General features: G+C 56.7%; 67 protein-coding genes and 3 pseudogenes (1 of these 70 only partly in view). 36 read left to right on the top strand and 34 right to left on the bottom strand.

Annotated elements, in window-relative coordinates; genetic code table 11:
• The 3 genes from BI292_RS01925 to BI292_RS01915 all read left to right on the top strand — a co-directional run.
• The coding region (locus tag BI292_RS01925; RefSeq protein WP_157831201.1) for a response regulator at nucleotides 1-624 on the top strand (624 nt) is incomplete at its 5' end.
• Nucleotides 625-707: 83 nt separating this feature from the next.
• Entirely contained in the window at nucleotides 708-1,223 is a 516-nt protein-coding gene (locus tag BI292_RS01920; protein ID WP_101206806.1) for a cupin domain-containing protein, read from the top strand.
• A 63-nt stretch (nucleotides 1,224-1,286) separates the two neighbouring features.
• Nucleotides 1,287-1,811 (top strand): hypothetical protein, encoded by a 525-nt coding sequence (locus tag BI292_RS01915; RefSeq protein WP_371918700.1) that lies wholly within the window; start codon nucleotides 1,287-1,289, stop codon nucleotides 1,809-1,811.
• 42 nt (nucleotides 1,812-1,853) lie between these two features.
• Here BI292_RS01915 and BI292_RS01910 read toward each other — a convergent pair whose 3' ends face one another.
• The 8 genes from BI292_RS01910 to BI292_RS01875 form a co-directional block, all read right to left on the bottom strand.
• On the bottom strand, nucleotides 1,854-2,330 hold the full coding sequence (locus BI292_RS01910; RefSeq protein ID WP_101206805.1) for a hemerythrin domain-containing protein: 477 nt from the start codon (nucleotides 2,328-2,330) through the stop codon (nucleotides 1,854-1,856).
• 274 nt (nucleotides 2,331-2,604) lie between these two features.
• Nucleotides 2,605-3,021, bottom strand: a complete 417-nt coding sequence (locus BI292_RS01905; protein ID WP_256592603.1) for a hypothetical protein — start codon at nucleotides 3,019-3,021, stop codon at nucleotides 2,605-2,607.
• 22 nt (nucleotides 3,022-3,043) lie between these two features.
• A complete protein-coding gene (locus BI292_RS01900) occupies nucleotides 3,044-4,390 on the bottom strand; it encodes a sodium:proton antiporter (protein ID WP_101206803.1) in 1,347 nt (448 codons plus the stop codon).
• Nucleotides 4,391-4,424: 34 nt separating this feature from the next.
• Nucleotides 4,425-5,036, bottom strand: a complete 612-nt coding sequence (locus tag BI292_RS01895) for a Yip1 family protein (RefSeq protein WP_092281112.1) — start codon at nucleotides 5,034-5,036, stop codon at nucleotides 4,425-4,427.
• Between the two features lie 81 nt (nucleotides 5,037-5,117).
• Nucleotides 5,118-5,975 (bottom strand): SDR family oxidoreductase, encoded by an 858-nt coding sequence (locus BI292_RS01890; protein WP_092281114.1) that lies wholly within the window; start codon nucleotides 5,973-5,975, stop codon nucleotides 5,118-5,120.
• A 237-nt stretch (nucleotides 5,976-6,212) separates the two neighbouring features.
• Complete coding sequence (locus tag BI292_RS01885; protein ID WP_101206802.1) at nucleotides 6,213-7,361, bottom strand: MalY/PatB family protein; 1,149 nt, start codon at nucleotides 7,359-7,361, stop codon at nucleotides 6,213-6,215.
• 183 nt (nucleotides 7,362-7,544) lie between these two features.
• Nucleotides 7,545-8,864 carry an OprD family porin gene (locus tag BI292_RS01880; RefSeq protein ID WP_101206801.1) on the bottom strand — a complete coding sequence of 440 codons (1,320 nt, stop codon included), beginning with the start codon at nucleotides 8,862-8,864 and terminating at the stop codon, nucleotides 7,545-7,547.
• A 123-nt stretch (nucleotides 8,865-8,987) separates the two neighbouring features.
• Nucleotides 8,988-9,656: an MliC family protein gene (locus tag BI292_RS01875; protein WP_101206800.1), complete on the bottom strand. Its 669-nt coding sequence runs from the start codon at nucleotides 9,654-9,656 to the stop codon at nucleotides 8,988-8,990.
• A 256-nt stretch (nucleotides 9,657-9,912) separates the two neighbouring features.
• Here BI292_RS01875 and treS point away from each other — a divergent pair, with 256 nt between their 5' ends.
• The 3 genes from treS (at nucleotide 9,913) to BI292_RS01860 (ending at nucleotide 15,987) form a co-directional block, all read left to right on the top strand.
• Entirely contained in the window at nucleotides 9,913-11,979 is a 2,067-nt protein-coding gene (gene treS, locus BI292_RS01870; RefSeq protein ID WP_092281122.1) for a maltose alpha-D-glucosyltransferase, read from the top strand.
• Nucleotides 11,980-12,139: 160 nt separating this feature from the next.
• Nucleotides 12,140-14,419 carry an McrB family protein gene (locus BI292_RS01865; protein ID WP_101206799.1) on the top strand — a complete coding sequence of 760 codons (2,280 nt, stop codon included), beginning with the start codon at nucleotides 12,140-12,142 and terminating at the stop codon, nucleotides 14,417-14,419.
• 2 nt (nucleotides 14,420-14,421) lie between these two features.
• Nucleotides 14,422-15,987 carry a nuclease domain-containing protein gene (locus BI292_RS01860; RefSeq protein ID WP_101206798.1) on the top strand — a complete coding sequence of 522 codons (1,566 nt, stop codon included), beginning with the start codon at nucleotides 14,422-14,424 and terminating at the stop codon, nucleotides 15,985-15,987.
• 118 nt (nucleotides 15,988-16,105) lie between these two features.
• On the opposite strand, the gene BI292_RS01855 is transcribed toward BI292_RS01860, so the two are convergent.
• The 5 genes from BI292_RS01855 to BI292_RS01835 all read right to left on the bottom strand — a co-directional run bounded on the left by BI292_RS01855 (nucleotide 16,106) and on the right by BI292_RS01835 (nucleotide 23,934).
• Nucleotides 16,106-18,391: an Orn/Lys/Arg decarboxylase N-terminal domain-containing protein gene (locus BI292_RS01855; protein WP_101206797.1), complete on the bottom strand. Its 2,286-nt coding sequence runs from the start codon at nucleotides 18,389-18,391 to the stop codon at nucleotides 16,106-16,108.
• Nucleotides 18,388-19,797: a putrescine-ornithine antiporter gene (gene potE, locus BI292_RS01850; protein ID WP_101206796.1), complete on the bottom strand. Its 1,410-nt coding sequence runs from the start codon at nucleotides 19,795-19,797 to the stop codon at nucleotides 18,388-18,390. Before potE ends, BI292_RS01855 begins: the two co-directional genes overlap by 4 nt.
• 145 nt (nucleotides 19,798-19,942) lie before the next feature.
• Nucleotides 19,943-20,686 carry an SDR family NAD(P)-dependent oxidoreductase gene (locus tag BI292_RS01845; RefSeq protein WP_101206795.1) on the bottom strand — a complete coding sequence of 248 codons (744 nt, stop codon included), beginning with the start codon at nucleotides 20,684-20,686 and terminating at the stop codon, nucleotides 19,943-19,945.
• 181 nt (nucleotides 20,687-20,867) lie between these two features.
• A complete protein-coding gene (locus BI292_RS01840) occupies nucleotides 20,868-23,030 on the bottom strand; it encodes an ATP-binding protein (protein ID WP_101206816.1) in 2,163 nt (720 codons plus the stop codon).
• Nucleotides 23,031-23,115: 85 nt separating this feature from the next.
• The gene (locus BI292_RS01835; protein WP_092281128.1) at nucleotides 23,116-23,934 is read right to left on the bottom strand and encodes a DUF1206 domain-containing protein; all 819 of its coding nucleotides are present in this window, start codon (nucleotides 23,932-23,934) and stop codon (nucleotides 23,116-23,118) included.
• Nucleotides 23,935-24,096: 162 nt separating this feature from the next.
• On the opposite strand from BI292_RS01835, the gene BI292_RS01830 reads away from it, so the two are divergent.
• Together BI292_RS01830 and BI292_RS01825 are read left to right on the top strand one after the other, a co-directional pair.
• A complete protein-coding gene (locus tag BI292_RS01830) occupies nucleotides 24,097-24,795 on the top strand; it encodes a TetR/AcrR family transcriptional regulator (protein ID WP_101206794.1) in 699 nt (232 codons plus the stop codon).
• Nucleotides 24,792-25,586: a pyrroline-5-carboxylate reductase gene (locus BI292_RS01825; protein WP_101206793.1), complete on the top strand. Its 795-nt coding sequence runs from the start codon at nucleotides 24,792-24,794 to the stop codon at nucleotides 25,584-25,586. Before BI292_RS01830 ends, BI292_RS01825 begins: the two co-directional genes overlap by 4 nt.
• A 47-nt stretch (nucleotides 25,587-25,633) precedes the next feature.
• Here the strand turns inward: BI292_RS01825 and BI292_RS01820 are convergent, their stop codons facing one another.
• Nucleotides 25,634-27,670 carry an NADH:flavin oxidoreductase gene (locus tag BI292_RS01820; RefSeq protein ID WP_178076513.1) on the bottom strand — a complete coding sequence of 679 codons (2,037 nt, stop codon included), beginning with the start codon at nucleotides 27,668-27,670 and terminating at the stop codon, nucleotides 25,634-25,636.
• Between the two features lie 261 nt (nucleotides 27,671-27,931).
• On the opposite strand from BI292_RS01820, the gene BI292_RS01815 reads away from it, so the two are divergent.
• A complete protein-coding gene (locus BI292_RS01815; protein ID WP_101206791.1) occupies nucleotides 27,932-28,837 on the top strand; it encodes a glycine betaine ABC transporter substrate-binding protein in 906 nt (301 codons plus the stop codon).
• A 58-nt stretch (nucleotides 28,838-28,895) separates the two neighbouring features.
• Here BI292_RS01815 and BI292_RS01810 read toward each other — a convergent pair whose 3' ends face one another.
• Entirely contained in the window at nucleotides 28,896-29,633 is a 738-nt protein-coding gene (locus tag BI292_RS01810) for an OBAP family protein (RefSeq protein WP_101206815.1), read from the bottom strand.
• 79 nt (nucleotides 29,634-29,712) lie between these two features.
• Complete coding sequence (proP, locus tag BI292_RS01805) at nucleotides 29,713-31,215, bottom strand: glycine betaine/L-proline transporter ProP (protein WP_101206790.1); 1,503 nt, start codon at nucleotides 31,213-31,215, stop codon at nucleotides 29,713-29,715.
• A 314-nt stretch (nucleotides 31,216-31,529) separates the two neighbouring features.
• Here proP and BI292_RS01800 point away from each other — a divergent pair, with 314 nt between their 5' ends.
• A complete protein-coding gene (locus BI292_RS01800) occupies nucleotides 31,530-32,144 on the top strand; it encodes a dTMP kinase (RefSeq protein ID WP_101206789.1) in 615 nt (204 codons plus the stop codon).
• On the opposite strand, the gene BI292_RS01795 is transcribed toward BI292_RS01800, so the two are convergent.
• Nucleotides 32,141-32,773, bottom strand: coding sequence for a TetR/AcrR family transcriptional regulator (locus tag BI292_RS01795; protein ID WP_256592602.1), 633 nt, complete (start codon nucleotides 32,771-32,773; stop codon nucleotides 32,141-32,143). The genes BI292_RS01800 and BI292_RS01795 overlap by 4 nt on opposite strands.
• Nucleotides 32,774-32,870: 97 nt before the next feature.
• Between BI292_RS01795 and BI292_RS01790 the strand changes: the two genes are divergently transcribed.
• From BI292_RS01790 to BI292_RS01780, 3 genes are all read left to right on the top strand, one after another.
• Nucleotides 32,871-33,881: a saccharopine dehydrogenase gene (locus tag BI292_RS01790; RefSeq protein ID WP_101206788.1), complete on the top strand. Its 1,011-nt coding sequence runs from the start codon at nucleotides 32,871-32,873 to the stop codon at nucleotides 33,879-33,881.
• 240 nt (nucleotides 33,882-34,121) lie between these two features.
• Nucleotides 34,122-34,697, top strand: a complete 576-nt coding sequence (gene rclC, locus BI292_RS01785) for a reactive chlorine resistance membrane protein RclC (protein WP_092281142.1) — start codon at nucleotides 34,122-34,124, stop codon at nucleotides 34,695-34,697.
• Nucleotides 34,698-34,726: 29 nt separating this feature from the next.
• Nucleotides 34,727-34,960, top strand: a complete 234-nt coding sequence (locus tag BI292_RS01780; RefSeq protein WP_101206787.1) for a DUF2790 domain-containing protein — start codon at nucleotides 34,727-34,729, stop codon at nucleotides 34,958-34,960.
• Between the two features lie 95 nt (nucleotides 34,961-35,055).
• Here BI292_RS01780 and BI292_RS01775 read toward each other — a convergent pair whose 3' ends face one another.
• Both BI292_RS01775 and BI292_RS01770 read right to left on the bottom strand, forming a co-directional pair.
• The gene (locus BI292_RS01775) at nucleotides 35,056-35,598 is read right to left on the bottom strand and encodes a cytochrome P460 family protein (RefSeq protein WP_101206786.1); all 543 of its coding nucleotides are present in this window, start codon (nucleotides 35,596-35,598) and stop codon (nucleotides 35,056-35,058) included.
• Nucleotides 35,599-35,726: 128 nt separating this feature from the next.
• The gene (locus tag BI292_RS01770; protein WP_101206785.1) at nucleotides 35,727-36,503 is read right to left on the bottom strand and encodes an alpha/beta fold hydrolase; all 777 of its coding nucleotides are present in this window, start codon (nucleotides 36,501-36,503) and stop codon (nucleotides 35,727-35,729) included.
• A 261-nt stretch (nucleotides 36,504-36,764) separates the two neighbouring features.
• On the opposite strand from BI292_RS01770, the gene BI292_RS01765 reads away from it, so the two are divergent.
• The 4 genes from BI292_RS01765 to BI292_RS01750 all read left to right on the top strand — a co-directional run bounded on the left by BI292_RS01765 (nucleotide 36,765) and on the right by BI292_RS01750 (nucleotide 40,963).
• Complete coding sequence (locus BI292_RS01765; protein ID WP_101206784.1) at nucleotides 36,765-37,388, top strand: DJ-1/PfpI family protein; 624 nt, start codon at nucleotides 36,765-36,767, stop codon at nucleotides 37,386-37,388.
• A 42-nt stretch (nucleotides 37,389-37,430) separates the two neighbouring features.
• Nucleotides 37,431-37,976 carry a cysteine hydrolase family protein gene (locus BI292_RS01760; protein ID WP_101206783.1) on the top strand — a complete coding sequence of 182 codons (546 nt, stop codon included), beginning with the start codon at nucleotides 37,431-37,433 and terminating at the stop codon, nucleotides 37,974-37,976.
• A 31-nt stretch (nucleotides 37,977-38,007) separates the two neighbouring features.
• A complete protein-coding gene (locus BI292_RS01755; RefSeq protein ID WP_101206782.1) occupies nucleotides 38,008-38,688 on the top strand; it encodes a glutathione S-transferase family protein in 681 nt (226 codons plus the stop codon).
• A 202-nt stretch (nucleotides 38,689-38,890) separates the two neighbouring features.
• Nucleotides 38,891-40,963: a pyridoxamine 5'-phosphate oxidase family protein gene (locus BI292_RS01750; protein WP_101206781.1), complete on the top strand. Its 2,073-nt coding sequence runs from the start codon at nucleotides 38,891-38,893 to the stop codon at nucleotides 40,961-40,963.
• 21 nt (nucleotides 40,964-40,984) lie between these two features.
• Here BI292_RS01750 and grxC read toward each other — a convergent pair whose 3' ends face one another.
• The 4 genes from grxC to BI292_RS01730 form a co-directional block, all read right to left on the bottom strand.
• The gene (gene grxC / locus BI292_RS01745; RefSeq protein ID WP_101206780.1) at nucleotides 40,985-41,248 is read right to left on the bottom strand and encodes a glutaredoxin 3; all 264 of its coding nucleotides are present in this window, start codon (nucleotides 41,246-41,248) and stop codon (nucleotides 40,985-40,987) included.
• A 104-nt stretch (nucleotides 41,249-41,352) separates the two neighbouring features.
• Complete coding sequence (locus BI292_RS01740) at nucleotides 41,353-41,601, bottom strand: DUF2790 domain-containing protein (protein ID WP_101206779.1); 249 nt, start codon at nucleotides 41,599-41,601, stop codon at nucleotides 41,353-41,355.
• Nucleotides 41,602-42,109: 508 nt separating this feature from the next.
• Nucleotides 42,110-42,739: a LysE family translocator gene (locus BI292_RS01735; protein WP_101206778.1), complete on the bottom strand. Its 630-nt coding sequence runs from the start codon at nucleotides 42,737-42,739 to the stop codon at nucleotides 42,110-42,112.
• 221 nt (nucleotides 42,740-42,960) lie between these two features.
• Complete coding sequence (locus BI292_RS01730; protein WP_101206777.1) at nucleotides 42,961-43,899, bottom strand: LysR family transcriptional regulator; 939 nt, start codon at nucleotides 43,897-43,899, stop codon at nucleotides 42,961-42,963.
• 116 nt (nucleotides 43,900-44,015) lie between these two features.
• Here BI292_RS01730 and BI292_RS01725 point away from each other — a divergent pair, with 116 nt between their 5' ends.
• Nucleotides 44,016-44,885 carry an SDR family oxidoreductase gene (locus BI292_RS01725; RefSeq protein WP_101206776.1) on the top strand — a complete coding sequence of 290 codons (870 nt, stop codon included), beginning with the start codon at nucleotides 44,016-44,018 and terminating at the stop codon, nucleotides 44,883-44,885.
• Nucleotides 44,886-44,924: 39 nt separating this feature from the next.
• On the opposite strand, the gene BI292_RS01720 is transcribed toward BI292_RS01725, so the two are convergent.
• The gene (locus BI292_RS01720; protein WP_101206775.1) at nucleotides 44,925-45,845 is read right to left on the bottom strand and encodes a LysR family transcriptional regulator; all 921 of its coding nucleotides are present in this window, start codon (nucleotides 45,843-45,845) and stop codon (nucleotides 44,925-44,927) included.
• Nucleotides 45,846-46,024: 179 nt separating this feature from the next.
• On the opposite strand from BI292_RS01720, the gene BI292_RS01715 reads away from it, so the two are divergent.
• Nucleotides 46,025-46,936, top strand: coding sequence for an SDR family NAD(P)-dependent oxidoreductase (locus tag BI292_RS01715; RefSeq protein ID WP_101206774.1), 912 nt, complete (start codon nucleotides 46,025-46,027; stop codon nucleotides 46,934-46,936).
• A gap of 1,691 nt (nucleotides 46,937-48,627) precedes the next feature.
• On the opposite strand, the pseudogene BI292_RS28740 reads toward BI292_RS01715, so the two are convergent.
• From BI292_RS28740 to BI292_RS01695, 5 genes and pseudogenes are all read right to left on the bottom strand, one after another.
• A pseudogene (locus tag BI292_RS28740) lies at nucleotides 48,628-48,735 on the bottom strand (transposase); the annotation flags it as partial.
• A 46-nt stretch (nucleotides 48,736-48,781) separates the two neighbouring features.
• The gene (locus tag BI292_RS29395; RefSeq protein WP_178076509.1) at nucleotides 48,782-48,985 is read right to left on the bottom strand and encodes a hypothetical protein; all 204 of its coding nucleotides are present in this window, start codon (nucleotides 48,983-48,985) and stop codon (nucleotides 48,782-48,784) included.
• Between the two features lie 216 nt (nucleotides 48,986-49,201).
• Nucleotides 49,202-50,032 (bottom strand): inositol monophosphatase family protein, encoded by an 831-nt coding sequence (locus tag BI292_RS01700; protein ID WP_101206772.1) that lies wholly within the window; start codon nucleotides 50,030-50,032, stop codon nucleotides 49,202-49,204.
• 164 nt (nucleotides 50,033-50,196) lie between these two features.
• The gene (locus tag BI292_RS28895) at nucleotides 50,197-50,370 is read right to left on the bottom strand and encodes a hypothetical protein (protein ID WP_178076511.1); all 174 of its coding nucleotides are present in this window, start codon (nucleotides 50,368-50,370) and stop codon (nucleotides 50,197-50,199) included.
• Nucleotides 50,371-50,563: 193 nt separating this feature from the next.
• A complete protein-coding gene (locus BI292_RS01695) occupies nucleotides 50,564-51,091 on the bottom strand; it encodes a hypothetical protein (protein ID WP_256592601.1) in 528 nt (175 codons plus the stop codon).
• Between the two features lie 84 nt (nucleotides 51,092-51,175).
• Between BI292_RS01695 and BI292_RS01690 the strand changes: the two genes are divergently transcribed.
• Entirely contained in the window at nucleotides 51,176-51,460 is a 285-nt protein-coding gene (locus BI292_RS01690) for a helix-turn-helix domain-containing protein (protein WP_019649822.1), read from the top strand.
• A 254-nt stretch (nucleotides 51,461-51,714) separates the two neighbouring features.
• On the opposite strand, the gene BI292_RS01685 is transcribed toward BI292_RS01690, so the two are convergent.
• Nucleotides 51,715-52,164: an antitoxin Xre/MbcA/ParS toxin-binding domain-containing protein gene (locus BI292_RS01685; RefSeq protein ID WP_101206770.1), complete on the bottom strand. Its 450-nt coding sequence runs from the start codon at nucleotides 52,162-52,164 to the stop codon at nucleotides 51,715-51,717.
• Nucleotides 52,165-52,308: 144 nt separating this feature from the next.
• Here BI292_RS01685 and BI292_RS29070 point away from each other — a divergent pair, with 144 nt between their 5' ends.
• From BI292_RS29070 to BI292_RS01650, 7 genes and pseudogenes are all read left to right on the top strand, one after another.
• Complete coding sequence (locus BI292_RS29070) at nucleotides 52,309-52,497, top strand: AbrB/MazE/SpoVT family DNA-binding domain-containing protein (RefSeq protein WP_101206769.1); 189 nt, start codon at nucleotides 52,309-52,311, stop codon at nucleotides 52,495-52,497.
• A gap of 285 nt (nucleotides 52,498-52,782) precedes the next feature.
• Nucleotides 52,783-54,615, top strand: coding sequence for an AAA family ATPase (locus tag BI292_RS01675; protein WP_101206768.1), 1,833 nt, complete (start codon nucleotides 52,783-52,785; stop codon nucleotides 54,613-54,615).
• A gap of 2 nt (nucleotides 54,616-54,617) precedes the next feature.
• Nucleotides 54,618-55,262 (top strand): 4Fe-4S single cluster domain-containing protein, encoded by a 645-nt coding sequence (locus BI292_RS01670; RefSeq protein ID WP_101206767.1) that lies wholly within the window; start codon nucleotides 54,618-54,620, stop codon nucleotides 55,260-55,262.
• 12 nt (nucleotides 55,263-55,274) lie between these two features.
• Nucleotides 55,275-61,583 (top strand): AAA domain-containing protein, encoded by a 6,309-nt coding sequence (locus tag BI292_RS01665; protein WP_101206766.1) that lies wholly within the window; start codon nucleotides 55,275-55,277, stop codon nucleotides 61,581-61,583.
• Nucleotides 61,580-62,932, top strand: a complete 1,353-nt coding sequence (locus BI292_RS01660; RefSeq protein WP_101206765.1) for a hypothetical protein — start codon at nucleotides 61,580-61,582, stop codon at nucleotides 62,930-62,932. The genes BI292_RS01665 and BI292_RS01660 overlap by 4 nt, the downstream gene beginning before the upstream one ends.
• Before the next feature lie 288 nt (nucleotides 62,933-63,220).
• Nucleotides 63,221-63,552: pseudogene (locus BI292_RS29065) on the top strand (hypothetical protein).
• Nucleotides 63,552-64,115: pseudogene (locus BI292_RS01650) on the top strand (transposase); the annotation flags it as partial. The pseudogenes BI292_RS29065 and BI292_RS01650, both read left to right, overlap by 1 nt.
• Nucleotides 64,116-64,541: 426 nt before the next feature.
• On the opposite strand, the gene BI292_RS01645 reads toward BI292_RS01650, so the two are convergent.
• On the bottom strand, nucleotides 64,542-65,546 hold the full coding sequence (locus BI292_RS01645; protein ID WP_101206764.1) for a DNA-binding protein: 1,005 nt from the start codon (nucleotides 65,544-65,546) through the stop codon (nucleotides 64,542-64,544).
• Nucleotides 65,547-65,726: 180 nt separating this feature from the next.
• Here BI292_RS01645 and BI292_RS01640 point away from each other — a divergent pair, with 180 nt between their 5' ends.
• Nucleotides 65,727-66,677, top strand: a complete 951-nt coding sequence (locus tag BI292_RS01640) for a site-specific integrase (protein WP_101206763.1) — start codon at nucleotides 65,727-65,729, stop codon at nucleotides 66,675-66,677.
• Nucleotides 66,678-66,781: 104 nt separating this feature from the next.
• Here the strand turns inward: BI292_RS01640 and pgi are convergent, their stop codons facing one another.
• Nucleotides 66,782-68,422, bottom strand: coding sequence for a glucose-6-phosphate isomerase (pgi, locus tag BI292_RS01635; RefSeq protein WP_101206762.1), 1,641 nt, complete (start codon nucleotides 68,420-68,422; stop codon nucleotides 66,782-66,784).
• Between the two features lie 406 nt (nucleotides 68,423-68,828).
• Here pgi and tpiA point away from each other — a divergent pair, with 406 nt between their 5' ends.
• Genes tpiA through BI292_RS01620 form a run of 3 tightly spaced genes read left to right on the top strand, consistent with a single transcriptional unit; the run spans nucleotide 68,829 to nucleotide 73,077 of the window.
• Entirely contained in the window at nucleotides 68,829-69,608 is a 780-nt protein-coding gene (tpiA, locus tag BI292_RS01630; protein ID WP_101206761.1) for a triose-phosphate isomerase, read from the top strand.
• 2 nt (nucleotides 69,609-69,610) lie between these two features.
• Nucleotides 69,611-72,037, top strand: coding sequence for a phosphoketolase (locus BI292_RS01625; RefSeq protein WP_101206760.1), 2,427 nt, complete (start codon nucleotides 69,611-69,613; stop codon nucleotides 72,035-72,037).
• Complete coding sequence (locus BI292_RS01620) at nucleotides 72,034-73,077, top strand: class I fructose-bisphosphate aldolase (protein ID WP_101206759.1); 1,044 nt, start codon at nucleotides 72,034-72,036, stop codon at nucleotides 73,075-73,077. Before BI292_RS01625 ends, BI292_RS01620 begins: the two co-directional genes overlap by 4 nt.
• Here the strand turns inward: BI292_RS01620 and BI292_RS01615 are convergent.
• The gene (locus BI292_RS01615; protein ID WP_101206758.1) at nucleotides 73,064-73,756 is read right to left on the bottom strand and encodes an HAD family hydrolase; all 693 of its coding nucleotides are present in this window, start codon (nucleotides 73,754-73,756) and stop codon (nucleotides 73,064-73,066) included. The two genes, BI292_RS01620 and BI292_RS01615, sit on opposite strands and share 14 nt — an antisense overlap.
• A 315-nt stretch (nucleotides 73,757-74,071) precedes the next feature.
• Here BI292_RS01615 and BI292_RS01610 point away from each other — a divergent pair, with 315 nt between their 5' ends.
• The 5 genes from BI292_RS01610 (at nucleotide 74,072) to BI292_RS01590 (ending at nucleotide 88,288) form a co-directional block, all read left to right on the top strand.
• The gene (locus tag BI292_RS01610) at nucleotides 74,072-74,719 is read left to right on the top strand and encodes a BON domain-containing protein (RefSeq protein WP_101206813.1); all 648 of its coding nucleotides are present in this window, start codon (nucleotides 74,072-74,074) and stop codon (nucleotides 74,717-74,719) included.
• Between the two features lie 175 nt (nucleotides 74,720-74,894).
• Nucleotides 74,895-83,540, top strand: coding sequence for a GH36-type glycosyl hydrolase domain-containing protein (locus BI292_RS01605; protein WP_101206757.1), 8,646 nt, complete (start codon nucleotides 74,895-74,897; stop codon nucleotides 83,538-83,540).
• A 195-nt stretch (nucleotides 83,541-83,735) separates the two neighbouring features.
• Entirely contained in the window at nucleotides 83,736-85,406 is a 1,671-nt protein-coding gene (locus BI292_RS01600) for a BCCT family transporter (RefSeq protein WP_101206756.1), read from the top strand.
• Between the two features lie 101 nt (nucleotides 85,407-85,507).
• Nucleotides 85,508-86,638, top strand: coding sequence for a mechanosensitive ion channel family protein (locus tag BI292_RS01595; RefSeq protein WP_101206755.1), 1,131 nt, complete (start codon nucleotides 85,508-85,510; stop codon nucleotides 86,636-86,638).
• A gap of 162 nt (nucleotides 86,639-86,800) precedes the next feature.
• The gene (locus tag BI292_RS01590; protein ID WP_101206754.1) at nucleotides 86,801-88,288 is read left to right on the top strand and encodes a SulP family inorganic anion transporter; all 1,488 of its coding nucleotides are present in this window, start codon (nucleotides 86,801-86,803) and stop codon (nucleotides 88,286-88,288) included.
• Nucleotides 88,289-88,389: 101 nt separating this feature from the next.
• Here the strand turns inward: BI292_RS01590 and BI292_RS01585 are convergent, their stop codons facing one another.
• Nucleotides 88,390-88,772 carry the 3' portion of a 3'-5' exonuclease gene (locus tag BI292_RS01585; RefSeq protein WP_101206753.1) on the bottom strand. 340 nt of this gene lie beyond the right edge of the window, so the window shows 383 of its 723 coding nt (coding positions 341-723); its start codon lies beyond the right edge, outside the window — the gene reads right to left on this strand; it ends in the stop codon at nucleotides 88,390-88,392.

Genomic DNA, 88,772 nt, shown 5'->3' with positions numbered 1-88,772 from the left:
CGTTACGTGTGCCTGAGCGTGGTCGACACCGGCACCGGCATGGACGCGGCGACGCTGGCCTCGGCCACCGATCCGTTCTTCACCACCAAAGGTGTCGGCAAAGGCACGGGCCTGGGGCTGTCGATGGTCCACGGTTTTATCGCGCAACTGGGCGGACGTTTCATCCTTAAAAGTGAGAAAGGCGTCGGCACCACCGCCGAACTGTGGATGCCGGTGGCCACCCCCGGTTCGCTGGCCAAACCGGCCATCAGCTCACCAGCGATGGCGCCGGTGCCGGGGCTTTGCGTGTTGGTGGTGGACGACGACAGTCTGGTCCTGACCAGCACCAGTCTGCTGCTCGAAGACTTGGGCCATCGGGTGATCAGCGCGGCGTCCGGTGCCCAGGCGCTGGAAGTCTTCGGCACAAGCCCGGCGATTGATCTGGTGATCACCGACATGGCCATGCCGCACATGAACGGCGCACAACTGGCGCAGGTGATTCGCGGAATCAAACCGCAAGTGCCGATCATCCTCGCCACCGGTTATGCCGACCGCCTCGAAGGTTTTGTCACCGAGCTGCCGCGCCTGTCGAAACCGTTTACCCAACTGCATCTGGTGGAAATCATCGCCCAAGCGATGAAGTGACCGCTGACGGTTCTGTTTGAATTTTCCTTGGCCCGCCGGCTCAGAGCTTTATAAGCGCTTTAACGGCCAAGGAGAATTCAGCCATGAGCACCTCGCCAGTCACGCTGCCGCAGCAATTGTTTTTCAAGGACGACGGACAAATCCCCAACAGTCCGTTGCCGGTGTTGTTTTATCACCAGGTGCAACTGGACGGTGCCGATAAAGCAGCGGCGTTCGAAGCGCTGTTCAGCGCCAACCAATGGCCGGCGCAATGGCGCGCGCAGGTGTTTGATTACCACCATTACCATTCCAACGCGCATGAAGTGTTGGGCGTGATCAGTGGTCAGGCGCGCCTGATGCTTGGCGGCCCGGCGGGCATGGAGTTGGAAGTCGAGGAGGGCGATGTGCTGGTGTTGCCGGCCGGCACCGGGCATTGCAGCCTTGAACAGAGTGAGGATTTCCTCGTGGTTGGCGGTTATCCGCAAGGGCAGGAAAACTACGATATCCAACGCCCGGACACCGCGAGCCATGACGACAGCGTGGCGCGGATTGCCGACGTTGCACGACCGCCGGCGGATCCGGTGCATGGCAAGGACGGGCCATTACCGGGGCTTTGGTAATCCCGGCTGAACTTTGCCTGCGCCGGGCTCGTCTAACTGCTTTCCACTGTATGCGTGACTGCCGTGCCAAGAATATTGATGGACACCGTGGCCGGGGAGGCCCTGACCGAACACAACGCGAAGATGTTCGGTTCGCCCAAGGAACGCCTGGATTTCTATCGTCGGGAAATTCAGTACGAAACCACCATCCTCGCCAACCGCACCGACGCTTACCTGACCGCGCAATCGTTCCTGGTGATTGCGTTTGCGTCGTGCATGGCCAACATCAATCCCGAATGGGGCAAATCGTTCACCCTGGTAGTGCCGCCATTTCTGGCGCTGCTCGGCGTACTCAGTTCGCTGAACGCCTGGCCGGGCATTCGCGCCGCTTACGACATCATCGATCACTGGCACTTCAAGCAAAGCCAGTTGCTCGACAGCGAGCCGGTGATGGGTCTGGCTTACGATGAATCGCCGCTGTTCGCCGAGATGGAATCAAGCCACAAGGGCTATCGCAAGTCGCTGCTGTTCTCGGTGCGCACGCCGTGGATTTTTGCGACGTTCTGGATCTTGCTGGGGATTTACGGGGTGTACATCCAACTGACCTGATGGGCAGAGAGGGGGCCGTCGAGCCCCCTCGCCACAGGCTGATCACGCCGCCATGTTGGCCGCGCTCATTTCCTTTTTGTACTGCGCTTTTAGCGCTTCCATCTGCTGCCCGAGTTCTTCGAGCGCAGCTTTGCCCAACAGCTTCTTCGCTTGAGGAAACATCTCGGTTTCTTCTTCCTCGATGTGGTGCTCCAGCAATTCCTTGACCACTTTCACCCGACCGGCAAATTCCGGGGTCGAAGGGTCGGTGACTTTCAAGTCCGGCAGCACTAACGAGTCAACGGTGCGGTGTTCTTCCTTGGCCTCGTAATACATCACTTCTTCTTCCTTGCCACCGGCCTTTTTATAAGCGGGATAGAGCACTTCCTCTTCCAGGCGCGTGTGGATGGTGATTTCCATTTCCAGTTTGTTGATCAACTCCACGCGTTTTTTCACGGCGCGTTCGGTGGAGTCGCTCAATTGGGTGAGGATGGCTTTTACGCGTTCGTGGTCGGCTTTCAACAGGTCAATGGCGTTCATGATGAACCTCATGTCTGGGTCACGGGATAGCGCGGACGATCGAAGTGCCGTCAGTCGCTTACACAGACAAGAGCATTTCCTGTGCCGGATCTTCCTCGACAGATAATTCTTTGCCGAGCAATGAGTTAGAGATTGTGTTGCGAATTCGTGCCGTGCAAGGTGCATGAATTGACGCCGGCACCTATTGCAGATCGCGGCGTTGCAAATGCAAAAAAAATCGGCAACTCAGAGGAGTTGCCGATCTTTGATCTAAGCGCTCGATCCTGCAGTGCAATCACACCCGCGAATCAAACCCTTGGCCAGCCGATTTCGAGGATAGCAGCGCTACGTTTACCATCGGTGGCAGCTCTTCTTCAATCACGCGCAGGTGCTCGATGGCTTCCTCAAACTTCATATCGGCCTTCTGCCGCAACGCCTGATAGTGCGTGAACAACTCAGCGTCCAGCTCGGCTTTTTCCAGCAGTTCAAAAGCTTCGCGACTCAGTTGATGCGCGTCCTCGAACAAATGGCGATTGCATTCGAGGGCGATGTTGCGGCGAGCCTGAGGGTTTACCGGGGCCGAGAAGTACTGCATAGCGTTCACCTTTTCTATCAAGTGAGAGGAGGGAGCCACAACGGCTGCATAGTGTTGTGACTGCCGTTCCCCGGCGGAAATTTCATCCGTTTGCGCCGGGAAATTGGATAGATACATAGGGTGCTATCAGAGCAATGAATCAGGATTTTTGATGACTCAGCCGTTCGTAGCGAGCCAGCATCGGCTGAGTACTGATGCCGTGAATCAGAATACTCAGCGCAACCACGGATAAGGTCAGGTCGGTGCACAGCGTGGCGACCGAGGCCGGCAAATCGTGATTCAAGGCGTAAAACAGGTAGTAAAAACTGCCGATGCCACGAATGCCGAACCAGCCAATCAACGTGCGTTGCCGCCCATCGAGTAACTTGCCCCACGGGATCAACCAAACGCTGAGCGGTCGAATCACGCAAAACAACACGCCGGCAATGATCAATGCACGCCAGTCCCAATGCGCCACCAGCACCACGCCGAGGAGCGTCACCAGAAACACTTCCATGGCGCGTTCGACCAGACTGCCGAAGGCGAGCATGTCGCCCATCATGATGCCGGCCGCGACCTGAGTGTCTTCCAGATGTGCGACGTCGCCATGCACCGCCGCTTCAGGCTCGACGTTCTGGTGACCGACCACCGGTTGCACCAAATGCTCGGCTGGCGTCTGGTTGCTACCGGTAGATTTCACTTCGGCCTGACGCAAGCCCAAACCCGCAGCGAACACCGAGAGAAAGCCGTAACCGTGGATCGCTTCCGCCACTACGTAGGCGAGTGCGATCAGTGCCAGCGTCAGGTAATCATTCGGTGAAAAGGTGCTGTCGGCATTGCGGATGCGCATCGACAAGGTCACGCGGCCGATGCCGTGGCCCATCCAGTAACCGGTGAGCAAACCGGCAGGCACGGCCCACAACAGACTCTTCAATGCCCAGTCGCCAAGCCACGCGCTGGAATCACCGGTCTGTTGCAGAAACAACAGGCCGAGGATGACAAAGGGGAACGCAACGCCGTCATTCAGGCCGGCTTCACCCGAGAGGCCGAAGCGCACCGAGTCGTAATCCTTGGCATCGTTGACCTGCACCAGCGACGCCAATACCGGGTCGGTCGGCGCCAGAATCGCGCCGATCAGCAACGACGGCCCCCACGCCAGCTGAAAGCCGAAGTGCAGCAACAGGCACACGCCAGCGATGGTCAACACCATCACTGGCCCAGCCAGGCCGAATGCCACGCGCCATTTGCGCTCTTTGAACGGCAAGCGCAGTTTCAGTCCACAGACGAACAAAGAAAAGAGCACCGCGACTTCCGTCAGGTGCTCCATCCAGACCGATGCGTCCTTGATGTCGAGCTTGAGCCAATCCAGGCCCGTCGGCCCGATGCCGACGCCGAGTGCCAGGCACACCGCCGAGGTGGTGACCGGCATCCAGCGTAGATACGACGACGTCAGTGCCAATGTCAGCAACACAGCGCCCAATACCGCTAACCAAATTGTGAAACTCATGCCGGACGCTCGCTGATCAAATGTTTTTGCAAGCTCAACCGACCGTCGCGCGCAGGTACTCAGGCGTGAGCACGTTGAACCACAGCAGAATCATTTCCACCAGCATGGTCACGAGCACCAGCAAACCAACGCCCCAGACACACGCGGAGTTAAGCAAACCTTGTTCCTTGCGTTCATGCATGAACGTCGGCAAGCCAACGAACAGCAGAAACGTTGAATAAACCGAAGCCGCGCCAAGCACGATAATTGCCAGCCAACGGCTCGGGTACAGCCCGCCAATCCCGGCGAGAAAAAACGGCGTCGCGGTGTAAGCCGCAAAACCGATGCATTGGTTGAGCGTCGGCCGCGAGTCAAATGCCCGCGACATCCAGCGAATGAACCCGCCCAGCACCGCCACGCCGACGATGATGGTGATGTAGAGCATCACGCACAGTTGCAACGCGCTGGCGCTGCTGAGTTTGACCGTCTCGTTTTCGGCCAGGCTCCAGCCGACGTACACGGTGCCAATGAACAGGCACACCGGTGGAATCAATGCGAGCAGCAGCAAATGTGCGAGGTAGTGGCGGGGATGCGCCTCTTCTTCCTTGCGGATATCCGTCCAGGCGAAGTTGGGCTGGGTGAACAGTTTCAGTAAAGGTGCGGACATGACGACCTCCAGGTTTCCCAAGGCCCGCCGTTGGCGGGCCTGTATGTAAAGTTGAGTTGTGGAATTGCCGTCAGGTTCAATTTAAAGAATCGGCTTGCCGCCGGTTACGCCATAGCGCTGGCCGGTGATGTAACTGGCTTCGTCGGAGGCCAGCAACACGTAGATGGGCGCGACTTCGACCGGTTGGCCAGGACGACCGAGCGGGGTTTCGGCGCCGAAGTTTTCGACTTCTTCGTCGGGCATGGTCGAGACGATCAGCGGCGTCCAGATCGGGCCGGGCGCAACGCTGTTGACCCGAATGTTCTTCGGCCCGAGGATCTGCGCGAGGCCGCCGGTGAAGTTGGCAATCGCGCCTTTGGTGGTCGCATAAGCCAGAAGGGTCGGCTTGGGCATGTCGGAATTGACCGAACTGGTGTTGATGATCGAGCTGCCGGGTTTCATGTGTTTCAGCGCGGCTTGGCAGATACGGAAAATCGCGGTGATGTTGACGTCGAAGGTCATCACCCATTCTTCGTCGGGGATGTCTTCGAAGTTTTCGTGAGTCATCTGGAATGCGGCGTTGTTGACCAGAATGTCGATGTGGCCGAAGCGTTCGACGGTTTTGTCGACGATGGCCTGGCACTGGGCTTTTTGCGCGAGGTCGCCCGGCAGCAGCAGGCATTGGCGCCCGGCCTGTTCGACCCAGCGTGCGGTTTCTTCGGCGTCTTCGTGCTCGTTGAGGTAGGAAATCACCACATCGGCACCCTCACGGGCGAAGGCAATCGCCACCGCACGGCCAATGCCGCTGTCACCGCCAGTGATCAGGGCGATTTTGCCTTCCAAACGGCCAGAACCCTTGTAACTCTGCTCGCCGCAATCCGGGTACGGATCCATCTTCTTCTGCGAACCGGGCACCGCCTGGGCTTGTTTGGCGAAGGGCGGTTTTGGGTAGTCAGTCATCATCGATCTCCATTCTCACAGCAAAAAAAAGACGAGGGCAGTAGCCGCTCCTGGAGAGTTGACCCCTGCCTTTTGCGATGAGTTCGGTTGGATTTCAGATGAAAACTTGCGCGCTTTTGATCGTGGGAGCTGAGCTTGCTCGCGATAGCGGTCGGTCAGCCAACCCGTGAATCACCTGACACACCGCCTTCGCGAGCAAGCTCAGCTCCTACAGGTTGGTCGTTTACGGGTTGATGTTCATCGGTTGAGCAAGCTGCGCTGCATGCGGGCGATGCCTTCTTCGAGTAGTGCTCGCGGGCAGCCGAAGTTGAGGCGCACGAACTGTTGGCTGTGATCGCCGAATTCCACGCCCGCGCTCAACCCGACTTTGGCCTGTTCGAGGAAAAACCGCTGCGGATTATCCAAACCCAGCGCCGAGCAATCGAGCCACGCCAAATACGTCCCTTGCGGAACATTGATGGTCACGCCCGGCAACCGGGTGCGCACGGCATCGACAACAAAATCGCGATTGCTTTGCAGATACGTCATCAGCTCGGCCAGCCACGGTCCACCGTCGGCATAAGCCACGCGAGTCGCTTCCAGCCCCAGCGGATTGACGCTGTCCACCAGACCACACCGTGCATGGTTGACCCGCGCCAACAGTGCCGGGTCCTGAATGATCATGAACGCGGTTTTCAGACCGGCAATGTTGAACGCCTTGCTCGCCGACATCAGCGTGATGGTGCGAGCAGCAATTGCCGGGCTCAGCGACGCCACCGGAATGTGCACACGGCCGTCGTAACACAACTCGGCGTGGATCTCGTCGGAGATGATCCAGGCGTCCTGCTGCAGACACACATCCGCCACGGCTTGCAGCTCTTCGCGATCAAATACCTTGCCCAGCGGGTTGTGCGGGTTGCTCAACAGCAAAGCGCCGCCACCATTCAGTGATTCGCGCAGCGATTCCAGCGGCGTGGCATACGTGCCGTCCGCCTGCGCATCAAACTCCAGCTCGACCTTATTCAAGCCCCAATGCCCGGCAGCATGGCGCAGCGGCGGATAGTTTGGCGTTTGCACCACGACATTTTGCTGCGGCTCCAGCAGCGCATTCAGCGCCATGTTGAAACCCGATTCCACGCCCGGCAGAAACACCAGTTCCTGCGGCAGCACGCGCCAGGCGTATTTACGCCAGAGGTCAGCGACGATCGCTTCGCGCAGGTTGTCCGGGGCCACGCTGTAGCCGAGCAACGGGTGTTCCAGGCGTTTTTGCAGGGCCTGGATGATCACCGGCGGCGCGGCGAAATCCATGTCGGCGACCCACATCGGCAACACGTCGGCCGGGTAGCGGCTCCATTTGGTACTGCCGGTGGCGTGGCGGTCGAACACCTGGTCGAAATCGAAAGTCATGCGCAGTCTCATAAAGGCAGGATTTATCACGGCCGCCATGATAATCCCCACGCCCCAGGATGGGCAGCCCCGCGTCCCTGTGGGAGCTGAGCTTGCTCGCGAAAGCGCTCTGCCAGTTGATTTCGCCCGAAACTGACCCCGCGCGTTCGCGAGCAACCCCCGCCCCCGAAAATCCGCGTTGCCCTAAAGGTGATTGAAGTTCAGCGGGTATTGGACGACCACATAAACCCGATCAATATCATCGCCGGCCTGCGCAGCATTAGCCCGATGCGAAACATGGCTCAGCTGCACCGACAATCCCTTCGCCGTCCCCGATTGCACGACGTAGCGCAAATCGATATCGCGCTCCCAATGCTTGCCGCCACGCCCTTGCTGCGGCGCATAACCACCGCGCTCGTCGTCGAACGGGTTGTACGCGCCACCCTGCGGCGCATGGGTGCCATCAATGTTGCGACCGGTCACATAACGGGTCATGAAATTCAGACCAGGAATGCCGAATGCGCCCAAATCCAAGTCATAGCGCGCCTGCCACGACTGCTCGTGGGCACCATTGAAATCAGCGTATTTGATCGAGTTGGCGAGATAAATCGAGTCTCCGCCGACAAAATCAAACGGCGTGTCGCCATCAATCTGCTGAAACCCCAAGGTAAAGCCATGCGCGCCCAAGCTGTATTTGCCCGACAAGCTATAAGCCGTATTGTCGATAGCCCCCGCCGTGGCGCGGCCGGTGTCCTGCGTGTGATACAGATTGGCATCGAGAAAAACATCCGATTGCCGCAGATGCAGATTGCCGTAGTACTGACGCCAGGTGTCGCTCAACTCCGACGCATACAGCGCGCCGCCGACCGGGCTGTCGGTGAACAGATCAGCGCCGAGAAAGGTAATCGCGCCAGCCTCGGTGTTCGCCCCGTAACCGTAGAAATCGCCTTTGCCCGAGGAACTGTCCTGATTCTTGAACGCGGTAAAACGTCCGGCCACCAGGTTTATCCCGTCGAATTCCCGACTGTTCAGCAGCAATCCACTGGCGTACTCCGGTTGCAGGCGTTTGTCCGAGGTATCGAACACCGGCGTTTCCACGGTCATTTCACCGAATGCCACGGTGGTGCGCGAGGCCCGCAACTTGAGCGCGCCGCCAGCGCTGGAATAGTTATCGGCGCTGCGGCCATCGTCATCGACCGGCAACAACCCGGTGCCGGAACGGCCCTTGCCGCCATCCAGTTTCAGCCCCAAAAACCCATGAGCATCCAAGCCAACGCCAATCGCGCCTTCGGTGAAACCGGATTCAAAAGCGCCGATAAACCCTTGATCCCACTCGGCTTTGTAACTTTTGCCGGACGGCGAAGGCGTGCGGTAATCGTTGTTGAGGTAGAAGTTGCGCGCCAGTACGTCCAGCGTTGCGCCCTCGAGAAAACCTTGAGACGCGGGCGGCGGTTCGTCGGCCAAGGCTTTACTGGCGAGCAGAATCGACAGCCACAAACAGCGGTTGGGTACGGAAAACATCATCAATCGATCACCACGAGGCAGCGACTGCGCAGGGCAGGCTGACCAGAACTATTCGGGGGAAGTGCAGGACGATGGTGCCGTAGCGGCTACAACAGAAATTGAGCAAGTGTGCTGAGTCGGGCCTCAGCTCACGGGCTCAGCGCTACAACGCATGTCTCCCGCCCCAGGTTTCTGAAAAACCACCGCATCATCACTCTGCCAAAAACTGTAATTCCCCTGCGCATCCTTGCCGGTGTAACGAGTGCCGCTGTCACTCGCCACTTGGCTCAACGTCACCGCGCCGTTCGCCCATTTCAGGTACACCAACCCCGGCTGCATCATGAAAAAACTCGCGGCCACGGCACCGTTCAGTCCATTACAACGAAAAACCACTGGCCCCTCGGTGAGCCGGTAAGGATCCTTGGTCCGCGCAATCGTCGAGCCTTGGCGCAATTGATGCGCGCGCTCGGCGTAACGGCGGGTTGCGCACGCCTTGGGGTCGGGATCGGCGCCGCACTGGCTGCGCGCATCGACCCAGAATTGCTGGTCGACGACGATTTTTTTCGGCGGCGGGACCGCGCGTTCGTCTGTCAGCGCCAAGCGGTAGAGGCGAAACACTTCCATGTCCATCTGCTTGAGTTGCGGGTCGCGGCAGATCAGTTTTTCGATGGTGACCTTGGCCAGCGCGCAGTCGAACGTGGTTCTGATCGGCGCGGCAGGCTCGTCGGAAATGCTCGGGCCGGATGCGGCGCCTGCAGTGCTGGCGAACAGGCAGGTAGATAGACAGGTGAAAAGCGCGGTGAGGGTTTTCATGTTGGGTCACCGGGTTGTTGGCTATGCCGGACTATAACGCTGTGGGGGTGAAGTTCCACCTTGGGGTTGATCTGAGGTTGATCCGGGTTTGATGGCGACGGACAGATTGCCTTCGCGGGCAAGCCTCGCTCCTACCGGAGCGGGATCAGCAATACGATGCAACGAATGGCGTCGCAGGGCCTCATATAAGGACAAGCGGCGCCCGGGATGGAGCGGGGCGGTTGCGTCTTTTACATGACGACAGGTGATTGTTTTTATGACGATGGTCGATAAAAAGCACGTGGAATGGCTGGTCGAGCAATCAATGCTGAACGCCGCACGGCAGCGGGCCAAGCTCTATAGCGGGCAAGGTCGCTTGTGGCAGCAACCCTACGCTCATACCCGGCCCCGCGACGCTTCGGCCCTGTCTTCGGTGTGGTTCACGGCCTACCCGGCGTCCATCATCACCAGCGAAAACGGCACTGTGCTGGAAGCGCTGGGCGATGAAACGCTGTGGCACGCGCTGTCGCGAATCGGCATTCAGGGCATTCACAACGGCCCGCTGAAGCGCTCCGGCGGTTTGCAGGGCACCGAACACACGCCGACGATTGACGGCAATTTCGACCGCATCAGCTTCGACATCGACCCGCAACTCGGCACCGAGGCGCAGTTGCAAGCCTTGACGCGCATGGCCGCCGCGCACAACTCGGTGATCATCGATGACGTGATTCCGTCGCACACCGGCAAAGGTGCGGACTTCCGTTTGGCCGAGATGGCCTACGAAGACTATCCGGGTCTGTACCACATGGTCGAAATCCGCGAGGAAGACTGGCCGCTGCTGCCCGACATCGAAGAGGGCCGCGACGCGCATAACCTCAGCCCGCTGCAGGTCGATGCGTTGCGCGACAAGCATTACATCGTCGGCCAGTTGCAACGGGTGATCTTCTTCGAGCCCGGCGTCAAGGAAACCGACTGGAGCGCCACGCCAGTGGTTATCGGCGTCGACGGCAAGCCACGGCGCTGGGTGTACCTGCATTACTTCAAGGAAGGCCAGCCGTCGCTGAACTGGCTCGATCCGACGTTCGCCGCGCAACAGATGATCATCGGCGATGCGCTGCACGCGATTGACGTGATGGGCGCGAAGATCCTGCGCCTCGACGCCAACGGCTTCCTCGGCGTCGAACGCAAACTCGACGGCACTGCGTGGTCGGAAAGCCATCCACTGTCGATCACCGGTAACCAGCTGCTCGGCGGCGCGATCCGCAAGGCTGGCGGTTTCAGCTTCCAGGAACTCAACCTCACCGTCGACGACATCGCCGCGATGTCCCACGGTGGCGCCGACCTGTCTTACGACTTCATCACTCGCCCGGCCTACCAGCACGCGTTGCTGATGGGCGATACCGAATTCCTGCGCCTGATGCTGCGCCAGATGCACACCTTGGGCATCGATCCCGGTTCGCTGATCCACGCGTTGCAGAACCACGACGAACTGACTCTGGAATTGGTGCATTTCTGGACCCTGCACGCGCATGACACCTACCTGTATCAGGGCCAGACCTTCCCCGGCAGCATCCTGCGCGAGCATATCCGCGAGCAGATGTACGAACGCCTCGCCGGTGAGCACGCGCCGTATAACCTGAAATTCGTCACCAACGGCGTGTCCTGCACCACCGCGAGCATCATCACTGCAGCGCTGGGCATTCGTGATCTTGACGCCATCACCGCCGCCGATATCGTGCAAATCCGCCAGATCCACTTGTTGCTGGTGATGTACAACGCCATGCAGCCCGGCGTGTTTGCGCTGTCGGGTTGGGATTTGGTCGGCGCATTGCCGTTGCCGGCGGATCAGGTCGCGCATTTGATGGAAGACGGCGATACGCGCTGGATCCATCGCGGCGCCTACGATCTGGTGGATATGAATCCCGACGCCGAGTTCTCCGCCGGCCAGATGCCACGCCCGAAAACCTTGTACGGCAGCCTGCCGAGCCAGCTCAAGGACCCGGATTCGTTTGCCTCGCAACTGAAGAAAATCCTCGCCGCCCGCCGTGCTTACGACATCGCCGCGAGCCGGCAGATTCTGGTGCCGGACGTCGAGCATCCGGGGCTGCTGATCATGGTTCACGAACTGCCAGCCGGCAAAGGCACACAAATCACCGCGCTGAACTTCGGCTCGACGCCGATCACCGAAACCTTGCACCTGCCTAACATCGCGCCGGGGCCGGTGGTCGACATCATCAACGAACGGGTTGAAGGTGATTTGACCGATGAGGGTGAATTCACCATTACGCTGGATGCGTATGAAGGGTTGGCGTTGCGAGTGGTGAGTAGTACGCCGATGTTGTAAGCAGGTTAAAGAAGCGTTTGAGGATCCTCGAACGCTTCTGATCTGGGCGAGCAGCTGTTAACGATTTGGTGCAGCTCATCCTGTTACGTATTGATCTCGGACTGCCGCTGGAACTCAACGTAGTTTCAGTGCCATCATTGCGCCACACAACGTGCCGCCAATGGATGGATTTCAATTGTCAGATTTAAAGGATGATGCCGGGCTCAAGAACGCTTGCAACACGCTGCTGGAACAGGTCGTTTCATTGCCGGGTAATCAGCGTTGGATTGACAAGTTTCATGGTTGGTTGGAGCGAGTTCGCGATGTCTCTCATGACGAGTTCGTGAGCGAAAAATTTCAACTATCCCTTTGGAATGCAGAGGCGGTATCAGCCACTGGCATGGGCCATATCGATATTTCGGAGGTGGCCAAAGATGCACAGGTTGCCGAGATGTTGTGGCAGCTCAAGCAAAAGTACTCGACAACTTTAGACGCTGGCGAGCGAGAGCTACTTATTTCAGAGGCATGGCGGCTGATTGCGGCTGATGTTGCGTTACTCACCAGGCGCAACCCGAGGTTGAAGATGTATCGGGTTTTTGCGTTGCTCTGCCCCGGTGCCTTCACCACGATCACGCACTTTCGCAAACTTCGAGAATTGGCGCTTGCAATGGGCCTGCCATTACGTGGTCAGCGCCGGCACCTTCATCAAATGGTTCTGAATCGCCTCGACGAAGTACTCGGCGTTTCGCCCGATTTCTATTTGCGTGAAGGTACTTCACGACTTACCTTGCCGTGGCTGCTTTATTCCACCTACGTCCAAAATCCAGAGTCTGAAGCGACCGAAAAATCTGATCCGGTGACTGGCGAGGAGCGGCTCAATCCACTGGCGCCAGAGCGCCGAAGAAGGGGAATGGTAGCAATCGGCGGGGGGACTGCGACGATTCAAACCATGATTGAATTCGCCGCTGAAGGCTGCACGCGCGAAGACTTCATGCAGCATTTGCAATCAATCAGCCCACGATCGAAGAACGCTACCTTCAACATTCAATTGAACGCATTGATCGCTGAATGGGGAGTGCTCCGTGCCGCTGGCGGCGATCTGCACCTGACTTTGCGCGGTGAAGCGTTTTTAGAATCTGGCGAACCCGACGAAGTGATCGATTGGATGATCACGCGCATTCTGGGGTTTGATTATTTACTGTATGCGCTGAACAAAACTTCACTGTCCAGCCGCGATGCAATCCTCGTATTGCGCAAAGCCAATCCTGGATGGACGTCCGATTTCGCACCATCGAGTCTGATCGGTTGGCTGCGCAACCTGGACCTTGTCATCCTGCAGAACAAGCTTTTGCAGCTTACTGAAAGCGGCAAGCAGTGGGTTCAACGGATCCACTGGGTTCCACGCGAGTTGGCCACTGACACTAGCGTGGAGCCGGTGGTCGTGCAGCTCGGCTCGGTAGTGCCGGATCTTGGCGAGATGCAAAGACCCTCGCTCAAACACATCATTGCTGGATTCAGCTCAGAGTTCCCATTCCCTGAATCAATCATCGGCCAATTGGACGCGGGTCTGTGGTGTCATTCTCGACGACACTTTGCAGTACTGACCGGGTTAAGTGGCGCGGGTAAAACCCAACTTGCGCTGCGGTATGCACTAAGCCTCTGGCAAGGCGATCCCCAGCCATCGGAGGGTGTGCTGGTTGTTCCGGTCCAGCCTGGATGGCATGACTATTCAAGTCTGTTGGGTTACGTCAACCCGATTGAACCTGATACTTACATGCGCACCGCTGTGCTGGATTTTTTGCTGCAGGCCAGTTCCAATCCTTTAAAACCGTACACGCTGATACTCGATGAGATGAATTTGTCTCATCCCGAACAATATCTGGCGCCATTGCTTTCGGCGATGGAGACGGGTGAGGCCATCGTGTTTCATGGCCAGGCTGAAGCCATTGATGATGTGCCGCCAAGCATCCCTTACCCAAGTAACCTGGTGATTATCGGCACAGTCAACATGGATGAGACGACCCATGGCTTGAGCGATAAAGTGCTGGATCGCGCATCGGTGATCGAGTTCTGGGATATCGATGTTGCTGCCTTCCCCGGATGGACTAACAGCTCACTTACATCAGACCAGACCGCAATAGTTCGCGACCTGATGGTGGCGATGATGAGTATTCTTCGACCGGCTCGTTTGCATTTTGGCTGGAGAACACTGCATGACATCCTCGGTTACCTCCAGCAAGCCCAGCAAGGACAGGTCATTGAGTTTTCAAGCGCGTTAGACCAAGCGGTTTATTCTAAAATCCTGCCGAAACTGAGAGGCGAAGACAGCCCGAGACTGCAACGGGTTTTCGCATCGCTCAAATCAACTCTGGCTGGGGCGAAGATGCATTCGTCACTGGGCAAAGCTACAGAGATGGGTGAAGAATTGAATCACTCCGGCTCCACCAGATTTTGGCGCTGACGATGACCTTTATCTTGCGGGCAGAGTGCGATGGGATATTTTTGAACGTAAATCCCGGTGTTTTAAATCCTGGTTTTATGGAAAAAAGTGCTTACCGATTCGCGGTAGTCGAGGGACATTCATTCTATGTCGACGACATACGTCTAGATGATTCGAACCTAAACGGTGAGCGAGCGTGGTGCTGGTCACCTGGCTACTTCGCCGGTGAGGTTGTGGCTGAGCTTCTGAATGAGCTGGACCAGACCGTTGCGACCTACCGATTGGATGTATCCGCAGACGGCCGTAAGTTAGGCAGTGAGTCGTATGCCGAAATGATCGATACGATTCTGAAGTTCGATCCGTCGCTGCTCATGGGCACCGAGGCTGCTCAAATGGCCATTGGCAACAATGGCGCGTTGTCTAACGCTCATCTGCAATACGCTCGGCTTCGCAGGTATGGCGACCGAATGCTCGAAGCCCTCCGGCAAGTCAGTCATAAACCACTGACGTCACTGCGCCAGGAGCGCACGTCGGTCAGCGCCCATCAGGTCAAGCGTCTGGACGTTGCGGGCGTTCGAAAGGCACTGATGAGTCCGGCTGGATTAGGACTTCTGCATAAAGAGAATCCGCATAAACCGCCTTTGAACATCGTTCGCTTCGACGTCTCCAGCGTTTATGAAGAGCAAGACAACCCTGCGAACCAGGCACTCGGGCTAGTCCTTTCTGAGGTTATTCGGCGGTGCAAACAAGTCTGCACTTCGTTGAAAGATATTGCAGTCAGAGAAAGGCTCAGTGAGACGCGGTCTGCCCTCGGCCCGAGATTGATTCGACGCATCGCTTTCGTTGAAAAGTTACTGCTTCAGTTGCACCGAGTTCAACGGATGCAGCCATTTTGCAATCTCGCTCATCTACGATTGACGGCCGCTGGTTTGAACGCAATCTCGGCGCAACCTGTTTATGCTCGTGCTTACCGATTTGGTTGGTATTGCTTGCGCTCGGGAGTCTTGGGCAAGGAAAAAAACGAGACACTTTGGCTGAGCCCCACTTGGGAAATTTACGAGCGATGGTGTTTTGTCACAGTGTTGGAACAACTGCAAAAGCAATATCCCGATCTGGACTGGAAATGCCGCTCTTCGCGCATGAGAGCGGGGCGAATTCTTTGGCGCGGTACAAATGAGGGCATCACGCTGGATGTGTGGTTCCAGATAAGGTGTCCGGCTATTGATCGCAAGCCCTATCACGGCTTCTCCAGCCTATCCAGGCTCAGATTTCCAGACATTGTCATAACCATGAAAGCCCCCGACTTTCAACGTTTCATCGTTCTCGATGCCAAGTACCGCAGCAGCCGGTTTGGCGTATTGGACGGAATGGCATCAGCCCACCTCTATCACGACAGTTTGCGTTGGCATGGCAGAAAACCCGATGCCTCTGCGTTATTGATCCCGCGCGGTGGTGCAGTTCCGATTCTGGAAAAATCGGATTATCAATCCAGGCATGGCGTAGGTGTCTGGGTAGTTGGAGGGCGGGAAGGAAGCGAGGCTGTGGGCCAGCAACTGAAGAAAGTCCTCAACGTCGATGGCCAGGTCTGAGTACGGCGAGACGGCCACGCAAACCACGCAAAAAAGTAGCGAGGTGCGTTTGAAAAAAATGCGCGAGCGAATCACTTCGCTCGCGCATTTTCTCTGTCACTTCCAAATCACTGCCAAATCACTTCAACACCAACATCCGGTAAACCCCGCCCTCGCTTTCGATCCCGTGCGTGTCATGCGTAAACCCCGGGAATGACTTGTCGAACGCCTCCAGCGCCTTCAGATACGCCAACAGCGGTCCATCCGCAGGGCCGGCGTTTTCGCCTGGCATCAGCAATGGAATGCCCGGCGGATACGGAACGATGCCAGTCGCTGCAACGCGTCCAGCGGCTTCGTCGAGGGTCACCCGTTCGATGTTGTTGCGCACCAGATTTTCGTAGGCCTCTACGGGGCTGAATTCGGCTTTCGGCAACGTGCCGAAGGCTTGGGACATGTTGGCGGTGGTTTTGTGTTGTTTCATCGCGGCGAAGATTTCGTCGGCGAGGTCCTTCAGGCCCATGCCGGCGTAGCGCTGCTGATTGGCCGCGAGCAAGTCGGGCAGGGCCAGTTCCAGGTCGAGGTTTTCGTCGTAGTCGCGTTTGAAGTCGAGGAGGGCATTGACCAGCGTGCCCCACTTGCCTTTGGTGATGCCGATGGAGAACAGGAACAGGATGGTGAAGTCGGTGGTTTTCTCGACGACGATGCCTTGGCGCCCGAGGTACGCGGTCAGCACGCAGGCCGGAATGCCGGAGTCGAGCAAATTGCCGTCGTCGCCCATGCCGGGGCTGAGCACCGAGACTTTGATCGGGTCGAGCATGCAGTAGCCGTCTTCGATATCTCCAAAACCGTGCCACACCTCGTTCGGGTGCAGCACCCAGCAATTCGGCTCGGTTTTCAGCAACTGCGGATCGACTTCATGGAACGGCACGCTCGCGCCGCCGACGTGCACCGTCGGCGGCTGCCAGCAAGTGAAGAACCAGTCGTTGTTGCTGAGCATTTCGTGGTGCATGTGCGAGATAACCTGGCGGAACGCCACGGCCTCTTCGATGGATTCAGTGGTGAGAATTTGCCCACTCGGCGCTTCCATCATGGCCGAACTGACGTCGCAGGACGCCATGATCGCGTAGTTGGGCGAGGTCGAGGCGTGCATCATGAACGACTCGTTGAAGCGCCCGTGATCGATCGGATTACGCCCGTTGCGCACATGAATCATCGAGGCCTGGGACAGCGCCGCGAGCAGTTTGTGGGTGGATTGGGTGGCGAACACCGTGGGTTTCGACGCGTCGTGCTCGTCCGGGCTGCCGTGCATCGCGTGGCGCTCGCGATACAGCGGATTGAACCGCGCGTAACCGTACCAGGCTTCATCGAAATGCAAACGGTCGACGCTCTGGCCGAGCAATTCCTCGACGCGGGTGACGTTGTAGGTCAGGCCGTCGTAGGTCGAGTTGGTGACAATCGCGTGGACCGGCGTCGGGTCGATGCCGTCGCGGACCAGCGGGTTGTTGGCGATGGCGGCTTTCACACCTTCGGCGCTCAAGGTCTGCGGCAGGATCGGGCCGATGATGCCGTAGCGGTTGCGGGTCGGCACCAGGTAGGTCGGGATCGCCCCGGACAAGGTCATCGCGTGTTCGGCGGACTTGTGGCAATTGCGGTCGCACAGGGCGATTTGATTGCGCGTGACGCTGGCCATCAGGATCACGCGGTTGGAGGTCGACGATCCGTTGGTCACGTAATAAGTGCGATGCGCTCCAAACACCTTGGCCGCGTAACGTTCACCCTGGCCAATCGGGCCGCTGTGATCGAGCAGTGAGCCCAGTTCGCCGACGGAAATCGACAAGTCGGAACGCAGCAGGTTTTCCCCGAAAAACTCATAAAACGCCCGGCCCGCAGTGCTCTTGAGGAACGCGGTGCCGCCGGCATGCCCCGGCGTGTGCCAGGAATATTCGTAGGTGCGGGCAAACTTCACCAGCGCGCCAAACATCGGTGGCAGCGCCGCTTGGCGGTAACGTTCGATGGCCGCGAGAATGCGTCCACTGAGGAAGCGGCTGGTGTCTTCGGGCAGCCAGATAAAGTCGTCGGCGTGTTGCATGACCACCAGCGGAATGCTCGACGCGGTGCTGCGGTCGCTGATCAGGAACACCGGCACGCGGGTGTTGCGCTGGCGCAGGGCGGTCAACAGATCGATGCAGGCCTTGTGGTCGTCGCTGTCGTCCATTTCCCAACTGAGCAGCACGCATTGGATTGCCGAGTCGGTGCGCAGGATCGACGCAGCATCGCTCAAGCTCTCTGACGCCAGCACGCGAATGGCGCGCTCTTCGACATCGTGGACCAACTGATCGAGGGCGCGGCCGAACACGGTGCGTTTATCCGGCGGATTGCTCACCAGCAGCGTGAGCATGCCCAGCGTGTGTCGATATTCCGTCATGGCCTGACCTCCAGAGTTGCCGATTGCAAGTGGTTCACCGGCACCGGTTCGCCGGTTAGGTGCTGCGCGCTGACGGTCTGTGTCGGCACGCTGTTGTTGATCGCTTCGAGGCGGATCAGGCGGTTATTGACGAAGCCGAACAGCGTATAACCGAAAATCGTCGCGACGCCGCCGAGCATCAGCGCCTGCTCGCCAGAACTGTAGAGCGCCAGGTAGCTGTAGGCCGCCGCGACCCACGCGATGATGTTGGTGGCCAAGGCTTTGCCGGGCGGCACATTGGAGACTTTTTGCAGGGTCATCAGCGCCGCCATCGACAGGATGTACGGCACCAGATTGGTCACCACCGCCAGATTGACCAGCGTGTCGAACTGCTTGCTCAAGTCCGGGCTGATCGTCAGAAAGCCCAGCGCGGTTTGCCCGGCGAGCAGAATCAGCATGCCGACAATCGGCGTGCCGGCCTTGTTGGCTTTGGCGAAGATCGGCAGGAAGTAACCGGTGTCCGCCGAGCTTTTGAACACCTGAGCGATGGTGAACTGCCAACCGAGCAGCGAGCCGATGCAGGCCAGGACCATGGCGGCCATGACGATGTCGCCAATCAGCGGCGTGAACATCTTGGCGAACACCAACCCGAACGGCGCGGTGGACGAGGCCAGTTCCGGGTTATCGACGATGCCGGCGATGACGTTGGTCGAGACGATGTAAATCACCGCCGCGCCGAGGGTGCCGCCGAGCACGGCAATCGGCACGTTTTTCTCGGGGTTTTCCACTGCATCGGTGTTGGCGCAGGCCGATTCAAGCCCAAGGAACGCCCACAAGGTGATCGCCACAGAAGCGCCGGCGGCGTCCATCCAGCCCATGTTGTGCGGGTTCCAACCGGCGGCGTAGACGCTGCTGTCGAACCAGAACCAACCGATGGTCGACACCAGCACTACCGGCGCAATCACGCCCCACACGGTAAACGCGCCGATCTGCCCGGTAATCCGCGCCCCGCCAAAGTTGGCGAACGTGGTGATCCACAGTAAGGCAATCGTCGCCAGGCCGACTTGCAGCGAATCGAGTTTGACGTCGAACAACACCTGGATATAGCCGACCGCCGTGATGCTGATCGCCACGTTGGCAATCAACAGCGAGACGCCGTAGGTGTAGTTGGTCAGGTAGTTGCCGGCCTTGCCGAAGGTGTATTCGGCATAACCGCCCATGCCGCCAGTCTTGCGACTTAGCATGCCGCAGCGCGCAAAGGCGTAGGCGAGGGCGAGCGAGCCGGTGGCTGTGATCAGCCAGGAAAGTATCGAAATCCCGCCAACTTCGGCGAGTTTGGTCGGGAGCAGGACGATGCCGGAGCCGAGCATATTCACGGCGGTCAACATCGTCAGTTGCCCCACACTCATTTTCTTTGCGACTGACATTCCGTTGCCTCGTTAATTGCATTTCGGAACAGTAGCTATAGCAAAGGACGGTGAGGCTGCAAGAAATGAAAGTGGTCGCGGGTGATGGCTGATTGCCCGTTGCAACTGCTGCGCTGGCTGCAACGGGACTGTTTACTCGAAGGCTTTAGCGAAGGGTATAACCGCCGTCCACCACCCAATCCTGGCCGTAAACACTTCTGGCGCCGCTGCTTAGTTGAAACAGGACAACATCCGCAACGGCGCCGGCGTTGAGGAATTGGCCGTCCAGAAGTCGCTGATTGACCTGAGTGGCGACGCCGGCCAGCGCATCATTGCTCAAGCCCAACGTGGACCAGATCGGTGTCGCGGTAGGGCCCGGCGAAACCATGTTGATGCGAATACCCTGCGGCGCGAGTTCCACTGCCAGCGTGCGCGCCTGTGCTTTCAGCGCAACTTTGGAGGCGATGTAAGCGGCAAGTCCGGGGAATGTAACGTCCGCCAGGAACGTCCCGATGAAAACCACTGAGGCTGGTTGCGCCAAGTGTGGGCGCAAGCAGGCCAGTGTGTTTAATGCGCCAGCGCCATTGACCGCCCACTGGCGATCGAACGCTTGCAGGTCCAGCCCGTCGGCGAGTTCGGCAATCCCCGCGTTCGGCACGAGGTAATCTACCGGTCCGAGGCGGGAGGCGTGTTCGCCCAGTTGCTGAAGATCCGGTTTATTGCTGACGTCACCAGCGACCCACGTCAGTTGTTGCGGATAGCGCGCCGTCAACTCTTGCAATCCGCCTATTTGGCGAGACATGGCAAGTAGGCGGGCGCCTTGTGCAAGGAGCCGCTCCGCGACTGCCAGACCAATACCGGAACTCGCGCCGGTTATCACCGCCAAGCGACCTTCAAAATCATTACTCATCGTGTGCTTCCTGAGTGGATGGAATGTTGGAAGCACACTATTCAAAAGATGGGCCAAGTTCAGGGCCCTTGTATGACAAGGCTTTGGCCAGAGGTGCAGTCTTTATGACTGCGCAAGTTTGAAGTCCTAAAGACTACGCGCAGTCTTTTTGACACGAGGTATTCACTGCGGGGAGCAGCGCTTAGTTGGACGCCAACGTCAGCGCATGCACCCGCGAACTCAGCTCATTCAGACTGAACGGTTTGGTCAGCACTCTAGTAGTTGCATCGACCGACACCAGATTGGTCCCGCCGGCGAAACCGGTCACGAACAACACTTTCAACTGCGGATACTTCAACCGGAGTTGGGCGGCCAGACTGATGCCGTTCATCATTCCCGGCAGGCCGATGTCGGACACCAGCAAGTCCAGGTGATCAAGTTTTTCTGCCTGTTTGATCGCAGAAACACTGTCCACCGCTTCAACTACCCGGTAGCCACTTTCAGATAGCAACTCAGCGGCCATTTCACGAACAGCCGCTTCATCGTCAACCAGCAGAATGGTTTCGTTGTGCGCGGTGAGTTCATGTTCTTCAGGCGTGTCTGCAGAAGCTTTAAGTTCGCCGGGTTGCGAATGGTCGACGGGGAAATACATGGTCACGGTGGTGCCGATGCCGAGCGTGCTGTGAACCCGGACTTGCCCGCCGGATTGCTGGGTAAAACCATAAATCATCGACAGGCCCAGCCCGGTGCCTTCGCCGATCTTTTTGGTGGTGAAAAACGGATCGAAAATGCGCGACAGAATGTCGGGGCTGATGCCAGTGCCGGAGTCGGTGACGGAAATGCTCACGTAGGTGCCGGACGGCAGCAATTTTTCCGACGATGCCGCTTGGTCGATGACGCAGCGGTCGACCCGCAGATCCAGCGTGCCGCCATTGGGCATGGCATCGCGGGCGTTGATCGCAAGGTTGAGCAGGGCGTTTTCCAGCTGATTAAGATCACACTTGATCCGGTCATTGGCCTGGAATGAACACTGCACTGCGATACTCGGCCCGACCGAGCGACGAATGATCTCTTCAAGGTCTGCTACCACTTTGCGCGGTTCCAGCAGTTCGGGTTCGAGTGACTGTTGACGGGAAAAGGTCAGCAGTCGTTGAGTTAACGCCGCCGCCCGCGAGGCCGAGGTCATGGCCACCGAGTTGTAGCGCGACAGTTCGCCAAAACGACCGGCATCGATGCGCCGTTGCATCAATTCCAGGCTGCCGATGATGCCGGCCAGCAAGTTATTGAAGTCGTGCGCGATGCCGCCGGTAAGTTGCCCGACCGCTTCCATTTTCTGACTTTGGCGCAACTTGGATTCAGTCATGGCTCGCTCGTGCTGCTCAGCCTCCAGTTGCTGGGTGCGTTGCCCGATGCGCACTTCGAGCAGGTCATTCCAGTCGCGAAGTGCGCTTTCCAACTGCACGCGGTCGTCGATGTCTTCAATCGTGCCGTACCACTGTTCGCATTGGCCGTTGCTGTCGAGACTGCATAAGGCGCGAACCCGGAACCAACGGTAATCGGCAGTGTTTTTGCGGATGCGGATCTGCGAGTCGAACGGTTTTAAAGTGACCAGCGACTGGTCCCAAAGCGTAATCAGTGAAACACGATCATCAGGATGAACAGCGTTGGCCCACTCCCGACTTAGCGTCTGCTTGGCGGTGAGGCCGGTGTATTCGTACCAGCGTTGATCAATCGAACTAAGGTCGCCGGCAACATCGGCGGTCCATGGCCACAATGGATTCAACTCGGCGGCGATACGGTAGTGTCTTTCGCTTTCGCGCAGTTTGTTTTCCGTAGAACGCATGACGCCCAAGGTTTTCGAGCGCTTTAATACCCCGCCCAGCAAGTTGCTGTAGCCGCGCAAGAAGTCGATATCGCTTTCGGTGAATTCGCGAGGCGTGTGGCTATCCACTTCAAAAATACCGAAAGGCCGCTCGCCCTCAGCGCCGAGGACCAGCACGTTAACGAAGGCCTTGACGCCATTTTCGGTTTGAAAGTGGTGATAACGAAAGCGTGTCTCGGTAGCGATGTCGGTCGAAATTACCGGGCTGTTGGTTTCCAGCGAATACCACTCCGGGCTGCCCACCGTGGCCTGAACTCGCACTTGGCCGACCACATCCGGCGTCCAGCCAACACCGTTGCGGACCAGGAAAGTAATGCCGTCATCAAGTAACAACATGAACTTGGCCATGTTGGTTTCCAACGCATCGCCGACTAAGCGACACGCCTCATCCAGAATATGTTCAAGGTCATCCGACGCCACGGCCAACTCGCCAAACCTGGCGAGGACCTTGCGCTGACGCAGTAGTGTTTCCTCGGTAGCCATGTCATCACCCATCTCATTTGTATATCCGAGGGTGCTGTTGCGGTCGGGTTCAATCGATATGATCGAAGGCTGATCGCCGGTGCGCTTAGTGCCGTTCCGCGACGCCGGGCACGTCCATGTTGATCTTGCGCCAAGCCGCTTCGGACAAGCTGTAGACCGAAAACGCAATCAGCCCCAAGGCCATTACCATCAGAATCACACCGCCGGCCGGCAAGTTCTGCAACGCATTCAGCGCATCTTTCATGCCCGGCGGATTGATCGCCTTATAGCTTGAGCCGCTGATCATCAACAGCAAGGCGATCTCGATGAACACGACGCCACGGGCGATAAGACCGAATCGCGAGACCGGCCTTACATAGCGCATCACTTCTTCGTCGGCTTCAAAGTACTTCTCGAACGAAGCTTTCCAGCCCTTGATGATGTGCGCGATACCCACGCCCAGTGGCACCAGTGCGACGAGGTAGACCAACAAGTTCGAGTGTTCCCACGACAACAACTGCGCGAGCAAGTCTTTGGTTTGCCCACCTCCGGAACCGCCCGAACTATTGATCCCGCTGACCAGCAACCCCAGGGCAAAGAACGCCAGAGCGCCGTTGACGACACCGCCCGCCAACAACCCTGCACGGATCACCAGACCCTTGAACTCTTTGCCGTGGTGGTCAACATCGCGGGTCGCTTGCAATACGCGCCAAGCCGCGAATGCCAGCAAACCGGCGACGACAATGCCAATCAGCAAGTAGCCGAATGGTTGGCTCAACAAGGCTTCCAGGCTCTTGTGACTGTCTTTGGGTTTGCTCGAATCCTGGGCCGCGAGTAACGCGAAGATCCCGATAATCAGGTAAAGGATGCCCCGGGCGGCATAACCGCTTCGAGCTAAAACGATAAGGCTGTGTTGCGTGGACATTGCTGTTAATTCCCGAAAAGTTATACAGGAGAGACCTGTAACGGCGGACGGGGTTCGATCTGGCTTCGACTTGCAGTGAAGTCGGCCAAATGTACTCAGGTGTACATTCACAGGTCGTCCGAGTACATTCGGGTCACGCATTTTTCAGCAAGGCAGGACCCGATGTCTCAGTTAGGCAAAGCACGCGGCAAGGCGCAGGACAGCGGATGGCGCGGTTCGCCCGAGGGTTGGCTCGCCGCCGCTTACGATGCGCTGAAGGAGTCGGGCATCGATGCCGTTCGGGTGATGCCGCTGGCGAAACGCCTGGGATTATCGCGAACCAGCTTCTATTGGTTCTTCGAGGATCGCGAGCAATTGCTCGCCGCTTTGCTCACACGCTGGCGCGACACCAACACCGGCGGGTTGATCCGCCAAAGCGAGAGTTACGCGGAAAGCATTTCCGAAGCGATCCTCAATGTCTTCGAATGCTGGCTCAACCCGCAGACGTTCGATTCGCAATTCGAGTTCGCCGTGCGCAGCTGGGCGCTACAGTCTGCCGAGGTTGCCGCCGAAGTCGCCACCGCCGATGAGCAACGTATCAGCGCGCTGGCCAGCATGTTCAAGCGTTTCGGTTACGACTTCAACGCCGCCGACACCCGCGCGCGCACGATCTATCTGACGCAGATCGGTTACATCACGATGAACACCAGCGAGGAAATCACCGTGCGTTTTCAGCGCATCCCGCATTACGTGAGCATCTTCACCGGCAAAGTACCAAAGCAGCGCGAACTGGACCGTTTCTACGGAAAGTTCGGTTACGCCGAAAGCGAGCCGGGGCACTTTGTGCCGTTGACCGACACGTTCGAGGACGCCGCGAAATGAGCAGCCAGACGCCGGGAATCCAGACGCTGGGAATCATCGGCGGAACTGGCTGGCTGGGTGGCTCGATTGCAAAAGCGCTGCTGGCGAAAGGCGTGTTTGCACAAGGCCATCTGGTTATTTCCAATCGATCCGGCAGTCATCCGTTAGCGCGCGAAGGCGCGCAACTGGTCACCGATAATCAGGCACTGGTGGCCCGCAGCGGGCTGATTATCCTCGCCGTGCGCCCCGAACACTTCGCCAATCTCAACATTGATGCCTCGGGCAAAACCGTGATCTCGCTGATGGCCGGGATCACTGCGCAGGCGATTTCAAAGCAGACTTCGGCAGCGGCGGTCATCCGGGCGATGCCCAACGCAGCGGTGGAAATCGAGCGATCGTTCACGCCGTGGTTTTGTTTTGGCGAGGTGGATGCGGAGACAAAAAGTCTGGTGCAGCGTTTGTTCGAAAGCGTCGGCACAGCGGCTGAAGTGACGCAAGAGGATCACATCGAGGTGCTCTCGGCGCTGTCCGGTACCGGTCCGGCGTTTCCTGCGTTATTACTGACCGCGTTGGCCAAGCAGGCGACGCTAGCCGGAATACCTGCCGATATCGCACAACTCGCGGCGAAGAATGTGGTGGTGCATAGCAGCCAGTTACTCGCCAGCCGCGATGCTCAGGAAACCCTCGATAGCTTGATTGCGTATCGGGGTGTGACCGCCGCCGCGTTACAGTCGATGACGGATGGTCAGTTCGAGCAACAGATCGGCAAGGCTTTGGAGGAGGGCGCTGCCGTCGCGCGTAAAGGCCTTTGACCCGCATCACCGCAGCGTCCTCTAAATGAGGGCGCTGCGGCGTCAGCTCAGAGGTCTTTCACCAGGCGCAGCGCGTCGTAAATCGCGGCGTGGGTGTTGCGCGCCGACACGGCATCGCCAATCCGGAACAATTGGAAACGACCTTCGGGGTGCGTGACGATGTTCTGGGTCTTGCCGGCGATCAAATTGTGCTGTTCGACCGCGCCGCCATTGCTCGAATATCCCCGCAGCTCGAAGTACAGATCGTCCAGCGGCAGGGTGCCGTGATTGATCACCACCTGATCGACCACCCGCTGTTTATTCACTCGGCCGTAATCGCTGCCAAAGCTGACCAGCAACTTGCCATCGCGTTTTTCCACGGCCTCGACCCGATAGGTCACGGTAAACGTGACGTCGAGGTCTTGCAGGCTGCGCATGTACGGCACCAGGTTCATCGCCATGACTTCCGGCGCAAACGACCGGTCGGGCGTGACGATTTCGAGGGTGGCGCCACTGTTGGCGATGACTTCAGCGGCCTGCAACGCCGCATGGTCGCCGGCGTCATCGAAGATAAGCACGTTGCGCCCGGGTTTGACGTCGCCGGAAATGATGTCCCACGCCGACACCACCAGTTCATTGCCGTGTTTCAGCACTTCGGTGTGCGGCAGACCGCCAGTGGCGACGATGACCACGTCCGGTTCTTGCGCCAGCACCGTATCGGCCTCGGCCCAGGTGTTGAAATGGAATTTGACCCCGAGCCGTTCGCACTGGGCCATGCGCCAGTCGATGATGCTGATCATCTCGCGGCGGCGCTCGCTTAACGCGGTCAAGCGGATCTGCCCGCCGGGCTGGTCGGCGACTTCAAATACGGTGACGTCGTGCCCGCGCTCACCGGCGACCCGCGCCGCCTCCAGACCCGCCGGGCCAGTGCCAATAATCACTACGTTGCGTTTGACCGGCGCCTGCGCAATCTCGTGCGGCATTGTGGTTTCGCGGCCGGTCGCAGCGTTGTGGATGCAATACGCCGCGCCGCCCTGATAGATGCGGTCCAGGCAATAGTTGGCGCCGACGCACGGGCGGATTTCTTCCTCACGTTTTTCGATGATTTTGCGCACGATGTGCGGGTCGGTCATGTGCGCGCGGGTCATGCCGACCATGTCGATCTTGCCGGAGGCGATGGCGTGCCGGGCGGTGGCGACGTCGGGAATCTTCGCTGCGTGGAATGTCGGGAAACCGGTCGCCGCGCGGATTTCACCGGCGAAATCCAGGTGCGGCGAGTTGCGCATGCCCTGGATCGGAATCACGTCGGTGAGGCCGGCATCGGTGTCGATGTGGCCACGCACCACGTTGAGAAAATCCACCAGGCCGCTGTCCTTGAGCAGGTGCGAAATCGCCATGCCTTCCTGCGCGCCAAAGCCGCCGGGCAGGTCCTCGTCGCCGGTATAGCGCACGCCGAGAATGAAATCCTCGCCGCATTGTTTGCGGATGCCGCGCAGCACATCGAAGGTGAAACGCAGGCGATTTTCCAGCGAACCGCCGTAAGGTCCGTCGAGATCGTTGGTCAGCGGCGACCAGAATTGGTCCATCAAATGCCCGTAGGCCTGCAGCTCCAGGCCGTCGAGGCCGGCGGCTTTCATGCGCTCGGCGGCGTCCACGTAATCCTTGATGATGCGCTCGATGTCCCACTCTTCCATTTTCTTCGGGAACGAGCGGTGCGACGCCTCGCGGCGATGCGAGGGCGAGACCACCGGCAGCCAGTCGGCTTTGTCCCAGCGCGTGCGACGGCCCAGATGCGTCAGTTGAATCATCACCGCCGCGCCGTGTTCGTGGCACTCATCGGTGAGGTCTTTGAGCCAGCCGACCACTTCGTCCTTGTACGCCAGGATGTTGTTGAACACCGGCGGACTGTCGCGTGACACCGCCGCAGAACCGGCGGTCATGGTCAACGCCACGCCAGCCTTGGCGCGCTCGACGTGATAGGCCCGATAAAGATCCTTGGGCATGCCGTCGACCGGATACGCCGGTTCGTGCGAGGTGGTCATGATGCGGTTACGCAAGGTCAGGTTTTTGATTGTGTAGGGCTGCAACAGGGGATCGCTGGACATGTGGTGCGCTCCTCGAACAAACATCAGGCGTTGGTTTTGACATAACGGTATGTCCAATGTTCACAGGCGTCAACCGATCATGACACAGGTGTACATTTTGCTTGTGTCACCGCAAAACCGCGATTAACATCCGCTAAAACAAGAAACGCCGATGATGTTTTGATGCCCTGTGACTGCGATCTTGTTTGCTCTCCTGTCGGAGAGGTTTGTTGCTTCTGCTGCCCTGCCAATAACTATTCGAATAGAAAGCGGAGATGCACGATGACTAACCAAACGTTATCCAGTAAGAGCCTGATCGGCTGGCTTGCAGCGGCGGCGCTGGGCACTTGCAGCCTGGCCGCCAACGCCGCAGACCCGGCGCCGATCCGTATCGGCTGGGTCAACTGGTCGGACACCGAGATCACGGTGAAACTGGCCAGCGCCGCGTTACAGGACAACCTCAAACAACCCGTAAAACTGGTGCTGGCGGATATCGGTATTCAGTTCCAGGCGCTGGCCAACGGCAACATCGACTTGATCCCGATGGTCTGGTTGCCCAGTACGCACAAGGCTTTCCACGACAAGTACCGCGACAAGATTGAAGACCTTGGCGTGCTCTATGAAGGGCGGATCGGCATGGCGGTGCCGACGTCAATTCCTGAAAGTGAGATCGCCAGTGTCGAAGACCTCAACAAGCCTGACGTGAAAGCCAAACTGGGCGGCAAGATCCTGACGTCTGAAGTCGGCAACGGCCAATACAAACTCACGGAACTGGCACTCAAGGAATACAAACTTGATGGCTACAAGATGGTCGCGTCTTCAGAGTCGGGCATGTTGAGTGAACTGGATCGCAACCTGAAACGCGATAAGTGGTCGTTGGTCAACGCCTGGAGTCCGCACTGGATGTTCTCCAAGTGGTCGCTGCGTTATCTGGATGATCCGAAGAAGATTTTCGGCGGCGCTGAACAAATCCACGCGTTCGCCCGCCAGGGTTTCAGCGCGGAACATCCGGAAGTGGCGCGCTTCTTCGCCAACTTCAAAATCCCTCAGGCGGACCTTGAAAAGCTGATGTTTGCGGCGCGGGAAAGTACTGCGGACAAGGTGGTGGCGGACTATTACGCGGCGAACAAACCACGGTTTGCGGCGATGTTTGAAACGGCAACAGCTGCGAGTGGCGTCACTCAATAACGAACAAGGGCGACGCTGTTGGCAGCGTCGCCCTTGGTTTTGCGCTAGTGCGTGAGCGTTATGGAACGGCCTGGCTATGCGAGTGCGGCTTGCCGGTCGGGTCTTCGATTTGAATGACATCGCCCTTGCGCCAGGCATCGGCGCCCGGATCAATCGCAGGCGCGGGGATGTCGGCGCGCGACTTGCTCTTCTCGGCACTGTTGATGCCGAATCGCTTGTCGCGTTCTGAGACTAACTTCTGATCAACCTGGCCATCCGCGGTGAATCCCATCATCAGTTGCGGAACGCCCAGCGGCAGGTCTTTATTGAGGTCGGTGTGCCACGTGTGCCAGGTCTTGCCGTAGGTGTGAACGAGCTTTTCCATCAGCGCATGTTCGGCAACTTCCGGGATCCCCGGCGCAACTAACTGGCCCGACTTCACCTCGTGGACATGGCTGTGCCACAAGGCTTTTTCAGCCTTCGGCAACTTGGCGAACAGTTGCTCGCTGATGATGTATTCCACGCCCATGAGCTTCGCGTCTTTGCGATTGCCGTCGTAAATCACGCACTGGATCACCTCTTCATTGAGGATCGAACAGTAGTGATGCGCCTCCATCTGTACATCGGGATGTCCATTGTAAAAATGGAAGCCATCGAGGTAAGCATTCAGCGCTTCAATCGGCGGGCGCGATTGCATCAGCGCTGCGCCGGCCTCCAGGGTCTTGGTCGAGGGCGTTTTCTCCGCGCCCGGCGCAACGACATTAGAGTCCGTATTGTTTGCGGCGCAGGCCGTCAGCAGTCCACTGACCGTCAGCATCAACAGTGGTCGGGACAGGGCAAAAGTGGCGCGTTTGCTTTTCATTGCAGATCCCTCTTACAAAGACTTGGAGCGTCGCTTAATCGATTCGCGGATGTTGCTGCACCAGGTTCTTACGCTTGGCTTCCAGCTCGGCAATTTCCGCATCGATGTCTTCAATCTTCTGCTCGATGTTGTCGTGATGTTCCTGCAGCAGTTCCTGTGCTTCTTCAATATCGGAAGCCGCCGGTGCTGCACCGCGTAATGGCTTGTTCGCGGTTTCTTTCATGGTGATACCTGTCGCCAACCCGATGACCGCAACGACCATCAAGTAATAAGCGGGCATGTACAGGTTCTGCGTGCTTTCCACCAACCAGGCAACGAGGGTAGGGGTGAGGCCGGCGATCAATACCGAAATATTGAAAGCACTGGCCAGCGCGCTGTAACGGATGTGGGTCGGAAACATCGCCGGGAGTGTCGACGCCATGACCCCAATGAAGAAGTTGAGCAACACCGCCAGCATCAGCAGCCCAGAGAAGATCAAACCGAGTTTGCCGCTGTTGATCAGCATGAAGGCCGGGATCGCCAGAAAGAACAAACCGATGCTGCCGCAAATAATGAAAGGACGACGGCCGATCTTGTCGCTGATGAAACCGATCATCGGCTGCACGAACAGCATGCCGACCATGATCGCGATGATGATCAATACGCCGTGGTTTTCGCTGTAGTGCAAGTTGTGCGTCAGGTAGCTCGGCATGTACGTGAGCAACATGTAGTAAGTCACGTTAGTCGCTGCGACCACGCCAACGCAGGTCATCAGGCTGCGCCAATGTTTGGTGGCGACTTCCTTGAACGACACTTTAGGACCGCTGGCCAGGCCTTCGCGGTCGCCTTGTTCGAGTTTCTCGACATGTTGCTGGAAGGCCGGGGTTTCTTCGAGCGCGTTACGCAAGTAGAGGCCGATCATGCCCAGTGGCAGGGCGAGGAAGAACGGCAGTCGCCAGCCCCAGGATTCAAACTGCTCTTCGCCCAAAATCGTCGAAATCAGCACTACGACGCCGGCGCCGAAGACAAACCCGGCGATTGAGCCGAAGTCCAGCCAACTGCCGAGGAAACCGCGCTTGCGATCCGGCGCGTATTCGGCGACGAAGATCGAGGCGCCGGTGTATTCACCGCCCACCGAGAAACCTTGGGCCATTTTCGCCAGCAACAGCAGGATCGGCGCCCAGATACCAATCGAGGCGTAGGAGGGGATCAGGCCGATGGCGAACGTGCTGAGCGACATGATCACGATGGTCGCCGCGAGGACTTTCTGTCGGCCGTATTTATCGCCCAACGTGCCGAAAAACAGACCGCCCAGCGGCCGGATCAAGAACGGCACGGAGAACGTCGCCAACGCAGCAATCATCTGCACGCTTGGGTCGGCGCCAGGGAAAAACACCTTGCCGAGCACGTAGGCGACAAAACCGTAGACGCCGAAGTCGAACCATTCCATGGCGTTGCCAAGCGCGGCGGCGGTGATCGCTTTGCGCATCTTGACGTCGTCGACGATGGTGATGTCTTTCAAACCAATCGGTTTGACTTTTTTCTCACGAGATTTCATGCGGACCACTCTGTACCTGATCAGTCTTGATGCAAACCGCCGAGCCCGCTGTGGCGTGGGCTAGACGCGTTTGCCGTTGCCGGTGCTATCTTTTTGATGTCACGGCTTGTTCCTGATCAGATACAAGAGGAAACGAAATAATTCACCGCTGGCTGAGTTTTTTTGCTGGTGGCAGAAGGTGGGACGGGCGTCTCAGAGGTTTACGGGCAGGTTTCTGGTTGCATCGGAAGGTGCATGTTTCACCCGCAGGCTTACCAGAACTATGTCCGGAAACACGTTAGAGTGCTCGCCACTGTCTGTTCAGAACTCAAAGAATGAATCGTCCGCTGTTTGTTTCCCTGGATGGCCCCAAAGGCACCGGCAAAACCACGCTGTTGGAGGCTATCACCCATGCGCTGAGGGTTGATAACAAGAAGGTGATCCGGCTTTGCGAGAAGAAAAGTGATCCCTTCAGGGGTAAAACGATGGCCTTGGTCAACCAGCTCGTCAGAAAACCCAGCGTCGATCTGGAGTGGGCGGTGTGTCAGCGGTTTGCTGAGAGCCGAGCCTGGATTTCGCAGAACGTGCTGACCAAACAGCCCCTGGACAGCATCATCCTGATTGACCGCTGGTATCCCTCTGATGCCGCGTTTCGCCGAATTGCCCCGTTCGCCGACATTCTGCAATTGAACCTTGATCAAAACGTGCAAGTGCCCGACCTGCATGTCGGGGTTGTCACCGATCCTGAGATTTCCTGGGCGCGCGCTGCGGCACGCTCGCGTGGGTTGAGTAGTACGGTGATGCACAAGCTCGAAGAACATGTCGCGAGCACCGAGGCGTTCGAGCGCGCGGTTGCTGAGCATGGCTGGGTTTTGTGCCGCAATGAAGGGACGATCGAGGCGGCGACGGCGCAGGTGGTTGCCGAGATTAATAGCGTTCTCGCTGGTTAGTCCGCGCGCAAAGCACCCTGTATCAGTGACGCGAATGAGGCGGTCATTTGCTGGATGTCATGCTGCCCTCGGATCAATGCGCCGGAGAGCGCTTCCCCGGCGCCGATCAGGCCGATACAGCGTCGCTCCAGTTCGTCTGCTGTCAGTGACGCAGCTGCGTGAGGCTTGAGCACGGCGATGAACATTTGCACGCAGTTATCCAGCAGTTCCTGAAATACCACTGATTTTTCTTCGCTGCCGGCCAGCGCCGCGCCGACTGCGTGAAACTCATCGGTGTGGTCCGCTGCGCACTGAATGTAGGCGCTGGCCAGAATCAGCGCGGTTTCGCCCGGCCCCTGTGTGGTGTTGGCCATGGCGTCACGCAATGCATTGACTCGCTCGGTATCAATCCATTTGTAGAGCTCGATCAACAACGCCGAGCGCGTCGCGAAGTGATCGTAAACCACCGGTTTGGACACGCCGGCGCGGACGGCCAAATGCCCGAGAGTGAGTCTGTCGGCGCCTTCCTCGCGCACGATCAGCAGCGCCGTATCCAGCAATTGCTGGCGCCGTTCGGCTTTGGAAAGGCGCCGCGCCGCTGAAGGTTGGGTAGGTTGCTCGGTGATTTTTGGCACGTGATCGATTTCCAAAACAATAAAACCTACCAATGGTAGGCGAAAGTTACAGCGCTCATGTTAGGGTGTCTACAAATAGTAGGTTGCAGTCCCTGAACGAGGAGAATACACAATGTCAATTGATCCTATCTTGTTAATGGGCGGTTCCGGCGCGATTGGTCACCAGACTGCCCGGGCACTGCGCGCCGCGCATCCCGATTTGCCTTTATTGATCGGTGGCCGCGACCTGGCCAAAGTCCAGCAGGCGGCTGAACAGATTGGTGGAGCGCAGGGTGTGGTCATAGACGCTGCGGCAGCCGACTTGGGCTTGGGCAATCAGTCGGTCAGCGCCGTCATGGTGTTTTACATGGATCATGCCCTCGCCGGGTTGCGTTTCGCCCAACAGCGCGGTGTGCCTCACCTGAGTATTTCCTCCGGCGTGTTCGAGATCGCGCCGCAAATCGCGACTTACATGCACACGCCAGACGCAGCGCCGATTGTCCTCGGTTACGAATGGATGGTCGGCGCAACGACTGTGTCGACCCTGCACCTGGCCAAGGCGTTTAGCCGGGTGCACGACATCAGCATTCATGCGCTGGTCGATGAACAGGACGGCGGAGGGCCGACCGTCGCCAAGGATTTCGAACACTTGAGCAAGATGCTGCCAGCCGCCCTGACACGGCGCGACGGCGTGTATATCTGGCGCGAGGGCGAGGATGCCAAGGTCAACTTTCGCGCGGTCGATGGTACGCAAATGCAGGCCTCCGGTTTCTCCTCCATCGACGTTGTCGGTTTGGCCGCTGCGACTGGTGCGCCCAATGTGCAGTTCAATCTGGCCAGCGGGGTTAGTTCATCGCGACGCCAGGGACAGCCGATGTCGACTGAAATCATCATCGAACTCGCAGGCGAGGACTTGACCGGCAAACCGTTGCGCACCCGTCACGCCACCGTCCACCCGGCAGGTGCGGCGGCGCTGACCGGCCTGAGCGTCGCCATGCTCCTTGAGCGACTGCTCGGGCTCGACGGTCAACCAGCGACTGCGCCAGGACTCTACTTTCCTTATCAATTGCTCAACGCAGGCGCGTATCTGCAACGCTTCGGAAAAGAAGGGGGTGAGTTGCGTGAGTTGCCAATGCTCCAGTGACAGATAAATTCGGCAGTAGGGCAATGACATCGAGTTGGAGGCGATTCACTCGCTGAAGAAATAGATCACCCACCCGCACGCGCTTTGCCTCGGTACCGCAAGGTATCGAGGCTTTTTTATGCCTGAAAGATCTTCAGCAGTATGTTGAGACGATCAAGCAATAAACTGAGCAAGACGCACAAAAACGGCTTTCAAACCCACGTCAGACTACCTCCACATTCACACATTTGGAGAAGTCTAATGCTCACATCTTTTACTGCCTGGCTCCGGTTTATCAGCAAAGTCGATACTGTCGGAACTTCACTCATGCGATTGGCTATCGCTATTGTTTTTCTATGGATCGGAGCGCTGAAATTCGTTCCATATGAAGCTGACAGCATCACTCCTTTCGTTGCCAATAGCCCATTCATGTCTTTCTTCTATGAGCACCCAGAAGAATACAAAGCGCACCTCACACATGAAGGCGAGTTGAACGCAGAGAAGCGCGTTTGGCAAACCGCTAACAACACGTACGGTTTTTCGACTGGACTCGGGATCGTTGAAATCTTGATCGGTCTGCTCGTGCTGTCAAATTCGATTTCGCGACGTACTGGCCTGTTGGGTGGCGCGCTGGCCTTCGGTACACCGCTGGTAACGCTGAGCTTTTTGATTACCACTCCTGAGGCCTGGGTGGGCGCTCTCGGAGATGCGCAACATGGTTTTCCCTATCTGTCGGGGGCAGGTCGTTTGGTGCTCAAAGATGTACTGATGCTAGCCGGCTCTTTACCCGTGATGGCTGACTCCGCGCGTCAACTGCTCCGCGAACGCTCCGCTTGATCACTCTTGCCACTAGTTGGAAAAATATGATGAAAACCTTAATGGCTTTGTTCTTAATGGTCGTTGCCGGCTCTGCTTTTGCTGGCGAGGGTGCCCAGGCTGCACGTACAGGCGTTCCCTTGGACGTTGCTAAAACTATCAGCATCACTGATACCTCCTTCGCCTGCGGTATCGTGCCAGTTGAAATGGTTTATGAAGACTCAAAAGGTGAACGGCATACCGTCACCTACCAAGTGCAGGGCGGGGGATGCATGGGCGGCTGAATACGCTGTGCGTTGCTCGGACAGCACTGGCCTGTACGCGCTGATCTTTCGCCGAATTGCAATGCAGAGAACTCAACATAAAGGACGGCTGGCGATTACTTCGAATACTTTGTGAAGATGAAGTCATCCTGAGGAGGCAATTTGGTGTGGCACGCGAAACAGGTGTTCATGAGCTGCTCACTAGGGTTGGCTTTGCCATTTTCAAACTGGCCGTAACCCCAACCTCCAGTACTTGCGTAGCGCTTTGAGTCTTTAACTTCTATCTGCACGTTCGTCGGCTCTCCGGCTATGTATGACTGCACGCGACCGAAGACGGCGTTGTTCCTTGCGGAGGATTCATATTTATAAGCGAGTCGCGCGATGATGGTGCCGTCTGGAAATGGGATAGTCCCGTCACGATACGCTTTCATTGCAACATCATTTCCCAGGATCACACGAATGTCGGCTTTGTCACCCTCTTCATGGGCGATGCTAACGAATTGCCATTCGCGATATCCATCAGGAAGAGCGACTCCGAAAGTAGGCGAGCGATCTGCATCTGCGCCAGTAGACGAGTCTGCGTATGCAACAATTGAAACTCCCGCAATACCACTAAAAATACTGGCGATTGCAGTTACCACGAGCAATTTCGTCTTCATCTTATAACTCCTGCGACGGACGCAGTTGTATCGACTGCCGTCGTTTTAGGGCTTTATGAGAGCATCCGTAACACCACCGGATGCTCGTTCACTGACGAAGCGGTTCAATACTAAACCGCGACTTTTTGTCATTTGGCGTTAGCTGCTTTTTCGATCAGGCTGGCAACGACTTTCGGGTTGGACACCATCACAACGTGCGAGGCGTCTTTGACCGCGACGGTTTGCCTGGCGTGTGCCCGCTCGGCCATGAATACCTGGGCTTGTGCAGGAATGTTCTTGTCGGCGGTGCCATAGACGAACCAGGAAGGAATGGTTTTCCAGGCCGGCTCGGTCGACGCTTCATTTAGCGCGGCGACAGTGACGGGACGTTGAGTCGCCGCCATCACGCGCGCGTCCGCGTTGGAGACGTCCGCCGCAAACTGGTCGTGGAATTTGTCTTGCTGGATATACAAATCTTTGCCGCCGTCAGCCAAGGCAACTGGAGGAGCGAGGGTAGGGCCGAGCGTGCCACCTGGGAAACGTCCAGATAAATCTGCGGTGGATTCACCTGCCTCGGGTGCAATGGCTGCGACGAATACCAGCGCTTTGACATTGGCATTGCCGTAAGCCGCTTCGCTGATGACCGGGCCTCCATAGGAATGTCCGACCAGCACGACTGGCGTTTTAATGCTGGCGAGCACATCGGCGACCGACTGCGCGTCACCTTTGAGTGAGCGCAGCGGGTTCGAAGCTGCGATCACTGGATAGCCATCTTTTTCCAGAATTTTGACGACGCCATTCCAACTGCTCGAATCGGCGAAAGCGCCGTGTACGAGTACCACAGTCGGTTTGACCGGCGCTGCCAGCGCGGCGGTGGCACTAACCATCGCAGCTGCGAGGGCCAGACCTGCAAAAATCTTTTTCATTTAATGTTCCTCTGTAAGCGAGAGATGCGCTGTGAGCGACAGCAATAGTTAAACCGCTGGCTGTGTCCTGTATGTGTCGAAGTAGCGAGTGCTCCGCATGGAACTGTGTCTAATGCCACTTTTGCTACAAACAGATACAAGGTCTCCAGCATTTCAGTAGGCGAAACATTGGATTGTGTTTTGTGTTCGTTCTCACCAAAGCGATTAAAGCGGAGCATGCGTTTCAAGCACTTTATTAACGCCGGACCGCGGAGCTGCCTGATGAAACGAGTACTCATGCTGTTAGCCAATGGTGTCGAACCAATGGAGATGGCGGCTTTCACCGACGTGCTCGGCTGGGCTGACTTGCTCGGTGACTTTCCTGTTGAGTTAGTGAATGCAGGCCTTCGCAGGAAAATCATTACTACGTTCGGGCTCTCGCTTAATCCCAATTACCTGCTGAGCGATTTGGACGTCAGTAGCTTTGATGCTCTGGCATTGCCGGGTGGTTTCGAGCCGTCAGGATTCTATGAGGAAGCGCTTAGTGAGCCTTTCCTTGAAACCATTCGCCAATTTGTTGATGCCGGCAAACCTGTCGCCAGTGTTTGTGTGGCATCGGTGTGCTTGGGTGCGGCGGGCGTGCTACGTGATAAGAATGCGACGACGTATCACCAGGAGGGCGGAAAACGGAAAAACCAGTTAGTGGAATCTGGCGCTCTGTTCCTGGATCGACCTGTCGTAGTTCACGACAACATCATTACTTCCAGCGGTCCGGGCACCGCCACTGAAGTTGCGTTCTTGCTGTTGGAAAAACTGACCAGTCTAGAGAACGCTACTTATATCCGCCAAAAAATGCGCTTCGCCACACCGGATCGGGATTGGTACGACACGCCGCAGGTGCCGTAGTCCTCACTCAATATTATTTATCGACTTTCTGCAGGTAATTGTATGACTGACACAGCACTTATCGTCGTTGATATTCAGAACGACTATTTCTCCGGTGGAAAATGGGAACTCAATGCCGTTGACGCTGCGGCAGATAATGCTGCGCGCGTAATCGCATCGGCACGTGTTCGAGGCGACACAGTCATTCACATTCGGCACGAAACCCTTGCTGCCAATGCTCCTTTTTTTGTGCCTGGCTCCGTTGGTGCGCAACTGCATGAGAAGGTGCGTAATCAGAGCGACGAATTGGTCATCGTCAAACACTTTATGAATCCATATCGCGAGACACAACTGCGCGAGGTGCTGGAGAAGCAGGGCATTAAAAAAGTCGTTGTTGTCGGCAATATGAGTCACATGTGCATCGATGCGGTCACTCGCTCATCTGACGATTTCGGGTATGCCACAACAGTCATCCACGACGCCTGCGCGACTCATGATCTGGAATTTAATGGGGTAAAAGTTCCATCAGCTCTGGTGCACGCAGCCTTCATGGCCGCCTTGCAATTCGGCTACGCCAAAGTGCAGAGCGCAGATGAATATCTCTCCTGATTTTCCCTCGATAGGTTCAGAGGTTAACCCGATGGCAAACCCATCCGCTGCATTGGACTATTACTACTGGCCGACGCCGAACGGGCAAAAAGTCGCGATTTTTCTTGAAGAATCTGGCCGTCCCTATACGGCTCATCCGGTCAACATCAGCAAGGGCGAACAGTTTTCTCCCGAATACACAGGGCTTTCACCAAACCAACGCATACCAGCGATTGTAGATAACGAAGTTGGTGTTTCAGTTTTTGAATCGGGCGCAATTTTACTGTACTTGGCTCAACGTCGTGGTCAGTTTTTTCCGAGAGACTCAAAAGGGGCGGCGTCGGTTCTACAGTGGTTATTCTGGCAGGCTGCCAGTCTCGGCCCGATACTTGGGCAAGCGGTGTTTTTTTTAAACTACGCCTCCGAGCATGTTCCGCTTGCGGTAGAGCGATTCAGTAAAGAGACCGAGCGACTTTATAAAGTGATGGAGCAGCAGTTGAGCCATCAGCCTTTTATTGCAGGTGAATACTCGATCGCTGACATGGCGATTTACCCATGGTTGCTGCAACACGAGAAGCAAGGCATGACATTGGAGACCTATCCGCACATTGCCGCCTGGCTTGCGAAAATTACTGCCCGGCCAGCGGTGATCCGTGCCTACGCTAAAGGAGAGGAAATTCGCCCATCAGGGCAAACCGATCAGGACAGGAAAAAGCTCTACAAGTTGTCGTAAGGACCGTCGCTGCGACTGAAGGAAATGATGTAAAGGCGTGCGGGACGCCAATGTGTCTCGCAGATACGTGTAACGCTCCGGCCTGCAAGGCGTTGCATTGATGGTATCGGCGGGTGCTCAGTGAACACCTCGTTGGTGACGTCATCGATGGGCGCCGGGAAGCGAGTGAATTGCACCTGTTTACGAATCCGTAGAGGTGATCATGAATAATACCGATGAGCCAGGGGCCTCACCTTGGCATGCTGGTGAGCGGCAGTTGCAAGAAAGTGTCGGTGTGGCGCAGCAGATGGAGCACTTTGGGCGAAAGGTTGTTCGCGATTACATGCCGGATCAGCATCGTTCGTTTTACAGCCAACTGCCTTATCTGGTGGTGGGCGCGGTCGACCAAAACGGCATCCCTTGGGCAACGTTGATCGAGGGCCCTCCAGGATTTGTTCACTCCCCGGACCCACGTAGCTTGCAGCTTGACCGCCTCCCCGCGGACGGCGACCCAGTCAAACCAGCCTTGGGAATGGGCGCCGCAGTCGGGCTACTTGGCATCGACTTGAAAACCCGAAGGCGCAATCGAATGAACGGCAATATCAACTCCGTCTCCTCTGACGGTGTTGGCGTTTCTGTCGTGCACGCTTTTGGCAACTGTCCTCAGTACATCCAGTTGCGAAGTGTCGAGCCGGTCAGCGTTGGGCGCGCCTCATCCGATGTTGCAGCAAACCGTCTGCACCAATTGGACGACGCGGCTGCACAGATGATTCGTCAGGCCGATACGTTCTTCCTCGCCAGCTACGTCGACCTCGAAGGAGACTCATCCAAGCGCTCGGTTGACGTTTCTCACCGCGGAGGTAATCCAGGTTTTGTCAGGGTCGAAGGCAACGTGCTGACGATTCCCGATTTCGCCGGCAATCTGCATTTCAATACATTGGGCAACCTGTTGCTCAACCCTAAAGCCGGTTTGGTTTTTGTCGATTTCTCGTCAGGTGATGTGCTCCAAGTGGCGGGGCGCACCGAGCTTATTCTTGAGGGGCCGCAGATCGCTGCATTCCAAGGGGCCGAGAGACTCTGGACCTTGACGGTGGAGCATGTCGTCCTGAGGCGAGCCGTATTGGCGCTGCGCTGGGTATTCGAAGGTTTCTCACCGAACAGCCTGATGACCGGCAGTTGGGAAAAAGCTGAAGGCCGCTTACAGGCCGATGCGCTGCGCGACCAATGGCGGCATCTGCGTGTCACCCGAATCGTTGAAGAGAGCAGCACCATTAGCTCTTTTTATCTGGAACCTGACGATGGTGCCGGGTTGCCGCGTTTCGAGGCGGGCCAGCATTTGCCGGTACGGTTTAGTCTGGTTGAAGGGCAGCCTCCCTTGGTCAGAACTTACAGTGTGTCGAGCGCACCTTCTGACAACTTCTTCCGGATCAGCGTCAAACGCGATGGTTTGATTTCGTCGCACTTGCACAGCAAGATTCGGGTCGGGGATCTCATCGAAGCCCGCGCCCCGCAGGGACGATTTACAGTGCAGGCCGATGAGCATCGGCCGTTGGTTCTATTGGCGGCTGGCGTCGGGGTCACGCCGCTGCTGTCGATGCTGCGCGAAGTCATCTACGAAGGAGAGCGAATTCGTCGTACTCGGCCAACCTGGTTTATTCAGAGTGCGCGTAGTCTGGCGGAGCTGGCATTTCGCGACGAACTGTTTGAGCTGGCGACACGTGCGAAAGACAAGATTCGCGCATTGCGACTTCTAAGTCAGCCGGAGCAGCATGCTCGTGAGGGTGAAGACTTCGAATTGGCTGGACGCGTGGATGTCGCATTGCTCAAGGCGCTGTTGCCGCTGGATGATTATGACTTTTACCTGTGCGGCCCCGGCGCGTTCACCCAAGCTCTATACGATGGGCTACGTGAACTGCGCATCGGCGATGATCGCATTCACGCTGAAACGTTTGGGCCTTCGACTCTGGTTCGGTTACGCGATCAGTTGACCCCGGCGGTAGAACAAGTTCCGGCAGCCAGTAGCCCAGTCAAAGTACTGTTCGCGACGTCTGCGAAAGAGGCGCGTTGGGAGCCAGGCAACGGCAGCTTGTTGGAGTTGGCTGAAAGTCGTGGTCTGAATCCGGACTTTAGTTGCCGCGGCGGGTCGTGTGGGACTTGTCGTACAAAATTGATCAGTGGCGAAGTGCACTATTTGAACTTGCCCGCTGAAATGCCGGCGCAGGGAGAGGTCTTGATTTGCTGCGCAGTACCAGCGCAAAGCAAGGAGGGCGACGCCCCCCTGATTTTGGATCTGTGATATGAACGCCTTCTCTATCGCTCATCCCGCGAGACGCGGGTTGAGCGCTTGAGCCAACCCACCTTCGCGGTCGAGTTGAGCTAGATCGTCAAATCCACCCACATGCCAGTCACCGATGAAAATTTGCGGAACGGTGCGACGGCCGCTGCGATTTATCATTTCGACTTTCTTATCAACTGACTGGACATCGATTTCGGTATAAGAAATACCCTTAGAGTTCAGCAGTTGCTTAGCACCACGGCAGTAAGGGCAGGTGCTGGTCGTGTAGATAGTGATGTGAGGCATGAAGAGTCCTCCTCGTTTAGACGATTTTCAGGCTGCGGCTTTTTCTACGCGAGCGTCAACCGACATGAAAATTGCCTTTAACAGATAGTTAAGTTGAGAAATATTTAGTTAGTACAGCCGCGACCTATCACGCTGTATTCAAGGACACGCGTGTCGCCGTGCGAATCTTTGTAGGTCATTTGCACTGGCACTGGACCGCAGACGTCTGCTGCTTCGGTGATGTTGATGACGTTGGCAATATCCAAGTGCATGCCATAGGCATACGGAGTCGCGGCTGGGGTAATCGAAGCGTCCTGTGCAAAGGCAGACAACGAAGCTGTCAGGGACAGCGCGATAAACAGAAATTTTTTCATGACGAATCCTCCATTAAGATTTGGTGAGTCAGTGAAGTGGATAAATTTGTTGAAGCAGGCCCGCTATGAGTGCGGACCGAATTACATTTCCAGTGGCCTTCTTAGAAGGGACCCAGTGGCAGAAACTTGCCGTCGATGCATGGTGTCGCTCCTGTCGGATACTTGAGTAAGAGTTGCTGCATAAGTGCTGCTTGGTGTGAAGCCATGTTCTGCCGTTTGCTCCATAGCGTCCAAGACCGATAAACAATGCTTCGCATAAGCCCTACCTATAGGTTTGAACCGGAGTGCTCATGAACGTGGAAAACTCGGAAGCAATCTTGCTGATTCCGGGTATTCACATGGTCAAAAAAAAGAATCGCATTGCTGCACGAGGGGGATGGCGAGATAAAAGAGCCCGCGTACGGCGGGCTTAGTGGCAGCATCTGTATTTATTGGCGGGAGGCAACTCGTCGTATAGCGCGGCTTTTCTACCTGTCTTCGTCAATTAGCGCGAGTACTTCTCAGGACGTCAGGCTTGCTGTACAAACGCCAGCCGCACTGCAAATCCAATCAGGAGGGTGCCGAAAAGCCATTGCTGAACTCGTTGCGCGGTGACGCTACGCTCCAGCCAACCCCCTACCCAAGCGCTGGCAGTGGCATAAATGCTGTCGAAAATCAGACCGGTGATTACGAGTACTACACCCAGTACTGCAAATTGCTCCGATACCGACGATCGATTCGGATCTATGAATTGCGGAAGCAGCACTGAGCAGAAAAGCAGCGCTTTCGGATTGAGTAAATTGGTGAAGAGCCCCCGTCGGATGGCCGCGCCCAAGCTAGACGTTACAGCTCCAGTTTCTGTAATGGCAGGGGCACTCATGCCACTGGTTTTGAACATCTGAATGCCTATCCAAAGTAGATAGGCCGCTCCTGCATATTTGACGACATCAAAAGTCCAAGGCAGCACCTTAAACATTGTTGCCATTCCCATAGCGGTCAAAGCCACATGGCAGGCACGCGCTAACGCGAGCCCCAACGCAGTCGCTAGCGCTGCGGCTCTACCTTGCTTTGCACCCGTTTGAAGCAGCAGGATCATGTCCGGACCGGGCATTAGAAAAATCATCGAGAGAGCGAGGAGGTACAGCGCTTTGTCTTCCATATTCGTGTTGCTCGGCAGGAAATGAGGAAGACAATTTTAGAGGGGAGGGGTAGGGCAGGTGGTTGCGTATCGAACTCCCAGGTCCACGCGTTTTGGCAGAATCTGCCCTTTGATAGTTAGAACAAGAGCCTATATGCCAACTGATCGTTTTGCGCAAATCCGACTTGGGCGGCTGGACTCTTGCCTGGCTGATGCCAGGAAGGAACCGCCAGGGCGTGCTGTTACTTCCCTTTACCAGTTTTTATGGCGCTGAAGTGATCACTCAGGGTGCCTTGAAAATGGTCAATCAGGAAGTTTATGAAGACGCGTGTTTTAGCTGGCAGTTCTTTCCTGGCCGAGTAGTAGACGGAGATTGAGCCCAGATCGACATACCATTCTGGTAATAGCCGTATCAGCTCACCCCGCTGTAACCAGGGCCATGCTCGCTCCAGAGGCACCAATGCCACGCCCAGTCCCATCAGGGCGCACATGCACAGGGCTTGCGGATCATTCATGATGGCGGTTGGTTTCAGGCTCAGATCAAACGTTTCGTCAGTCGAACTGCGCAACGTCCAGGTGCGTAAACGGTTGGTGTCGGTCGATCGCACGACAATGCCATCCTGGCCTTGCAAGTCCGCTGGCACAATCGGCAGTGGCTTGCCTTGGAGCCACTCCGGCGCCGCTACAGCGACGAGGTGTAACTTGGCCAGTTCACGCGCCACAACGCCCGGGCTTAATTCCATGCCGCCGCCAATCGCAACGTCAAAACCTTCACCTATCAAGTCAACACGGCGGATTTCGAGGTGCCAATCTGGCACAACGGAAGGGTACCGTTGCTTGAACGTTTTCAGCAGAGGCAGCACGTAGTCGTAGGCAAAGGACGGAGACATGTTGACCCGCAGCCTGCCGGTGGGCACATCGCGTGAGTCGCCGAGTTGAGCCATTGCGCCTTGGATCGTTTCGACACTCCCCGCCACCTGTTCATATAGCGCCTCACCGGCTTCGGTAAGGGACAGACTTCGCGTGCTGCGTTGAAACAATCGGGTGCCCAAGTTTGTTTCGAGGCGTGCAATGTTTTTGCTGACTGCGGCGGCGGAAATGCCCATCCGCCGAGCCGCTTCGGAAAAACTGCGAGCTTCGGCGGCTCGTAAAAATGATTCCAGATTGCCCAGACTGTCCACGCCTATCTCCAACTTTTGGTTGAAGCTGATTCTACTGATTGATGACTAATTTGCTGGTGAATTTGAGCCCATAGTGGTGGCCGACCGAATTTCTCACTCAAAACAGGTACAGCGTAATGGGCAAAATATTGATCACCGGCGCGACCGGAAAACTGGGTAGCGCAGTAGTGCGCTCGCTGGTCCGCAAGGTGCCTGCGGCAGATGTCGTCGCTTTGGTTCGAGAGGAGAGCAAAGCGCCGTGGTTGTCGGACCTGGGCGTCGAAGTGCGGCTGGGCGATTACACCGACGTCGAATCCCTGGTCAATGCCTTCGCCGGGGTGGAAAAAATCTATCTGGTGTCAGCCGTTGCTTTTAGCGATCGGGTAGGGCAACACCGAAACGTCATTCAGGCGGCACGTACGGCCGGTGTTCGACATGTGTTCTACACCAGCATTCAGCGCGTTAGCGATGACTTTTGTCCCATCGAGGGGGTCACTGCCAGCGACCTCGAAACAGAGGCGATGCTTAAATCATCCGGGCTGGATTACACCATTGTCCGGCATCCGCTTTATGCCAACGTGCTTGCGATGTACATCGGCGAAGATGCTCCGCAGAAGGGTTTCAGCGCACCCGCCGGTCAGGGGCGAGTGGCACTGACCAACATTGATGAACTAGCTGAAGGCGGGGCAACCCTGCTCAGTCAGCCGGGTCACGAGCACCGAGCTTATCTGCTTAATAGCGGACAAACCTGGTCGTTCGCAGACATCGCCACCGCGCTCTCGCGCATAACCGGAAAAGCCGTTCATTATCAGCCGATTTCGACCGCAGCCTTCATCGTCGCCCGCGAAGCCGAAGGTTGGCCGCCACATGTCGCGGCCTTCATCGGCGACTGGTATCGCGCTATCGAGAAAGGCGCATTTGATCAAACCAGTCGTACCCTTGAAGAACTGCTAGGTCGCAAGCCCAAAGATCTTGAGGACATCGTTAGAGATGCCTTCAAGCTCTGACGGTTCAGTTGGCTGTCCTGCAGCACAAATATGCCGAGCTCAGACTTTCTTTTTAGTGATCGAATTCTCCGACACAATTTCTCGGACGACGTTGACAAAAGCCCGAAGTCCCGCCGGCATATGGCGATTCGCAGGATAGTAAAGGCGCAGGCCCGGGTACGAAGGTGTCCAGTCCTCCAGCACTCGCATGAGCCTTCCGGACGCAATATGAGCAGAAGCGGCGAAATCATTAGTCCAGGCTACGCCGGCGCCTTGCAGAGCGGCCTCTAACATCAAGTGGTGGCTGTCGAGCGTCAACGACCCGCTGACCTCTATTGCTTGCTCTTCACCGCGCTTTTCGAACTCCCATTTGTAGATCGAGCCACTGGGGAAACGCACGCGTATGCAGTTATGCGCGAGCAGGTCTGCCGGAACCTTGGGTTTTTTGAATTTCGCGAAGTACTGGGGTGAAGCGACCACCGCAAAACGGAGTGGGGGAGTGATCGCAATGGCGATCATGTCCTGCGGGACGCTTTCCGCCAACCGTATGCCGGCGTCGAATCCACCAGCAACAATGTCAACCAGACTTCTATCGGTAACGATGTCTACCCGCATGTCTGGATAACGCCTTAGGTACTCGAGAACCACTGGCGTCAGCACCATTTGCGCAGCACCTTCGGAGGTGTTCAGGCGCAGGGTTCCGGCCGGCGTATCACGGAATTCGCTTACCGCCTCCATTGCCGCGGATATGTCTCGCAGAGCGGGCTGCACCCGAACCAGAAATTGCTCCCCGGCTTCAGTCAGGGAAACGCTTCGCGTGGTTCTGTGGAACAACCTCACGCCAAGGCGTTTCTCCAGTGCAGCGATCGCATGACTGAGTGCTGATGGCGACATTCCCAATTCCACGGCCGCACGACGAAAGCTGCGATGAGTAGAAACGGCGACTACGGCGTTAAGTTCAAGAAGCCCGGATTTCTGCATTGTGCTAATTCCTGCATCAGTTCATCCGATATTAGCCTGATTGTTTGCGACAGTGCTGAGGCTTATCTTCGTCCACAGCCGTTACTGCTTTGGAATTGAAGGACGCTTGATCCGCCGGCACCCGGTGATCCCGCAAGTCATTTCGACTCAGCGGCCATTCAACATGCGAGGAACAATTCATGACGCGTATCACTACACCGTTCGGGTTTCACTCAACCGCACAAGAGGTCATTGAAGGGGTCGACCTCACTGGTAAAAGGGCGATCGTAACGGGCGGAGCTTCCGGTATTGGTATCGAGACAGCGCGCGCATTGGTCAATGCCGGCGCCAACGTGACACTGGCAGTACGGCGTCCGGAAGCGGCAGAATCGGTAGCCGCCGAACTGCGCTCCGAAGGCAAGGGCACCGTAGATATCCGCTCAATCGATCTGGCGGATCTGTCCTCTGTGAAATCGTTCGCTGATTCTTGGTCAGAGCCTCTTGATATCTTGGTCAATAACGCAGGGATCATGGCCGTTCCTGAGCGGGAACTGACATCGCAGGGCTGGGAAATGCAGTTCGCAACCAATTTTCTCGGCCATTTTGCGCTCGTGCTAGGTTTGCAGGACGCTCTGATCAGAGCCGAAGGAGCCCGAATTGTATCGCTGAGTTCAAACGCTAATCTGATGGGCCCGGTGGTTTTCGATGACATCAATTTCGACTTCCGCACATACGATGCTTTCGCGTCATATGCCCAGGCCAAGTCGGCATGCGCGCTCATTGCGGTAGAGATCACCCGCCGCTGGGCGGAGCGAGGTATTTTCGCTAACGCTTTGAACCCTGGGGCAATCGCAACCAATCTTCAGAAGCACACCGGTGGGCTAAAGACGCCAATTGAACGTCAGAAGAACGTACAGCAGGGTGCCGCGACATCCGTATTACTGGCGGCGTCTCCGCTGTTGGAAGGCATTGGTGGTCGTTATTTCGAGGACTGTAATGAAGCGCTGGTGGTCACCAAAAGGCCTGCCGATTACACGGGCGTTGCACCTTACGCTGTAGACCCTGATAACGCGCAGCGGTTGTGGGAAGTTGCCACGCGGATGATTGGGTGAGCGGAGGAAGACCCGGCGCACCAGCCGAAACAGATGGTACAACTGTTGCCCGGGCCGTTATTTTGAACGTTTTGGGGGGTTGTGAGATTTCGTTCGTAGGTGACTGGGAACAGACAGTAGGGATTAGCGCTGGGTGTAATACATGATTTAACATAATATACATTACACGTAACAACGTATTTCAGATTTGCCCCGGTTACCCGCAGGATTGAAGCTCTGTCAGCAACCACTAATAAATGGAAAGCGCCGCTAGGCCGTAACCATCTGTTTTAACTGGCTATATTTTTTACTGCCAACGTTTGCCTCCAGCCGTTTGGTCACAGATCGCCGGAAAGTCACTCTCTACAAGCCTCCTGATCATCGTTCTCGGCTTTTCCATTTAATAACGATTTTGCGCGAGCTCATATTTCTGCCGAACAATGACCATCACTCAAGTGAAAACCACTCTAACGCTATGAGTTTCATAAGATTATTCGTCTGTTGCTACCTGGTAAGCTGAGCGTATGCCCGAGCGATACCGCATTGAAACCCGTCCAATAGTCATCAGTCAGCGGAAAAACAGTGACTCAAATCTCTATTTTCCGCGTTATAACGACCAGGTCTGGCCCGCATCCCACGAATTAGTGACCTATGCTTATTCGAGGTCTTGCGCTAACGAATTGATTTTTAGTTACCTGTGGTGCTTGTTCCGCTTCGGCAGTGAAATTTCGCACCCAAGGGTTTCCGTCGAATTCTGATCATGCTCAGCATTCAGCGGATAATAATCGCGCTTTTGTGGCGCTATCGACCTCGTCCGAGGTTGTCCCCTGAGATTTGTAGATCTAATATAACGCGCGTATTGCTATCACTCGTGATGGTCATCATTGGACTTGGCAGTAGTCGAGCCTCCTCATACAGCACTTCTAACAGACCGATCTCAATCTGAACGCACGTGTGCATTTTCGGCTTTCTGGTGGATGAGACCTAAACGCTCGAAAACTAAGCAGCATTAAGACTGATGCATGATTTATACAATTGGGTATAGTCTACGGACCGATGCGCTGCCAATCGCACAGCGCTCTAACTTGGTTAATGGGTTAGCTCGACTAAACATCTATTTAGTTGAGTTATTAATATGATCCTTGCACCTTCATTCCTTCTTACCCACTCTACAACTTCTGCGTCATACAGATTGTACGCGATCGTCGATATTTGGATCACCTTTCAATAATCCTCTAAAATACTCTTGCCCTGACCAGCTTATCTCTTAGAGAGGTCGTCTTGCCCGTGCAGCCCTCCAAGACTGGATGAAACATATACCCTCTCTCACCCCGTGGCACAGACTACAAATTCTCTTTGAAGTCTTCACCGCTCGCCCTGACACCGAAAGGACCATAAGCGAAAGTCGCGCGGCGGCAAATGTTATAAACAAATCTTGCCAGCTCTGCTTCCTAACTTCGCCCCAAGTTTAAACTTTGGCTTAAAATCAATTTCTTTACATCCAGCTCATAATTTCATTACTATTTAGGCTTTGTTTGTAAGTGCCGCCGCCGGCACCGTAAGTGCAAGGTCGTTTGTCGATGGTCGTCTCCCCTCCTCCTAGCCAGCATGGCATAATAAACAACTTCACGCGGTGGCACTGGGTATCCCGTGGCAACGGGTCGTATCCGTCAGGCCAACACACCTTTCGAAAAAGCCTAGACATATGCTCAGTGGATCTTCTTCTTGCCTGGCGCCACCATTTGAATCTGGGTCTCATCGGCGTGGACTACGCCCTCGGCCAACACCGCCTCGCGCAACGCATAGACCAAAGGTTGAGGTGCTGGACAATATTCGCCTCTCCAATGCCATTGTGGCAGAACTCGACTATGCCATTGACCGCGAGCAAAAAAGCCCCGATGAGGCCGCCCACGACAGGTTGTGTGAACACCCTGAAACACTCCTCTGCTGAGCCTGCTGCTGGCTTTCCTGCAACTGCTGGCGTACCTCGTCGCGCTGGCCGAGCAGTTCCTCACGCTGCTGATGCAGGTCGTCGATCTGCGTCAAGCGCTGGGTCAGCAGTTGCTCCAAGTCGGAGAGTCGGATCTCGGCTGCCTGCGGGCGGCCAGCGCCTCGGCCGTTTGCTGACGAACCTGCGCGGCTTCCAGTCGGCCCCGGGCTTCAACGGTCGCCAACTGTTTGCGCTCTTCGGCCAGCACTTGGCGCTGGCCGGCTAGTGATTGTTCATCCACGCCCTGCGCCAGCGTGGTTGCCTGCTGCCAGATGGCAACAAAGGCCTATTGCGGTTTAAGCGTGGCTCCCATCCAATGTGAAAATACGACCCCAATCTCGAGCCAACAATGTTCGACACGCGATCTCTGATCCCCCGAAACAGCGTCTTGAGACCGTCTGCATGCTTGCTTCAGTTACATAGAAAATTGACTCACCATTTTCATTGAGCAAAATGCCACCCGCACCTCGCAACAATGCGTGTCCTGCAACGACGTCATGTGCAGAAACCGCGTATAGAGAAACTCCGCAGACTCCATCTCCTGCGGCGACTTTTGCAAGCCTATAGGCAATTGAGGGCATCGCAACAAAACTGCTGGGGGTGCAGAGCTCACGATTGATCTCTGGCTTGATGATCGCGGCGGCACTCACCATCACGTAGGAGCTGCTCGACAACGCCAGTCCAGTAAGCTTTCTTGCTACTGGCTGTCCATTGCGTAACAAGTCGGGTAGTCCCTCAGACCAGGCGATGCAATCAGGCGAGCCCTCAGCAGTGACTGGTGCGTAGACCACGCCCAATACCGGAATTTGCTTATGCAAAAGGCCGACAGAAATGGCAGACCCTTTGAGACCTTTGAGAAAATCACTCGTACCGTCGTTAGGATCGACGACCCAACACCAGGAATGTCCCGTGAGGCTATGTCCGGTTTCCTCGCCCCAGAAGTCACAAGGAAAAAGTCCTAGAAGTTGCTGGCGTAGAACACATTCGATTTCTATGTCTACTATGGCCTTATCGCCCTTCCCTCGTGGTCCATTTACCCTCGCCCATTCCGCAATAAGTAGCTGCCCCGCGCGGATAACTACCTCGATAGTCTGAGTGAGTAGCATTGGAAGATCTGATTTGTGCATGGGGCTCTCAACATCGGAAGAAATACTGGGACGCTTGATGAGGGTTAGGCTGTCAGCTAGGCAATTCAGATTTGTCTATGCATCCAGGGGGCATTCTTTGACCACATGTAATGGGTCGAAAATACGCATGTGCAGCCACGGTCACGTTGAGGATTAGGGTTATGCTAGCCGCCCGCAAGGCGCCCAGCAGGTTCTTGTTCTATTCCGAATTGCGAGGCCGCATCAATAAATCTATGTGCTGCTTCATTAGATCTATTTGCCATCATGCGCTGAGCTTCGGCCTCAAATTGAGCTTTTAAAAACCACTTAGACGTTTTGACTTTACGTCTTCCTTTCATGGCCGCCTCTCGTGAACACGGTTGGGTAAGCGTGCTTCTTCGTCGCGCTCGTCGTGGCCTATCGCCGGCAGCGATGATTAGCGTGGAGGTCGATAAGTTTGAAAGCCTGAAGTATCCGTACCCTCCTCCCCGGTTTGATCTTCAAAAAGGTCTCCGTTGGGATTGAGCTACGGTACCAATGGAGAGTCGACAACTACTCAGGGGCATCCTCCTCATCAGGTAGATTTACTGCGTTGACCATTCGAGTGATGACGATAGACAACCAGGTTTGATGGGCGACAAGCTCTGGATCAACGTCACCATCCGCATTGGACGTTTCATAGAGTGATCTCCAGCCCAGGATATCTGCTGGGTCGACCATAGCGTTGTCTCTAAATACAGCTTTTGAAGCAAGCCGGTAGGCGTATGTATCCAAGCAAGCGTCATCCGCTAACCTTAGCTCGACTCGGCCAAAATCAAATACATTCTCAGCGATCCATCGCGGAGAGCCGTTAAGTTTTGGAGGAATTGCCAGCAGGACACCAACGATGACTTTATCTGAATCAGGCCGATCCATTTCGTTGAACAGGTCGATCAGATGTTGGCCGGAGAAGCGTTTGACTATCTCTATGCCCTGCTCCGGCTGAGCAACGTTCGCCACCGCGACCATCAGCATGGTTGAAGGACTTTGTTCATGACTCGTCGTAGATAACTGACGGGCGCTAATCTGAAGTGCGGGCATAAATCTCTCTCAAAATGAACACTATAGATTGTAGCTCTATAGAGTTCAAAAAGGCTTGATCGTTCCTTTTGTGGATTAAGCAAAATGGAACTGAAGGAAGCGTTCGCCATTGCGTTACGTAACACACGGCTTCGCCGGGGCTTGACCCAAGAAGATTTTGGAATCGTCAGTAGCAGGACATATCTCAGTACGCTTGAGCGCGGCCTTAAGAACGTTACATTGGAAAAGGCATCGGAGCTTGCCGACAGAATGGGGGTGCACCCGCTTACCCTCCTCCTTGAGAGTTTTTTGCTCCTCGATCCGGATACAGATTTAGACTCGCTGCTTGAACGTATTCGGCGTGAGATCAATACGGACCAAAACTCTTAGAGAGGAGCCGGTGATGTCGCATTAGTGCGGAGCGTCGTTTGGCGTCTCGTACTGAGTCAGGCATATCGACCTTGAGCAACTTGAGGGTTCCGGGGAAGTCTCCTAGTCAATCTCAAGGTATACGAGAATCTCCAGCATGGCCCCGATGGCGTGCTGGCCAGGAAGGCGACTGGTTTCCGGCGATATTTCACCTGCCGTTGACCAGCCTCTCCCTGCGGCCTGTCCTATCTGCAAAGTGCTAACGCGCCATAGAATCAGAATGCTAACCCTTCTGCTAACTGAATCAGCATCTCCTCAACCCGGCGGGTGCCCTGGATGGTTGAAAGCATCGCAATTGGGCTTTTACCCGAAAAGCAATCCTTGGACTTGTAGAGCCAGTGCTTGGCCTTTTCGTCGTCCCCGAAGAGCGTCTGGGCCATGGCGATGATGTGTGCAACACGAAACAGGTGATCGCTCTCGTCCACCGTCAATCGCTGGCCGCGCGCCAGCTTGGTTTTGAGAGCTTTGGGCGAAATTATCTGGTCGTGCTCTAGCGGACTCATTCTGCCAAAGTCGCAAAGGGCTTTCACATTACCAGCCGAGAAACCAGCTTCGATCAGTTCGTGGATGTCCCGATCTGAAGCGTCCGTGGGGATCTGGAGAAGTACTTCCAACCGCACCCGGTAGGCACCATAAGCATTCTCGCGCAGAATTTCAGCAAACATAGGGCACCCTCTTGTTCTGCATTTTCGGTGCACCTTTCGCGACAGGCAGCGACCGTCCATCACCGGCCGGTAATATCCGTCCGAGTAGAACTAATCATGAGCATAATGAAACGTCCCCTACGATGGAATGAGAGTTAAACGATCATGAGCGAAAACGAACGCTGGACAGTCAAATGCCAGGAAACCGCGGATGGAACTGGCGACGTCATCGTTGATCTGCCACCAGAACTGCTTGCGAGATTAGGTTTAGGCCTCGGAGACGAGTTAACTATCGAGATGGTAGATGGCGCGATAGTCCTGAAACCGAAGCACAATACGTCGTCCTCGTCCTGAACTTTGCTCTACTCGTCAGAATTGCCTCGATTTGTCGAAAACCGGTAAGAACCCAAGCCCGCTTCCCATTGCGGTTTTTTGACTTGGGATCGCCTTCGAAATTCCATCTTTTTCAAGCAAGAATATTGATCGCCCCTCTATCCAGCGTCGATTCTCCGAGGACGAACACGGCTACCAATCTGGTTGAATCCCTATCATTTCCCAAAGCTTTGGTTGAGTTGGGCTGGAAAATACCTGCAGTGAGCAATACCCTGCGTGTATCCGCCGAACGTTACGAGCTGAAATATGTCAGGGACTAAGATATTTGAAAGCCCACGTTGGCTGCGCGACCTGTTGCGCTTCCTGCCGCTGAAGAGCCAATTCGTACTGTCAGGCAACATTCGCGATCTGCAAGCAAGCGAAGTGACACCTGGGACAGTAACCGCGCAGAGCTTCAATCAGACCCTTTGTAATGCCCTGCTCGATGCAGGCTATGCCCACGTGCTTGTCTGGGACCCGGTATCCGGTTTCCGGTCCATTGGTAGGCCCGGTACTGATCCTGCAACTGGCCAGACATTCATGCAGGAACTTGGTTTGACCCTAATTGACGGGGTCGCGCCAGCAGGTATCGATCTGTTAAGCGCCACCTTACCGCGCCTGATGGGCCGAACCGGCGAGCCCGTCGCGCTGTTGGTTGACTTCGCTTCGCGCCTAGTAATGCGCAACGATTCACTCAACGCTGCTGAACACCAACTGTTCACCCAAGCTCTTGTGCAATCCCATCAGGCCCGTAGCCGTCCCGCGACTGAGTTGCGTAAACCGTTCTTTAACTCTCTGATCTGGCTAGTGGAAAAGGAAGGTGATCTACCTGATTGGTTTTTGGTCGACAACCCACGCCTTCGCCATATTCCGGTGTCCAAACCTGATCAAGTTGTCCGCCGAGCACTCGCGCCCGCTCTGCTAAAAGCGCTCACAGGTAGTCAGGGCGCCAGCGAAGAAACCACTACCCAGGCTGTTGAAGCGTTTGTACAAAACACTGAGGGGCTGTTGTTGCTCGATCTCAGTGCCATCGCGCAATTGGCACGGGTAGAGAATGTACCAATGGAAAAGATCGCCGACGCCGTGCGCCGGTATAAGATCGGTGTTACCGAAGACCCTTGGCTAAAAATTGATCGTCAGCGAATTCGCCAGGCAGACGCCATCGTTCACCAGCGGGTCAAAGGCCAAGAGCATGCAGTGACTCACATGCTCGACATCGTCAAGCGCGCGATGACCGGTGTCGGCGCCGCCCGCAAGGGCAATCGGCCCAGGGGCGTGGCCTTCCTCGCCGGCCCGACCGGGGTGGGCAAAACTGAATTGGCCAAGACCATCACCAGTCTGCTGTTTGGCGACGAAAGCGCGTATATACGCTTCGACATGTCAGAATTTAGTGCTGAACATGCAGATCAGCGCTTGATCGGCGCACCGCCCGGCTACGTTGGCTATGACGTCGGCGGCGAGTTGACCAATGCGATTCGGGAGAAACCGTTCAGCGTGGTGCTATTCGATGAAATTGAAAAAGCCCACCCCCGCATCTTCGACAAATTTCTGCAGATCCTTGATGACGGTGTACTCACCTCCGGCCGCGGAGATCGAGTGTACTTCTCTGAAGCACTGATTGTGTTCACCTCCAACTTGGGCATCTACCGTCAAGGCGACAACGGCGAACGGGTGGCTAATGTGCTGCCTGGCGAAGCCTTCGAACAGGTTCAGAACAAGGTGCATAGCGAGATCGACCGGCATTTCAAGCTGGTGCTGAACCGACCGGAAATTCTCAATCGTATTGGCGAGAACATTATCGTCTTCGACTTTATCCGCGAGGATGTCGCCGTACAAATCTTCGAGCAGATGGTCAACGCTACCTTTAGCGACCTCCAGGGACAGGAGCTGTTTATAGAATTGACAGCCGAGGCACGCCAAACCCTGCACAGCCTTTGCTTGCAGGACCTATCCAACGGTGGACGGGGTATCCGCAACCAGTTGGAAGCACGCCTGCTCAACCCCTTGTCGCGAGCGTTGTTCGACCAGGATGCGCAGCCAGGTGAACACTTTACGATCACCAAGTTGACTAATAGTGGACTGATGATGGAACGTCATTGAGCATGGACTTGAGCCTGTCGCGCGTGCATTTTCCGGTCACTACCCTGGGCCCCGGCCAGCGCTTGGGCATCTGGTTTCAAGGCTGCAGCATCCGATGTCCTGGCTGTATTTCTGCCGATACATGGGGGCCAGGGCAGTGTCGACTGTCAACGGCACAACTGCTGGATCAGATCACGCCCTGGCTGGACGTGGCAGACGGCATCACGATTTCAGGCGGCGAACCGTTCGATCAGTTTGATGCCTTGATCCGCCTGCTCCAAGGCCTGCGTCGTCTTAGTCAGGTCGATATTCTCGTTTACAGCGGTTATTCCCTGGAACACCTCGATGACCAACTGCGCCAGGCCAGCGGCCTGATCGATGCGTTGATCAGCGACCCCTACGACGAAGCCACCAGCCAAACTATGGCTCTGCGCGGAAGTGACAACCAACGCCTTAACTTGCTTACCCCCTTGGGTCGGGCGCGCTTGGGCGACTTTGAACGCATACTGATGACCACCGACAAGGCACTCGACCTAATGTTCGACGAAACGGGCAGCGTGTGGATGGCCGGTATTCCTCGGCGCGGTGATTTGCTGCGTTTGCGCGACCTGCTGCAGGACCAGGGCCATCAATTACAGATCAGCGCACACGCAACGCGACGCCGCTGAATGGAGTACCCCATGATTCGTTTCTGCCCCAATTGCAACACCGAGCGATCGCTTCAGGAGATGTTCTGCGAGGGATCCATCTTCAAGACGGCCTGTGGCTGGGATCTCGCTGGAGAACCCATCCACCCTGAAGGGTGGCGCCCCCAGGCCATTACGACCCAGGAGACCATCGCCAGAGTGAGCCCAGCACCGGACAACGAAACGGTCTTGCTTTGTGAAAATGGTCACCCAATGGACCTAGGCGACCTTATGTGCCACGAATGTGGCGGCGAGCTCGCGCAATCGGTACCTGCCGCTTCCGTGCCAGACAGCGGCGAATCAGAAGCAGTCACGGAAACCCTGATCGATGGCTGGCGCTTGGTTCGAGAAATCAGCAACACCGACGGCGTTCGTGAGCGCTACCTCGTGGAGCACAACGAAACCGCGCAACAAGCGGTATTGACCTTGTATCGATCCGGCTCTGAGCCGGATCCAGTGATCTACGATGTGGTACGCCGGTTGCCGCGCGAGCATGTACCCGAGATCATCGTCACCGGTCGCTGGAATGATCGCGCCTACGAAGTTATTGAGGAACTTAGCGGTGGGACCCTGGCTGACCTTGGCAGCGTCATTCGCGATAACGCCAGCGTGCGTCACGTAGTCAGCGAATTGGGCCAGGCGCTGCATGTGTTCAATGAGGCCGGCCTTCGTCATCGCGACCTGCGCCCCACCAGTCTTCTCGTTCGCTCCCGCGAACCGCTGGACCTAGTGATCAGCGGCTTCGGCTCGGCACGCCTGTCGGAGTTCGACCTAGATATCGTCTCGCCCCTAGAAACCAGTCGTTACATGGCGCCAGAGGCCATTGCAGGTGGCGTTGCAGCTGCCTCAGACTGGTGGAGCATTGGCATGATTCTGCTCGAGCAACTGACGCAGGGTGCCTGCTTCAGTGGCGTCAATGCCAATGCCTTCCTGATCCACGTACTGGCAAACGGCGTGCCGATCCCTGACGACCTCGACCCGCAACTCCATTTGCTGCTGCGTGGGCTGTTGGCACGCGACCGCCACCAGCGCTGGCAATGGCCGCAGGTCGAGGCCTGGCTTAACGGTATTGCGGTAGAGGCACCGCCCTCCTCCGTTCAACAGAATGATGAGGGCGAAGGCGCTACGCTGCAGTTAGGACCGCGCCGCTATCACTTGCCCGGCGTATTCGCCCTAGCAGCGGCACAGACGAACAACTGGCAACAGGCCCTCGACCACCTGCTTCGTGGGGTAATAGTGACCTGGGCCGAGCAGGTCAGCTTGGCGCCTTCCCTGGTCGCAGGTTTGCGTCAGATCGTTCAACACGAAGGTATCGAGGACGACTTCCGCCTGATGCTGGCACTGAAGGCTCTCAATCCAGAAATTCCCTTAATCCATCGCGGCGAGATCGTGACCCCAGGATGGTTGCTGGAACACCCCCTGGAAGGCTATCGCCTGATCAGCGGTTCGGTTCCAGACTTGCTCGAGCAGCTACAGACTGACCATTGGCTGTCGCGCCTGAAGACCCGCGCGGAAAGTGTCCGTCAGCGTGCCTTGCATCAACATATCGAGCTGGTCGAGGAGCCGTTACGGATTTACTTGCTATCGACCTCGCGTGCCAAGTTGGCGACGCAGTGGCAGGAGCGCCAACGACTACTTCCCGACACCGATCACCCGGGGCTGCTGTCACTTTCAGAGCGCCGGGTAATCGCGGAAGAGGATCTAATTGTGCTGCTCAGTGCCGCGATTAGCCAGTTCCGTTCGGCCAGCTCGATCATCGAGAAGGCCGCCGAACTAGCCAAGACCGCCGACGTCAGCTGGTTCGATACTGAGACTGCGGGTGAACTGCTGCTGCATTCACGTCTGGTGTTGTACCGTAGTGTCGATGAGCGCATTCGCGGCTTCGCCCGTTCCGGCGTGGCGACAGTGGACCAATGGGCCGAGCACTTCCGTCTGGAGCGGCGCATGCCATTGGCTCAGATGTTGGTGCTGCTGGCCATTCCGTCCAACCAGTGGCTGGAGCCACAGAAACAGCAGTATGTGTCGCAGATCCTCGAGTTCTTCGAGAAGAAGGTAGTGACCGCCGTGATGCGCGGTCCGTTGGTGCGCATGAGCATTGGCAAGACCACCGCCCGCGTTGACGTCAACGAACTGAACAGCGAACGCAGTCCGGCCGCGGCCTTGCTCGACCATCTGTTGCAACGCAATGCCAATGCGGTGAACCTGGACCCGGAAAGCTTCCAGCTCAACAGCCAACTGGAATCACGCCTGCATGCCCTGTACCGGCAGAGCGCGCTGTACAAACGCGACACCGGTATCGATGGCCTTTATTTAGGTTTCCCATTCCTGCTCAACCGCGATGCACGCGGTACCACGCGTACGCGGATCATCCCGTTGTTGCTGTGGCCGGTTAAGCTGCAGCTTGAACTGGGCAGCCGTGGGCACGCCGCTCTGGCGTTTGACAGCGAGCGTGAAGAAATTCGGCTCAACCCTGCCTTGGAAAGCGTGCTCGGTGCCGAACCCTTCAAGCGTTGGCGTAAGACAACCGATGAACTACTAGGTCGCTCGTCGATCCGCGCGGCGGATGTGATGGATGCCTTCGGTATGCTCGCTACCATCCGCTCGCGGGTGCTCGGCAGTTTACCGCCCAGTACCGTGGAAATTGCTCCTTACCAAGATGAACTGAGCTGCGCTGCGGTACTTTTTCATGTGACTTTCATGGGGCAGGCGATCGGCGAAGACTTGCGCCAGCTGAAGAATCTGTCGCCTGTCGGCACCGGCCTGGAAACTGCATTGCGCCTCAAAGTAGCCGATGCAGCTGTGCCTGTGACACCACCAAACGAGTTGCAGCGGTACTTCACTGTTGCCAGCGACCCGTCCCAGGAAGCGGCGGTGATCCAGGCACGACATAGTCCAGGGCTACTTGTTGAGGGGCCGCCAGGTACAGGTAAGAGCCAGACCATCGTCAATATGGTCGCCGACGCCATCGGCCGTCAGCGCAGCCTGCTTGTTGTTTGCCAGAAGCATGCCGCGCTAGAAGTGGTGTACAAACGCCTGGTGGCTGAAGGTCTGGGCCAACGCATCGTTATGCTCAATGACGTCAACCGCGACCGCGAACCGGTCATCCGTAGCATCCGCGAACAGCTGGAGCGTTTGTTCGCTGACGGCACTCGGCCGCCAAGCTGGCAGCGACAACGCGAGCAGATCGCTGCGCGTATCGAAGCCCTAGAGGGTGAACTCGACCGCTTCCACCAGAGCTTGCACCGTCTAGATGAAAGCACCGGCCTTAGTTATCGCCAACTGCTCGGCGAGCTGATTGAATTGGAGGCAGGTCCTGAGCCAATCGAGTTCCCGGCCTTACGTCAACGATTGGTAACACTGAACCTCGCCAGCCTGACGCGTTTAGAGGAAAACTGCGCCCCTCTGATACGTCTGTGGCTACCCTCTCGCTTCGAAGGCAGCCTGTTGAAGCAGTTGAAGCCATTCGCCGCCGACCGTGCGACCTTGCAGGCCTTCACTGACAACCTGAACAGTTTCACCCAGGCCGAAATTAACCGTCAGGCCACGCTGCAGAAGCATTCGGCCAGCTTCGAAATCGACGATCCGACGCCGTACCGTAGTTGGATAGCGTCCCATGTCGCTACTCTGCTCGGTTTGAAAGAAGAGCAACGCCTACGCTTGGCGCGCTGGCTGCCATTGTTCCGCAGCCGCGAAGTCGGCCAGGCGCCGAGAGGTGAGTCGATTCTCGGCGAACTACGCCAGCTCGATCAGCAGCTCGGTCAGCTGGACCAGGACCACTACGCAGCCACGCTATCGCCAGCACTGAGTCTGGTTGAGAACAAGACACTCAGGCATTTGGCGCACGACTGCGCCAAGGTCATGGCTACCCGAACCTGGCTGGCGAACATCAACCCGTTGCATCTGCTGCGGCGCAAGCGCTTGCGCAACGTTCTTCAACAGCAAGGGCAAAGTCTCGCTGCTGATGTCCTCCCGACTCTGCACGCCGCGATCCACCTGGAAATTCAGTGGCGTCCTCTGCGCGCCGAGTTGGCGACACTGCATCAGGTACTAGAGCTGGAGACCGTGAGCCAGCAAGCCTGCCTGGAGTTGGTCAGCACAGTGAAGAGCGACATCCGCCACCTTCTAGAGATCCAGGCGCTGGCCCACGCCATAGAGCAATCGCCGCGCCCTGAGGAAGCCGACGAGGCCGTCCTGGCTGGAGACAAGCAACACCTCGAGGCGCTTCTCAACAACCTCGATGCCTCGTTGATGCGCCACGGGGTCCGCCAGTCCAGCCTTGACCAGCTCAAAGTGCTCGGTGATTGGCTGGGCGATGAGCTGGTGCAACAACTGCAACACGCCATCGCGCACAACCTGAACAATCAATTGCCGCTTGACCGCCTGCATGAGGCGCAGCCGTTTCTCGCCGCCTATCAGTCATTCCGTGGCCGCGCTAGTCAGCTGGCCGAGCCGGATCTGGAGCTACTCGCACTGCTGAGACAGCGCCAGGAGCAATTGGACGGCATCGCACCCGAGCAACTGGAGACCGCCGTAAGACGGTTGCTTAATCGCGAAGCGCGACTAGGTTGGAAACATCGACTTGAGCAGGCCTACCCCGAACTGCTGTTCAGTCAGGATGAGGCTCGGGCCAAGGTAGCCAGCCTCGCTCAAGCCGACGCGCAGATGCGTGTGCTCAACCGAGAGTTACTCGCCAACGGCATTGACCTTACTCGCCTGGGCAATCACAAACAGTGGGAGGACGTCACCCGACTAACGGGCAAGCGCTCGCGGCGCCTGCGCGAATTCATCGAACTGGGCAGCCACCTCGGTCTAATGAGCTTACGTCCGGTATGGTTGATGAACCCGGACGTGGCCAGCCGTGTGCTGCCGCTTAAGGCGGGCCTGTTCGATACCGTGATCTACGACGAAGCTTCGCAGATGCCTGTGGAATTCGCCTTGCCGACCCTGTTTAGAGGTCAGGTCACCGTGGTCAGCGGCGACGAGAAACAGATGCCGCCGACTGCTTTTTTCTCCAGCCGCATCGAAAGCGACGAAGCCGAAACATTCGATGGCGACGAGCCTGACACTGACGCTGACGAGGAACAAAGCGAAGCCTTCGAAGACACCTGGAATCGTCGCGAGATCAAGGACTGCCCTGACTTGCTGCAACTGGCGCGCACCGCCCTGCCCAACACAACATTGCAGATCCACTACCGTTCGGCCTACCGCGAGTTGATCGGCTTCTCCAATGCCTCATTCTACGGCAACCGTCTTAACGTCCCGGTCCGTCATCCGAAAGCGAACATCCTGCGTATCAAGCCTCTGGAGCTGATCGAGGTCGGGGGGCTATACCAGAACCAGAGTAACGCCGAGGAAGCCGAACGTGTCGTTGAGTATCTCAATGAACTCTGGCAGCAACCCTACGATCTGCGTCCCTCGGTCGGCGTGGTCACGTTCAACCGAAAGCAGGCAGAGTTAATCGAGGAGCACTTGGAGCAGCGTGCGGAACAGGACGAACTTTTTCGTGCTGCCTACACCGAAGAGCGCGAACGCAGTGAGGACGGCGAGGATATGTCAGTGTTCGTCAAAAACGTGGAAAACGTACAGGGTGATGAGCGCGACGTCATCGTCTTCTCTTCGACTTTCGGTCGCAACAGTCAAGGCACCTTCCGTCGCAGCTTTGGTGTGCTCGGACAGACCGGCGGCGAGCGGCGCCTCAATGTGGCGGTGACCCGTGCACGACGCAAGGTGGTGATGATCACCTCGATGCCGATCGCCGATATCTCCGATATGCTCAACACACACCGCGCGCCGATCAGCCCGCGTGACTACTTGCAAGGCTATCTGGAGTACGCGCGCGCTCTCTCCGCGGGGGAGTTCGGTAGTAGCGGTAAACTGCTTGAGCGCCTGCAGACAGACCGAAACGGCCAGCAACGAGGACAAGGCCAACGCCGTGATGGTTTCGTCAGACTGGTCGGCGAGTTTATTCACTCCCTGGGCTGGCAGGCCGCCCCTGCCAGCGAGGGCGACGCCTTCGGTCTCGACTTCGCCATCGAGAACGCCAGCACGGGCCTATACGGCATCGGCATCGAATGCGATGCCCCGTGCCACGCACTGCTAGAGCGCGCCCGCGACCGGGAAATCTGGCGTCCGACCGTACTGCACCGTGCCATCCCTCATATTCACCGAGTCTCGTCACAGGCTTGGTATCACAATGGTGAAAGCGAGCGTGCACGCCTGCGTGAAGCCATTGAACAGGCCATGCAGGCCACGCCCCCGTCGCAACAGACGCCCACTACAGCCGATACGGAAACCTGCCTATGAGTGGTCCGAAGGTCGTTCGCATTGTCACCCGGGAAGAAATCATCGCCATCTGCGAAGGCCACCTACAACGCCTGGAGCTGGTCTTGGCACGTTGGCAGGCGCAAGCCATTAAGGTCGGAGAGCTGAACGAACAGGAGCGCGTCGCCACCTTCGCCCGACGCGATCGCCTGCGCGCCCTGTTGTCGCAAGAGCGCTTTGCTGAGCTGCAGAAGGCCGTACCGGCCGAGATCGAGCACCTACGCCGAGACCTAGAGGATCGCGAAGAACGCGCGATAATTCGTTCCGCTCAGCGACGCCAACGCGAACGACGCCTTAAGGAGAACGCCGCAACATTGCTCGAGGCATTGCAAGCGCGCTCCGAAGGCGCCGATCAAGACCTGTTGCGTTCTCTCACGCAATTGGCCAACGGCATCATCAATGAAGATGGCGAGCGTCTGCTGGCTGCGGGTTTCGCCCAATTGGCCAAGGCCGATCAGAAGGAGACGCTCAGCGAAGCCCAGCGAGCCTTGGCACAGCAACTCAAGGTCGATGACACTCCGAACTCCTTAAGCGAATGGATGGCTGCCCGACACCCTGATACCTTGCCCGATATACGCCTGCAACGCATAAACCGACACATCGCTGAACTGCAGCTGCTCCAGGGTACCGACAGCGCCGCGTCATTCCTTCAGGCGCAGGAAAGAGCCGAGGCGGAACCCGGATCGCAACGGCGGAATCTGCTGCTCGACAGTCTCGTCCTCGACTTGGCCTCATCCACTCGTACTTTCAAAAACAAGCGAGAGAGCCTCGAACGGCTACAGGACTTGGCCAGCGAAATGGAAACACAGGCAGGTACTGACTATACCGCGCTGTTAAGTCAAATCAGCACCTGTACTACCGTCACCAACCTAGAGACGATTGCGGGACTGACCGAGCAGTGCGAAGCCTTTATCGCAACCCATTTGCAGGCCGAAGCGGCCCTGGCCCGCCGCGAAGCCGTGCTAAGGGGATTGGCCAGCCTTGGCTACGAAGTACGCGAAGGCATGGCGACCGCTTGGGCAGAAACTGGCAAGGTCGTGCTGCGTAAAGTAGCCACCCCCGGCTATGGCGTAGAAGTTGGCGGCAAGGCCGACAATGGTCGTCTGCAGGTTCGTGCAGTAGCTCTCAGCGGTGACCGCGACAAAACCCGGGATCGAGATATTGAAACTATTTGGTGTAGCGAGTTTCAGCGGTTACAAGCGCTGTTAAAAGACAGGGGCAGCGAGTTATTGATCGAGCGCTCCCTCTCAGTAGGTGAAGTTCCCCTCAAAGAAGCGAGCGCTTCCGTACAGGTCGCGGAAGCGGTCATTGCTCAGCAAAAAACAGTATAAAACACTACAGTTCACCGCTCTCGTAAGCGCGGCTTTCTCACATTCTGCTCAACTGGTATGACGGAGTCACAGAGCCCCATCGATTAGCATCGTTCTTCGCTGAACACAGCGCTCAGTGCGGCGTTGAAAGCCCGCCCAACGAACGTTTACTAGCGCCCGCTCAGAGTCGATTGCAGCCTTCGTGACAGGCCGCAATGGTTCGTTCTCACCCCAGCGACGCTTTACAACAGAGTCTGGTCATCCTAATAGAATCGATCAGGTATAGATAACACCCTTCTGAGAAATAGCGTGAATACAGAATTGATGGAAGATGATATGCGCCGGGCCCTATTCGGAGATCCTGAGCCCTCTGCGCCGGCAATTCACCCGGACGTGCAGGACACCGTCCCGGATGTTGTGATCGTGCAACCGGTGAAGGCAGAGAAGAAAAAGTCAGTCTCAAAAGGCTTCACACCTAGGTTAAGAGTCACGCTCCGTGTGGGAAATGAATTTGAAGGCGAGATGCACGAGATGGTACATGAGGCCGATACGCTGAGCTCCCTAGTTGCAGAACAAGAAGCTACTAAGACAGCCAGAAAAAATTCAGATTTGTGGAAGTGGTATCGGTCAAGTCGATGTAAGTGGGTACGGTACCGCGCCGATGCTGGCCTGGATGGTGGAGGAAAAAGACATCGAACCGCATGTGCCGGTGTGGGACAAAACCGAGCGCAAGAACGACAGCTTTTCGAGTAACGATTTCCACTGGAATGAAGAGGCTGAGGAGTACCGCTGCCCAGCCGGCAACGTATTACGCAGCGAATGGCGAGCCTTCAGGAACGAGCGTTCACACGTCACAAAAGCTAACACCATCATCTTCCGCTCCAGGCAGACCGACTGCGTATCCTGTCCGATGAAAGCCAAGTGCTGCCCGAACACTTCGATTCGCAAGATCGTCCGTAGCGTCCATGAAGCCGCGCGTGATGTGGCTCGACGCGTCGCGGCGACGCCGGAGTACGTGCGCTCTCGCCACGAACGTAAGAAGGTCGAAATGTTGTTTGCCCACCTCAAGCGCATCCTGAAACTGGATCGCTTGCGACTACGTGGCATGAGTGGCGCGTCCGATGAGTTCACGCTGGCGGCCGCGGTACAGAACCTGCGACGGCTGGCCAAACTTGCATCTCAAGGGCCACCTTCTACGGGATAGGTGCGCCGGCACGAAGCAAAAGACCTCAAACTAACCCATTAATAGAGCAGCAAAGGTCAACGAAGGGCCGAGAAACCACTCAATGTGGTGAGTCGGTTCTCCGGTAGTGGTCGTACCTGAGTTCAGGCGATCTGAAAATCCGATTTTTTTCAACAGAATCGGCCGCTTTCTGCCTGTCGCCACCGTCAGATATGGATCGAGTAGCGATGTATAGCCCTCTACGCATTGAAACCCTCCCTGCTAATTTTGGACGTCACCTTCTTCGTACTTGATGCAACTCGTCCGATGCGCTTCAGTGGCCCCGAACAATCATCCGAAGAAACCATCTGATTCAGGCGCTCATGCGCATATTTCAGGTCAAGAGTGCTTGTAACCGAACCGCTACATACCGCGTCAAACTTCATCAAGCTAATTCTCCCTTGGTCTTTACGTGGGGCTTTCAATGTGAGTGGCAGGATGATCTTTGGTTTGTCGTAGCTGAATGAGCTCCGCAGAGTACTGCTCCGACACCCTCTTGGTTGCGGCCAATTGCGCGTTTGATTGCGCCAGTCCCTCCTCTAGCCGCTTGGATTCGGCACGCGACATACCTAGCTGCTCCAGAAGCGATTCTTTCGCCCCGTCTGCCTTGGCAACTGCTGTCTTCATGGCAGCAATCTCACCGGCCAATCGAACCGCCGCATCTTCATGCGTCGCCGCCGCTTTGGCCTGCTGTCGAGCCTCACTCAGCAAGCGCTCGTTATCTCTGTTCAGTCGAGTCAGTTCGTCCTGCTTGACCATCAACGTCTGCTGAAGTTGGCGCAGCTCAACCTGAGCCTGCTGCACCTGTCTTTCGTGCCGTTGCTGTTCCTGATCTCGCTGTTCCTTGACTGCATTGCGGTAATGCTCCAAAGCGTCTCGGGAATGAAGGTGTTTCTCTTCCAGAGAGCGGATCTGCTGATCCTTCTCCTGCACGCGAATTTCCAAGTCACTGCAATTTTGGCTCAGGCGGGCATTGCGGGTAAGCTCTGTTTGCAGGCTTGTCTGGCAAATCTGCAACTCATCCGCTTGAAGCGCTAACGCTCCTTTTTGACTATCCACTTCACGCTGCAATGATGTGAGTTCGGCACTCAAGCCATCGAGCTTTTGCTCCAGCTCGCTGCGCCGCTCGTCGAAGCGCGCCTGGGCGTATGCAAGAGCTTCACCTCCCTCCTCCGCCATTCGCTCTAAAAGGCCGGCAACAAGCTCGGTCAATTCATCACTCAGCCGCTCTCTAGAGGCTCGCGGTCGAGGGTCAAAATCTTCGATTTCCTTCAAATAACGGTGAATAGTGGTCTTTGAGCCGGTATTTCCCAACTCGATGCGCACAGCGTCGATGCTCGGATTCTCTCCCCGAGCCAGCAGCGATTCCCGGGCTTTCTGGACAATCGCCTTGTTAATTCCGCCGCGTGCCATTTTTCTCTCCTACAATTGCGTACTGTTTTACATACCACGTACATACATAGCACTTTACTGCTATAAAAAAACAATAAAAGGGTGATTCTTTGATAAAATAATGAAGCGTTATCGCATCATATAACTGGTTTTGGCCTTTTTCGACGCCGGGAAAGGTACGTTTCGCGTAGAAGGGTCGAGATGAACAAAGTTGATCGTTATCTGCAGGCCGGCACCCGGGAAAACACCCGGCTAAGCTATCGTGCCGCGGTGGAGCACTTCGAAGTGACCTGGGGTGGGTTCCTGCCTGCCACTGGGGATGGCATCGTGCGTTACCTCGCCGAATATGCGGATAAGCACGCCATCAACACGCTGAAGCAGCGCTTGGCCGCATTGGCTCAGTGGCACATCACGCAGGGATTCCCTGATCCCACAAAAACGCCGACTGTTAAGCAAATGATCAAGGGCATCCGGACATTGCATCCGACCCAAGAAAAACAGGCAGCCCCTCTCCTTCTATTCCACCTGGAGCAAGCGGTGAGCTGGCTTGAGCGAGAGGCAGCTCTCGCGGCTGAGCGCGGCCAATTTGTAAGTATGATCAGACATCGGCGAGACATTGCTTTGGTGCTGATCGGGTTCTGGAGGGGTTTCCGGGGTGATGAACTGGCACGTCTTCAGGTCGAACACACCCAAGCCGAGTCAGGGATAGGGATCACTTTCTACCTGCCGCATACGAAAGGCGATCGACAACACCTGGGGACGACATTCCACACCCCCGCGCTCAAGAAGCTCTGCTCCGTTCAGGCTTACATCAACTGGATCACCGTCGCCGGCATTTCGCGCGGGCCTGTATTCAGGAAGGTCGATCGTTGGGGAAACCTTGCTGACGGCGGTATCAACTCTAATAGCCTGATACCACTGCTTCGCCGCATCTTCGAGCAGGCTGGCGTCTCGGCTGATCTCTACAGCAGTCACTCCATGCGCCGCGGATTCGCGACCTGGGCATCGGCGAATGGCTGGGACATTAAGAGTTTGATGAGTTATGTGGGCTGGAAGGATGTGAAGTCGGCGATGCGATATGTAGATGCCAGCTCATCGTTTGGGGAGCTAGCTGTTCAGGTTGCAGCACCAAAACCAGAAGTGCTGAGGTAACCAGGATCGGACGAGGCTTACAGAAATTTTTAGTGGTTGCAGAGGGCTAGTTTCATTCGATTCACTTCGATTAGAAGAGTTGTAGCACGGGTTGTAACCAAAAATCATTGAAGATGACGATACTTTCTTATCAATGCATTGGTCGAACTGTCGTGCGCTAGCGCCACATGTTCGGATTCGGTCAGTTCGGCCAACACCAGCCCAGCCAGAACCTTGCCGAACTCGACGCCCCATTGGTCAAAAGAATCAATATCCCAAATCACACCTTGCGTGAAAACGCTGTGTTCGTACAACGCTACCAGTGCGCCCAGTGTGTGCGGGCTCAGTCGCATGGCCAACAGAGTATTGCTGGGCCGGTTGCCTCCCACTACACGGTGCGGCACTAGGGCCTCTTCTGTGCCCTCGGCGTAGAGTTCGCTCGCCGTTTTGCCAAAAGCCAGTGCCTCGGAAGCTGCGATCAGGTTGGCCATCAAAAGGTCATGCTGGTTGTCAAAAAACCTGTCGTCTCCCTGACACGGGATAAGGCTATGAGCGAAGCCAATGAAATCACAAGGCACCAATCGGGTGCCTTGATGCAGTAGCTGGTAGAACGAATGCTGGCCGTTTGTACCCGGTTCCCCCCACACAACGGGTGATGTGTCGCAACCGACAGCGGCTCCATCACAAGTGACATGTTTGCCGTTACTTTCCATGGTCAACTGCTGCAGGTAAGCAGGAAAGCGTGACAGGTACTGTTCATAGGGCAGAATCGCTTGCGTGCTGGCACCAAGGAAGTCGTTATTCCATATCGCCAGCAAGCCCATCATTACGGGCATGTTCCGTTCGATCGGTGCGTGCAGGAAATGCTCGTCCATGGCTCGCATGCCAGCAAGCATGTCGCGAAAACGAGCTGGTCCGATAGCTATCATGGTCGACAGGCCTATGGCCGATGCCATCGAATAACGACCTCCTACCCAATCCCACAAAGGAAACGTCTGTTCGGGCGCGATACCGAATGCAGCGGTCGCCTCGGTGTTGGTTGAGATGGCCACAAAATGGCGCACCACCGAAGCCTCGTCTCCCAGCTGGGACAGACTCCAGGCTCGCGCAGCAAGAGCGTTCGTCAGCGTCTCTTGCGTATGAAAACTCTTGGAGCAAATGATGAATAGCGTCTGCTCCGCCTTCAACCCATGGGTGGCCTCAGCCAGCGCAGTACCATCAACGTTGGAGACGAACTTCATATCCAGATTGCGCTGGCTGTAGTTTTTTAAGGCGTCGTACGCCATCACTGGGCCGAGATCGGAGCCACCGATACCAATATTGATGACATGACGTATGGGCTTGCCGGTATGACCGCACCAAGTGCCGCTGCGGATCTGCTCGCTGAAAATGGACATGCGATCCAGCACGCAGTGCACTTGAGCTACAACATCAACGCCGCCTACCCACAATTGCTCGCACGCCGGTGCTCGCAAGGCTGTATGCAGCACCGCCCGTTGTTCGGTGGTGTTGATCAGTTCGCCGCGAAACATTGCGGCGATACGCTCATAAAGATCGCAGTCGCGTGCCAGCGAGGCTAACAGACCGATGGTCTCGCCGCTGATGCGGTTTTTTGAATAATCAAGGTAAAGCCCGGCGGACTCAAGCACAAAGCGTGTGCCACGCTCCGGGTCCGCAGCAAACAAATCACGCAGATGTGTGCTGCCTATTTGTGCGTAGTGTGTTGCCAGCGCTAACCATGCGGGCCGGGCGTTGAGCGCCTTCAACGCCTGAATCCCCGAGCGCCAAGTGCAAAACGGTTAAGCGTGCTGGCCCCCATTCGATGAGGACCGATACTTGAGATTTTCATTCTTATACTCCCGCTGTATTTCTTATGCGGCCGGTGTGTATCGGCGACGATGATCTCAACTCCTTATGCAGTAGTTGGCGGAAACCGAGGTCTGTAATCGACTGTACCTACGCATGCGGAATAGGTCTGTTCGCTACCACACGCAAGTGCCTTATGCGCTTTCTCTGGGTTGCCTGAAGGAGCGATACGACCCTTTCTGCGTTCCACTTTTCACACCAAGTTGACCGTAGCGTGCGCTGGCGCACAGAACGAAGCGCTGTCGGAGCGCATCGTCAAACCTTATCGAGGAGCCTTGCGGTTCGAACGGGAGAGCGAAGCAGCCTATGCAACCACTGATCGCCGGAAACTGGAAGATGAATGGCGTGGCATCCCAGCTCCATGAGATCGAAGCGGTGGCCGCCTCGGTGAAAGCGACGCTGCCATCGACAGAGGTTTTGATTTGCCTGCCCGCGACGCTGATCGCACAAGCGGTGCTCACGGCCGCCGGTGGCATCTCCATTGGCGCAGAGGATTGCAGTGCCGAGATTTCGGGGCCTTTTACCGGTGATCTCAGCGCTGAGATGCTCAAGGACGCCGGCGCCGGAGCAGTCATCGTCGGGCATTCGGAACGCCGCCAGCATTACGGGGAGACTGATGCAGTCGTGGCCGCTAAAGCCAAAGCGGCGCGCCGTGCGGGTCTGCTGGCAATCATCTGCATCGGTGAGACGAGCGCGCAGCGGCTGGCAGGCAATGCCTTGTCCGTCTGCGGCGATCAGATCGCCCGGAGCGTGCCCGAAAACATGACGGCGTCCAGCGCTGTGATCGGCTACGAGCCACTCTGGGCTATTGGGTCCGGCCAGATGCCGACGTCCGGACAAATCATTGAAATGCATGCGCACATCAGGGACTGCCTGACCCAATGCCTGGGTGCTGAGGGCAAAAAGCTGCGAATCCTGTATGGCGGGTCAGTCAAACCTTCCAATGCCCTTTCGATTCTGTCGTTGCCGGAAGTCGGCGGCGTCCTGGTCGGCGGCGCCAGTCTGAAGTCTGCGGATTTTCTTGCGATCTGCAGAGCGGCCCCGGCCATGAATCCCCCTAACGTCAATTCACAAAAGGAACAGTGACCATGAACGACTCGCTTACGTTTACGCAAGAGAATCAAAACGTGGACGTCGCCGGGCTTCTTGCCGTCGATGGTCCAACGTTAGCTGCAGAAGAGTTGTGGCGCATGAACGCTTACTGGCGAGCCGCCAATTACATTTCGGTCGGCCAGATGTACCTCTATGACAACCCGTTGCTGCTCGATCCTTTGACAATGGCACACGTCAAGCCGCTTGTTGTCAGCCACTGGGGTACGACACCAGGACAGAACTTCATCTACGTCCATTTGAATCGAGTTATCAAAAAAAACGATCTGGACATGATTTACATTGCCGGTCCCGGACATGGCGGCCCGGCAATCGTCGGCAACGTCTATCTTGAAGGCACCTGGAGCGAGGTTTATCCGAATGTCAGCCAGGATGAAGCAGGACTGAAGAAGCTGTTCAAGCAGTTCTCGTTTCCGGGCGGTATTTCCAGCCATGTCGCACCGACGACACCAGGCTCAATCCACGAGGGCGGAGAACTCGGCTATTCACTCAGCCACGCCTTCGGTGCCGCATTTGATAATCCGAATCTGATAGTGGCCTGCGTCATCGGCGACGGCGAGGCCGAGACCGGCCCGCTGGCCACGGCGTGGCAGTCCACCCGGTTTCTCGATCCGGTCACTGACGGTGCAGTGCTGCCGATCCTGCATCTGAACGGCTACAAGATCAGCAATCCGACGGTGCTCGCGCGCATCGCTCATGACGAACTGGAGCAGTTTCTGCGTGGCTGCGGCTGGGAGCCTTACTTTGTCGAGGGCGACGACCCTGCGACGATGCACGAACTGATGGCCCGCGCGACAGACACCGTCATCGCGCAAATCGGGCAATTGCAGACAGTTGCCCGCTCCACTGAATCGGTCACACGGCCGCGCTGGCCGATGATCGTTCTCAGATCACCCAAAGGCTGGACCGGGCCGAAAAGTGTCGATGGGCTGCAAATCGAGGGTACCTTCCGCTCGCATCAGGTGCCGCTGTTGGTCGATGCCCATCACTCCGAGCACTTGGCTCAACTTGAAAGCTGGATGAAGAGTTACAAGGCGCAGGAGCTATTCGACTCCAGCGGACGATTGATTGCGGAATTGGCCGAGATGGCACCGAAAGGCCCGCGGCGCATGGGCGCTAATCCAAACGCTAACGGCGGACTGTTGCTGCGCGATCTACATATGCCCGACTTCCGTGTGCACGCGGTTCAGATCCCCTCCCCCGGCGCCGTTTTCGCCCAGGACACCCTGGTGCTCGGTGAGTTTTTCAAGGACATCATCAAGCTGAACCCCGACAACTTTCGAATCTTCGGGCCGGACGAGACATTGTCGAACCTGCTTGGCGCAGTCTTTGATGTCACCAACCGCCAATGGGATATGGCGACCGTTGCGAACGACGAGTTTCTCGCGCCCACCGGCCGCGTCCTCGATTCGATGCTGAGCGAGCACCAGTGCGAGGGCTGGCTGGAGGGCTACCTGCTGACCGGTCGGCATGGGCTTTTCAACAGCTACGAGGCCTTCATCCGCATCATTGATTCGATGTTCAGCCAGCATGCCAAGTGGCTCAAAGTCACCAAGGAGCTGGCGTGGCGACGGCCGATCGCCTCGTTGAACTACCTCCTTGCCTCGCACGTCTGGCAGCAGGACCATAACGGTTTCACGCATCAGGACCCAGGTTTCCTCGACCATGTGATCAACAAGAAAGCCGACATCGTTCGCGTTTATCTGCCGCCCGATGCGAACTGTCTGTTATCAACATTCGATCACTGCCTGCGCAGCCGTAATTACGTCAATGTGGTCGTCGCCGGGAAGCACGCGCTGCCGCAATGGTTGACCATGGATGAGGCGGTCGTGCACTGCACTCAGGGCGTTGGGATCTGGCACTGGGCGAGCAACGACCAGGACAGCGAACCGGACGTCGTGATGGCTTGCTGCGGCGATACTCCGACACTCGAGATTCTGGCGGCCGTGTCCATTCTGCGTGAACATTTGCCCGACCTGCGGATTCGGGTAATCAATGTCGTTGACCTGATGAAACTGCAGTCAGCCAGTGAGCATCCGCACGGGTTGAGTGATGCGGACTATGACTCGCTGTTCACCAAGGACAAGCACATCATCTTCGGCTTCCACGGCTACCCTTGCCTGGTGCATCGGCTTACCTATCGTCGAAACAACCGCAACCTGCATGTGCGCGGCTACAAGGAAGAAGGGACGATTACCACGGCTTTTGACATACGGGTCCAGAACGACCTGGACCGTTTTCATTTGGTACAGGACGTTGTCGACCGCTTGCCTCATCTCGGCAGCAGGGGCGCTTACTTGAAGCAGATGGTTCAGGACAAGCTTGTCCAGCACAAGCTCTACATCAACCAGTATGGCGAGGACCTGCCCGAAATCCGCAACTGGAAATGGGGGGCGAGCATATGAATACCCACGAGCTTGTCGATACAGCACGCCAGATGCTGGCTAACGGCAAGGGGCTTCTTGCGATGGACGAGAGTACCCCTACTTGCAACGAACGCTTCGCAGCCGTTGGCATTGAACCGACTGAGGCAGCGCGACGCGGGTGGCGTGAGCTCATCATCACGACTCCGGCGCTGGCCGAGAGTATCGGCGGCGTAATTCTGTATGACGAGACCATCTACCAGCGGTGTACCGATGGCAGGCCGTTCGTGCAGGTGTTGACTGATGCCGGCATCGTCGTCGGGATTAAAGTCGACACCGGTGCGAAGGCTCTGGCCGGACACAACGGCGAGAAAATCACCGAAGGGCTGGATGGTTTGCGCGAACGGCTGCAAGGCTATGCCGCCCTCGGTGCGCGCTTCGCGAAGTGGCGTGCGGTGATCTCGATGGGCGCCGGTCTGCCCAGCGCAGCATGCATCACGGCCAACGCTCATGCACTGGCGCGCTACGCGGCCCTCTGCCAGGAGGTTGGGCTCGTGCCCGTGGTTGAACCCGAAGTGCTGATGTCGGGCGATCACTCGCTGCAACGTTGTGCCGAAGTCAGCGCGCTAGTGCTGCACGAAGTCTTCGAGCAACTGCATGTGCAAGACGTGCTGCTGGAAGGCATGGTGTTGAAACCGAGCATGCTCCTGCCGGGCCTGAACTGCAGCCATCAGGACAACATCGACGAGGTGGCCGACACCACCGTGACGGCCCTCCTGCGCGCCGTGCCAGCCGCCGTGGCGGGCATCGCGTTTCTGTCGGGCGGCCAGAGTGCCGAACTGGCGACAGCGCGTTTGAACGCGATGAACCGTCGCTTCAAGTCCAGGCTGCCTTGGGCATTGACGTTTTCGTTCGCACGCGCGATCCAGCAGGCGGCCCTCGATATCTGGCGCGGCGAGCCTGGCAAAGTAAAGCAAGCCCAGCGCGCGCTGCAGCACCGCGCCACCTGCAACCGTGCTGCGCGGCTAGGTGACTATTCGGCCGCCATGGAGAACCTGGCAATTCCGATCAGCGGCGTATAGTCGGTGGATACAGGTACGAGAGATCACCCGCGGCGAGATCGCCGATGCATTCAATCGTAAAATCGGCCGCCGGCTCGGCGGCGATGATCTGCGGGTCCATGGCGTAATGACCCTGTCGCACAAAAAGGGTGGTTAACCGTTCTCGCCAGATATCCTTCATGGCCGCCAGGATGCCCAACTTGTCGTCAACCATCACATAGTGACGGCTGGGATAGTGGTGTTCTGCGGCCTGTAGCATCTTTTCCTTGTGCACATAGACCAATGCACGCCCTTCTACGGCCTGCCACAGCCCCGAACGTTGCAGCTTGCGCGGCTGTAAAACCACATCGCCATCGGAAAGGATTACGGTCAGGCCGTATTGGCCCAGATGCCTTATGACTTGCAGTGCATGTGCGTAGAGTCGATCGGCAAACGGGTAGTCAATAAGGAAGGACGCCATCATCAACAATCTTTGTTCGTCTGCACTGCCCTGCCCGATCTCAAGCCGGTAGCGCTGCAAGGCACCCAGGTAGTCGACATAGCCGAGTTCTTTGCGCAATCTGTCGAAGATTGCCCAGTAGCGCCGGGCATGGTCGTGACCCAAATGCGCTTTCAAGTGCTCGTGAAAGTCATCAACAACGCGGTCGCCGTCCAGCAACGTGTTGTCGACGTCGAGCAGAAAGACAACGTCAGCCAACATTGAGGACCTCGTCCGGCTTCACCGGGGTGGGTGTTTGTGGGGCTATACCTTAATGGCGCAAGGCGTGACGTTCCGTAGTTGTCTTGAGAAACGATTCCAACAGCGTGCGCGTGGTCGTTACGGCACGTCTGTGTGCTGACGCACAGACGGCGCTTTAACTTGAGACCATTTTGGCATCGAGCAAGCGCCCTCCCCCCGCAAACTCGCAAAGCTCTCAGCGGTTCATCACCGGACTGCACACGCCATGAATCGCCAAGGAAGAACCCGGTGCGCAGTAATTGGCCGTGGAGAATCTGCCCGCCAAGAGGATTGATGATGAATGACCTGACGTTACGTAGAAGTATTCTGGACGAGCTGGAGTTTTTACCGCACATCGATGCTGCCGCTATTGGTGTCACCATCGAAAACGGCGTTGTTGTACTTACCGGGCATGTGAGGACTTACGCTGAAAAAATCGCCGCCGAACACGCAGTTCAGAGCGTTAAAGGCGTCGTTGCCGTGGCCGAAGAGCTCGAGGTGCAGGTATCCGGCGCCCACGCTATTGATGATGGTGTGATCGCCTCCCGTTGTCTGGATCTGATTCACTGGGACACGGCGGTTTCCAAGGAGCCCATTCAGATCAAGGTTCAGCACGGATGGGTAACGATTGAGGGGCATGTGGAATGGCAATACCAGAAAGCCGCCGTAAAAGCCCTCATACAGCAATTGCAAGGGATCGTGGGGATCGACAACCGTATAACAATAAAGCCTAAAGACAGCATTCAAGATATCAAGACGCTTATAGAAGAAGCCCTGGCACGAAGTGCCGAGCTGGATCCCAGCAAGATCCGCGTCACTGTGCAGGGCAATCAAGTAACGCTCGAAGGCACAGTTCACCGATGGCTTGAACGTAAAGCAGTCGAACACACAGCCTGGGCGGTTCCAGGCGTAAAACTTGTAGAAAACCACCTACTCATCAGCTGACCCGGCAGACGCAAGCCCATCGGTATGTTCGCCACCGAACAGACTGCAATGGCGTCAAGTCAGCACACTTCTAGTTTCTCGAATAGTGACGCTCACATGGCACACGCAGGCGCCTGCGCCGCGCTCAACTCATCGTTATCGGGTGTGCGAGCACGCGTGTCAGATCAGGGGGAATATGACAAGCATATGGACACGCATCAGACTGTTGTTACCTCGATTGGCTGCCTTTTGTCGAACCGGCAGGTTCGCCAGAATCAAGTTTGCCGATGAGCCGATTCTACGCGCCGAACTGTTCAACGCAGACCAAATGGCCAGTCACGGTATGGCCCTGGCCGACCAGCATCAGGTCAGTGCCTTGTCCTCCCACGATGCTCTACTGGGCAGACTGGACGACAATGAGGTTGTGCTCAACCGAAGCTGCACCGCGCTGACGCAGGCGCAGTCTTCCAGCCGTCGCGTCACCCCGGCCGCCGAGTGGTTACTGGACAACTACTTCCTCGTTGAAGATCACATTCGTACCGCCAGAAAGCATCTGCCCAAAGGCTACAGCCGGGAATTGCCACGCTTGACCAACGGCCCTTCCGCAGGCCTTCCACGGGTCTATGACATTGCGCTGGAAACGATCTCCCATGGTGACGGCCGATTCGACGAACGGAGCCTCAGACGCTTCATCGTTGCCTATCAGACCGTAACACCACTGGCACTGGGGGAGCTATGGGCGATCCCGATCATGGTGCGCCTTGCGTTGATCGAAAACCTGCGCCGGGTGGCGTCACGGGTAATGGCAAACTCGGACGACCGAAACAGGGCGGATGACTGGGCCGAGCGCCTGATCGAGGTTTCCGGGCGTGATGTAAAAAATGTCGTGCTGACCGTCGCCGACATGGCCCATTCGGTGCCACGGTTGAGTGCTGCGTTCGTAGCTGAGTTTGCCCGCCGCTTGCAGGGCCAGAGTGTGGCCCTCGCCCTGCCCCTCAACTGGATCGAGCAAATACTGGGTGAAACGGGCTCCAGCACAGAGCGTCAGGTACACCTCGACGCGCAGCAACAGTCTGCCGACCAAGTGTCTATCAGCAATAGCATCGCAAGCCTGCGCCTGTTGACGGCCACCAATTGGCGCGAATTCGTCGAATCGATGAGTCATGTCGAACAGACTCTGAAGAAAGACCCCGCCGCCGTTTACCCTTTCATGGATTTCGCCACCCGCGACAGTTATCGACACATGATCGAACGGCTCGCCAGGCGCAGTCATCGGCCAGAGATTCAGGTGGCTCAGATCGTCGTTGATCTGTCGGGACAGCAGCACGCAGCGGCACTGGACAGCTCGCTGCACAGCCATATCGGCTATTACCTGATCGGCGCTGGCATTGGTGTTCTTGAACAAAGGCTTGTTGCCAACGTGCCTCTGCATGAGCGCTGGAAGCGCCTTCTGCAATTTTCACCATTGATGTTTTACCTGACACCGGTAGGCGTTCTCACACTGATTTTTGCCTTGCCATTGCTCGCCTCTGCGAGTCGTGACGGTCTGCCCGACGTGGCCTTGCTGGCGCTGGCGGTGCCCTGCCTGATCATGACCAGTCGCCTGGCAATCAGTCTGATCAATTGGCTAGTGACCTTCAGCTTGTTGCCCACCATATTGCCGAAGATGGACTACGCCGGCGGTATTCCTGAGGAAGCTCGCACGCTGGTGGCCATTCCTTCACTCATCGCGACTAGTGCCGATATCGAGGAGCTGGTGGAAGGCCTGGAGGTCAGGTACCTGGCCAATCGCGACGATAATCTGTTTTTCGCCTTGCTCACTGATTTTCTTGATGCGCCAGAAGAGGTCGAGGTTCAGGACGCAGAATTGCTGACACTCGCCTCCCAGGCTATCAACCAACTCAATCGTAAATACGCTGAAGGCGTGGTCGACCGGTTTTTCCTGTTTCATCGATCGCGCTGCTGGAACCCCGGGCAACAGGTGTGGATGGGGCATGAACGCAAACGAGGAAAACTCAACGACCTAAATGCGTTGCTGCGCGGCACCGGCAAAACGCGTTTCACGACGATTGTCGGTGACATACGCCCCCTTCTATCGGTGCGTTACGTGCTGACCCTCGATACCGACACATTGCTGCCGCAGGATGTTGCTCGCCAATGTGTGGCAGCCATGATGCACCCGCTCAGCCGGCCCTTGTTCGACACTTGCAAGGAAAAAATCGTATCCGGTTACGCGTTGTTGCAGCCGCGCGTAGGCATCAGCCTTGCCAGCACACCACGCACCCTCTACTCCCGGTTGTTTGGTTGTGATGGTGGTGTCGACCCCTATACCCGTGCGGTGTCGGACATCTATCAGGATCTGTTCCAGCAAGGGTCCTTCATTGGCAAGGGCATCTATGATGTGGATGCCTTTAGCTGTGCGCTGGAAGGCTGTCTGCCAGATAACCAGATACTCAGCCACGACTTGATCGAGGGCTGCTACGCACGCTCGGGTTTGCTCAGCGATGTGCAGTTGTATGAGCAATACCCCTCCCGTTACAGCGCCGACATTAAACGCAGGCATCGTTGGATCCGCGGTGACTGGCAGTTAGTCCCATGGCTGCTCCCTTGGGCACGCAATACACGAGGTGAATGGACGCGCAACCGCTTGGGCGTCATGGCGCGCTGGAAGATCCTCGACAATCTGCGTCGAAGTCTTGAGCCAATGGCCTTGCTGTCAATGCTGGTCTGGGGCTGGTTTGCCAGCAGTGAACCCTTGGCCTGGACACTGGCGGTGGTCGGTTTGCTGGTTATCCAACCGTTGCTCAGAACCTTTACCGATGTCCTGCAACCACCACTGAACGTGCCTTATCGGGAGTACCTCAAAGCCCTTCTTAATGGGCTGGCACAAGACCTCGCGCAAGTCTGCGCCACCATCGCCTGGCTACCGTTCGAGATGTACTACAGCGCTGGTGCCATTACGCGGTCGCTGTGGCGTATGTTTTTCAGCCGGCGCTTGCTGTTGCAATGGCAGCCGTCCCGCGAGGTCGAGCGCAGTTCGTCGAATCGGGTATCCGGACTCTACCGCGAGATGTGGTTTGGACCACTGCTTGCGCTGAGCGCGCTGGGAGGGTTGTTGACTGATCCGGTCAGGCTGGCCATTGCCGCTCCGCTGCTACTGGCTTGGCTGGCAGGTCCATGGATCGCCTGGCGTCTTAGTGCCAAGCCGGAGCACGCGGCGTTCGCCCCCTCGCCCGAGGCGTTGCATTTTTTGGGGGTGCTGGCCCGTCGAACATGGGCGTTTTTCGATGAATTCGTAGGCCCGCAGGACAACTGGTTACCGCCGGACAATATCCAAGAAGAACCTAAACCGACGATTGCCCATCGCACCTCCCCCACTAATATGGGCATGGCTCTGCTCGCCCATCTGGCCGCCCACGACTTTGGTTATTTGAGCACCGAACGCCTGTTGCTACGCCTGGCCGCCTCACTGGACAGCATGAACACACTGGAGCGTCACCATCAGCACTTTTATAACTGGTATGACACACAGACTCGCCTGCCACTCAGGCCGCAATACATCTCCACTGTTGACAGCGGCAACCTGGCAGGCCTGCTACTCACTTTGCGAGCGGGTCTGGTGCAAATGCCGGATCAACCCCTCTTCGGCCTTTCCGTCGTTAACGGCCTGCGTGATACGTTAAACACACTGGGTGAAACGCAGAATACGAAAGACCTGTGTAATCAGTTACAGCCGATCCTTGAGCGAGCAGCGCAAACCCTCGAAACCCATGCATTGCTGGATCACCTGCATACTGCTCGGGCCATCGTTGCGGCACCGCTGGCAAACGCCGAGGACGATTGCATCTACTGGCAGCATGCGTTCACTGCTCAATGCGACGACTGGATCGCGGCGCTTGCTCGCTATGAACTGCCTGCCCCTCTCCTCAACCACGAACCTCTCTGCCAAACGCTGAAGCAACTAACCCAACTCAACAGTGACGACTGGTCCACCGAACACCATGTTCGTCTTGAGGCGGTACGTACCCACGCCCGCGAGTCCATCAGCCTCCTGGATCGGCTGATCAAACTGACTGGCGGCCTTTCGCAGATGGATTTCGCGTTGCTCTACGACCGCAAACGCGATTTGTTTTCCATCGGCTACAACACTGAAGAACGTCGCCTGGACACCGGCTACTACGACCTGCTGGCCTCCGAGGTGCGCCTGACCAATTTTGTTGTGATTGCACAGGGCCAAATACCCCAGCGGGCCTGGTTTACCTTGGGCCGATTGTTGGGGGTTTATGCCGGCGTACCAACCTTGATGTCCTGGTCCGGGTCGATGTTCGAATACCTGATGCCGCTGCTGGTCATGCCCAACTATGACGGCAGCCTGCTCGATCAGACCTGCCGTGCCGCCGTGACCATACAAATCGAACAAGGCAAAAGCCTTGGCATACCTTGGGGGGTATCGGAGTCGGGCTACTACATGCTCGATACCCAGTTCAATTACCAATACCGAGCGTTTGGCGTGCAGGCGCTCGGCCTTAAGCGCGGCTTGAGCGATGACGTCGTGATAGCACCCTACGCCAGTGCCCTGGCGCTGATGGTAAATGCCGAGGCCGCCTGCAAAAACCTGCAACGCCTCGCTCAACAGGGCGCGATGGGGCGTTACGGACTTTACGAAGCCGTCGATTACACCGAAGCACGATTACCGCGTGGCCAGCGTTTCGCCTTGGTGCAGTCGTTCATGGCTCACCATCAAGGCATGAGCCTGCTCGCCTTGACCAGCGTGCTGCTCAACCAGCCGATGCAACGTCGTTTCGAGTCAGACCCTGCGTTGCGATCTGCCCTGCTGTTGCTGCAGGAGCGCGTGCCCAAAGCAGCAGAGCCTTATCTGCAAACCCCCCAAACACCAGCCGTTGGTGACAACGGCCAGAGCCACGACACCAAGCTGAGGTTATTTGCCCAACCAGGGCGGAAGCGTACCGCCGTTCAATTGCTCTCCAACGGCAACTATCACGTAATGCTCAGCAGTGCAGGCGGCGGCTACAGTAGCCGAAATGATATGGCTGTAAGTCGCTGGCACGAGGACATCACTCAAGATAATTGGGGTACTTTCTGTTATTTGCGGGATATCGCGAGCGGCGAATTCTGGTCCGCTGCGTTTCAACCCACTCTGCGCCGCACAGAGGTTCAGGAGGCCATTTTCAGCGATGCCCGGGCAGAATTTCGGGCGCTGGAAATGGATTACGACTCACACATGGAAATCGTCGTTTCGCCAGAAGACGACATTGAACTACGCCGGTTGCACATCACTAATCGCGGGGCCTCTGCCAGAAAATTCGAGATCACCACCTACGCAGAAGTGGTGCTGGCCCCGGCTGACACCGATGCAATGCATCCAGCGTTCAGCAAGTTGTTCGTGCAGACCGAGTTGCTGTTACCGCTGCAAGCCATCATCTGCAGTCGCCGTCCTCGATCCAGTGTTGAACATACACCGTGGATGTGTCACTTGCTGGCGGCACACGGGGTTCATATCGACACGATCTCCTACGAAACGGACCGCGCCCGCTTCATCGGTCGAGGGCTCAACTTGAGTGCGCCTGCCTCGATGGCGCCCGGGTGTGCACAATTATCGGGAAGTCACGGCGCGGTGCTTGATCCGATCGTGGCGATCCGCTGCCGTATCACACTGCAAGCGGGACAGCAGGCCACCATCGATCTTGTGACGGGCGTGGCGGATAGCCGAGACGATTGCATTTCCCTGATCAATAAATACCGCGATCGCCACTTGGCAGACAGGGTCTTCGATCTGTCATGGACTCACAGCCAAGTGCTGTTGCGACAGCTTAACGCTTCACCCGCAGACGCCCGGCTGTTTGAACAGATGGCCTCTTCGTTGCTTTACGCCAACCCCGCATTGCGCTCAGACAGCGCCATATTGATGAGTAATCGACGCAACCAGCAGGGGCTTTGGGGTCAGTCGATTTCCGGCGATCTGCCTATCGTGCTCTTGCGGGTAAAAAGCCTGGATAACTTCGAGCTGGTCCAGAAGATGATTCAGGCCCATGCGTACTGGCGCCAGAAAGGTTTAGTGGTGGACCTGTTGATCTGGAATGATGACCAGAGCGGTTACCGCCAGCAACTGCAGGACGCGATCATGGGGCTTGTCAGCTCCGGCAGCGAAGCCACGCTGATGGACCGTCCCGGTGGGATTTTCGTGCGTAGTGCCCAACAAATGTCGAGTGAGGACCGCACGTTGTTCCTCTCTGTCGCACGTTTGGTGCTGAGCGAGGGATGGGGCTCTATTGCCGAACAAGTCAACCGCCGACGCATCGCACCGGCATACGCTCCATTCGTGGCGACCCGTCAATACACTCCGATGGCAGCGGCAAAGCCGCTTGCGCCCATCCCTCGTCCGCTGTTACTGGGCAACGTCTACGGCGGTTACAGCGAGGATGGCTACGAGTATGTGATCAATTCGACAGCAAGCGGCCCCACGCCGGCACCCTGGGTCAACGTTATCGCGAACCCACAGTTGGGCACGGTAGTCTCGGAGTCCGGCAGTGCTTACAGTTGGGCGCAAAACGCCCATGAATACCGCCTCACACCCTGGCACAACGACCCCGTTACCGATCGCAGCGGCGAAGTCATTTATCTGCGCGATGAAGAGACCGGCCATTTCTGGTCGGCCACGCCCAAGCCTTGCCCGGGGACCGGTCACTATCAAACGCGCCACGGTTTTGGCTACAGCGTTTTCGAGCATGAAGGAGACGGCATCAAGACAGAGTTGTGGGTGTATGTGGCATTGGATGCCCCGGTCAAGTTCTCGCGGCTGGTGGTGCGCAACACATCTGCTCGCAGCCGAACACTCACGGTGACGGGTTATGTTGAATGGGTGTTGGGCGATTTGCGTAGCAAGTCGGCGATGCATGTAGTGACCCGGTCCGATCCGGTCAGTGGTGCATTGTTTGCCCAAAATGCTTATTCAGTCGAATTCGGTGAGTGTGTGGCGTTCTTTGACACCGATACCATCGACCATGGCATTACCGGCGATCGAAGCGAGTTCATCGGCCGCAGCGGCACTTTGCAATCCCCTGCTGCAATGCAGCATGCAGGACTGTCCGGGCGCACCGGTGGGGGTCTTGATCCCTGCGCGGCGATCCAGGTGGCCGTGGCACTCGCGCCAGGAGAAAGCACCGAAGTGATCCTGCGACTGGGTGCAGAGAAAAGCGCTCAAGCGGCGACTCAAACGGTACAAAGGTACCGAGGCGACCAGGTTGCAGCCACGCAATTGCAAAAAGTTCGAGACCACTGGCGTTCGCTGCTTTCGGTTATTCAAGTGAAGACGCCGCTGCCAGGCCTGGATGTAATGCTCAATGGTTGGCTGATGTACCAGGTCATCGCCTGCCGCTTCCTCGCCCGAAGTGGTTATTACCAATCGGGTGGCGCTATTGGGTTCCGGGATCAACTGCAAGACAGCATGGCCATGGTTCATGCAGACCCTGCAACGGTACGCGCACATTTATTGCTGTGCGCAAACCATCAATATCAGGAGGGCGACGTTCAGCACTGGTGGCATCCCCCCTTGAATCGCGGCGTCCGGACCGCCTGCTCAGACGACTTTTTGTGGTTGGTGGCGACGACCAGTCGCTATGTGGAAATAACCGGTGACTTGACGGTGCTGGACGAGCCGGCCGGATTTCTGGAGGGCCGTGCATTGAACGCTGGCGAAGAGTCCTACTACGACTTGCCGGGCGTATCGGATTTGCGCGAACCGCTTTATCGCCACTGTGTTCGCGCCATCGAACACAGCCTGCGCCGTGGCAAGCACGGGCTACCGTTGATCGGTAGCGGCGACTGGAATGACGGCATGAACCGCGTCGGTTATCTGGGCCAAGGTGAAAGTGTCTGGCTGGGGTTCTTTTCGTGCGATGTACTCAAGCGCTTCGCCGTTGTCGCTCAACAGTATGGGGATGATGACTTCGCACGACGTTGTAACGAACATGCCAGTCTGCTGAGCGCCGATCTGGAAAAAGCCGCTTGGGACGGCGCCTGGTATCGCCGTGCATGGTTTGATGACGGCCAGCCACTGGGTTCGTCGATCAACGATGAATGCCGCATCGACTCCATTGCCCAGAGTTGGTCAGTCCTGTCTGGTGTGGGTTCGGCAAACCGTCAGCGCTTGGCCATGCGTGCGTTGGATCAGCACCTGGTAAAGCCCGAAATTCGCGCCGTGTTACTGCTCGACCCGCCGTTTGACAAAGGCGAACAAGACCCCGGTTATATCAAGGGCTATGTGCCAGGTGTGCGAGAGAACGGCGGACAATACACCCACGCTGCAATCTGGGCGGCCATGGCGTTTGCTCAATTGGGCGATACCGACAAAGCCTGGGAGTTGCTGAACCTGATCAACCCCGCCGACCGGCTCAACAACGCAAGGATCGAGACCTACAAAGTCGAGCCCTACGTGATGGCCGCCGATGTTTACGCTAAAGAACCCCACGCCGGACGTGGCGGCTGGACTTGGTATACCGGCTCGGCAGGCTGGATGTACCGCTTGGGGATGGAGTCACTGCTAGGCCTGCAACGTAGCGGCAACACGCTCAAGATTGAGCCGTTGATCCCGCAGGATTGGCCCGGATTTACGTTGACTTACCGCTTCGGTGCAACCCAGTACCACTTCGAAGTCAATCAGGGTACGACAGAGACCACCTCAATGACGCTCGACGACCAGCGCATTGAAAGAGATGCGCTCTTGTTGATCGACGATGGCATCGAACATCGAGTTCACATTGAGTGCCGCGTTCGCTCGCCCGACCGGCAGGCGCGCGAATATTCCAAAGCGAACGATGAGTAGATATATCTGTCGACGTATAGGTGTCTGGATAAATCTATTCATTTCTACGTCGATATTGATTGGAGATTTCGATGGATTTTCGGGATTTGTTTCATTACTTGTTAGGATAGAGCGGCAAATTTCTCGTTTTACCATAGGAACAGCGGGGCTACAGACCATCGTACGCAGAAGCGTGCCACTACCAAGGAGGCTCTCATGGGGAAAAACCCTATGGATGATCTACCAGCTAATTCTCAATCTGCCAGTGAGGATGGCATCCCGGCTCCAAGCGGAGCAGCCAATCTGATCGATACTGACTACGTCATCGGTCAAGACAATATCAAAGGTGAATTTTCGTTCTCGCTCGATATTCACGGCAAAGTTTTCATCATCTCGGCAGCCACGATCGTGCTCTTCGTCATCTTGACGCTGGCACTGCAAAACGAAGTAGAGCCACTCTTCAGTTCGATCCGTAACTGGTTGACCAGCCATTTGGCCTGGTTCTTCATGAGCGTCGCAAACATCTTTGTTGTGCTGTGCCTGGCGTTGATCGTTTCGCCACTGGGAAAGGTTCGATTGGGCGGCCGAGATGCCAAGCCTGATCACACTTATCTTGGCTGGTTTTCAATGCTTTTCGCTGCCGGCATGGGCATCGGTTTGATGTTCTACGGCGTTGCCGAACCCATGTCGCACTACGCGGCCTCCATGGGGGGCGTCACGCTCGATGCCAGTGGGGTTCGTACTGACTGGGCGCCTCTGAATGGCGCGGCAGGCGATATGAAAGGCTCAGCCGAGTTGGCAATGGCCACGACGATCTTCCACTGGGGCCTGCACCCTTGGGCGATCTACGCGATTGTTGCTCTGTCGCTCGCGCTGTTCTCGTATAACAAAGGCTTGCCACTGTCGATTCGTTCGATCTTTTATCCATTGCTGGGTGAACGGGTCTGGGGCTGGCCGGGGCATATCATCGACATCCTCGCGGTATTTGCGACATTGTTCGGGTTGGCAACGTCCCTGGGCATCGGCGCGGAACAGGCCGCAGCGGGGATCGAATATCTCTTTGGCATCAAGTCGACGAATCTCAGCAAAGTACTGCTGATCATCGGCATCACGATGGTCGCGTTATGGTCGGTGCTTGCCGGCCTGGACAAGGGCGTCAAGGTGCTGTCTCAGATCAACATGGGCCTGGCTTTGCTTCTGCTCGGGTTCATCATTGTCGTGGGCCCTACCCTGGCCATCTTCACGGGTTTTTTCAAAAACCTGGTGAGTTATGCCGAGTATCTGCCCGCCCTTTCCAATCCTTTTGGACGAACCGACACTGAGTTCACCGAGGGCTGGACGGCGTTCTACTGGGCGTGGTGGATCAGTTGGTCGCCTTTTGTCGGGATGTTTATTGCCCGGGTGAGTCGCGGTCGTACCGTACGAGAGTTCCTGGTCTCCGTTCTGCTGGTGCCTACTGTGGTTTCGGTACTGTGGATGACGACGTTCGGCGGAACGGCGATTGATCAAGCGACCGTTCAAGGCTTTGTGGGCGTTAAAGATGCCGTCCTGGAACTGAAGCTGTTCGCCATGCTGGGGCATTTGCCGCTCAAGGAAATCACCTCATTCCTGGGCATTATTCTTGTCATCGTCTTTTTCATCACTTCCTCGGACTCCGGCTCGCTGGTGATCGACACCATTACCGCTGGTGGCAAGGTCGACGCGCCTGTTCCGCAGCGCGTTTTCTGGGCTGTCATCGAAGGTGTGATTGCTATCGCCCTGCTGCTCGGCGGTGGATTGGTGGCGCTGCAGGCAATGGCGGTCTCCACCGGTCTGCCTTTCGCTATTGTGCTGATGGTGGGATGTGTCTCTCTGGTCAAAGGACTGCTGTCTGAACCCCGATCCTGATGCGTCATCGCTTTCAAATGGATAGGTGAGTTCGATTTACCTGCGAGACTGTGATTTCGTTATGCGGTTACATGTCTCGCAGGGCTTTACTGGAGACCTGCATGCTTCAAAACATTATTGACCTCTTTGTAAATTACAGTTTGCTGGGGATCGCTTTAGGGCACTGGCTGCTGGCGCTCCTCGCAACAATCCTAAGCTTCGTCCTGGCCAGAACGGCCATTCGATTTGCCCTCAAGAAAATCCGCAAGAGATCCTTGCTACCCGACGCTGACCTCAGTCATATCGCGCTCGAAGTGCTCTCGGTTACCAGCAACACCCTTCTGTTTTTAGCCTCGGTCCTTATCGGCATCGGCTTTCTTGATTTGCCTGAACGCTGGCTGGGGCGTGTCAGCAGCCTGTGGTTTGTGGTTGTCGCTTTGCAAGCGGGCCTTTGGGCGAACCGTGCGATTGCATTGGCGCTAGCGCGCTATTTTCGACGCCACGGCTCAGCCGAGACATTCCAGGCCAGTGCCTTGGCGACGCTTAGCCTATGGGGTGCGAAAGTATTTCTGTGGGTCGTCGTGGTCATGGCAATGCTGTCAAATGTCGGGGTGAACATCACCGCCTTCGTCGCAAGCCTTGGCGTAGGCGGTATTGCTATTGCGTTAGCGGTGCAGAATATTCTTGGAGACGTATTCGCCTCCCTCTCCATCGCGGTCGACAAGCCTTTTGAAGTGGGCGATTTTATTGTCGTCGGTTCGCTGTCCGGTACGGTCGAACATGTCGGTCTGAAAACCACACGGATACGCAGCCTGGGTGGCGAGCAGATCGTGATGGCGAATGCGCAAATGATCGGCAGCACCATCCAAAACTATAAACGCCTTCAGGAGCGTCGCATTGTGTTTGAGGTCGGTTTGACCTACGACTGCTCTGCCCAACAGGTCAAGGAAGTACCGCAGCGGATTGAGAAAATCATCAAAGGGAAAAAGCTGGCGCGGTTCGATCGCTCGCATTTCCGCAGTTTCGGCGATAGCGCCCTGGAGTTCGAAACGGTGTATATCGTGCTTGATCCCAGCTACAACGTTTACATGGATGTTCAGCAAGCAATAAACATCGAGATGATGGGAGCTTTTGCCGAACTCGGCGTCAGTTTCGCATTCCCTTCGCGCACTGTTTATGTCGCTTCATTACCGGATGCCAAGGCTCCCAAGACGGCCAAAATGGCCAACATGGTCGCTGAACAGCACCGTTGATGCAGTGATCGAGCAAAAACCGGCCCGCCTCTCTGCTGCGGTCCAACTCTGCTGCGCGCAATTTTAGCCGTAGCGAACCCACAACCAACTGGATACAGACAACGCCTGCATGGCTCAGCGCTCTGAGCAGCGCGTCATGACGTGCCTGATATGGGTAAATAAATGCTTGAAAATATCAAAGCCGCTTGGCTATCAAACATCCGGGCGGATGTACTGGCTGGTCTCGTCGTTGCGCTAGCCCTCATTCCCGAGGCTATCGCCTTCTCTATCATTGCCGGAGTCGACCCCAAGGTTGGCCTCTACGCCTCTTTCTGTATCTGTACCGTCATCGCATTTGTCGGCGGTCGCCCGGCGATGATCTCTGCGGCCACCGGCGCCATGGCATTGCTGATGGTGAACCTGGTCAAGGATCATGGTCTGCAATATTTGCTGGTTGCCACGCTCCTCTGCGGCGTATTGCAGGTCATCGCCGGTTACCTGCGACTAGGCGAGCTGATGCGCTTCGTTTCGCGTTCGGTCGTGACCGGATTCGTCAATGCACTGGCGATCCTTATCTTCATGGCGCAACTGCCGGAACTCACCGGCGTCACCTGGCCTGTCTATGCAATGACGGCCGCAGGTTTGGCGATCATTTACCTGTTCCCACTATTACCGGTCGTGGGTAAGGTGCTGCCCTCGCCTTTGGTGTGCATCCTGGTGCTTACCGCGATTTCCGTGTCCATGGGACTCAATATCCACACTGTCGGCGATATGGGGTCGCTGCCGGATAGCCTGCCGATCTTCATGTGGCCTGACGTGCCATTGAATCTGAACACCTTGCTCATCGTGCTGCCCTACTCCGCGGCATTGGCGGTGGTGGGTTTGCTGGAATCGATGATGACCGCAACGATCGTCGATGATCTGACCGACACGTCCAGCGATAAGAGCCGCGAATGCAAAGGTCAGGGCGTTGCCAATATCGTCAGCGGACTCATCGGCGGTATGGCCGGTTGCGCAATGATTGGCCAGTCGATGATCAACGTGAAGTCGGGCGGACGAACTCGCCTGTCGACGCTGAGCGCGGGCGTGTTGTTGCTGATCATGATGATCTTCCTCGGGGACTGGCTGGCGCGCATACCGATGGCCGCACTGGTTGCGGTGATGATCATGGTATCGATCAGCACCTTCAGTTGGGGCTCCATTCGCAACCTCAAACAATACCCGCTGTCCACGAACGTTGTAATGGTCGTGACCGTGGTGGTGGTCGTTGTCACCCACAACCTGGCGTTTGGTGTGATCGCTGGCACCTTGCTGGCCGCCATGTTCTTCGCCAACAAGATTGCCCACTACCTGGACATCACTTCCAGCCGAGATCCCGAACATAGCCACCGTACGTACTATGTGATCGGGCAAGTTTTCTTCGGCTCGTCAGATCGCTTTGCCAACGCGTTCGACCTCAATGAACCGCTCGAAACGCTCACCATCGATCTGCGCGAAGCGCATTTCTGGGATATCACCGCCGTCACGGCCTTGGACAAAGTGGTGCTCAAGCTTCGTCGTGAAGGCATTCAGGTCGATGTGATTGGCATGAACCGGGCGACAGCCACGCTCGTGGATCGATTCGGCGTTCACGACAAGCCTGGGGGCATTGACACACTGATAGGCCATTAATCGACATGCGCTGCCCCTGCCCCTTCTCCGCTTGCGCAACTTGACGGGCGCAGGGTGATCGATGCCCCTGAGATCGACTGCTCAGTGATTGAGAGGCGACCTCAATTCCACAGTGCCTCAATCGGCGTCGACGGTGAGTAGTGGTTGGCTATTTGCGCCTGCAACAGTTCGGCAGCCGCCAGGGCATCGGTCAAGGCATGGTGCGCGTGGTAAGCCGGCAGGTTGTAGCGCGCGCGACTGTCGGCCAGCCTAATTGAACGCCTGGGCCGGCGCAGCAATCGGTCGAGCCACGTTCGTTTTTGTCGATGCATTCGTGCTTCCAACTGCATCGTGTCGATAACCGGAAATTGCACGCCCTCCCCCAACAGAAGGCGAAGCGCCTGATCGAGGAAACCCCGCTCTATGTTTCGGTAATGCACGACCATGACTTTACCGGCCATGGCTTCCAGCAGCTCCCCGACTATCTCGGAAAGTCCCGGGGCGT

The organism is Pseudomonas sp. 43NM1 (genome assembly GCF_002836905.1).
Lineage (GTDB): Bacteria > Pseudomonadota > Gammaproteobacteria > Pseudomonadales > Pseudomonadaceae > Aquipseudomonas > Aquipseudomonas prosekii.
Note: the sequence above shows the minus strand (reverse complement) of the source record. Positions and strands in the feature narration are given on the sequence as shown.

Excerpts from the sequence above, each read along its gene's own strand:
- BI292_RS01625 (WP_101206760.1), top strand. The coding sequence starts at position 69,611 with ATGAACGACTCGCTTACGTTTACGCAAGAGAATCAAAACGTGGACGTC.
- BI292_RS28895 (WP_178076511.1), bottom strand. The coding sequence starts at position 50,370 with ATGAAAGGAAGACGTAAAGTCAAAACGTCTAAGTGGTTTTTAAAAGCT.
- BI292_RS01595 (WP_101206755.1), top strand. The coding sequence starts at position 85,508 with ATGCTTCAAAACATTATTGACCTCTTTGTAAATTACAGTTTGCTGGGG.
- BI292_RS01645 (WP_101206764.1), bottom strand. The coding sequence starts at position 65,546 with ATGGCACGCGGCGGAATTAACAAGGCGATTGTCCAGAAAGCCCGGGAA.
- BI292_RS01920 (WP_101206806.1), top strand. The coding sequence starts at position 708 with ATGAGCACCTCGCCAGTCACGCTGCCGCAGCAATTGTTTTTCAAGGAC.
- BI292_RS01880 (WP_101206801.1), bottom strand. The coding sequence starts at position 8,864 with ATGATGTTTTCCGTACCCAACCGCTGTTTGTGGCTGTCGATTCTGCTC.
- BI292_RS01615 (WP_101206758.1), bottom strand. The coding sequence starts at position 73,756 with ATGTTGGCTGACGTTGTCTTTCTGCTCGACGTCGACAACACGTTGCTG.
- BI292_RS01830 (WP_101206794.1), top strand. The coding sequence starts at position 24,097 with ATGTCTCAGTTAGGCAAAGCACGCGGCAAGGCGCAGGACAGCGGATGG.
- BI292_RS01835 (WP_092281128.1), bottom strand. The coding sequence starts at position 23,934 with ATGTCCACGCAACACAGCCTTATCGTTTTAGCTCGAAGCGGTTATGCC.
- BI292_RS01895 (WP_092281112.1), bottom strand. The coding sequence starts at position 5,036 with ATGTCCGCACCTTTACTGAAACTGTTCACCCAGCCCAACTTCGCCTGG.
- BI292_RS01590 (WP_101206754.1), top strand. The coding sequence starts at position 86,801 with ATGCTTGAAAATATCAAAGCCGCTTGGCTATCAAACATCCGGGCGGAT.
- BI292_RS01845 (WP_101206795.1), bottom strand. The coding sequence starts at position 20,686 with ATGAGTAATGATTTTGAAGGTCGCTTGGCGGTGATAACCGGCGCGAGT.
- BI292_RS01800 (WP_101206789.1), top strand. The coding sequence starts at position 31,530 with ATGAATCGTCCGCTGTTTGTTTCCCTGGATGGCCCCAAAGGCACCGGC.
- BI292_RS01640 (WP_101206763.1), top strand. The coding sequence starts at position 65,727 with ATGAACAAAGTTGATCGTTATCTGCAGGCCGGCACCCGGGAAAACACC.
- grxC (WP_101206780.1), bottom strand. The coding sequence starts at position 41,248 with ATGCCTCACATCACTATCTACACGACCAGCACCTGCCCTTACTGCCGT.
- tpiA (WP_101206761.1), top strand. The coding sequence starts at position 68,829 with ATGCAACCACTGATCGCCGGAAACTGGAAGATGAATGGCGTGGCATCC.
- BI292_RS01760 (WP_101206783.1), top strand. The coding sequence starts at position 37,431 with ATGACTGACACAGCACTTATCGTCGTTGATATTCAGAACGACTATTTC.
- BI292_RS01820 (WP_178076513.1), bottom strand. The coding sequence starts at position 27,670 with ATGTCCAGCGATCCCCTGTTGCAGCCCTACACAATCAAAAACCTGACC.
- BI292_RS01840 (WP_101206816.1), bottom strand. The coding sequence starts at position 23,030 with ATGGCTACCGAGGAAACACTACTGCGTCAGCGCAAGGTCCTCGCCAGG.
- BI292_RS01855 (WP_101206797.1), bottom strand. The coding sequence starts at position 18,391 with ATGACGGAATATCGACACACGCTGGGCATGCTCACGCTGCTGGTGAGC.
- BI292_RS01885 (WP_101206802.1), bottom strand. The coding sequence starts at position 7,361 with ATGACTTTCGATTTCGACCAGGTGTTCGACCGCCACGCCACCGGCAGT.
- BI292_RS01875 (WP_101206800.1), bottom strand. The coding sequence starts at position 9,656 with ATGAAAACCCTCACCGCGCTTTTCACCTGTCTATCTACCTGCCTGTTC.
- BI292_RS01825 (WP_101206793.1), top strand. The coding sequence starts at position 24,792 with ATGAGCAGCCAGACGCCGGGAATCCAGACGCTGGGAATCATCGGCGGA.
- BI292_RS01620 (WP_101206759.1), top strand. The coding sequence starts at position 72,034 with ATGAATACCCACGAGCTTGTCGATACAGCACGCCAGATGCTGGCTAAC.
- BI292_RS01810 (WP_101206815.1), bottom strand. The coding sequence starts at position 29,633 with ATGCTGACGGTCAGTGGACTGCTGACGGCCTGCGCCGCAAACAATACG.
- BI292_RS01690 (WP_019649822.1), top strand. The coding sequence starts at position 51,176 with ATGGAACTGAAGGAAGCGTTCGCCATTGCGTTACGTAACACACGGCTT.
- BI292_RS01600 (WP_101206756.1), top strand. The coding sequence starts at position 83,736 with ATGGGGAAAAACCCTATGGATGATCTACCAGCTAATTCTCAATCTGCC.
- BI292_RS01865 (WP_101206799.1), top strand. The coding sequence starts at position 12,140 with ATGGATGGATTTCAATTGTCAGATTTAAAGGATGATGCCGGGCTCAAG.
- BI292_RS01890 (WP_092281114.1), bottom strand. The coding sequence starts at position 5,975 with ATGACTGACTACCCAAAACCGCCCTTCGCCAAACAAGCCCAGGCGGTG.
- BI292_RS01740 (WP_101206779.1), bottom strand. The coding sequence starts at position 41,601 with ATGAAAAAATTTCTGTTTATCGCGCTGTCCCTGACAGCTTCGTTGTCT.
- BI292_RS01720 (WP_101206775.1), bottom strand. The coding sequence starts at position 45,845 with ATGCAGAAATCCGGGCTTCTTGAACTTAACGCCGTAGTCGCCGTTTCT.
- BI292_RS01780 (WP_101206787.1), top strand. The coding sequence starts at position 34,727 with ATGAAAACCTTAATGGCTTTGTTCTTAATGGTCGTTGCCGGCTCTGCT.
- BI292_RS01790 (WP_101206788.1), top strand. The coding sequence starts at position 32,871 with ATGTCAATTGATCCTATCTTGTTAATGGGCGGTTCCGGCGCGATTGGT.
- BI292_RS01665 (WP_101206766.1), top strand. The coding sequence starts at position 55,275 with ATGATTCGTTTCTGCCCCAATTGCAACACCGAGCGATCGCTTCAGGAG.
- BI292_RS01900 (WP_101206803.1), bottom strand. The coding sequence starts at position 4,390 with ATGAGTTTCACAATTTGGTTAGCGGTATTGGGCGCTGTGTTGCTGACA.
- BI292_RS01905 (WP_256592603.1), bottom strand. The coding sequence starts at position 3,021 with ATGTATCTATCCAATTTCCCGGCGCAAACGGATGAAATTTCCGCCGGG.
- BI292_RS01675 (WP_101206768.1), top strand. The coding sequence starts at position 52,783 with ATGTCAGGGACTAAGATATTTGAAAGCCCACGTTGGCTGCGCGACCTG.
- BI292_RS01725 (WP_101206776.1), top strand. The coding sequence starts at position 44,016 with ATGGGCAAAATATTGATCACCGGCGCGACCGGAAAACTGGGTAGCGCA.
- BI292_RS01815 (WP_101206791.1), top strand. The coding sequence starts at position 27,932 with ATGACTAACCAAACGTTATCCAGTAAGAGCCTGATCGGCTGGCTTGCA.
- BI292_RS01910 (WP_101206805.1), bottom strand. The coding sequence starts at position 2,330 with ATGAACGCCATTGACCTGTTGAAAGCCGACCACGAACGCGTAAAAGCC.
- BI292_RS01860 (WP_101206798.1), top strand. The coding sequence starts at position 14,422 with ATGACCTTTATCTTGCGGGCAGAGTGCGATGGGATATTTTTGAACGTA.
- BI292_RS01750 (WP_101206781.1), top strand. The coding sequence starts at position 38,891 with ATGAATAATACCGATGAGCCAGGGGCCTCACCTTGGCATGCTGGTGAG.
- proP (WP_101206790.1), bottom strand. The coding sequence starts at position 31,215 with ATGAAATCTCGTGAGAAAAAAGTCAAACCGATTGGTTTGAAAGACATC.
- BI292_RS01670 (WP_101206767.1), top strand. The coding sequence starts at position 54,618 with ATGGACTTGAGCCTGTCGCGCGTGCATTTTCCGGTCACTACCCTGGGC.
- BI292_RS01700 (WP_101206772.1), bottom strand. The coding sequence starts at position 50,032 with ATGCACAAATCAGATCTTCCAATGCTACTCACTCAGACTATCGAGGTA.
- rclC (WP_092281142.1), top strand. The coding sequence starts at position 34,122 with ATGCTCACATCTTTTACTGCCTGGCTCCGGTTTATCAGCAAAGTCGAT.
- potE (WP_101206796.1), bottom strand. The coding sequence starts at position 19,797 with ATGTCAGTCGCAAAGAAAATGAGTGTGGGGCAACTGACGATGTTGACC.
- BI292_RS01685 (WP_101206770.1), bottom strand. The coding sequence starts at position 52,164 with ATGTTTGCTGAAATTCTGCGCGAGAATGCTTATGGTGCCTACCGGGTG.
- BI292_RS29070 (WP_101206769.1), top strand. The coding sequence starts at position 52,309 with ATGAGCGAAAACGAACGCTGGACAGTCAAATGCCAGGAAACCGCGGAT.
- BI292_RS01605 (WP_101206757.1), top strand. The coding sequence starts at position 74,895 with ATGACAAGCATATGGACACGCATCAGACTGTTGTTACCTCGATTGGCT.
- BI292_RS01770 (WP_101206785.1), bottom strand. The coding sequence starts at position 36,503 with ATGAAAAAGATTTTTGCAGGTCTGGCCCTCGCAGCTGCGATGGTTAGT.
- BI292_RS01765 (WP_101206784.1), top strand. The coding sequence starts at position 36,765 with ATGAAACGAGTACTCATGCTGTTAGCCAATGGTGTCGAACCAATGGAG.
- BI292_RS01775 (WP_101206786.1), bottom strand. The coding sequence starts at position 35,598 with ATGAAGACGAAATTGCTCGTGGTAACTGCAATCGCCAGTATTTTTAGT.
- treS (WP_092281122.1), top strand. The coding sequence starts at position 9,913 with ATGACGATGGTCGATAAAAAGCACGTGGAATGGCTGGTCGAGCAATCA.
- BI292_RS01610 (WP_101206813.1), top strand. The coding sequence starts at position 74,072 with ATGAATGACCTGACGTTACGTAGAAGTATTCTGGACGAGCTGGAGTTT.
- BI292_RS01695 (WP_256592601.1), bottom strand. The coding sequence starts at position 51,091 with ATGCCCGCACTTCAGATTAGCGCCCGTCAGTTATCTACGACGAGTCAT.
- BI292_RS01660 (WP_101206765.1), top strand. The coding sequence starts at position 61,580 with ATGAGTGGTCCGAAGGTCGTTCGCATTGTCACCCGGGAAGAAATCATC.
- BI292_RS01735 (WP_101206778.1), bottom strand. The coding sequence starts at position 42,739 with ATGGAAGACAAAGCGCTGTACCTCCTCGCTCTCTCGATGATTTTTCTA.
- BI292_RS01715 (WP_101206774.1), top strand. The coding sequence starts at position 46,025 with ATGACGCGTATCACTACACCGTTCGGGTTTCACTCAACCGCACAAGAG.
- BI292_RS01755 (WP_101206782.1), top strand. The coding sequence starts at position 38,008 with ATGGCAAACCCATCCGCTGCATTGGACTATTACTACTGGCCGACGCCG.